Here is a 109,533-nt window from a genome sequence, read left to right on the forward strand (position 1 = left end):
TACCATTGTCTGCCAGTGCGGAAGGCGGAACGAGAACAAAGCGGTTTGCAACGGGGCCACTGAGCCAGGTTGCAAGACGATCGATCGCTACTGGCGTCAACGGACCAACCATCAACAGGATATGTGTGGGTTTTGTACCGTCTGGAAGCAGGGCGGCAAGCTGTGCATCAAGCGTTGCGGCATCGGTGTCACCGTTGATCCATGCCGTCGCAGTCATGCCCCGGATATGACGGTCTTCCTGAGGTGATCCGCTGAGGTAAAGCAAATCATGGCTGGCGATGATGTCTTCAATCGGATGGAAACCAGGCGTGGTGGCATATCCGCCACCGGGCTGGCTGTCTCCGGCTTCGGAAGCATCAGTCAGGCCTGTTGCACCTTCTGCGCGGGACAGGCACCAGTCCAGCTCACGGCGATCATCGGCTTCGGAATTGCCATTGCCCAGTGCGTGCGGGCCTTCATCAACGTTTTCTGGATGAGCGCTCTGCATCGGCAGCGTGACAAAGATTTCTCGATGGGCTGCACGGGCGCGGGACAGGACATCCGGGAGATTGCCAATATAGGGCGATATGCCGACCGCGACCGGCGCTGGAATGCGCGAAAGCACATCGTAGGTCATGGCATCTGAATAGCCGAAGCCCTGAAGCACGATGGCAAGGGCCGTCTTCCCGGATGCTGTGATTGAATTCAGATCGAAAGTGGGTGTTTGTGCAATCGGCGGCGGCATCTGCGGAGATTTGATCGTTGGCGCCGATGGAACCGGAGCTGTGACAGGAACGGGTTTAGGTGCGGACGTATTCTGCGCCTTCTCGACTGGTATCACGGGCGGGCGCACTGAATGATTATCGGCCACTGCATCCGGTTGATGAGTACCGGGGACGGCAGGTTGGTTGTTTGCCGTGCGTACCGGGGTGGAAGGCTGGCTCTGATGCCGGAGCATCAGAGCTGCTGTCGTGCCACCTACAAGAACAAGACCCCAGAACGCGACCAGAAGGCGTCCGATAACGGGAAGACGGCTCCATCGCCCGGGGGCGCGGGGTGAAGCGGGACGGTTCTGCACGATCTGGACTGTCCTTCTGGTTTTATGAATTTAGTGCGACGGAGGGGTAGCCGGTGCGGCCTTCTTGTCAGTTGGAGGCGCCTTGACTTCGGTGGCCTGTTCAACCGCAGGGGCCGGGTTCGAAATGCCTGCCATGGCATTCACGACCTTGATCGCCTGTTGAAGCTGGAAGTCCGTTGCAGGTTTTGTCAGATCGAACTTCGGCCAATCCGCAGGGGGAGCCTTCGGAATGGACTTGGAAACCTCCGGAAGGTCCGTGCGTGGCGTCTCGGCCGTGCGGTTGCCGCCCACATTCGTTAGGATATGGGACAGATCAGCCTCACGATAACCGTAGCCATCGTCATCCTTGGTTTCTGCAACCGTAATATCAGGCGTAATGCCCAGTCCCTGAATGGAACGGCCGGATGGCGTATAGTAACGGGCTGTTGTCAGGCGGACAGCGCCTTGATCGCCGATCGGGATCAGCGTCTGGACGGACCCCTTGCCGAACGTCTTTTCGCCAAGAATGACCGCACGGCGATGATCCTTCAGGGCACCGGCAACGATTTCGCTGGCCGAGGCAGAACCGCCATTTGTCAGGACCACGATCGGCAACCCGTTGGTGATGTCCGTTCCCTTGGCATCCCAGCGCTGGTTGTTTTCCGGGTGACGTCCACGGATGGAGACAATCTCGCCTTCCTTGATGAAATCATCGGAGACGGCGATGGCCTGATCGAGCTTGCCACCAGGGTTCGACCGTAGATCCAGAATAACGCCCGTCAGCTTGTGGGCAGGGCTTTTGGCGGCTTCTGCTTTCAGCTTGTCGAAAGCCGTATGCATTGCACCTTCGAGGTCATCATCAAATTCGGTAAGGCGGATATAGGCCGTGCTGCCGTACAGGGCGGACCGGACGATCTGGACGTGAACGATTTCGCGTTTCATGTCGAAAGTCAGGGTCTTACCTGTCTTTGGGCGCACGACGGTCAGGCTGATGGAGGTTCCCGGATCACCACGCATCTTGCGAACGGCCTGATCGAGCGTCAGACCATCAATGCTTTTGTGGTCGACCATGGTGATGAAATCACCCGTCTGGATACCCGCGCGGGCAGCAGGTGTGCCGTCGATTGGTGATACCACACGGACATGGCCGGATTCTGCCTGAACCTGAAGACCAAGGCCGCCGAATTTGCCGGAAATCTCGGTCTGCATGTCCTTGAACTGGGCGGCCGTCATGTAGGACGAATGCGGGTCCAGTTCTCCGACCATGCCATCAAGCGCGTTGTTGATGAGGTCTTTGTCCGAAACCGGATGAACGTATTCGGCCTTCACGACGTCCATGACCGTCCCCAGGAGGGTCAGGAGACGAACGGTTTCAGCGCTGTTGTCATGAGAGACGTCGCGGGCGAGGGCGGCGGTAGGGAAAGTGCCAGCGGACCCGACGAGACGCAGTGCGCCCGGTCCGACAGCCAGTCCGGCCAGAAAGGCGGTGCCCAGCAACAGGCCAGTACGGAACTTCATGTGATCTCCATCCTCGGGAACGGGCGTGCTTCCGGCGTCTCTTGCTGTGCAGGACTAGCGCGAAACGGGTTGCCGAAATGTTAAGACGTGATCTTACAGTGTCCTGTCCTGTCAGAAAACAGGGTCAGAGAAACGGAGCAGGGCTGACGATCTGTGCGCCATGGCGCAACTGGACGAAGAGCAGGCCGTCAGAGGCAGGCATTTGCCCAAGTGTGGCGGCTTTTCTAACGCTTTGACCACTCGAAACTCCCAGAGAGCCGAGGCCGGAAAGAACAAAGCGATAATTCTGCCCGCAATCCAGGATCAGCATCTGCCCGAAGGACCGGAAAGGACCGGAAAAGACGATTCGTCCGCTGCAGGGGGCCTGTACGGCGGCGGATGACGCTGCTGCGTAAGTGATGCCAGTAGCGGGACCAGCCTCTGTGTCCTGTCCCCAACGGACGGCGACATGTCCCGAAACCGGGGCATGTCCGCTGCCGGAAGAGACGCCATTGCCAGCTGACAGGGCTTTCGCCTGTGCGCGTGCCTTGCGGGCCTGCTCCATCTGGTGCTGCTTTGCTAGCGCACGGGCCTCTGCCTCAAGTTCGGCTTTGGCCTGTGCTTCCTGCCGGGCGATGGTTTCGATTTCAGCTGAAAGATCAGCAGATGCTTTCATGGCTTCGGCGACAGCGGATCTGGCGCGTTTTGCAGCCTGATCCGAAAGCGTTTCCTGACGGGCCGCGACCTTTGTTCTGGCCGCTGCGACATCGCGCTGGCGTGTCTGGGATTTCAGGAGACCATCCAGTTCTTTCTGACGGCTATCAAGCGCGTCTTCGACTGTTTGGAGTTCGTTCTGTTTTGCCTGAAGATGCGCGGCCCGCTGCTGGGTCAAGCGTGAGAAACCGCCAAGAATGGACAGGGCTGTTACGCTGTCTGTTGCGGCGGAGGGGGAGGCGAGAAGCGCGGCATCAGGCGCAATGGACAGGCGGGCTGCAACGGGCAAAAGAGGCTGCAAGGCCTCGTTTTCGTGGGCAATATCCTGCCTGATACTAGCCTGTTTCTGTTTCAGATCATCAATTTCCGCGTTCAGAGTGTCGATACGGGAGCGTGTTGTCTGAACGGCTGTCTGTGCTGTGCGTGTCTGTGCGGCAAACGCGACTTTGCGGGCATTGTCCTGAAGCGCTTTTTGTTGCGCCTGAGTGGCCGCTTGCTGTCGCGCGCGTAAAGTGGCTGCTTCCTGCGCCTGCTGGGCTTCGAGCGCTTTTCGGGCGGCCTGCGCTCGCGCAAGCGCTTGTTGTCCCGCGCTGGCAGCAGATGAATGGTGAGTATGCGCGGCGGCTCGATGATGGGCGTGATCTGCCGGAGAGGCCGCCATCAGCCATGGCGAGATCGCCAGAGCCAATGGCAGCAGTCTGGCTGGATCAGACGTTTTCAAGCAGGGAAACGCCTGTCATGGCTGCGGGCTGAGGCAGGCCGAGGAGCGCAAGAAGGGTCGGAGCCAGATCGGCAAGGCGTCCGTCATGGATGGTCTTGCCTGTAGCGTGAGCCAGAATGACCGGAACGACGTTGAGGGTATGGGCCGTGTGAGCGCCACCGGTTTCGGGGTCGCGCATGGTTTCACAGTTGCCGTGATCTGCAGTGACGATCAGTGTTCCCCCCGCGCGGGTAATAGCGTCGTTGATACGGCCAAGGCCTTGGTCAACCGTTTCGCAGGCCTTGATGGCTGCCGGAAGGGAGCCGGTATGGCCGACCATGTCCGGATTGGCGAAGTTCAGGATGATCATGTCGAACCGGCCTGAGTCGATGGCTTCCACAGCGCGATCTGTCAGTTCAGGAGCCGACATTTCCGGTTGCAGATCATAGGTGGCGACTTTTGGAGACGGGACGAGGATACGCTCTTCACCCGGAAGCTGGACCTCTCGACCACCGTTCAGGAAGTAGGTGACGTGCGGGAATTTTTCTGTCTCGGCCATGCGAAGCTGTGCCTTGCCGGCTTTGGACACAACGTCTCCCAGAAGATCGTCGAGGGGGATCTTCGGAAAGAGGACCGTCATGTATGGGGCAAGATGGTCAGAGTAGCGCGTCATGCCACTGACAGCGGCGAAATTGATGCGACTGCCACTGTCGTAACCGTCAAAATCCGGCACGACCAGAACATCCAGAAGCTGGCGGATACGGTCTGCGCGGAAATTGCAGGACAGAATACCATCTCCGTCTTTCATGCCTGCGTAACTGCCGAGCACTGTCGGAATGACGAACTCGTCTCCCTTGTCTTCAGCATAGCTGGCTTTGAGGACGGAAAGAGGATCGTTCGCATGCGGGCCGTTGCCGTCCCGAATGGCATCGACAGCCAGTTTGACGCGTTCCCAGCGACGATCACGGTCCATGGCGTAATAGCGTCCGCTGATTGTGGCGACCTGCACACTTTCGGGGAGTTCGCCCAGCAGGGCGGGGATGTAGTCCTGACCGGACTGAGGGGCGGTGTCGCGGCCGTCACTGAAAATGTGCAGCGCCACAGGAACACCAGCCGCGCTGACGATTTTGGCGAGTGCAAGGACATGGTCCTGATGGGCATGAACACCGCCGGGGGAGATCAGGCCCATGAGATGGCAGGTGCCGCCGGAGACTTTCAGGGCGTGGATGAATTCTTTCAGAGCCGTATTTTCAGCGAGGGAGCCGTCCCGTGCGCTCCGCGAAATGCGCGGGAGTTCCTGCATGACAACGCGTCCAGCGCCGATATTCAGGTGGCCGACTTCCGAGTTGCCCATCTGACCGTCAGGCAGGCCGACGTCTTCGCCACAGGTTTTGAGAAAGGCATGGGGGGAGTTAGCCCAGAGGGTATCGAAGGTTGGTGTGTTGGCCAGTCTCACCGCGTTATCGGAGTTCTCCTCACGCCAGCCGAACCCGTCCAGAATGACGAGCATGACAGGGCGGCGGGGGGATGAAGCGGTGGAGGACATGGCTGTTTCCTGTCTTGCGGGAGGAGGAAAGAAGAGAGGGCCATTATGTCACCTTTCCCCACAAATGCGAACGCCCGCCGGAGAGGCGGGCGTTGCATGTTTCATGACAGTGACGTGAGCGTCAGATCTTGTCGACACCCTTTTTGACGGCGTCCTTGACGTCGCCTTTGGCTGTCTGGGCCTGACCCTTAAGGTTCTGGACGACGCCTTCACCTTCAAGCTCTTCGTCATTCGTGACACGACCAACTTCTTCCTTGATCTTGCCGACGACCTTGTTGGTAGCACCTTTGATTTTGTCTTCGATGGAGCTCATGATGATCTCCTCCTGAAAAAGAGTTACGGACTTCAAACGGCTCTCGGCAGAAGAAGTTTCGGTCGCAGCTTCAGATATGCGTGACAAAAGGGGATGTGGCTTCCATATATCGGAAACTGAAAACCTCAGATTTTCTGGAGACTGACCATGACCCAAGGCTGCGGTCCCGTTAAGGGCGCCAATGGTGGCGGATGTGGTGTTGGCCTTACCCCGGAACAGCGCCGTATTCTGCTGGAGCATGGTACTGAATATCCCGGTTCCAGCCCGCTGAACGACGAAAAACGTTCTGGGATTTACGCCTGTGCCGGGTGTGGCCGTGATCTGTTTTCGTCCGTGACGAAATACGAAAGCGGAAGCGGGTGGCCATCGTTTTTCCAGCCTCTTGAAGGCGCTGTTGAAACGACGCGGGATGGGAGCCATGGAATGGTTCGCACGGAAGTGCACTGCGCGAACTGCCAGGGGCATCTGGGGCATGTCTTTCCCGATGGGCCACCGCCCACGGGATTACGGTATTGCATGAACGGTCTGGCGCTCGATTTTCGCCCGGCCGCAGGAGAAAAAGCATGAGTCAGGCGCTGCCGCCTATCGTTCTCGACCATCCGCTGGTGCGCCACAAGCTGACCCGTCTGCGTGATAAGAACACATCCACAGCGGGCTTTCGTCGCCTGACCCGTGAACTCAGTCTGCTTCTGGCTTATGAAGCCACGCGTAATCTGTCTCTTGTGCCGCGTCAGATCGAAGCACCAAGCGGGTTCATGGAAGGTGAGGAACTGGACGGCAAGAAGCTCTGCTTCGTCTCCATCCTGCGTGCCGGCAACGGCCTTCTGGATGGAATGCTGGATCTCGTGCCGTCTGCGCGTGTCGGTCATATTGGTCTTCGCCGGGACCATGAGACGCTGGAAGTCAGTGAATACTACTTCAACATGCCGAGTGATGTTCCGGGCCGGACCTGCATTGTTCTGGACCCGATGCTGGCCACCGGGCACTCTGCTGCTGCTGCTGTCACGCGTGTTAAAGAAGCGGGAGCAATCGCACCTGTTTTCGCCTGTCTGCTAGCAGCTCCGGAAGGAATTGCTCACATGACGGAGCTGCATCCGGATGTGCAGGTCGTGACGTGTTGTGTGGATCAGAAGCTTGATGAGCACGGCTATATTGTCCCCGGTCTGGGAGATGCTGGCGACCGTCTGTTCGGGACGCGCTAATAGACGCAAATATTTGGCACACGCGCTTGTGTGCTGAATGTTACGCCGTTTTGTGGCCGGTTATGGATCATCATCCTTTTCTCGGGAGTTTCATCCATGACCGCCTACGCTATTTTCATTCGCGACAAACTGACAGATCCCGCTGAATTTCAAGCGTACTCAGATACGGTTGGGGAGACCTTCAAGGGCCATCCCGCCAAAATTCTGGCTGCTTACGGAAAGCAGGAAAAGCTTGAAGGTATTGAGCCGGACGGTGTGGTCATTATCGAATTTCCGGATATCACTTCTGCCCGTGCCTGGTACGACAGCCCGGAGTATCAGGCTGCCGCAAAGCATCGCTGGAAAGCCGCGTCTTACAATGTTGTTATTGTAGAGGGCGTTTGAGCTGTTGCTCTAAATCGTGAAATCAACGTGTTCGATGTGATTGGGGACGGCAATATTTTTGCCGTTCCTGCGGGCAGGGACATAACGCATACGTTGCACGAACTCTAGCGCCGAGGCGTTAAAGTGGGGGTTGTTCGACTTCGCGATGTGACAGTTTGAGGGAGTGCCTGCTTCGCTGATGTCGCAGGAGACTTCAGTCTTGGCAGTTTCACCATGTTCAAAGGCTTCAATAGGATATTCTGGCGTCCCTGCGCCGGGCTTCTGCTGAAGGTCCGAGTTTTCTGGAAGATTGGGGCTACCTGCGAGCATGAGGCCTGTGGCGGCAGCCAGTATGAAAGAATACATGAGTTTTTAGTCCCTGCGTACGATGTAATGCCGGGACAGATCGGTCTCGATCTGTTTGGCATGCTCCGTATCGCGGGCTTCAATCATCACGACCAGTTCTGCCGTTTGCACGGATGGGGAGGCGAACAGACGGTGATGGGACACTTCGATGATGTTTCCACCGTAATTGCCAATCCGGGCCGAAATATCGGCCAGCATGCCGGGTCGGTCGGGGATCTGGAAAATCAGGCGTAGGATGCGTCCGTCCCGCAGAAGCGAGCGCAGGATTGTGTTTGCCAGAATACGGGCGTTGATGTTGCCACCAGACAGGGGAAGGGCGACTTTTCGATCCTTGAACAGTTCCGGATTGGCGATAACGGCAGCCAGTCCCGTGGCCCCGGCTCCTTCGCAGACCTGTTTGGCTTTCTCGGCGAGCGTGGTGATGGCGCTTTCGACCTGAAGCTCATTGACTACCAGAATTCTGGAAATCCGGTGGCGGAATGCGTTCAGGCAGTGTTCGCCCATCGTGGTAACGGCAATGCCTTCCGCGATCGTGGAGCCGCCGAGCGTCGGGCCTCCCTCTTGAGGGAAGGCAGCCAGGGATGCATAGGCCTCGACCTGTACGCCAATGACTTCCACGTCCGGCCGTAAGGCCGCCATCACGGTTGCAAAGCCACCAATCAGACCACCACCACCAACTGGCACAACGACCGTGTCAATCTGGGGGGCGTCCTGAAGCAGTTCCAGAGCCGCCGTGCCCTGTCCTGCAATGACGGCAGGATCATTGAACGGATGGACGAGGACGCGTCCTTCCGTTTTCTGAAGGTCTTCTGCTGTGATGCAGGCCTGCGCAAAATCGTCGCCAGCCAGAACCACGTTTGCGCCCCAGGCCTGCGTTGCCGCAACCTTTGATGCTGGCGTAAAGCGCGGCATGACGATGGTGGCGTCGATACCAAGAAGACTGGCCTGACGGGCCACTCCCTGCGCGTGATTGCCTGCCGAGACGGTAATCACGCCGCGTGCGCGTTCTTCAGCCGTCAGGAGCGCCATTTTGTTGGCAGCACCCCGCTCCTTGAAGGAGCCAATGGCCTGAAGGTTTTCGAGCTTGAGCGTAATGTCCGCGCCTGTCAGACGGGACAGGGCGGGGCAGGTAATCGTTGGCGTGCGTACCACTGTGGACGCGATGCGCTCATGGGCGCTCTCGATGTCCTGGATGGTAACGACAGGGGCGGTGGACGTCAGGACGTCAGACATTAGCGGTATGTGACTTTCAGGATCTCGTAGGTGCGGTCGCCGCCGGGAGCGGGAACGGAGATGGTATCGCCCACATCCTTGCCGATCAGGGCTTTGGCGAGCGGGGACGAGATGGAGATCAGGCCCTGCTTGATGTCGGCTTCATGGACGCCGACGATCTGGTAGGCGTTTTCCTTGTCTGTCTCTTCATCCACGACTTCGATATGCGCGCCGAAGCGGACCTTGGTGCCTGTGAACGTGGAAGGATCAATCACGTCGGCGGAGGAGACGATGCTTTCAAGCTCAAGCACGCGTCCTTCGATGAAGGACTGGCGGTCACGAGCGGCATGATACTCTGCGTTTTCAGAAAGATCGCCGTGTTCGCGTGCTTCCGCAATGGCGCGAATGACTGCGGGACGATCGACGCTCTTGAGAGTTCGCAGTTCGTCTTCGAGACGCTGTAGTCCCTGCGCGGTCATTGGGATCTTCTGCACTCTGAAATCCTTGAGAAAGCATAGCTGAAATTGAATGAATAGCCAGACAACATAGGATTTCAGGGGGTTTTATGCAAGGTAGGGTGTTTTTATTTATCGATTAGCGATAATAAAACAAAGCGCCAAGGGTAAGGATTCAAGATCCTGATGTCAGGAAAACAACATAGGAAAATATGGTCTGTCTCAAGTAGAGGAACTGTATTTAAGTTAGGTAACCGGCTTCAATCTGAAATAGATGAGGTCATCTGATGCCTGTCCGGATCAGTCTGGATGAGCTTCTGAAAGAGCGGGGCATGTCTTTGACGGAGTTGTCGGAGAAGGTGGGTCTGACGCTTGCCAACCTTTCCATTCTCAAGACTGGCAAGGCAAAGGCGATCAGGTTTTCCACTCTGGAGGCTCTATGTCGCGTGCTCGACTGCCAGCCGGGGGATATTCTTCGGTATTCGGGCGAGTAAGAACAAAAAAGCCCGCCAGATTATTCTGACGGGCTTTTTTGTTATGAGGAGATGTTAGAACTCGCCTTTGAAGTAAGACTGGAGTGGCGCAACGCCCAAATCGCCTTCTTTGAGGACGGCGATTGCGTATGTTGCAGCGCGTGCACCGGCAATCGTTGTGTAATGCGGGATACCCATTGTCAGGGCGCCGCGACGGATGTCGTAGCTGTCACGCGCCGCCTGACCGCCCTGAGACGTGTTGATGACCATCTGCACGTCGCCGGAGCGGATGGCATCCACGCAGTTCGGGCGGCCCTGCATCACCTTGTTGACGCGCTTCACGGGAATGTTGGCCGCTTCAAGGCGTGATGCCGTCCCACTGGTGGCAAGGATGGTGAATCCCATTTCCACAAGCTTGCGGGCCAGCGGCTGGACATGCCCCTTGTCGCTGTCACGGACGGATAGGAAGACTGTTCCGGACAGAGGCAGCTTCACGCCAGCAGCAAGCTGCGACTTGGCAAAAGCGCGTTCGAAGCTGGAATCCAGCCCCATGACTTCACCCGTGGAGCGCATTTCCGGACCAAGGATCGTGTCAGCGTTCGCAAAGCGATGGAACGGGAAGACGGCTTCCTTGACGGCGACATGCGGGGAGACTGCGCCGCCATCCAGACGGAACTCGGACAGGCGCGCGCCAGCCATGACACGGGCACCAATCTTTGCAACCGGAACGCCTGTCGCTTTGGCGACGAACGGTACGGTACGGGATGCGCGTGGGTTCACTTCAAGAACGAAGACTTCCTGATCCTTGATGGCGTACTGCACGTTCATCAGGCCACGGATGCCAAGCTCACGAGCCATGGCTTCCGTCTGGGCGCGGAGTTCTGTCACCAGCGCCGGGGAGAGCGTGTAGGGCGGGAGGGAGCAGGCCGAGTCACCGGAATGGATACCGGCTTCTTCGATGTGCTCCATGACGCCGGCGACATAGACCGTCTCGCCGTCGGCAATGCAGTCCACATCGGCTTCGATGGCGTCGTTCAGGTAATGGTCGAGCAGGATCGGGCCGGTTGAAACTTCCGGTCCGGCAGCACGAAGAACCGTGTTGAGGTAATGCTTCAGACCAGCATTGTCATACACGATTTCCATCGCGCGTCCGCCCAGAACGTAGGATGGGCGGGCAACGACCGGATAACCAACTTCTTCCGCAACCTTTTCAGCGTCTGCGGGCGTGCGGGCGATGCCGTTGCGTGGCTGGCGTAGACCGAGCTTGCGCAGCATGGCCTGGAAACGTTCGCGGTCTTCGGCGCGGTCAATCGCATCGGCAGGGGTGCCGAGGAGTGGGATGCCTGCCTCTTCCAGTGCGCGGGAAAGCTTCAGCGGGGTCTGGCCGCCATACTGCACGATGCAGCCCAGAACCTTACCGCCACGCGCTTCCGTGCGGATGAGGGCAATGACGTCTTCGGCTGTAAGTGGCTCGAAATACAGGCGGTCGGACGTGTCGTAGTCCGTGGAGACCGTTTCCGGGTTGCAGTTGACCATGACTGTTTCAAAGCCAGCTTCTCGCAGGGCGTAAGCGGCATGAACGCAGCAGTAATCGAACTCGATGCCCTGACCGATCCGGTTCGGGCCACCGCCCAGAATGATGATCTTGTCGCGGCCTGTCGGCTGGCTTTCACATTCCGGTGTGCCGAACCCGCCTTCATAGGTGGAGTACAGATACGGCGTGTCGGAGGCGAACTCGGCGGCGCAGGTGTCGATGCGGCGATAGACTGGTACGACGCTCAAAGCTTCGCGCTGTGCCAGAACGTCTGCTTCGTTTTGACCTGACAGGCGGGCAAGCTGACGGTCCGAGAAGCCCTGAGCCTTCAGGCGACGGAAGCCGTAGGCGTCCTTGGGGAGGCCATTCTTCTCAACGTCACGCTCTGACGCGATGATGTCTTCAAGCTGGCGCAGGAACCATGGTTCGAACTTGCAGGCCTGCTGAACTTCCTCAACCGTCAGGCCAGCGCGGAGCGCCTGTGCGGCCATCAGGATACGCTCGGGGCGTGGTTCTGCGAGGGCAGCCAGATAGGCGTCCTTGGAGCCGTCGCCGGGTGCTTCAACCGGGTCCAGACCGGTCAGGCCCGTTTCCATGGAGCGGAAGCCCTTCTGGATGGCTTCGGCAAAGGAGCGGCCTACGGACATGGCTTCGCCGACCGACTTCATGGACGTCGAAAGCAGGGCCGGAGAGCCAGGGAACTTCTCGAACGTGAAGCGGGGAATTTTGGCGACAACGTAGTCGATCGTCGGCTCGAAGGAGGCCGGGGTCGTCTTGGTGATGTCGTTCTTGAGTTCGTCCAGCGTGTAACCAACGGCCAGCTTGGCGGCGATCTTGGCGATCGGGAAGCCGGTTGCCTTGGACGCCAGCGCGGAAGACCGGGAGACGCGCGGGTTCATTTCGATGACGACCATGCGGCCATCAGCCGGATTGACACCGAACTGCACGTTGGAGCCACCGGTCTCGACGCCGATCTTGCGCAGGCACGCCAGTGAGGCGTCGCGCATGCGCTGGTATTCCTTGTCGGTCAGCGTCAGTGCTGGTGCGACGGTAATAGAGTCACCGGTATGCACGCCCATCGGGTCGATGTTTTCGATGGAGCAGATGATGATGCAGTTATCCGCGGTGTCGCGGACCACTTCCATCTCGTACTCTTTCCAGCCGAGAACGGACTCTTCAATCAGAACTTCCGTCGTCGGGGAGGCATCGAGGCCGCCCGCGACGATCTGGTCAAACTCTTCACGGTTATACGCGATGCCGCCGCCAGCGCCGCCCATAGTGAAGGACGGGCGAATAATGGCGGGCAGGCCGACATCGGCTAGCGCTGCGCGGGCTTCTTCCAGTGTATGGGCAATGGTGCTGCGCGGGCTTTCGATCCCGATCTCGTCCATGGCCTCGCGGAACTTCTGGCGGTCTTCCGCGCGATCAATGACCTCTGCGTCCGCGCCGATCAGTTCCACATTGTGCTTCTTGAGAAAGCCGGACTTGTCGAGCGCCATGGCGGCGTTCAGGGCTGTCTGGCCACCCATGGTCGGCAGGACGGCGTCGGGCTTTTCCTTGAGGATGATGCGCTCGACGAATTCCGGCGTGATCGGCTCGATATAGGTCGCGTCCGCCAGGCCCGGATCGGTCATGATCGTGGCCGGGTTGGAGTTGATGAGGATAACGCGATAGCCTTCCTCACGCAGGGCCTTACAGGCCTGTGCGCCAGAGTAATCGAACTCGCAGGCCTGTCCGATAACGATCGGGCCTGCGCCGATGATCAGGATGGACTTGATGTCTGTCCGTTTTGGCATGGCTCAGGCTCCTGCTTTGGCGCGACGGTCCATGACCGCGACGAAACGCTCGAAAAGATAGAAACTGTCAGACGGACCAGGGCTGGCCTCGGGGTGATACTGAACGGAGAAGGCATCCTTCGCGGTGGAAGCAATGCCTTCGTTGGAGCCATCGAACAGGCTCACATGCGTCACTTTCACATCGGCGGGCAGGGACTTCTCATCCACGGCGAAGCCATGGTTCTGGCTGGTGATTTCCACACGGCCACTTTCGATGTCCTTGACGGGCTGGTTGGCGCCGCGATGGCCACGATCCAGCTTGTAGGTCTTTCCGCCGAGGGCTTGTGCGAGAAGCTGATGGCCAAGGCAGATGCCAAAGACTGGGACGTTGGCATCCAGAACGCTCTTGATGGCCGGGACGGCGTAGGTGCCGGTTGCTGCCGGGTCGCCCGGGCCGTTGGACAGGAACACACCTTCGGGCTTCAGTTCCAGAATTTCCTCAGCCGTAGCGGTCGCGGGCAGAACCGTGACGTCACAACCAGCGGTCACGAGGCAGCGCAGGATGTTGTCCTTGGCGCCGTAGTCCATGGCGACCACGCGGCGTCGGTTCTCGGTACGGGCCGGACGTGTGCTTTCCCATACGCCTTCTGTCCAGACGCGCTTTGGCTGCGTGACCTCTTTTGCAAGGTCCATGCCTTCGAGGCCGGGCCACTGGCGGGCGCGGTTCAGCAGGCTGTCGGTGTCGATCCGACCATTCGCCGGGAAGGCAAGAATGGCAGTTTGCGGGCCATTGTCACGCAGGGAGCGGGTTACTGCGCGGGTGTCTACTCCGCTGATACCTGCGCGGCCATGCTGCTTCAGCCAGCCATCGAGGGATTCCATGGAACGCCAGCTTGCCGGAGCGGTGACGTCTTCCTTCACGACGGCGCCAAGAGCGGCCATCTTCGGCGCTTCATTGTCGTCCGTGTTCGTGCCGACATTGCCAATATGCGGGAAGGTGAAGGTCACGATCTGCCCGGCGAAAGACGGGTCCGTCAGGGTTTCCTGATAGCCGGTCATGCCGGTGGAGAAGCAGAGTTCACCGACGGCACCATCGGTATGGGCGCCGAAGCCTCGGCCCCACAGGACCGTGCCATCTGCAAGGACAAGGGCGGCATTGGCGCCGGCAGGGCAGGAATTGGACACGTCCGTCTCTCTTTCTTGCGGGGTTTCAGCGGAAGTCAGGTCCTGGAGTTCGATTCCGGGAACGCGTAGCAGGGCGGGCCAGTGCTTGGTCGGCACGGTTCGCGACTGACGCCACTTGCGGACGGCTTCGAGGCCGACGCCGGCAAGAGCAGCGATCTCGTCTGCACCTCCGGCTTTTTCGATGATTCTGTCGATGTCCATGGTCGCCCGTTCCTGGCTCCGTGTTCACTTTCAGGTCTGATAAGCGATTAGGAAGCGGATGGGAAGTTTTTTCCCATGTGATTCTCGGTGGACCAAAAAAGGGTGGGAAAAAACTTCCCTTAGCAGGGCTTCCATTGTTGGACGTCTGCTTTTGTGCGAGTTTGCGGCCATGAACAGGCACTGAGGCTCTCGGGCCTCTGAACAAATGGGAGAAGGCGCATGTCACTTCGTGCACAGATCATGGACGATCTCAAGGCTGCAATGAAGGCAGGTCAGTCTGAAAAGGTGGCGCAGATCCGTGGCATCACGGCCAAGCTCAAGGACCTTGAAGTTGCGGCGCGTGCCAAGAGTGGGGAGGTAACGGAAGCAGACATGATTTCGGCCCTGCGCTCCATGATCAAATCCCGCACAGAATCTGCAAATATGTACCGTCAGGGTGGTCGTCCGGAGCTTGCCGAGAAGGAAGAGGGCGAGATCGCCACGATCCAGTCTTATCTGCCTCCTGAGCTGGATGAGAATACTCTGAAGGCTGCGATTGATGAGGCTGTGACGGCTGTTGGTGCCGCGAGCATGAAGGATATGGGCAAGGTCATGGCGGTTCTGAAAGAGCGCTTTGGTGCTGATCTTGATCCGGCCAAGGCTAGTGGTCTGGTGAAGGCTCGGCTTGCTGCCTGAAAAGGCAATTATGCCCGTATGCAAAAGGCCGTCCTTATTTAAGGGCGGCTTTTTTTGTGGCGATCTGTAATGAACCCGTGACGGTCCATGGGGTTTGACGCAGACTATTCAGGGGCTCAGTTGGTCCTTGTTCACGGAAATGAGGACTTCATGTCTGCTGGTGGTTCAACGAAAGTCGTTTTCATCGCGTTGGGTGTCAATTTTGGCATTGCCTGCGTGAAAGGCGTGGCAGCACTTCTGACAGGCTCGGCTGCCATGCTGGCTGAAACGGTTCATTCTTTCGTGGACTGTGGAAACCAGATCCTGCTGCTTGTTGGTATGAAGAGAGCTACGGCTCCGGCAACCAAAGAGCACCCGCTTGGATATCATCGTGAGCTGTATTTCTGGACGATGGTTGTAGCGGGTGCGCTGTTTGTGGGCGGTGGCGTTGCGTCTTTGTACGAAGGCTGGGAAAAAGTCATGCACCCGGCGGAGATGCAGCCGGTGCATCTGCTGGGGCATGTTTTTCCGGGCTGGTGGATGAATGTCATCATTCTGGCGATTTCTGGCAGCATGGAAGGATATGGTTTCTTTGCGGCTGTGAAATCCCTGCCTCGGAGCGAGGGTGTTTCTTTGTGGCGAATGATCCGTCGAAGTGCAGATCCGGGATTGTTTGTCGTATTATTTGAAGATGGGGCTGCTCTGGTCAGTCTGGTGATTGCTCTTCTGTTTACGGTGCTTTCCGTTGTAACGGGGCTGCATGTTCTGGACGGGATTGCATCGCTTTTGATCGGTGTCGTGCTGGTCGTCGTGGCAGGTTTACTGACCAATGAGACGCGCTCTCTTCTTGTGGGCGAAAGTAATCCGGAAATTGATGCGTTTGTTCGCGCCGAAGCGCAAAAGCTTCCGGGGATTGTTGGAATCAATGAAGTTGTGACGGAGACCCGGGGGCCTGACAGTATTATCGTGCTGCTGTCTCTGGATTGGGATGATGCGATGTCAGCCGGAGACGTAGAGCGAGGCGTTTCGATGCTGGAGAAAACAACACGCGCGCGATATCCGGCTGTCTTGCGGATGTATATTGAGGCTCAGGACAAAAGAGACGGTATCCCTGCAGCTCTCAATTCACCGGGGCTGCTTTAGTGTGAAGCCAGAAAGGGCGTTACAGCGTTCAGAAATTCCTCGGGGCGCTCAATGCCTGGGGCATGACCTGAGTGTGGAATGATGACCAGATGAGCGTTCGGAATGTGGGCGGCAAAATCGTGGCCGTCCGATAGGGGAATAACCTGATCATTCTGGCCCCAGATCACGAGCGTTGGGATCTGGATGGCTGCCATGCGGTTATCAAGAAAAGTGTCTGGCGCATTGACGTTTCTTGCAAAACTTTCCTGTGTGTATTGTGCGCCTTCGGCCATCCGGGTTTGAAATGTTGCTTTCACCAGGTCATCAGTAATGAGGGCCTTGTTGTAAAACAGGCCTCTGAGTCCTGTACGGATTCCGGAAAATGAGACGGGGCCGAAAAGAGGTAATCCGTGCTCGACGAGTGATCGGTGACCCGCTGCATCGCTTAGGACAAGACGACTTGGCATGGCCATGGAAGAGTCTTGTGCGGCTTCGACGACGTAAAGCCCCGCGATCCAGCCCCCAAGGGATTCCCCGGCAAGTATAAAATGTGTGATGTGTTTGGCTTTCAGAAAGCCATCCAGCATGTCCACCCATGTTTGGATACCGTAGGCGATTAATGGCTTCTCGGATGATCCGAAGCCGAGTTGGTCCATAGCGATGACATGATAATGCTGGGCCAGCCCAGGGATGACTTTGCCCCAGTCCATTGTGGCGCTACTTCCCAAGCCGTGGACCAGAACAAGATCCGGGCCTGTTCCGGCTTCCAGAAAGCGGATTTTCTGCCCGTAAACGGAGATGCTCTTTAAAGGTGGGAGAGTCTGCGCCTGACTGGCGGGACAAATGCCGACCCCTGCGAGAGCAATGGCAAGTATGGAAGCTTTTAGCAGTCGGTACATAGGATAAAAGTCTCCGTTCCCATTATTTGTTTCTTATGTGGAATAAGAATATCTGGCCACTCGGGATGGTTTCAAGAACTCTCTTCAGGAATAAAAATAGGGTGCCCTGACGGCGGAAACGGAAATATTTTCTGCGCTATGGAAGCAGGACAGCCGCGCCTTCAAAGCGGCCATGGCGCAAATCATTTAGAGCCTGATTGGCGTCTTTGAGGGCATAAGGCGTATTCGTGACCTTGATGCCGATCTCCGGAGCCAGCTTCAGAAAATCCAACCCGTCCTGCCGGGTTAGATTGGCAACGGAGACGATTTCACGTTCTTCCCAAAGCGTATCATAGGAAAAAGACGGGATCGGGCTCATGTGGATGCCGCCACACACGACCTTTCCGCCCTTGCGAACGGCTTTTAGCCCGGCTGGAACCAGCGCGCCGACAGGCGCAAACAGGATTACGGCATCAAGTGGTTCGGGGGGAAGTTCGTCTGAACCGCCTGCCCATACGGCGCCAAGGGAGCGGGCAAATGCTTGCTTCTCTGTGTCTCCGGGGGATGTGAAGGCATAAACCTCGCGTCCCTGCCAGCGCAGCACCTGAATGATGATGTGAGCGGCGGCTCCGAAGCCATACAGGCCGATCTTTTTGCCGTCTCCAGCTTTGCTGAGACAGCGCCAGCCGATCATTCCAGCGCAAAGCAGGGGGGCGAGATCCTTGTCTTCCCCCTTGTCACCCATGGGAAAGGCATATCTTGCATCAGCAACCGTCATGGTTGCGTAGCCGCCATTGCGGGTGAAGCCTGTGAAAAGGGGATGGTCGCAGAGATTTTCCATCCCGTGTGTGCAGTAATAGCAATGCCCACAGGTATGGCCGAGCCACGGGATACCGACCCGTTCCCCAACACTCAGGCTCGTAACGTTGCTGCCGAGTTTATCAATTCGCCCGACGATTTCATGGCCGGGAATAATCGGAAGGGTGGGGTTGGCGAGTTCGCCGTCCACGACATGCAGGTCTGTGCGGCAGACGCCGCAGGCCCCCATGCGGATGCGGATTTCGTCCGGTCCGGGTTCGGGGTCTGGCAGCTCCACCCATTCCAGAGGCCGGTGGTGTTGGCGGAGCTGCATGGCAAACATGGGCTGTGCTTTCTAAGGTCTCAGGAACGGAAATCCAGAACCGTGCGGCCCTGGAGGCGTCCATTCTTGAGGTTGTCGAAGATCGTGTTGATGTTCTCGATCTTGTCTGCGGTGACGACGGATTTTACTTTGCCGCGGGCAAAGAAATCCATGGCTTCGATCATGTCGAGCCGTGTGCCGACGATGGATCCGCGAATGGTTGTGCCGTTCATGACCATATCGAAGATCGAGACCGGGAAGTCTCCAGGTGGCAGGCCGTTCAGAACGATCGTGCCCCCACGGCGGGCATAGCCCATGGCCTGCGAGAACGCGGTGCGGCCCACAGCCGTGACAAGAGCACCGTGAGCGCCGCCAACTTCCTGCTGGATAAAGGCTGCCGGGTCCTTGTCCTTGGCATTGACGGTCAGGGCAGCGCCAAGCTTTTTGGCAGTGGCGAGCTTGTCGTCATCAATATCGACGGCCACGACATTCATGCCCATGGCGACTGCGTATTGAACGGCCATCTGACCCAGACCGCCAACACCTGAAATAGCCATCCACTGACCGGGGTGAGCCTCGGTCATCTTGAGGCCCTTGTAGACAGTGAGACCGGCGCAGAGGACTGGTGCTGCCTGAAGCGGGTCAATGGTGCTGGGCAGGTGTGCGACATAGTTCGGGTCTGCGACGACATATTCGGCGAAGCAGCCATTGACCGTATAGCCGGTGTCATCCTGATCCTTACACAGTGTCTCCCAGCCACCCAGACAGTGTTCGCAGTGACCACAGGCGGAATAGAGCCAGGGCACGCCGACCATGTCTCCAACCTTGGAGTGTTTGACCTGGCTGCCAACTGCAACGATGTGGCCGACGCCTTCGTGGCCGGGGATGAACGGAGGATTAGGCTTTGCAGGCCAGTCTCCTTCCGCAGCATGAAGGTCGGTGTGGCACACGCCACAGGTATCAACCTTGACGAGGATCTGGTCGGGCCGGATCTCGGGGATGGGAAGCCTCTCAACGGAGAGAGGCTTTCCGAACTCGCGGACGACGGCAGCTAGCATTGTATCAGCCATTGAAGTGTCTCCTTGAGAACTGGTTTACGATGTGCCGAGCGCCTTGACGGCTTCGACCATCTTGCTGAGGACGGCCTGCGCGTCGCCGAAGACCATGGCGCAGTTGTCCTGGAAGAAGAGCGGGTTTTCGACAGCAGAATAACCCATGCCCATGCCACGCTTGATGACGAACACCTGATGGGCCTTGTCGGCATTCAGGATCGGCATGCCGTAGATCGGGGAGGACTTGTCGGTTCGAGCCGACGGGTTCACTACGTCATTGGCGCCGATAATGAGGGCGACATCCGTGTCAGCAAAGCTGTCGTTGATGTCTTCCATATCGTAGATCATGTCATACGGGACGCCGGCTTCGGCGAGCAGCACGTTCATGTGGCCCGGCATACGACCGGCGACCGGGTGGATGGCGAACTTGACATCCACGCCTGCGGCCTGAAGCTGCTTGACGAAGTCGTACAGCTTGCCCTGAGCCTGAGCGACGGCCAGACCGTAACCCGGAACGATGATGACAGACGAGGCATAGCGCATCGTCGTGGCAGCATCGCCCGGAGCGACGGATTTGGCTTCTTTCTGCGGACCTGTGGCCGTGGAGGCAGAAGCTTCACCGAAATTACTGAACAGCACGTTGGAAATGGAGCGGTTCATGCCTTTGGCCATCATGACCGTCAGCAGTGTACCGGCAGAACCCACGACCATACCGGCGATCATCAGGGCCGGATCGGCCATGACATAGCCTTCGAGGCCGACGGCCAGACCCGTGAAGGCGTTGTAGAGCGAGATCACGACCGGCATGTCTGCGCCGCCGATGGGGATCGTCATGCAGATACCAGCCAGCAGAGCACCGATGAAGAACAGCAGCGTGGCGATACCGCCGCCATCCTGATGGTACAGGAAGGCTGCCATGATGCCGAGCAGGACGGTCAGCATAAAGACGGTAGCATTGACGATACGTTGGCCGCCAAAGCGGATCGGCTTGTTCATCCGGCCATCGAGCTTGGCCCAGGCGATGATGGACCCTGACAGGGACATGCTGCCGATCAGGCCACCGGCGACGGTGACGAGAAGCGGAACGATGCCTGTTTCTTTCGGGCCAGTCAGAGCGATGACGGACACTGCTGCGGCAGCACCGCCACCCATGCCGTTGAAGAGAGCGACCATCTGCGGCATGGCCGTCATGGCAACGCTGCGGCCTTTCCAGCCAGCCCAGCCACCACCGATGACGAGGCCAAGAATGGCCAGAATGACATTGATGACCAGATGCGGCTTTGCAGCTTCAGAAACGCTGAAAATGCCGAGGAAGCTGGCAACTGTGACGAAGAGCATACCCCAGCCAGCCGTCACGATGCCGGAAACGGCCGTGACGGGAGAGGACATGCGCTTGAGACCGTAGACCAGCAGGCCGGAGGCGATCAGGGCGCTGATGGCGACGATATATTCGAGGAGAATCATTTCTGTGCTCCCTTCTGCGGAGCAGCTTTGTCACTGGGTTTGAACATGGCCAGCATGCGGTCTGTCACGACGTAACCGCCGACGACGTTACCGGCACCCATGACGACGCCAAGGAAGCCGACGATCTGTTCAAGGACGGAAGAGGCGTTGAACAGGGCTGTCAGCGCACCTACGACCACGATGCCGTGCACGAAGTTCGAGCCGGACATCAGCGGTGTGTGCAGAATGGAGGGCACGCGGCTTATGACCTCGTAGCCCGTGAAGGCGGCGAGCATGAAGATGTAGAGCGCGATGATGAAGGTCATTGCGGTGATCATCGTGCGGCCTCCTGTCCTGAAGCCTGTGCCGGTGCGGCGGGAGCGGCAGCCGGGGCAGGGGGTTGCGGTGCGGGCGGTGCCGGGGAATTCGGATCGACGGCCGTGCGGATGCCTTCGTTCGTGATGTAGCCATCATGAGTGAGGGCGGTGCCGGAAATGACTTCGTCCGTGAAATCCAGCTGGATCTGACCGTCTTTGGTCAGGATCTGCTGGAGCAGATGCATGATATTCTTGGAGTAGAGTTCACTGGCCTGAAGAGCGAGCATGGACGGAACATTGATCGGGCCCACGATCGTGGTCGGGCCAACTTGAACCGTCTGGCCAGCCTGTGTGCCCTCACAGTTGCCGCCGCCTTCTGCACCAAGGTCGATGATGACGGAGCCGGGTTTCATGGCCTTGATCTGCTCGGCATCAATCAGGCGGGGGGCCTTCTTGCCGGGGACTGCGGCTGTGGTGACGATCAGGTCAGCACGGGCAATGTGATCGCTGATGGCCTTGCGGACCGTCTGCTTTTCTTCGTCCGTCAGTTCGCGGGCGTATCCGCCGGTTCCTGTCGCATTCACGCCGGTATCGACGAATTTTGCACCGAGAGACTGGGCTTCTTCGCGTGTCTCAGGTCGGACGTCATAGCCTTCTGTCACCGCGCCAAGGCGCTTGGCAGTGGCGAGGGCCTGTAGGCCAGCGACGCCAAGGCCCATGACCAGAACCTGTGCGGCCCGCAGGGAGCCAACGGCGGTGGTCATCATGGGAAGGATCTTGGTCATGTGCACGGACCCGAGCAGCACGGCGTAATAGCCTGCGAGGGTTGCCTGACTGGACAGGGCGTCCATGGCCTGTGCGCGGGAAATGCGGGGAACCAGTTCCATGGCGAAGCAGGTTACTTTCTGGTCGCGCAGGGCCTTGACCAGATCTGGATGGTTTCGGCCGTAGATGAAGGACACCAGAATGGCGCCGGGCTTCATGGCCTGAACGGTTTCAATGGTTGGCGGCTGAACGGCGAGGACGATGTCCGCGTCGCTGAGCAGGGCCTTCCGGTCTGTTGAAAGGGTTACGTCTTTATAGGTTTCATCCGGATAGGAAGAGGCGGCACCGGCCCCGTTTTCCATCGCGAAAGAGACGCCGAGGCTGCTGAGGCGCTCGACAACCTGCGGGATCAGGGCGACGCGGCGTTCGCCACCTTCGTCCTGTTCTTTTAATACCGTGATTTTGACGGTCATAGGTTGAAATCCTGCGTCTTTAATCTTTTGTGAAGGCGCGACTCATCCACCCCACTAAAGGGATGCAGGGGCTGCGCCTCGTTCGACTGCCATATTGACGCTATATTTGCCTCTCTTCCCTTGATGGGTGTCAAAAGAAAAAAAGTTTCTTTCATTTGACATAATGTAAGCGGCGACAGGCCGAAAAGCAGTTACGATTATTTCTGAAACGGGTGGTTCTGCCTGTAACCAGCAGGTTTGCTCAGATTGGGGATGATGGATTTTCTTTTCCGCTCGCGGTAAGACGCATCCTTCCTGACAGAATTGATTGAAAGGCTCCTGCTGCCCCATGGCATTTGATGCTGCCTTTCTGGATGAACTCCGCAACCGGACGCCCCTGGCCTCCCTGATCGGGCGGCGGAACAAGCTCGTTCGCTCGGGCCGGAACTGGAAAACGTGTTGTCCTTTCCATGGGGAGAAGACGCCGTCTTTCTACGTCTATGACGACCATTTCCATTGTTTCGGCTGTGGCGCGCATGGCGATGCGATTTCTTTTGTCATGCAGAGCGATGGCCGAAGTTTTCCGGAGGCTGTGGAGCAGCTCGCCGCTGAAGCCGGACTTGAAGTTCCGAAGCAGGACCCACGAAGTGAGGCGCGTGCGCGGGAGGTTAAGTCTCTTGGGGATGTGCTCTCCCTCGTTCAGGCGAGCTACCGGCGTCGGCTTTTTCTTCCGGAAGGCCGGGAAGGGTTGGCTTACCTTCGTGGACGTGGGCTGAGTGACGCGACGATAGAGCGGTTCGGATTGGGATGGTCCGGCGATGGGCGGCATCTGGTCGAAGAACTGCGTGCTCATGATGTGACGCCTGAGATGCTGGTGCAGGCTGGTATTCTGCGTGTGGATGATAGAGGGCAGCCCAAGGGTGAGCTGTTCTTCAATCGCGTGACGTTTCCAATCCGGGACCGGCGCGGGAAAATCATTTCCTTCGGCGCACGGACTTTGGGTGATGGTCAGCCGAAATATCTGAACGGACCGGAAACGGCGCTCTTTTCCAAACGACGAACCCTCTACAATCTCGATTTGGCCCGTGAGGCTGTCCACAAGGGCGCCGAGTTGGTTGTGGTCGAGGGGTATATGGATGTCATTGCTCTGGATCAGGCCGGGTTCGGGGGAGCGGTGGCTCCTTTAGGAACTGCGCTTGGAGAAGAGCAGCTTGATCTTCTCTGGCGCATGACGCCGTCTCCCATTCTGTGTCTGGATGGGGATGCGGCTGGTGCGCGTGCGGCTTTGCGTGTGTGTGAAGTGGCGTTGCCTCTGTTGTCGCCAGAAAAGACGCTCCGCTTCTGCCGTCTTGATCCGAAGGATGACCCTGACAGTCTGATCCGTTCGCGCGGGGCTGGCGCGATGGGGGAGGCATTATCGGGCGCGACCTCTCTGGCAACGGAACTGTTTGGGTTGATGACGGGGAATATGTCGGACCCCGGTCCTGATCAGCGGGCGGCGCTTCGGGAAAAGCTGGTAGCGCTTTCGAAGCTGATTCCGGATCGTGCCTTGTCTTCCGAGTATCGCAGCACGTTTCTGGATATGTTCTTCGCGCGTTTCCGGCGTGGTGGAGGCGGTGGGAAAAAGCCGTTTCAGAAGAAAGGTGCGCCGCTGCCCCTGTCGACGCAGGCTCCGGGAGAGATGCGTCATATCGAGCAGGGCAGTGTGGAGCGGCTGAATATCCTGACAGCACTGCTTCTGCGATATCCGGACATTCTTCCCGAAGTGGAACAGGCTTATAGCAGTCTGGCGCTTCCCGGTGATCTGGATCGGATTCGCGCGGCCCTTCTGGACTGGGCCTGTCAGGACGAGGATCTGACGGAAGAGAACTGTCAGCGCTGGATTGAGAATCATGGCCTGACGGATATCGTGACCGCCGTTACGGAAAGCCCGATGCCTCGTGAAGTGGGTCTTGGAAAGGACCGGGACGATGTCCTCAAGGTCGACGTTGTTGAAAGCTGGTGGCACTTTTACGGGCTTGTAAATTTCCGAAATTTCGAGCGTGAAGTGGCCAATGACATTCAGGCAACCATCATGCAGGTTTACTCTGGAGGAGGAAGCGGAGACGGTTCTTTTCCGGAAAGTCTTCTGGCCCGGATGCGTGTTCTGGAGGCGTTGCGTCGGGGTGAGGATGTGGAAGAAGAGAGCTGAAAAAGGTCGGCGGTAACGTTTTTTCTTGCCTTGAAGTTGCATTCTTTTTCGTCTGAACCTTGACTTACAGCTCAGGATCGACCACCTGCACGCTGCCGAATTGCTTGCTTTCGGTGGAGTTGAGGGAGAGACGCATGGCGACGAAAACAGCCTCTGGTACGGATCGGAACGCGCAGGAACAGGAGGGGGATGCCACTCTTCTTGATACGCAGTCCGCTGCCGTAAAGCGGCTGATCGCCAAAGGGCGTGAGCGTGGCCACATCACGTTTGACGAGCTGAACGCCGTTCTGCCGCAGGACCAGATGTCCTCTGAGCAGATCGAAGACGTGATGGCAGCTCTGTCGGAAATGGGCATTCAGGTTCTCGAGAACGAAGAACAGGATGAGGCTGAGACGACTCAGGACGAGGCCAAGGAAGAAGCTGAAGAATCCGATGAGCCGCAGGGTGGCAACATCGACGCTGAAGCTGCCAGCCGGACAGATGATCCGGTGCGCATGTACCTGCGCGAGATGGGCTCGGTGGAGTTGCTGTCCCGCGAAGGCGAAATTGCCATCGCAAAGCGGATTGAGGCTGGTCGGGACGAGATGATTGGCGGGCTTTGCGAAAGCCCACTGACGATCCGTGCCATCATTTCCTGGCATGAGCGCCTCAAGGACGGCGAGATGCTACTTCGCGATATCGTGGATCTGGAGGCCAGCCAGTCTGGTGGTCCAGGACCTGAAGACGAAGAGGGTGAAGAAGGCGACGAGCCTGCTGACGACGATAGCGATGATGATGCCGAGGATGGTGACGGCGAGCAGCAGGAAGGCAGTGGCCTTTCTCTGTCCGCTCTGGAAGAGAAGCTGAAGCCGGAAATCTTGGCCCGCTTTGAAGCCATTGAGCCGCTGTATCACAAGCTGCGCCAGCTACAGACCAAGCGTCTGGAAGCATTGACCGCTGGTGAAGAATCAACGGACAAGTCCGAGCAGGTTTACGAAGAACTGCGTCGCGAACTGGTGACGCTGGTTGAGCAGGTTCATCTGCACAATAACCGGATCGAAGAACTGGTTGCGCAGATCAAGGTTCATGTTCAGCGCCTAAATACTCTGGAAGGCCGGATGCTGCGTCTTGCGGAAAGCTGCAAGATCACGCGTGACGACTTCCTGCTGAAGTATCGTAACCGCGAGATGGATCCAACCTGGATCGATTTCATCTGCACTCTGCCGGGCAAGGGCTGGAAGACGCTGACCACCCGCCATCTGGAGCAGCTTCATAGTCTCCGTGGAGATCTGTCTGCGCTGGCGCATGAGACGGGTCTTCCGGTTGGCGAGTTCCGTCGTGTGTATGCGACCATTTCCCGTGGTGAGCGTGATTCCACGCGTGCCAAGAAGGAAATGATCGAGGCCAACCTGCGTCTCGTGATCTCGATTGCCAAAAAGTACACGAACCGTGGTCTGCAGTTCCTGGATCTGATTCAGGAAGGCAACATCGGTTTGATGAAGGCGGTGGACAAGTTCGAGTACCGTCGCGGCTACAAGTTCTCGACCTATGCCACCTGGTGGATCCGTCAGGCGATCACGCGTTCCATCGCGGATCAGGCCAAGACGATCCGTATTCCGGTGCACATGATCGAGACGATCAACAAGCTGGTGCGGACGTCCCGTCAGATGCTGCACGAGATCGGGCGTGAACCTGCTCCGGAAGAGCTGGCTGAAAAGCTTGGCATGCCCCTGGAGAAGGTTCGCAAGGTTCTGAAGATCGCCAAGGAGCCGATCTCTCTGGAGACGCCGATTGGTGATGAGGAAGACAGCCATCTCGGTGACTTCATCGAGGATAAGACGGCCGTCATTCCGCTGGACGCTGCGATCCAGACGAACCTGCGTGAAGCCACAACCCGCGTTCTGGCATCCCTGACGCCTCGTGAAGAGCGTGTGCTTCGCATGCGTTTCGGTATCGGTATGAACACGGATCACACGCTTGAAGAAGTTGGGCAGCAGTTCAACGTGACCCGTGAGCGTATCCGTCAGATCGAGGCGAAGGCGCTTCGTAAGCTCAAGCATCCGAGCCGTAGCCGTAAGCTGCGGTCCTTCCTCGACGATAACTGATCGTCGGGGGTATGGTGCCGGACTGGCTCAGTCCAAAGGGGGCATCCACCCGGCTTGAGGTGGATGTCACTTTTCTGGAAACGCGTACGTCCTGCGCGTCTCCATTGCTTCCGGATGGTTTGTCCCTTGAACGGGTTCTACCGCCGGCTCTCACACTTTATCGCCAGCTCTATCGCGATGTCGGAGAAGACTATTGCTGGTGGATGCGGCGCCCGATGCCGGATGCGCAGCTCGCGGAAATCCTGCATGATCCCTCCGTCTATTTTATGGTACTTTGGGATGCTGCCGGAGTTGCTCTTGGGTTTTATGAACTGGATTTGAGAGACCACGGAGATGCCAATCTGGCCTATTTCGGTCTGGTGCCTGCTGCGATCGGTCGGCGGCTTGGGCCTGTTTTGCTGAATTGTGCGGTTTCTCAGGCGTTTGACGCAGGAAGCTGGCGGCTGCGGGTGAATACCTGTACCCTCGATCATCCGCGGGCTCTGACCAATTATCAAAAGGGCGGCTTTGTGATCCGGCATGTCGTGCAGGAAGTCTGGGATGTTCCGGATGAATATCTGCCGCCGAGACTGCGCCGACTCTGAGTTTATTCTTGATTTTCGAAGGTCTGCGTGATTAATGCAGCCTTTCCCTGCCGGGCGATGTGGCGTCGCGCCGGCTATACCCACGCTTTCCTCAAGATTGCACTGTCTCCGGCACGGGCTGGACCAGTTGGGTTGACCTCATCCGAAGGGAGTTTTCATGCCACTGTACGAAAGCGTGCTTATTGCACGTAACGATGTGTCCCAGGCACAGGTCGAAGGCCTGGTCGAGACCATTGAAGCCCTGCTGACCGAACATGGTGGTTCCATCCAGAAGCGCGAATTCTGGGGTCTCCGTTCGCTCGCATATCGCATCAAGAAGAACCGCAAGGGCCATTACGTCCTGCTCGGTATCGACTGCACCCCTGACACGCTGCGTGAACTCGAGCGTCAGCTCGGTCTGAACGAAGACGTGCTGCGCGTTCTGACGCTCCGCGTTGACGAGATCGACGAGACCCCGTCTCCGGTTCTGGCTCGCAAGAACGACGACCGTGGCGAGCGTGGCGGTTTCCGTGGCGGCTCCAAGCCGGCTGGCCGTTTCGAGAGCGGCCGTGGCGGCCCGCGTCGTGGCGGTGAAGACCGTGAAGAGTATCGTGCACGCGGCGAGCATGACGATGCTCGTGAGGCGGCTGGAGCGGAGTAAGAATCATGTCCGAGACAACCACCCCAGAAGTGAACCCGGCTACCCGTCGCACCGCAGTTGGTGCACGTCGCCCGTTCTACCGTCGTCGCAAGTCCTGCCCGTTCTCCGGCCCGAATGCGCCGAAGATCGACTACAAGGACGTGCGTCTGCTGAGCCGCTTCCTTTCCGAGCGCGGCAAGATCGTGCCGAGCCGCATCACGGCCGTTTCGGCCAAGAAGCAGCGTGAGCTGGCGCAGGCTATCAAGCGTGCCCGCTTCCTCGCCCTGCTCCCCTACGTCGTGAGCTGAGGAGAGCACCATGTCCCAGACCGCACTGATCCTGCTCCAGCGGGTCGAGCATCTCGGCCAGATGGGTGATCTTGTCCAGGTGAAGCCGGGTTACGCACGTAACTTCCTGCTTCCGCAGGGCAAGGCCATGCGTGCCACGGCTGCAAACCGCAAGCGTTTCGACACGGAACGTGCGCAGCTTGAAGCCCTGAACATCAAGAAGCGTGAAGAAGCCGAGCGTCTTGCCGAGCGTATGGACAGCCTCTCGGTTGTTATCATCCGCCAGGCCAGCGACAGCGGCAGCCTGTATGGTTCCGTCAGCACGCGCGACATCGCTGTTGCTGCTACGGATGCCGGCCTGACGGTTGCTCGTCAGCAGGTTATTCTGGCTCACCCGATCAAGGTCCTTGGCCTGACGGAAGCCCGCATCGTGCTGCACCCGGAAGTGTCCATTCCGCTGACAGTCAACGTTGCACGTTCTGCTGAAGAAGCTGAGCGCCAGGCCCGCGGCGAAGCCGTTGGCGTGGAAGAAGAGGATGAAAACATCCTCGGCGAACTGCAGGCCGAGAACGCAGCTGAAGAAGCTGCTGCCGAAGCTGCTGCTGCGGAAGAAGTCGAAGGCTGATTTCGCTGGCATAGCCAAAACAGAGAACCCGGCCGGGTATTCCCGCGCCGGGTTTTTTGTTGTCTGCTCTTCTGGTCAGGAAACTGACAGATGTGTCACGCTTTGTCGTGAGGCGCGTGAACAGGAGGGAGGCAGGTGTGAAACCCATTCTCGATTTCGTTCTGAAGAAATTTATTCAGGTTGGAGTGCTGAGAGTCACGTTCAGTGACGGTATTGTTCATACTTACAGAGGCCCCAAACCCGGCCTTGAAGCAGGGCTTCATCTGAAAACGAAGCAGGCCGAACGCTCTCTGGTCATCAATTCAGGCCTGGCGTTTGGCGAAGAATATATGGCGGGAGAACTCGCCCCTGAAGGATGTACGCTTGAGACCTTGATGAGGGTTTTGATGGCCAACATCATGGAGGGTGGCCACGTCTTTGAAGAAATCGAGGACCGACTCCGATATTTTGCGCGTCCCCTCAAGGGATTAAACTCTCTTAAAAAATCACGTCGCAATGTTGCGCATCATTATGATCTGAACGGTCGCCTTTACGACCTGTTTCTCGACAAGGACCGTCAATATTCCTGCGCTTACTTTGCGCATGACGATATAACCCTTGAAGAGGCACAGACTGCGAAGAAGCGGCACATTGCCTCCAAACTCAAACTGGATCGACCGGGGCTTGAGGTTCTGGATATCGGATGCGGATGGGGTGGGCTGGCTCTGACGCTGGCCAAGGATTATGGCGCCACTGTTGTGGGCATTACCCTCTCGAAAGAACAGCTGGAAGAGGCGCGCCTGCGGGTTCGGGAAGAGGGGCTTGAAGGGCAGGTTCGCTTCGAACTCATGGATTATCGAAACGTCCGGCATCAGTTTGATCGTGTTGTCTCGGTGGGGATGTTCGAGCATGTGGGCAAAGCCCAGTTCGAGCGGTATTTCCGGGGGATTAAGGATTGCCTGAGGCCTGATGGTATTGCGTTGGTTCATTCCATCGGTCGAACGGACGGGCCCGGAACGACCAATGCATGGCTTCAGAAATATATTTTCCCAGGCGGATACTCTCCTGCTCTGAGCGAGACACTGGCAGCGGTTGAGCGGTCAGGATTATGGGTGACGGACTGTGAAATCCTTCGTCTGCATTATGCCAAAACGATTGCTGAATGGCGGAAGCGATTTGATGCGAACCGTCAGAAAATCATAGACCTTTATGACGAGCGGTTCGTCCGGATGTTCGAGTTGTATCTAATTGGAAGTGAACTGGCGTTTCGCCTGCAGGGGCACATGAATTTTCAGATACAGTTGACGCGGTCGGTGGACGCTTTACCGCTCACACGGGATTACATGTACGAGACGGAGCATAAGCCTTCAGAGGTCTGAAGAAACCTCTCTTTTCGGTGTATAGCGAAAGCAGGATGGGTCATGGTCGTGCACCAGGCCCACGGCCTGCATCCATGCATAGACGATGACGGGCCCGACGAAACGAAAGCCACGAGACTTCAGTTCTTTTGAAATTTTCAAGGATAGCGGAGACTGGCTCAGGACCGTTCCACTGGGATTATGAAGCGGAGCGTCAGGAACCAGTTGCGAGATGAAATCCGCAAAATCTTCGCCATTGTCTCGCATGGCGAGATAGGCGCCGGCATTCCCGATGGTCGCTACAATTTTGGCACGAGCACGAATAATGCCTTCATCCTGCATCAGCCGATCAACATCGGCATCTGTAAACAGGGCAATTTTTTCCGGGTCAAAACCGGCAAAAGCACGTCGGAACCCTTCTCGACGACGCAGGACAATCAGCCAGGACAGGCCGGCCTGAAAGCTTTCCAGAACCAGAGTTTCCCACAGGAGGCGGCTGTCCCGGACAGGGACGCCCCATTCTTCGTCATGGTACTGACGAAGAAGCGGATCTGTCATAGCCCAGCGGCAACGTGGGTGGTCAGGACCGGGAACGGGCAAGGTGCAGTTCTGCAAGGCGTGCGAATTCTGCGACCGAAAGGGTTTCGGCGCGTCGGGTTGGTTCGATCCCTGCTTCGGCCAGAAGAGCTTCTCCGCCAATGGGCTTGAGGGAGGAGCGGAGCATTTTGCGGCGCTGTCCAAAAGCCGCTGCTGTCACTCGTTCCATGGCACGAAAGAGAGCCGGTTCCGGCTGTTCTGCATGAGGGATCAGGACAGCAACGGCAGAATGGACTTTTGGCGGCGGCGAGAAGGCTCCCGGGGGGATACGGAGGGCGACGGAGCAGGAGGCACACCATTGAGACAGCACGGCCAGCCGGCCATAGGCCGATGTGTCTGGGGCCGAGCAGATACGCTCGGCCACTTCCAGCTGAAACATCAGGGACAGACGTTCCCAGGATGCGGCCTGCTTCAGCCAGCCTACGAGCAGAGGTGTCGCGACGTTATAGGGCAGGTTGGCGATAATCTGACGCGGGGCAGGAGCAAGGCTTGCTGCATCTAGCTTCAGGGCATCCTGACGAACGACATGCAACCGGTCGGGATAATAGCCTGCCAGTTCGTCCAGCAGAGGCCAGGCCCGTTCGTCAATTTCGACGGCATCAACACGCGCTGCGGGACTTTCAAGCAGAGCGCGGGTCAGACCACCGGGTCCCGGGCCAATTTCCACAACGCTGCGGCCCGTCAGATCTCCGCCGAGAGAAACAATCCGGGCGCAGATGCCCGGATCGAGAAGAAAGTGCTGACCGAGAGACTTTTTGGCATCCAGACCATGGGCCTGAATGGTGTCTTTAAGGGAAGGGAGGTTCACGTCAGTTCAGCGCCGGTTTTGCGGCAGGGCGGATGTCGATGATGGAACGGCGCTGCAGATCACGCTGAAGCTGGCGGGACGCCTGTTCCACGCGCTCGTTCATGAGCTGATCGGCAATTTCGCCCGGTGTTTGCTGGGCCAGATTTTTCTGCTGTCGGTCACAGACCATCAGCAGGGCAATTCCATCCATGGAAACCAGCGGGCGGCTGACTTTGTTGACGGGCAGCGGCTCGATAACAGAGCGCATCTGGGGGGCGAGACGCTCCAGAACCTGGGTTCCTGGATTGCTGGGGCGCTTTTCCCCGAGAGACTTGTTCAGGGCTTCCAGAGCGTCACAGCTATGAATGGTCTGGATGGCCTGTGTTGCCTTCTGCAAGGAGGCCTGCTGCTGCGGCGTTGGGTTTTGCGGGTTCAGAGGCGCATCGAATGGGAAGAACGCCTGTCGCAGTGCGACCAGTGTTCCCATCTGCTTTCCTACAACGCGTTTGGCCTGAACCGTGGCAATGACGAAACCGCCTGCAACCTGAATGGGGTTGGAGATGGCGCCGATCGGCATCTGGCGTACGATGTTCACAACCTCTGGGTCGAGATTGTCTTCCTGAACCCATCCCATGGAGCCGCCATCAAGCGCCGACTGTGCCTGGGAGAACTGAGCCGCCACAATGGGAAAGGGCGCGCCATTGCGAAGCTGGGTAATGATGGTGCGGGTAAAGGCGAGTTCGTTCTCGTCGTGGCGGGGGTCCGCCACAGGGACGAAAATTTCGCTCATCATGTACTGTGCGCGACCCTGCTCGGCCTGAAGCGCCTGCTCACGCTGGGCAATCTGCGTTGCCGTAATGCGGCCGCCTTCGCCAAGCTGTTCACGCAGAACCTGCATCCAGCCGATCTGAACACGGATCTGGTCAATCAGGGTGGTCAGAGACACGCCATCAGAAGCAAGACGGTCGCGCAGGGCATTCTTGGGCATGCCGTTGCGCTGTTCGATGTTGCTGATGGCCGCGGCAATCTGCTCTGGCTCGACATTGATGTGTCTCTTGAGCATTTCCTGCGTCTTGAGGCGTTCATCAATTAGCTGATGGATGATCTGTCCGCGCATGCGGTTCATGACGTCCGGGCTGACGGGCAGGCCGGTTGAGAGCACAAACAGTTTCGCGCGGTTGTCCACGTCGCGCTGCGTCAGAACCTGGCCGTTGATGACGGCGAGGATCTGATCCTCCGGCGGGGGCTTTGCCGGAGCTGCTGCTTTCTGGGGCACATTTTTATGTGCTGGAGCGGGATGGGCCAAAGCGGCGGGTGCTGCGACAGAGAGAGCCAGCAGGGCAGCCAGGGCCGTAGATGCGGTGCGTGGGGTCTTGGACATGCTCAGCCGTTGATTCCGAAGGTGCCGATCGTTTTGAACGTGAAGTTGAACATCACTGTGGTGTTCCGCTGCTCGCCGCCGATCCGTGTGTACTGTTTGATATACATGATATCCAGCCCGAAGCAGTCGTTGGAATAGCCAACATCCCCGCCATTTGCGACGAACTGTTTCCGGGAGAGACTGCGGCGGAAGAAACCGGACGCATGATACTGACGCCAGTGCGTCGATACACCGCCCGTGATCTCATTCGTTTTCACAGTATAAGGCGTATTGACGCCACCAGTGCGGTAGTTCGTCGCATAGTAGTAGTATGGCGTCACTGGGGCATAGATATAGCCAGCCGTGAACCGCAGGGCAGGGATGCCCGTGCTCAACAGGCCTTCGCCGTAATCAAGCTTATGCGTCCAGGGGTTGTAGCGGCCTCGTGCCGTGACATCGACATACTGGTTGGGAGAAATTCGCAGTCGACCGACGGGATCGGACAGATGATGGTCCAGGCCGGAATAGGGGATACGATTGTGGGTGATATGCTCCTGAAAGCTTTCACCGACGAGCATATCGATCGTATGTCCGTTCCACACCCAGTTCTGGTGCACACCAACATTGGCGCGCAGGCCGCCATCGAGGCGATCCGTGCCATTATAGCGATTGAGCGAGAAGAGTGTCGTATCCGTGAATTCGTAGGTCAGACTGTCTTCGTTCGGCATGTAGCTGTTGGAAGAATTGCCTGTGTTGGGGGCTGCAATCGCCTGTACGATGGGCTCGAAGATCTGTGAACCACGCCCATGTGCGAAAGAACGCAGGAATGGCCAGTTCATCTTAACAGCAATTGTTGGCAGGACCTGCCCTGTAAACTTCGTGCCCTGGGCTGTGTAGTACAGGGGCTGCTGGTAGGACCGGGTGGCACGATAGATATTCGAATCCAGGCGTGCCGTGACCAGAAACTGTTGACCCCAACTGTTATGGAACGGGCGGTCCCATTGCATCTGAAGCTGACCACGTTGATCTGAGACGCCGTTTACACGGTATACGTCAAAATCTGTGGTATTCAGGCTGAACCGCCCGCCGAGAGCATCGGGTTGCCCCTGGAAAGCATAGGTAAAGCGGGGCAGGACCCAGGGAAGATCCGAGTTCTGAATGACGCCCTGGTTCAGGCCCTGATAAGCCTGCGCATCGACGCGCGCGTAAGACCCGATGCCATATCCTTCAAGGAAGACATTCGAGTTCAGCATTTCGTTGCCGTAGCCTGGCACGCGATAATCACGCATATAGTTGGCGGATGTTGCGAGATTGACATTCGCACCTGCCAGCCAGTTCTTGCTGAGGGAAACTTCCCCTCGGCCGAAAATATACCCTTGAAGGCCGTATTCGCCTGATGAGTTGACGTTGTTGCCAAAAGTATTGGTGTAACGGCTTTCCCGGTTGGTGTCGTAGGCGCCACCGGCGGTAATGTCCAGCGTGCCGAAGTTGAAGCGATTTCGATATTCGGCTGTAATTTCCGGACCGGTTTTTGAGGAGACGAGCCCACGGACTGTCAGATCCTGATGCTCGTCGATTGCCCAGAAATAGGGGAGCGTGAAGTAGGTGCCGAGATATCTGTCATGTGGGCTGATGCCAGCCATCAGGAAACCGCTCTGGCGCTTTACGGACGGGTCGCTCATGGAGAAAAACGGGAAGTAGAAGACGGGTAGCCCCAGCATTTTCAGCCAGGCATGATCAAATTCTATCCGCTTGTGTTGAGTGTCCTGTGTCGCACCATAGGCTTGGAATTGCCAGAAAGGTGGTGCGTCCGGGCGTTTGGCGCAGATTTCACAGGCCGTATAGACGGCGTGTGACAGATCGTTGATGAGGCCGTTCGTGCGACGCATTCCGTTCCCGGCCAGCTTCGCATTGTCCTGCATTCTCATGTAGATGGATGTGCCAATTCCATCATGCATGCCATGGCTGAATTCCATATAGGCGGCATAGGTGGTGCTGCCATCGGGTTCCATGATGGCGACGTGACCGGTTGCTGCCAGAACGCCTGTATTGCGATCATAGGTGATCTTGTCGGCCCGAAGCGCATGGTCGCCTTGCCAGATCCGGACATTGCCTTCCCATGTGACAAGGCCGTTCTTGGCATAGCTTTCGCTATCGGCAAGATAGGTCAGGGGATCGCGTTCAGACGTAGGTTTCCCAATAACGATGATATGCGTGTTGTCGCGCTGCATCGTATTGGCGAACATGTCCTGCGGCGCCACGAGCGCTGTTCCCGTCAGGGCGGCGCTTGCAAGGGAAACGTACCTGCGAGCGCGTTTAGGGAGCCACCGGGGCACCGACATCAACCATCCTCCATGTGCAGCAGAAGCGCGACCGCAAGACAAAGCCCTGCGCCCGTAGGTGCCCATGCTGCAAGAACCGGCGGCAATGCACCGGATTCACCAAACTGTTCAGCCACTTTCGAGATGGTAAAAAGTGCAAAACCTGCAGCAATTCCCGATCCCAGCATCCGGGCTACCCCGCCGCGCCGTGTGGGGCGCATCGAAAACCCTGCGGATACCAATGCCATTGTACCAGCAAGGATGGGAAGAGCCAGAAGCGATTGGAAATGTAACCTGTGACGGATCGACGGGAAACCGGAGTGTTCCAGCAGGTGGATGAATCCCGGCAAAGTAAAGACAGAGAGCGTATCAGGAGAGGCAAAACTCTCTTGAATGCGGCTGACCGTCAGATCCGACGGGAGCGTCAGGGCACCAATTTTCTGAGGAAGATGATCGGGCTTCAGTACGGCCGAATCATTGAGGTGCCACTCCTGATTGGCCAGAATACCCAGCGGTGATTCAACGCGCACAATCAGACGGTCACGGTCATCCAGGCGGAAAATGGTAACGCCTGAAACTTCCAGAGTGCTTTTGTTCAGACGCACATTCTGGGCATGGAGAATGGCAACGCCGTGTGGAACGAGCCCTTCATCAGCCTGCCGAAGCCATAATTCGCCGCCCTGCATCGTGAGGGGACCGCCGCCCGTTCGCAGGTAAGACTGATCCAGGAATTCTGCCTGCCGGTACATGGTGGACGACAGGGCGGAAATTCCCGTGGTTGTGAAAAGTCCGATCATCAGCGCGCAGGCCAGCGGACTGGCGAGGAACTGCCATGCGGAGATGCCGGCGGCACGGGCCACGATCAGTTCCGAAGACCGCGTCAGGCGCGAAAAGCAGACAATTCCGCCCAGCAGGATGCCAAAGGGCAGCACGTAGATGATGTAGTACGGGATGTGCAGCCCTGCGATTTCCAGAATGAGGCTGGTTGGGACGTCGGGGCGCGTTGCTGCACGGCGAAGCAGGTCGATGAAGTCGAACAGGGAGACGAGCCCGGTCAGGGCCAGCACCATGGCAAGCGTGTTCAGTGTAAAATGACGGGCAATATAGATTGCCAGCGTCGTGGAGAAACCAACCTCGGTTTCCTGAGGACGCAACGTATGGAGCAGCGTGGAGAACCAGCCGCGCCGACTGTAGAACATGCGCTTCATGAAGACTGCTTCGCCTGCTGGGATGTGCCAGTCCATTGTTCGGCAAACAGCAGCGCCGCGCAGATGAAGCTGGGAAGAAGGGCAGCCGCCCAGATGAGCGGAACAAGTGCGAGATTTCGGCCTGCAAGGTTCTGAAGCATCAGGGTGAGAGCCTGAAGGCCCACAACCGTCAGAATGGCTGTCAGGGGCCTGGTGATGTTGCCATGACGGGAAAACGCCCCACGCAGAACAGCCACAAGACCGATCATGGCGAAGGACAGGACGGTCAGGGGTGCTGTCAGACGGTGCCACCCCTCCACGGCGAACTTTCCACGATCTCGTTCCGAGACTTCGGCGGGATTGGGGTGGAAAAGTTCGTGGAGAGACATTTCCGCTGCATCCCGTTCCTCGTGATTGTTCTGATGGGATGAGGTGAGGTCAACGGTGTTTCGGCCGAAGGTCAGAACGTTCAGGCGGCCGGTATGGTGGTCAATTTCCTCGCGGGAGCCGTTATAAAGCACGACTCTGGGTTTATCGTTGACTGTGACGATGGTGCCTCGCTCGGCCAGAATGGTGGTATGGGCGTCCGGGTCACGGTCATCTTCCACCAGAACGCCGTGGAGGAGCCCGTTGGCATCCCGTGAGCGCACATAAACGGTCATGTCCCCCGAAACCTTTGTGAATACACCTTCCTGTAACAGGAAGGCGGCCATCTGATTGCGGATCTGGAATTCGTACCGGTGGAAGGCGTGGTACGATACAGGGGCCAGCCAGAGCGTCAGAACATAGCAGAGTGCGACGGATGTGACGCCACAGATCAGGCCCGGGCGCGCCAGTTCAAGTGGCGAAAGACCGGCTGCGCGCATGACAGTCAGTTCGCGGTCTCCGGACATGCGCTGATAAGTGAAGAGCACCACAAGAAAAGTGGTAATCGGTAGGATTACGGCCACGAAAGACGGCAACATTAGCGACGTCAACTGCAGGAAGACGCGCAGGGACAGTCCATGCTGAACAATCATCGAGACGAAATGTAGTGACTGCGTCAGCCAGATAAGCGCCACGGCACCGCCGGTCAGGGCGAGCAGAGCGATCAGAAGCTGTCGAAGGACATAACGATCGAGAAGGGGCAGCAGGTGTCGCACTGAAGTGCCGGGGGAAGAGGCCATGGCCCTTCGTGTATCCTTAGCCTGTGACGGGAGAAAGGCGAAAAAGCGGTATTTAGCGCAAGTAGATCGATCGATCGATCGGGGGAGGGTCTGTCAGGCTGTGATAAAGCTGGGTGGCAGCGACACCCAGCAATAACCCTGCACTCACCCCGAAGGCAATTGCTATGTAACGCCATGGTTGTTGTGCCTTGTTGGTCACCACTTCTGCCTGGAGGCTGTAAGCATCCCTCTGTGTGCGGCTCAGGTCGGCCTGAACAGTGCGGACTTTAATCTGCTGTGTCCTCAGTTCGCCTTCAAGGCGCGCAATGACCTGTCTAAGCTGGGCTTCACGGGCGCTTGCCCCGGTGCGCATTGGGTCTGTCGCCAGACTGATGAAGAGGTTTTTGAGGGCGCCACCTGTCAGAGCGTTGCGTTGCGCGCGTGTTCGCAGGGCATCCAGTGCGTTCTGGGCGGAGCCGGACGACTCTTCCAGCACGAGTGCCAGAATGTCGGACAGCACCTTGATGTCTTTTGGGTCGAACGCCTCGCCCATATGTCAGCCGAGAGAGGTGGAAGACGGTCGGGGCTCGGCGGCACGACGTAGCCGATCCCGGATGGCCAGACCGAGTCCGTGTCGTGGAATGGGCTGGGCCGCGATCCGTGTTAGCCCTCGTTTTGTTCCTTCTGCATCGAGAAAGCGCAGTCCTGCGAAAAGCCGGGCCGCTGCTTCTTCCAGATCCCCTGTTTCACTCAGGTTCCAGGTCAGGCCTGCTCCCGGCAAGGCTGGTCCGAAAGCGAGCAGGGCTTCGTCCGGCTCTACCTCATAGGCATCCAGCCGGACGGGCAGGGATGGAGCATAATGGGAGGCCAGACGTCCGGGAGAGGCGGGGAGGGCTTCCGTAAAATCATCTGGATGATGGATGCTACCGCACAGAGCTCTCAGTTCTTCCAGTGTGACTCCGCCTGGACGGAGCAGAACAGGCGTTTCCCGTGTGAGATCCAGAACGGTGCTTTCGACGCCGACCGAACAGGGGCCGGAATCAAGAATGGCGTCAATCCGGCCATCAAGGGAGCGCAGGACATGCGAGGCCTCTGACGGGCTGACGGTGCCTGAGATGTTGGCCGATGGGGCTGCAATCGGGGCGCCGACTTCGCGCAGCAGCGCCAGAGCCGTCTTGCCGCGAGGAACGCGCAGGGCCAGCGTGTCCAGCCCGGCGGCAGCGAGGTCCGAAACCGTGGAGTTTGGAGACCGGGGAAGCACCATTGTGAGCGGGCCGGGCCAGAATTTTTCTGCCAGCGCATGGGCGATGTCTTTTGTCCGGCCCTGCAATTCGGCTTGGGCAAAGGCGCTTTCCGCATCGGCCAAGTGGCTGATGAGCGGATTGAAACGGGGCCGCCCCTTTGCCGCAAAAATACGGGCGACGGCAGTATCCGATGAGGCAAGAGCGCCGAGGCCATAAACGGTCTCGGTTCCGAAAGCGACCAGCTTGCCTGCTTTCAGGAGTTCAGCGGCGCGGCGGATGCCGTCAGGGTCAGCGGCCAGACGTTCGGTATGAAGGGTCTCGCTCACGAAGCGCCTCCCGTGCAGTAAAAGGATGAGTTCAGACGGCCGGGTTTGCCGTAACGAAGGGGCTGACCGTGTTCATCCAGAAGGCTTCCGCCAGCGGCTTCCAGAATGGCCTGTGGGGCGGCGGTATCCCATTCCATGGTGGGCCCGAAGCGGGGATAGAAATCTGCTGCACCTTCCGCAACGCGCATGAATTTCACGGATGAGGCCAGCTTGTCGATGGAGGCGACTTTCCGGCCTGCAAGCCAGCGTTCCAGAAGTTCTGTGTTGCCATGATGGCTGGACGCCAGAACGCGCAGGCCGTCTTCGGATGGGGCGGCAGTATGGATGGGGGTACTGACTGCCCCGTCAAAACGATGGGCACCAAGACCCTGTCCACCGCTGTAGATCAGTCCATAACCGGGGAGAGCAACGACGCCGAGAACGGGTTTGTCGCCTCGCACGAGACCAATATTCACGGTGAAGTCTCGCCCGCCGGATGAGAAGCCGCGTGTGCCATCAAGAGGGTCGACCAGCCAGTAGGCTTTTCCGGCGTCAACTTCGATCCCAGCGGACATTTCCTCTTCACCGATGGCCGCAAGCGACGGGCAGGCGGCTCGCAGGCCGCGCAGGATGTGCTCCTCCGAAGCGCGGTCAGCTTCCGTGACGACGGAAGCGTCTTTCTTGACTTCCGTGCGAAAGCCGCGGGCGCGGATCTCGTTGATGATGTCGGCGGCTTCCGAAGCGAGGCGGAAGGCTAGTGACAGCAGGGCGCGGTCATCATCAGGGGAGACCGTTTGAAGAGGAGTTGAGGTCATGCCTGCAAGGCTACTTCATGAAAGACGTTTCGTCATGTGTTGATGCGTCGTCTAATGCAGGCAGCCGTCTGCGGACGGTGCAGGGCCAGCGTCTGCTGAGAGGGGCAGGCCGGTGGCGACCTTCAGGGGCGTATCGGAACTGCAGAATGTTCCCGGAACAGGAATTTTTCTAACAAAGTGAAAGTAGGATGGCGTCCAGCCCGGTGTGCCGTCCGAGTGTGTCAGGCTGTAGATGTAGACGACTGTCGGGGCCGGGGATGGGACCGAATGCTCTCCGGGATCGCGGATGGCCTCCCTTCCAGTCTTCCCTTAGCGAATTGAAAGGTTGCCAAGGCATTTTCTCCGGTATGCGGCGCGTCACTCAGGTGGTATCCCCACGCATTTCCATTGTCGCGCCATGTCTGGAACACGGAAAATGGTCCGTCTGGATCGTTGAAACTGTTCATGCTGTCATGCAGCGGCAAGGGTGTCAGTTGCTCCAATTTTGGGGCGGCAGACTGTGCCCTGTCGGCCAGTGCCGGTGTGCGAACCATGACGGCACAGACCAGCAGGATGGAAGCGGCGACGTAACGCATCCCGTTAATCATTGCTCTGGACCCTCTTGTGTGGAGGCACGCTGTTCCCGATAACGAAGAAACTGAAATGGTTCGGCCATGCAAAAGGTGTTTTATGCTCGATATTTCTTTCGGTTCGTTCCCTGCGCTGAATGATGGTGCGCCACAGGCTGTTGCGCTGATCTGTCACGGCAAGGGAATGGCCGATGACGCGACGTTCAAGGCGATTGACGAGGCAACAGCTGGCGCACTGGGGCGCGCTGTTTCGTTCAAGGGCTTCAAGGGGGAAGCGGGGCAGACTCTTGTTCTGACGGCCCCGTCAGCATCGCTGTCTCAGGTTGTTCTTGTTGGATGTGCGGCCAAGGATGGTTCGGCTGTGACGTCCGTTGCTGTTGAAAACGCTGGTGGCACGGCAGCCAAGGCTCTGGATGATGTGGAAAATGCTGTCCTGGCTCTGACGGCGGATGTTGCCGGGTTTGCGGCAGAAGCTGCTTCGGGCGCGCGCCTCGCTCGTTATGATTTCGATCTTTATCGGACGAAGAAGTCTTCTGATCGTGCGTCCCTGAAAGCCTTGACGGTTGCGACGTCCGATGTGGCTGCTGCGGAAAGCCGCTGGGTGGCTCTGGATGCCGTGTCCCGCGGTGTGTTCCTGACGCGCGATCTGATCAGCGAACCGGCCAACATTCTTTATCCCGAGACGTTCACCGCGCGTATTGAGGCGCTGCGTGAGATCGGTCTTGAGGTTGAAGTGCTTGATCAGGCAGCCATGCAGGAGCTCGGGTTCGGTGCGCTGCTCGGCGTGGCGCAGGGCAGCGCCAATGCTCCACGTACAGTCATTGTCCGCCATAACGGTGGCGGGGACGAAGCGCCGCTGGCATTCATCGGCAAGGGCGTGACGTTCGACAGCGGTGGCATTTCCATCAAGCCAGCCGCTGGTATGGACGAAATGAAGACCGATATGGGGGGTGCGGCGACCGTCATTGGTCTGATGAGCGCGCTGGCGCGTCGTAAGGCGCCGGTCAATGTTATTGGCGTTGTTGGACTGGTTGAGAACATGGTGTCCGGCCGGGCGCAGCGTCCTGGTGATATTGTGACGAGCTATAGCGGCCAGACCATTGAAGTTCTGAACACCGACGCCGAGGGGCGGCTGGTTCTGGCGGATGTGCTGGCCTACACGAAGGATCGTTTCAAGCCGAAGCTGATGGTGGATCTGGCCACGCTGACCGGTGCGATCGTGGTAAGCCTTGGTACGGAAAATGCGGGCCTGTTCAGCAATGATGATGCGCTGGCATCTGGTTTGTTCGAGGCCGGAAAGCAGGTTGGCGAAGGTCTGTGGCGGATGCCGATGGGCGAGGCGTACAACCGTCAGATCGACTCTGATATTGCCGACATGAAGAACATCGGTGGCCGTCCGGGTAGTGCCATTCTGGCGGCAGAGTTCCTGAAGCGCTTTGTGGGTGATGCCACATGGGCGCATCTGGATATCGCGGGCACAACCTGGAAGACGACGGCATCCCCGACGGCTCCGAAGGGTGCTACGGGTTTTGGTGTACGTCTTCTGAACCAGTTCGTGCAGTCCCATGAGGCTCGTGCCTGAGAACGGGGGCCTGAGAGTGGATGTCGGATTTTACCATCTGACGCGGACGCCTCTTGAAGAGGCGTTGCCTGCGCTTCTGGGCAAGACGCTTGAGATCGGGGAGCGGGCGCTTGTCCGCTGCCCGGATGTGGCGTCTGTCACGGCGCTAGATACGGCGCTGTGGGTGTCGCGTGATCCGGTCTGGTTGCCGCATGGAACGGCAAAGATGGGGCATGCTGCCCGGCAGCCGATCTGGCTGACGGAGGGGAATGACGTGCCGAATGGTGCGAAATTTCTGTTCCGTGTTGATGGGGCGGGAGAGGATGATTTCGCGCCCTTCACAAGAATTTTTGACCTGTTTGATGGTCGTGATCCGGCCAGTGTCCAGCGGGCGCGTCAGCGTTGGGTTGGGCTGAAGGCTGCGGGGCATACGCTTGTGTACTGGCAGCAGCAGGAGCGGGGCTGGAAGAAATCCGGCTAGCCTTCTGGCGGAACATCTCCCGCGCTCATGTCGTTGTGTGACTGAGTTCTTCCCGGGAGACGCCTTATGAAAACCGTTACGCTCCGCAACGGCACCACCGTTCCAGCCCTTGGAATGGGAACATGGAATGTCGGAGACAGTGCAGATCGTCGTTCGTCGGAAATCGAAAGCCTGCGTAAAGGGCTCGAAGCCGGTCTGCGCGTGATTGATACCGCGGAAATGTATGGCAATGGCCGGTCCGAAAAGCTGGTTGGCGAGGCCATCGCGGACGTGCGGGATGATGTCTATCTCGTCAGCAAGGTTCTGCCCTCCAATGCGTCATATGAAGGGGTTCGCCGGGCCTGCCGCCGATCGCTTGAGCATCTGGAGACGGACTGGCTGGATATGTATCTGCTGCACTGGCGCGGTGGTACGCCCCTGGAAGAGACGATCCGGGCGTTTGAAGACCTTCAGGAAGACGGATTGATCCGGGGCTGGGGTGTCTCGAATTTCGATGTCGATGACATGGAAGAAATCGAAGACCTTTCTGGTTCCTGCCAGATCAACCAGATCCTCTACAGTCTGGAATATCGTGGCACGGAGTTTGATCTGCTGGATCATGATCTGAAGGCAGGCGTGGTCACGATGGCGTATTCGCCATTGGGGCAGGGTGGGGAATTGCTTCAGCATCCCGCACTCAAGGAGATTGCCGGACGACACGAGACCTCTGTCGGGCCCGCTGATCCGGCGCAGATTGCCTTGGCCTGGGTGATGCGGCGGGAGAATGTCATGGCTATTCCGAAGGCTGGATCTGCGAAGCATCTGCTTTCGAATGTTGCCAGTCTGGAGATTGTTCTGACGGAAGATGATCTGAAAGTTCTGGATCATGCTTTTCCTCCGCCGCAACGCAAGGTATCTCTCGCCATGATCTGACGGGCATGATCTGATACGGCCCGTTTCCACTGCCGAAGCGGACCGTACCCTGTTCAATTTTTCGACCCTGTTTCATACCGATCCGGTCTCTCTGTGCCTCGCAGTATTGACTGTTCCTGCCGTTTTGAAAGCGGATCGGGACAGTGTGGCCGGGCGTGGCCGGATTGCGCTTCCGGCGGCGCTTGTTGCGATCCTTGCGACGTCAGGTCCAGCCATTGCCGTGGCTCTTGGCGTCTGGATGACGCAGGAACGCAGAGCCTGTCCGCTCTGGTGGGCGTTGCCAGCGCTGCTGTGTTCCGTTCTGCTTCCTGACAGTACCGTGGCCCTTCTGGCACTTTTCCCGGTGCTTTACTGGCCTGCGCTCAGTTCACGCGATGGGGCGCTGTTTCCAGCTCTCTCTGCCATTCTTGCCGTTTCAGTGCTCTGGCACGCTGGCGCCATCAATTCGATTGTCTGCATGGCAGGCCTCGGCGCGATGACGCTTCTTGTTTTGGGGCGTTGTGCGTTGTGGGGGGAAAAGCCTGGAGACCTTGGGCTGCTCCGTCCAGCCATTCTGGCAACGCTCATGATTGCAGCGCAGGATGAAGGATTGACGACGGGGGCCCGGATTGCCCTTGAAGCTCTGTTGCTGGATCTGGCCCTTTTGGTTCTGTACGTCCCGGTGCTTCGTCTTCTTCCGGTGCTGGCCATTCTCAGGCTGCCTTTCCCGCCGTTGCCGGGATTTATTGTGCTGTGGCTTGGGATACATGCCGCCCTTGGATTGGCTGCCGGTGTGCAGGGTTGGAGCGTGATCGGGGTGTTTGCTGCACTTCTGATCGGCTTGATTTCGCTTGTGGATGTTCTGACCGTTGGGCGCAGACCGGACGCTGGTGTGTTGCCTGTCGAGCCTGCCGGAGCGGTCGGTATCATTGCTTTGGCAACCATGCTGCTGCCTCTGATCGTGTTTGGTGTCTTCAGTCCGGTTCTTCATCATGTGGGGGGCGAATGGGTTTGGCCTTTCTGGTCTTTGGGAGGCGGAGACGGCGCGCATCTCAGATTGCCAGCCATTGTCCTTCTTCTCGGCGCAATCTGGCTGTGGCTGGTCAAATCATGGCGGGTGGAGCGTGGGTTGGAAAAAGCCTTTGCAGGCCTGTTTTCCGGTCGGTTTCAGACTGCGCAGGGCGAAACGGGTTTGTTTGAAGAGCCAGCCGCTTTGCCGTGGGTTGTTCGTCGTCTGATCGTGGGTGGGCGGGGACGTTTCCGCGCCATGATGGTTCTGAAAGTCGGGAAAATGCCGGAGACGCGACGAATGGCTGTTGGGCTGTGGCTTGTGCTGCTGGCTCTGGTGCTTGCCGTTCTGGGGCTGACATCATGATGATGGCTGTCCTCTTTGCTGTCGCCCAGACGCTTTTTCAATGTGTTCTGCTGCTCCTGTTGACGCCGCTGATGGCTTGGATGCTGGAAGAACTGCCGCGCTGGGTTAACGGTGAAGCTGTGTCCGGGCCTGTGCGTCATGTGCGGCGTGCCGGGCTTTTCTGGCGCGCCGCTTTTCGCCAGCCTTTGGCTCCTGGGATGGCTCTTGTTCTGGCTGTTTCCCTGTTGAGCCTTGCTGTTCTGCCTGCTGTCACAACGGGAGGTGCCTTGATCTCGTTGGCGAACCCGCTGCTTGTCGGCATTCTGCTTCTTGTTGGCAGGCTGATGCTGGGATGCCCATCCTTGCGGGATGAAGGACGCCGTGTTCTTCCCGCGGTTTTGGTGCTGTGTCTGACGGAAGCCCTGATTGCTTTGGCCGCTCCGGGGGCGGATGGTCTGGGAGGGCTTTGTGCGATGTTGCACATTGAGCCGGTACCGGGACTGGAGGGCGCTTTAGGGGCCTGTGTTCTGGCTTTGGCCATTTCATGTCCGCCGCTTCGTGAAGACGATATGCTTCTGCGTCTGGACGGTATGAAAGACCGGGCGGCCCGCGATATGGCGCGGCAGGTCGCGCAGGTTCTGAATTTTGCCTGGATCTTCCTGCTGGCTGATCTGGCGCTGCCCATATCTGTCGGATTGCGTGACGCAGGTCTCTCGGGATGGTTCGTGGGGCTGGCGGCCCTTCTGGCGCGTGTCTTGCTTGTGGTGATGGTGCTTGTGACATTGAGGCTGACAGCGCAGGAACGCAGCGAACGGCTGACGGCGCTGTTTGCGGGCGTGGCGCTTCTTCTGGCACTGGCCGGGAGGTTCGCGACGTGATTGTCGGGTTTGGTGTTCTCCTCCTTTTGGCGCTGGCTGGCCTAGGCCGGGATGGACGCGGGTTGCCGCTGTACGGGTTGGTCTGTGCGTTTGCCGGGGCGACGGTTTGTGGCGGCCTGCTTGCGCTGCTGACATCCGTTACGTTGGTCGGGCTGAATATTGGTGCCTGGATCTGGCTGCGACGCTTTGCGCCTCACGCGCCAGACCGTGGGGCTGTATTGCCTGTGGTGGGTGCTCTTTTGCTGTTGCTGGCACTTGGGCTGTCCGGGGCCAGTCTGGGACTTGCGCCTGTTCTCGGGGCCGGTGTTGTTCTGATCGGGCTTTGTGGCGCGGCGTTCGGGCCGTCTCTTGTGCAGTTTACGGGCCTTCTGGTGGCGGCGGACGGTCTGATCGTTATGGCGTGCATCCTGCAATCCTGGCCGTTGTTTGCGGCGGCTGTTGCGCTCTGGGGCGTCCTTGGCGCGCTGGGCGTGACGTTGCTGCCTCGTCTGGCCTGGCGCCGCGTGGAGGAAAACTGATGCATCCGCTTGCTCCGGTCGGGACATTGTTTGCCGTCACGGTCTGGCCGCTTCTGGCGGCCTTTCTGCTCATGCTTACGCCCGCAAACCGTCAGCCCGCCAGCAGTCTGACATTCGCCATTGCCGGGGCGATCATGACGCCGATTGCGGTCTGGCTGATGCCGGGGGCGGATGCACTGGCGGCGGCATGTTCGTGTGCCGTGGCCGTTATGCCGCTGCTGCTACCTCCTGCAAAGGATAAAACTGGCCGTATTCTGCCATTTTTGGTGACAGGGTGCGCCCTGATGGCGCTGAATGTCCATTCGGCATTCGCCGTGACGGTGCTGTGTGGGGCTGGGACTGTTCTGCTGGCGTGGCGGGAAGGACGCGGGGCGCAGAAAGCAGCGATCGTCTGGGACATGGCCCGGTCCCGTCTGGGAGGCGTCATTCTGGGTGTTCTGGGGGCGTCGCTGCTCTCCATGGAGCAGTCTCCGCTTGGGCCTGTTCTGCTGACGGTTGGTCTTTGCATGATGGCAGGGCTGGGGCCATCGCCCGTTCCGGAGCCTGAGGCTGCGTTGCTGGACACGGGTCTGCGCTTTGCGGCGATCCTTCTGATGCTGCGGCTTGATCAGCATGCGCTTGTTCATCTGCTGGTTCTGGTAGCAGGGTTCGGAACGCTCATCATGAAGATGGCCGTGCAATCGAAAGGGCGAGGGCAGTTCCTGCCAGTTCTGGCGGCTCTCGGGGCGATTGCCGCAGCAGTCGGGGAAGGCAGCGCGATTGTGCTTCTGCTCATGACGTCGCTTGGTCTGGCTGTGCTGGAACGGGAGGGAGATGCTGACCATTACCGGTCTGTCGCCGATGGTATGGCGCCTTGGTCGGTCTTCTGCGCACTTCTGGCAATAGGCCGGTCTCTTGAACCGTTCCTTCTTGCTCTGATGATTGTGTGCCTGTTACCGGGATTGAGGCAGGTTCGCTTTTCCACATTGATGCCGTCTGGTCTGGCATTGAAAGCCGGGATTGTGCCGGTGGTTGAGGCTGCCCTTCTCGCGATCGGGCTGTGCGGGCCTCTGCTGCTGACATGGCATCCAACGCCGGGGTGGCAGCCATGAGCGACATGGGAAAGGTTATCCGAAGTGGTGACCGTGTTGCATTGTCTCATTATTCTCTGGACGCAGAGCAGTGGGAAGCCATGTTGGCTGCTCCGGGTGCGACATTGCCGCTTCTGTCCTGCTGGGCTGATGAACACCGTGTCTATGTTCTGCTGCTCAAAGGCGATTGCCCCCTGATGGCGAGCACGGCGGTAGAAGACCGTCGTTACCTTGCGCCGTCTTCCCGTTTCCCGGCGGCGGAATGGGGCGAGCGGGTGGCTTATGATCTCTGGGGTGTTGAGGCGATGGGCGCCTCCGGGGAGGGGCAGCCTGCATTGGATGAAGGAGTGTGGGAAGCTACGTGGCCACTTTCTTCACGTCCCGGCCCGGGTGGTCAGGCGGCGCGTCCTGTTCCGGGGCGTACTGTTCTACCTGCTGAAAAGTCGGGTCTGACGGGTCCGCTGGAACTGTCCTTTGATGTCGTTCGGGGGCGAGTGCAAGGGGTGTCCGTTAATGCGGGGCTGGCGCATCGGGGTGTGCTGCACCGGATGATCGGCCTTACACCTGAGGAGGCTTTGCCTTTGGTGTCGCGGATGACCGCCGGAGGATTTGTGGCGCATCCGGTCGCGTTCTGCCGGGCTGTGGCTCAGGCGCGCGGCTTGCAGCCTGGTCCGGGTGTTCGGGATTGCTGGATGATCCTGCTGGAAATCGAGCGGATGTCTGTTCATCTATTTGATATGGCGCGCACGGCCCGAGCGGTGGATGCCGGGCTTTTGGCGACGCATTGCGAACATGCGCGTGAGGCAATTGCTTTCGCCTGTGCTGAACAGGGTGTGTCTCGCCGCCTGACGGATCTGGTGCGCTGTGATGGTTTTCACGCAGGACTGGAAATCGTTCCGCTGGCACAGGCTGTTGTGAATGCAATGCAACCCCGCATGGCCCAACTCCGGGAACTGCAATCCGTTTTTGCACCACGACTGAAGGGTCTTGCTGTTCTGGCACCGACACAGGCGCGGGAATTTGCAGTTGGTGGACTGGTAGGGAGAGCCTCGGGGCGCAGTCTGGATGTGCGTCGTCGGGAAGCCGGGATGCGGCTGGATGCTTTGCGCTCGACAGGATCAAGTGAGGGTGATGGCGCGGCGAGAGATGCTTTGCGTCTGAACGAGATTCGCGACTCTCTGGCTCTGATCCAGCGTATTCTGGGTAGTATCGGCATGGATGATGACGAGCCCGCACCGGAGGCGACGCAGGAAGGCATCGGTGCTGCGGAAGGTGCCCGCGGCGATATCTGGTACTGGGTGAGGCTCAGGAACGGAAAGATTGAGGCCGTTCAGGCTCGTGATCCAGCGGTCTCGTTACTGTCTGTTCTCCCGGATATTTTGATGGGAGAACTGCCGGAGGGTCTGCCTGCGGCTCTGAGGTCTCTGGCTCTGTCTCCCTCGGGAGTGGCGATGTGAGTGTGTTTCAGAAGACCGGACCGCTGAGTGTCCTTCATGCCTTTATGGATGCGTCCCGCTGGAGAGCCTCTGCGGACAAAGAGGCTTCCGTACACAATGATATGATCAGTCTGTATGTGCTGGAGACCGGTGGCTGCGAAGGCTGTGCCATGGAAGTGGAAAGTCTTTGTGGTTCTGCTTTTGCGTTGGACCGGTATGGGTTCAGGCGTGTGACAGATCCGGCAGATGCGGACTGGCTGCTGGTGACAGGGGTCATGAGTCGGGCTTGCGTACAAATGCTTGAGCGCGTCTGGAACGCCATGCCGCCGGGGAAAAGTCTGGTGGCTGTAGGCGCCTGTGCTGTCGACGGAGGTGTGTTCGGATCGGGATATGCCACGCTCGGAGGGCTCAGGGCTTTGACCCAGGTCCGCCGGTCTATTCCTGGTTGTCCGCCGTCCCCGCAGGATATTCTTTTGGGTTTGCAGCGGCTGGCCGGGCGTTGAAACAGATCGGTTCCTGTCCTCAGGTCTCCGGCTAAAAACAGAAATATTGATTTTTTGTGATGGGACAGCTTGCCCGCAGAGGCTTTCCCGTTCAAGCAGACGGGCGCATACAGTGCGTTAATCCGTTTCTGGTTCCCCGTTTCGGGGGCCGTTAAAACAGTACAGGGCATGAGATGGCTGACTATCGCCTTGGTATCGATCTTGGTGGAACGAAGATCGAGATTGCAGTTCTCAATCGCCAGGGCGATCTTGTCCTGCGTGAGCGAATTCCTAATCCGGGTGTCTATCCGGAAGCTATTCTTGCGATCCGTGACCTCGTAACGAGTGTGGACCATCGTCTGGGGGCCGTACCAAGCCACCGGGTCTCCGCCGGTCAGAGCACGTCCACGCTGGGCATTGGTATTCCGGGATCCATTTCTCCGGAAACGGGCCTGATCAAGAATGCCAATGCGACGTGGCTGAATGATCAGCCTTTCGGCATGGATCTGGAATCCGCTCTGGCCCGTCCGGTCCGCACCGAGAACGATGCGAACTGTTTCGCTCTTTCAGAAGCAGCAGATGGCGCGGCGAAGGGTGCTCAGACAGTATTCGGTATCATCGTCGGGACCGGCATGGGCGCAGGCATTGTGAATAATGGCCGCGTGATTGAAGGTCGCCATCACATTGCCGGTGAGTGGGGGCATCTTCCGCTTCCTTGGCCTCTGCCGGAAGATGGTGAACCACGCCCGTGCTTCTGTGGGAACAAGGGGTGCATGGAGCGCTACCTGTCCGGACCCGCTCTTGCTGCCGACTGGAAGGGCGAAGGAAACCGCAACACTGCTGGCATTGAAGAAGCTGCTGCGAACGGGGATCAGGCTGCGATTGCAGCGTTGAACCGTTACATGGAGCGTTTCGCCCGTGCGTGTTCGCTGGCGATCAACTTCCTTGATCCGGACGTTATTGTTCTGGGTGGTGGGATTTCGAACCTTGCATCGCTTTATGACCGCGTTCCGCCGCTGTTGAGCAAGCACGTTATTACGCCGGTTTGCACGACGCCGATCGTGAAGAACCTGCATGGTGACAGTTCTGGCGTGCGCGGCGCTGCATGGCTGTGGGATGTGACAGAGTAAAAACTTCTGGGAAGCCGGATTTTCCGGTTTGTCAGACATTAAAAAAGCCGCCGGGATGTCCCGGCGGCTTTTTATGTTTCAGGCGGGCTCTTCGTCCACCGTTTCCGACATATCCTCGGCGGCTTTTCTCAGCCGGTGATAGGAACGGCGGGAAAACGGCAGAATGGCGACATAGAACAGACCTGCCGCAGCCAGTGCCCCCCAAGGATCAGCAACGAGAACAGCGGCATAGAGGCCGGTTCCCAGCATCAGGGGCAGTACATATCGGGCTGGAACCTTGAAGTTCTTGAACGACCACACAGGAAGCGTGGACACAAGAAGTAGGGCCGTCAGGATAAGGCAGATGGCGGAAACGATCGGTTCACGCGCAAAAGCCGACAGCCCTTCAGCGTGCATGCGGTCTGCTTCCAGCCCAAGAAAGACCGGGAACAGGACGATGCCTGCCCCGGCAGGAGCGGGAACGCCCGTGAAGAAATTCGCGGAGTAGTCCGGCTTGTCGTCATCATCAAGGCTGGCATTGAAGCGGGCCAGACGCAGCGCCATGCAGACCGTGAACATGATGCACGGCACGAAAGCATAACGCCCGGCATCCTCAAGGCACCACATCAGCAGCACAAAAGAGGGGGCGACGCCAAAGCATACGAAATCCGACAGGCTGTCGAACTCTGCGCCGAACCGTGTGGTTCCGCGTAGGAGGCGCGCGATCCGTCCATCAAGGCCGTCGATACAGGCGGCGATGAGCAGCGCGACAGCCGCGTGCTCGAACTGGTGTTCCAGTGCAAAGCGCATCCCGCTCAGCCCGGCGCAGAGGCCGAGCATGGTCAGGATGTTGGGAATCAGCCGGTTAAAGGACGGACCTCGCACACGTGTGCGGGGGGTACGTCCCATACGGCGGAGCCTGCGTCGGATGCGACGTCGGCGGGCAGGACGGGAGATATCCGCCGTTTCAGGAGTGGTCATGGAGGCGTTCTGGCTCAGAGCTTCGCCAGGACGGTTTCGCCCCCGATCATGGTCTGACCTTCGACGACAATCGGTTCAACACCTGGTGGCAGATACACGTCAGTACGGGAGCCGAACCGGATCAGACCGAAGCGCTCGCCTGCTTCCAGATGGTCGCCTTCTTCAACGAAGCACAGGATACGACGGGCAATCAGACCCGCAATCTGCACGACGCCGATATTGCGACCATCCGGCAGGGTCAGGCGGATTTCGTTGCGCTCGTTGTGTTCAGAGGCCTTGTCGAGGCTGGCGTTCAGAAACTTGCCTGCATGATAGGCGATTTTCGTGACCTGACCGGCGGCTGGCATACGGTTGATGTGAACATCCAGCACGGACAGGAACGTCGAAACGCGCCAGACGGGTGTGCTGCCCATTTCCAGAGCGGGCGGTGGCGAAACCAGCGAAACGCCTGTCACGCGGCCATCGGCTGAGGCCAGAACCAGGTTTGCGCCCGGCGGCGGTGTGCGCTTCGGGTCACGGAAGAAGTACAGGCAGAACGCGGAGAACGCGATGCCTGCCTTGCCGAGAAGGCGCGTGCAGCGCCATGGCGTCGCGCGACCGATGAGCCCGACGAGGGCACCGGCGGCGAGGAAAGGAGTCGCGGCGCGATGCGGCGGCGACAGGACGAGCTTGAAGGACTGGATCAACGACATGGGACGCACTCTTACGGCACAGGGAGTTTGGGTCAAGAATTCGCCACAAAGAAGGCGTTTTTCAGGCAGGTTCCGCAACCTGTCTGGGAATGGCTACGCGGCTTTTTTCCTCCATGAGAGGCAGGCCTGCATAAATGTTTTTGCGGGCCAGCACGATATGGACGCCGGCGCAGGGAAACCGGGCTATTTTTCCAAGTCGTTCGGGAAGTGCTCCTGAAAGACCTGAAAGCAGGGCCGGTGGCGTCATGAGGGCGCCCGTATGCTGCTCGATGCGGAAAAGCCCCTGTTCAAGAAGTCGCGTGATCTGGCCTGTGCTGAAGGGCGTTCCATGCCCGAAAGGGGTTGCATCCGTATGGGCCCAGCATCCTGACCGGTTGGGGACAACGAGGATCAGGACGCCATCATCGGTCATGACTTTCCAGATGGACCGGAGGAAATCCGGTGCTGATCGAGTAAACTCCATGCCATGAATAACCATGATGGCTTCCATCGATAAATCATCGAAAGGCAGCCGTCCGCTATCGACCATGCAATCCTGAGCGATATGCGGGAAAGCATTCTGTGTTTGCGGATGCTGAAGGCGGGCTGAGACAGCGTAGGCTGCATGAGATGGGAGATAAGGGCCGGGATAACCGATGCCGAGAAGGCGGCGCGTTTGCAGATCCGGCACCAGCGCTTGCAACCTCTGGTTCAGAAGTGCCGCAGTGCGCGTGCCTGTCCGGCTTCCGTAGAAGGTCGCGGCATCTTCGGAACGGGTACGTGTCAGGCGCGTCAGCATGGTATGTATCTAATCAGCAAGCGAAGACCAAAGGAACCGTCATGTCACTCGATATTCAGTCTATCCCGGTTCTGTCAGACAATTATGTCTGGCTTCTGACGGCAGGAGACGGCACCCGTGCTGTTGTGGATCCGGGAGAGGCCGGTCCGGTCATGGATGTTCTGGGTGAGGGGCGGCTGGATCTGATTCTTCTGACCCATCATCATGCGGACCATACAGGTGGGGTGGATGCACTACGAGAACGCTATGGTTCTAAGGTCTTCGGTCCATCACAGAAGCCGGAATGGCTGCCTCGACTGGATCGTGGTCTTGAAGATGGAGACACGTTTTTCATTGGCGACGTGGCCGTAGAGGTTCTGCTAACGCCAGGCCACGCTGTGGGGCATCTGTCCTATGTTGTTCCGGAAGTGCCCGCTCTTTTCTGTGGAGATGTTCTGTTCAGCGCTGGCTGTGGGCGTCTGCTGGAAGGGACGGCGGAAGAGCTGTTCCGGAGTCTGCATCGTTATGATGCTCTTCCAGAGGACACGCTGGTCTGCGCGGGGCACGAATACACGCGCTCCAACATTGCTTTCGCGCTGCATGTTGATCCGGAGAACGTGGCGCTCAAGGCGAGGGCAGCCGAGGTGGAAAGGCTTCTGGAAGCAGGACGCCCGACATTGCCGGTGTCTCTTGGTACCGAAAGGGCGACAAATCCGTTTCTGAGAGCGCCAGATGTGGCGCGCTTTGCGGAGCTGAGGCGTCAGAAAGATACCTTCTGACGGTAATAAAAAACCCCGCCTTTGTAAGGCGGGGTTTTTTATTACGGGGTAGGTCAGTGATGACCGCCGAAAATGATTTTCTTGAGGAGCTCGGCTCCCACGCCAACGACGAGAACGCCGCTGGCCCAGAAAAGAACGAACCACCCGACCCGTTTCATCCAGGCAACGGGACCTGTTTTCTGATCGGGTTTTCCGTACTCGATTCTCATGATCCGAACTCCCGGAAAATCAGTGGTAGTGATGCTCTGCCGTCACTTTTCCGCGGAACACATAATAGGAATAGATCGTGTATCCGAGGATGACCGGCAGCAGGAACATGGCGCCGAACAGGACGAAAGCCTGACTGCTCGGGGGGGAGGAAGCCTGCCAGATGGTGATGGTCGGCGGTACGATGTACGGCCAGACATTGATCCCCAGTCCGGAGAAGCACAGGAAGAACAGACCGAGCGTTGAGATGAACGGCAGCAGGTGCGACTTGCGGTTACGCAGGCCCAGGAACAGTGCTCCGGCAACAGCTACTACAGCAACCGGAACCGGCAGAACCAGAGCAAGCTGCGGCCATTCGAGCCAGTGTTGCATGTAGGTCGTGTGAAGCTGCGGCGTCCAGACGGACACAGCTACGATTGTCAGTAACATGAGGCCTGCGAGCGTGTAGGAAACGCGACGCATTGTGTCCTGAAGTTCACCTTCACAACGCCAGATCAGCCATGTGGAGCCCAGAAGCGCATAGCCGATGGTCACGGCAGCACCACAGAACAGGGCAAACGGCGTGACCCAGTCGAGGGACGTGCCAACGAAGACGTTGTTCTGGACCGGGATGCCCTGAACGAGCGTGCCAAGGATGACACCCTGCATGAACGCTGCGACAATGGAGCCACCGCAGAACGATGCGTCCCAGAAAAGCTGGGACCGTGCGGACTTCATCTTGAAGCGGAACTCGAAAGAGACGCCGCGCAGGATGAGAGCCAGCAGCATGAACAGGATCGGCAGGTACAGCGCGGGAAGGATCGTGCCGTAAGCGACCGGGAAGACGCCGTAGAGTGCGGCGCCCCCAAAGATCATCCAGGTTTCGTTGCCGTCCCAGACAGGAGCGACCGTGTTGACCATGACGTTGCGGTGATCGTGATCGCGTTCCTTGAGGAACAGGACGCCGATGCCAAGGTCAAAGCCGTCAAGGATGACGTAGAGGAAAATGGCAGAGGCCGCGAGAACGGCCCAGACCACGGGAAGCCAGAAAGCGGCGGATTCGGTCATGATCGCTTACTCCGCCAGACCAGCATTGTGGGGATGGTGAGACACCTGCGTCGTACCGGCAGACATGTGCGGCTCGTGCTCGGACGGACCCTCTTCACCCGAATGAGGCTCCTGGGCAAAGCTGCGCAGCAGGATCGTGATACCGCCTGTGAAAACGATGAAGTACACGATCACGAAGGCGATCATGGACGTTGCCATACTCGGCAGGGCGATTTCTGACACACTGTCAGACGTCTTGAGTAGACCGTAAACAGTGTAGGGCTGACGACCCACTTCCGTCGTGATCCAGCCGCAGAGCAGAGCGATGAAGCCCGCCGGAGACATCCAGAGCGCCACGCGATGCAGCAGAGCGTTGTCGTACAGGCTGCCCTTCCAGCGCAGGAACAGGGACCACAGGCCAACCAGAACCATGAGCGAACCAAGCGCGATCATGATGCGGAAGGAGAAGAACAGCAGGGGCGAGTACGGGCGCAGATCCTTCGGATAGTCCTTCAGGCCCGGCACCTTGCCATCAAGGCTGTGCGTCAGGATCAGGGAGCCGAGGAGCGGGATCTGGACCTTGTAGTGCGTCGTCTCGTTTTCCATGTCCGGAATACCGAACAGGATTTCCGGCGCGCGACCTTCGGACTCCCAGTCACCTTCCATCGCGGCGATCTTGGCAGGCTGGTATTCCAGTGTGTTCAGACCCTGCGTGTCACCGGCCAGAAACTGGACCGGGGCAACGATAGCCGCCATCCACATGGCCATGGAGAACATCAGGCGGACCTGTTCGGACGCCTGACGGCCTTCACGACGGGCCTTCAGCAGGTGCCAGCCAGCGACGCCAGCCACGATGAACGCGACGGACAGGAAGGCTGCCAGTCCCATATGCACGAGGCGGAACGGGAAGGACGGGTTGAAGATGATCTGCCACCAGTTGCCCGGCAGGAAACGCCCCGTGGCTTCATCAATGATGTAGCCCTGTGGCGTTTGCATCCAGGAGTTGGAGGCGAGAATCCACGTCATGGAAATCAGCGTGCCGATCGACACCATGCAGGTCGCACCGAAGTGCAGCCCTTTGCCCACGCGGTTCAGGCCAAACATCATGACGCCGAGGAACCCGGCTTCAAGGAAGAAGGCCGTCATCACTTCATAGGCCAGCATCGGGCCAAGGATGGGGCCAGCTTTCTGCGAGAACTGGGACCAGTTGGTGCCAAACTCGTAGGACATGACCAGACCGGAAACCACACCCATCGCGAAGACGACGGAGAAGATTTTCAGCCAGTATTTGAAGAGGTCCAGGTAAGCGCTGCGTCCGGTCTTGAGCCAGAGGCCTTCAAGAACGGCAAGATAGGCAGCGAGCCCGATCGAGAATGCCGGGAACACGATGTGAAACCCGACTGTGAACGCGAACTGGAAGCGCGCAAGAAATAAAGCCGACAGGCCGAACATTGCGATGGTGCCTTCTGCTTGGACGGCGGATCGCAGAACCAGCCCGGAAGGAGCCGTCAGCTACGCTCGCGCCTTAGAAGTCAGGAAAAGAGCGAAGATCATGCGCACCGCACTGCACACATGACCCGGACCTGAACCTTGAAAGCCGTAGCACGACAAAAGTTTTTGCCTGCGCCACGATTTTGACAAAGATCAAGACATTCCCCGCGTCTACTCTCGCGAATGTGATACGTCAATTTTTTGTGTGGGGATATTTTGTAGAAGGGTTTCCAGAGGCATCGGAAAATGTCCGTTGACGACCGGTATATCCAGACTCACCGACTGATTATTCCTGACGATGACCGGGGACTGGTTGTGGAGAGTGCGCTCCAGAATGATCTGAAGGTCAGGGGGGAGAGCGGTTCGGATGGGAACTGTCTTCAAAAGCTGCTCTACCGCCTCATGCCAGTTCAGCAGCGTAAGTGTGAGATGACCGGTGGCGGCTGGCAGATCAAGGGCTCCGGAAAACGATAGGCGATTGGCGTCTCCGAATGAAAATGTCGCTGTTTGCAGAAGAAGCCGGTCATATCCTTCAAGAGAGAAGAAAGAAGCTGTGTCTTTCCGTGTTGAGGATGTCAGGGCTGCTATGAAGCGGATGTCTCTTGCGGAAAGCTGAAGGGACGGGAGGGCTGGCGAGTGGAGGGATCGGGCAGAGAGTTCAAACCCCAGACGTGTTGCCCCGTAAGCGGCGTGTGGGACTGCGAGCAGGCGTCCACTCACTTCGGTCAGGGATGCGGACTGATCCAGTCCTTGTGTCGTCAAGGCAAGCTCTGCCGAAGGCGCCTTGAACGTCGTGTTTTGATCTTTTGAGAACCGCAGATGCAGATCCTGCGACAGGACTGTGGCCTGAGCGGTCAGGGAGAGGAAACGTGCTGCATTTCTGCCAGACAGGAAGACAGGCAGGTCTGTACGCATCAGATCCAGCCATGATCCTCCCGCTCGGAGGGTTGTTCCGCTCCATCCTGCGTCAAAGGGGGCTGCAACAGTCTGCTCGTGGCGCAGGCGTGGGGAAGACAGGGTAACCCATGCGCCAAATGGCCATCCACCAGATGAGGTCCGTTCGACCGTGGTGGTCCATCCTGCTGTCTGAAGGGCCATGCGACAGGTGGCAATTTCTCTTTCGATCATACGCGTTGTACGCCACCACAGAAGGGTGTCCGCGCAGAGAAGGACTGTCACGAGACAGGCAATGACAAGTCCCGGTTTGAGGTAACGGGCAGTATTGAGAGAAAGCTTCACTGAGCCTGTCTTTATGAAGACGGATGTAAATCCTGTTTCTGGCAGGTCTATTTTATCCCCAAAAAAGGATTGAGGGAAAAAACAGTCACGCGAAAAGTGGCGGGACGTCAATATGACAGAAAAAAGGCAGAGATTCTGTGGTAAAACTCCAAGAAAATCCCGGAAAAAAGCGATTTTCGGGAAAGCCTTGGAAACTGGAAAGTTTCTTCCTTATTCCTGCCGCGTAAAGGTATGAAATATCATCATCTCTCAAGGGAAGCCGAAGCGTTTCTCATTCCACAGAGTTATCCACAGGATCTCGTGGCAATGCGTGAGTTGCGCACAGTTCGTCCCATGCATTTTCCAGCGCCCCGGTGAAGGCGCCGCGCCCTTGCGTCGTGGGGAGCGGTTTGCCAATGGCGACCTTCAGAATGCCCGGTCTTTTGTGCCAGGGGGAGCGGTCCCAGAAGAGGCCGGAATTGGTGGCGACCGGGACGACAGGGACACTGGCTTGTCGGGCGAGAGCTATGATCCCGGGCTGAATGGACTGCCGTTCTCCGGGGAGGGTTCTGGTCCCTTCGGGGAAGATGATAATCTGGCGGTTCGCTGCATGAGCGTCTGCGCTGTCTTTCATCATGGTCCGAAGGGCTTTGGAGCCGTCGCTGCGCTTGACCGGTATCATGCCTGCAAGAATGAGCATGGGGCCGACGAGAGGAATGCGCGTGAGTTCCTGTTTGATGATGTAGGTCGGCAAAGGCACCAGATTCATCCAGACAAACCCGTCGAAAAAGGACTGGTGTTGCGATGCGATCAGGCAGGGGCCTGAGGGAATGTTTTCCTGGCCCGTGATGTCGATGCGAACAGAGCAGAGGTGTGAGAAGCCAAACAGAACCGCTCGGGACCAGAGCTTGGCGTAGCTCAGGGCCAGATCCTTTCGGCCTAGCGCGCGTATCGGCAGGGCGCCAAGCCCCATGATCAGCGTAAGGAGCAGGAAATACAGATTGAACAGCAGGCCACGGAATATGCTCATGATGCTGTCTGCTCACCAGAAAATGGCCTGTTAGACAAGGGCAATCAGTGTGTGGTCAGACCCGCTTTTCCATCAGGAAGCCCTGTGAGGTTGCCGAGTTCGGCTCCAAGAAGCTTGAGATATTCGCGAACAAGAAGATGCAGGGTCTGGCGCGTTAAAGGGGCTTCCAGTGCGGGGGGCAGAACGGGATATGGCACCAAATCCAGTTCCGGTGCTGTACGATGCAGTTCCACGATGGCGCGCCGGATATGGTACCCGGCCGTGACGACAAGCAGGCTGTGTAGTTTGTGTTCCCGCGCCCATGTGGTGATTTCATACGCATTGCCGATGGTGCTGACGGCGCGGCGACCCAGCGTGATTCGGGCGATCATGTCGTCTGACAGGGACTGTCTTTGCAGTTTTGCCAATTGGTCGAGCGTGACATGTGGCCCGACACCCGAAATAAGAAGGAGCTGGCCGTACCCGCCCTTGAGAAGGGTCATGGACGTGTCGATCCGTGACTGTCCGCCTGTGAGAGTGACGATTCCGTCGCAGACCGTTGCGACCTGGGGAGGCTGTCTGGAGTCATGGATGAACCACGCCAGACCAAGGGTCCATATCAGAACGGTAAGCAGCAGGAAGGAGGCAGCGGCTCTCAAGGCAGTCGTCTCAGCCAGACGAGAACCACACCCTGTGCCGTGAGCCAGCCAAGGCAGGCTGCAATGAAGGGCAGTGCTCCCAGTTCTTTCAAAAGAGACGACGGAAGGATGCGCAGAGTGGTCCACCAACCATCAAGGGTCATTGGAAACGCAGTTAGAAGTGCGGATTGATGCGCGAAAGGTGAAAGTGTCGTTGCAAGCGAGATTGTGAGCGGGGTGAGCAGGACCAGTCCTGCGATGCCACCAAGGAAGCTGAGAAGTGCGGCACGGCCGGCGATATGGCTTGAAATAGTGAGGTCGGCGGCGCCGAGGGCATGCACAATCTCCACCGCACGCTTCTGCGCAGCCACGGAACGTCGAACGGTCATGCCGATCGAGAGCGCAGCGATGGCTGCAATCAGGGTCACAGCCAGCCATGCGCAACCGGTCAGGCTTGTGCCGAGGCGCTCGAGTCTCTGTCCCCATTGAAGGTCTTCCTGAAGCACGGCTTCCGGAAGTGTATCGTGGACTGTCGTGGTCAGGTCGGTTCCAGGAGTGTGAGCGACAATCAGGACTTCAGGAAGAGAAAGGCCCGGCAGGCCTTTGTGAGAACCTACAGGTTGCCCGAGCCACGGAGAAAGAAGCTCCTGTACCTGGTCGGTCGTGAGTTTCTGGATGTTCGTGACACCGTTCAGTGCTTTCAGAGCTTGGATAAGTGCGTTCGTTCGGTCCGACGCATTCGGGATATCCGTCGGGATTTCGATGGTTGCTGCACTATGAGCAGCCCGGGACCACCCTTCGGCCAAGGCCTGAATACCCGTCAATCCGGCAAGGGCCAGTCCTGCCAGAAGGGTCATGAGGGCAACGAGAAGGGGCAGGCTGCCGGAGCGCAGGCCGGGAGAGACGCGGCGGCTCATGGCGTGACAGCCTGTGGATCAAGCGTGCCGTCGCGAAGCATGATGGACGGTGCAGGGGCTTCTCGCACCAGTCCTTCATTATGGGTGGCAACGATGACGGTGGTTCCGAGATCAATCAGTTCCTGAAAGGTGGAGAGAAGACGTCTGGCCTGAGACTCTTCGAGGGCGTTGGTGGGTTCGTCTGCGAGAAGAATATCGGGGCGTCCGATCAGGGCGCGGGCGATGGCAACGCGCTGCTGTTCTCCGCCTGAGAGAATGGTAGGGCGGGAGTGTGCGTGGGCGGCAACATCCAGCCATTCCAGAACGGAGAAAACTTCCTGCGGGATATCGCGCTCTGACCGGCCTCGTAACCGAAGCGGGAGGGCAACATTGTCAAAAACGGTCCATTCCCCGATCAGACGATAATCCTGCGGTACAAATCCGATGCGCCGCCTCAGATTTCTTAAAGCCCCCCGGCTGGCGTTGGTGATGGATGTTCCCAGAATATCCATCTGGCCAGACGCAGGGCGTGCACCAAGGGTCAGAAGCCGTAGCAGGCTGGATTTGCCTGCGCCCGATGGCCCAAGTAGCCAGCGGAATTCACCCTGCGGAATGTTCAGCGTCATGCTGTGCAGAACGGGTTGCCCAACGCCAGCAGGTTTCAGAGACACATCGCGCAGCCGGATCATGAATGGGCAATCAAAGGTGTTGCGGGTACATTAACCATTTATTAACGGTAACCCCTTCATATGGGCAAGCCAGTTCAGATCAGGCTGATGTCGGTAGAGCCTGATTGTTGAAGGATACTGTGATGCGTCTCGAATGTCCCCACTGTCATGCGGTTTTTGAAGTGCCTGAGGCACTTTTGGGCCATGCACGCCGGTTGCGCTGTGCAAATTGCGGGGAAAGCTGGGAGATAATGTCTTCCGAGCCCGAAGTGCAGGAGGCTGAAGGGGGCGATCAGGGTGTGGAGCAAGCAGTGGCTCCAGAAGCAGGGTCGGATGAGCGACAGGATAACGAAGCGGTTTCTCTGAAGCCTCAGTCAGTTGGGGTGTGTAGTCTGGCTGCAAGAGAAATCGAGCGTCGGCAGGCTGCGCTGCATTCCCGCTCATCTGTTGGCGCGCCAACTGGATCAGAACCCATGGCTCGAAAAATGATTGGTAGCACAGGGCGCTGGCTGGCCGCATGGGGTGTCAGCCTTGCCATGGTCGGGGGTGGTGCCGTTGCCGCATGGCACTGGAAAGCGGGGGAATTGGTTCACCTGTGGCCAGGTGTTGGCCATTTTGTTTCCCCCTGAGCTTTCTCACATGTTGCGGGCAGCCAGTGCAGAAAGCGTAGCTCCGATAGCGGCGAGGCCCATGAGCAGGAAGCCGTCGAACATCAGCGAACCCGGCGTCAGTAGGTGGCTTCCGATCTGAAGATGCGTCGGGAGTGTACCGGCGACGTGATTCATGATGTCCTTCGCCTGCGGGTCGGCGCTGGCAGCGCTGGTCGTGATGGCGCTGACGATATGGGGCAGGATATACCAGCCCAGACCCAGGATCAGCAGAAGTGGAGCCAGCAGTTCGGCCACCTGCTGGGCGAAGTAGAAGACGAAATAGCACACGGACCAGATGCCCGTCCGGATCAGGGTCCCGGTTGAAAGAGGACCACTTTCCCCGCTACGGGTGTTGAGTAGGCGATCCGTAATGTTGCGGGAGGGCTGAATGTCCATAGATACGGCTTCCACTGGTCCGGTAACGGGAGTTAGTCTTCGCCCCTTGGAAATCGGACGAACATCAGCTTCGGACTAGCTGCAAGAGGCCGTCAATGCAAACATTCCGTCACCGTCATGCTGTCTTCTGATCTCAAAACTCCGTCTGGAGTGACGGAGACGGCGCGCGTTCTGCTCGTGGAGCCGGATGACACCCATGCCCAGCGGATCTGGCGTGTTCTGCTGAAAGAAGGTTTTGCCGTCACCTGTCTGGGGAGTGGCGAGGCCGCGCTGGGCATGGTCGAAGACCTGATGCCCGATCTTGTGGTCGTCTGCTCAGAATTGCCGGGCATGACGGGCGGCCAGCTTGCGCGGCGTCTGCGGCTGGATGCGTTGACCCGGACCATTCCCATCCTGATGCTAACGGAAGACGCGTCTCCGGGCGTGGAGCGTGAAGGACTGGAGAGCGGGGCCGATGCCTATATTTCCAAATCCGCGCATCCGGATCTCCTGGTGCTACGCATGCGAGCACTTTTGCGGGAGGGGCCGGAGCTTCTTCAGGTAGACGAAGCCTCCCGCCTGCGACGGGCCAGAATCGTGATCGTCAATTCTCCCCGCGATGAGGAAGAAGACGAGGAGATTTCCGACGATGCGCCTGAGACTACGCTGGGCGAACTGCTCTGGCGCGATGGTCATACGGTTACGTCCATTGAGCGGTCTGATGATCTGATTGAAGGTGGTTGGTTGCGGGGCGCGGATGGGCCTGACTGTCTGGTCCTGGAGCTGGGAAGTGGCGAAGAAGATCTTAAGTTCTGTTGGCTGCTAGATGCACGACGGCAGGCCGTTCTTGAGGCGGGTGGTATTCCGTTCCGGACGTTGGGCATTGTCGAGGCGTCGCGATTCAGACGGCAGTCTTCCGGCGAGTTCTTTGAAGCAGGCATTGATGATCTGGTGCCTAGCGATATCGCCATCGAAGCACTGGCGATGCGGATCAGGACGCTGGCCCAGCGGCGTATGGCGCAGGATGAATTCCGCCAGCAGGAAATCGAACGCCAGCAGAATGCCCTGACGCTTGAGGCGGCAAGAGCCAAAGCTGAAATGGCCGAGGCCCTAGCGCAGGCCAACATGGAACTGGCCCGGACGAATGAGCAGCTCATTCAGGCGCAGTCCAAACTCGTTCAGACCGCTAAGATGGCGTCTCTGGGTGAGCTGGTGGCGGGGATCGCGCATGAGATCAACAATCCGCTGGCGTTTACAATCGCTCATGCGGATACAGTTGAGCGGACCCTGAAACGCCTTCAGACGATGGGTGGCCCTGAAGAGGGGGCTCCTCTCATGCAGAAGGGAATTTCGCGTCTGGAGTCCATGAAGCTTGGGCTTCAGCGTATCCAGAACCTTGTCTTGAGCCTAAGGCGCTTTTCGAGGCTGGATGAGAGTTCATTTCAGACAGTCAATGTTCCCGAAGCTCTGGAAACGGCTTTGGCCCTGTTGGGACATAAGCTGGGACCAGATATTATTATTGAGAAGGACCTTCAGGCACCGGCGCATCTGGTCTGTCAGCCTGCGTTTCTGAATCAGGTTGTCATGAATATCATCTCCAATGCTGCCGATGCTCTGGCGGACATGTCTCCGGAAGGCGGCCCTGTGGAGGGGCGGATTGTCATCACGTCACGGTTGGAAAACGGTCGGTATGACATGACGATCAGCGATGACGGGCCGGGTCTGCCGTTTGAATTGAGAAACCGTGTCTTCGATCCGTTTTTTACCACGAAGCCTGTTGGCACCGGAACGGGATTGGGGCTGGCGATTGCCTATAGCGTCATGGAAGCCCACGACGGAACCATCGAAATCACGGATGCCAATCTGCCGAATGGCCGAGGCGTGGGAGCTTGCTTTCGTCTCAGCCTGCCCGTGACAATGACAGAAGAGGGGCCAGTTGCAACTGGTCGTCCCGTATGAGTGTATGGAGTGCCAAGGGGCCAAATCGTCCCCGGATTCTTCTGGTGGATGATGAGGAGGAAATCCTTGTTGCCCTTGAGGATCTGCTGGAAGACCAGTACGAAATCCTCGCCACGACGGACCCGTTCAGGGCGCTTGATCTTCTGCGCACGCATCCGGATGTCACAACGATTATTTCCGATCAGCGGATGCCGGGCCTGACGGGCGATCAGCTTCTGATGAAAGCGCGCGCGTTTTCCGATGCGCGCAGTATTCTTCTCACGGGGTATGCGGATCTGGATGCCGTGGTCTCGGCGCTCAATCTGGGGCAGGTGCAGGCCTATGTGCACAAACCATGGGATTCGGATGCGCTGAGGTCTCTGGTCGGGGAAGTTACGCAGCATTGCGTGGCTCAGCGTGCCTTGCAGACGGAACAGGCGCTGTTGCGCGGGTTGATGGACGCGTTGCCCATCGGACTGGTTTTTTCGGATGCGCAGGGACGATGCATCCGGAGTAACATTCTGGACGAAACGGTTCAGAATGGTGGCGATGAACTCCTTCATTTTCCTGAAACGCTGCGCGAAGACGTCCGGCAGATGCGGGAAGATGTTCGGCAGAGCGGTCAGGAAGAGCGGTTGATCGCGGAAAGCGTTCCTGACGAAGAGAGTGGGACGACGCAACGCTGGCACGAGCTGACGCGCCTTGCTCTGGCGTGGCCGGAGAATGTCCCTGTGTCCGAGCGCTGGCAGGTCAGCATGGACCGGGATGTCACCCGCCGGGTCATGATGGAAAGCCGCTTGCGTCAGGCGGACAAACTCCAGTCCCTTGGAACGCTGGCGGGGGGTATCGCGCATGATTTCAACAATCTTTTGGCAGCGATTTCTGGATCTCTCGAGTTGCTGGAAGATATGGTTGATCTGGATGAGACATCCGGCGCACTTGTCAAAAATGCTATGGAGTCTGCGCAGCGGGGCGCGGTTCTGACGCGGCGGCTTCTTCAGTTCGGGCGCCCGCGAGAGGCAAGGCTGGCTCCGGTATGGTTGCAGGACTTGTTGCCGGGGCTTGAGGCTTTGCTGGTGCAGAGTCTCAAGCGCAGAACAGGTGGGGGAGATGCCGCATGTGTTCTGTCTCTTGGCGAACTGGCTGCGGATTTTCCTGCGGTCTGGTCGGATCAGGATCAGCTTGAAATGGCGCTTCTCAATCTGTGCGTAAATGCGCGTGATGCGATGAGCCGGGGTGGAACTGTAAGGGTTTCGGCCCGTCTGGTCGGGCAGAAATTCGACACTTTGCCACCGGAATGTTGTCTTGAGCAGGCCGTAGCGATTGATGTGATCGATGAAGGCGAGGGCATGTCTCCAGAGGTGATGAAGCGAATTTTCGATCCGTTTTTCACTACGAAGGATGTGGGACGTGGAACTGGCCTTGGTCTGTCCAGTGTCTATGGTTTTCTGAGCCGGAGTTATGGCGAGATTGTTGTAGACAGCACGCCCGGGATCGGGACGTGCATGACACTGATTTTACCCGTGGTTCGAGCAGAAGTCATGGCCGAGCAAAAGGAGCAGGACCAGGCGGCTGTGTCTTTGCGTGTGCTTGTGATTGATGATGAAGCGCCTGTCCGGATGGTGACAGCCGGGTTCCTTCGTCATGATGGGCATAACGTGAGCGCTGTCTCGTGTCTTGCAGAGGCGCTGACGGTTGTGGACGAAAGTGAACCGTTCGATCTCGCGGTGATTGACATGCGGATGCCGGATCATGACGGTCCCGCCTGTGCAGTGGCCCTCACAAAAAGGCTTCCGGATCTAAAGGTCCTGTTCATTAGTGGGCATACGGACACGGTGCCAACGCAGGGCTCGGAAGAGCCTCTTGCCAAACCGTTCACCCATAAAGGGTTGCAGTCCGCGATCCAGCGCTTGATGCAGCTTTCTTCAGCATAACCCGGCGTCATGATCTGAAATCGAGCACCCTCTTGTCAGTGAAAAAGACAGCCCCATCTTTTCAGGTGATGTCTTACCAAACTACTCCCCACGATCCGGTCGGCTGGCATGGCACGACCATTCTCTGTGTCCGACGCGATGGGCAGGTTGCCATGGCGGGGGACGGGCAGGTCTCTCTCGGAGCGACTGTCATTAAAGGCAATGCGCGCAAGGTTCGGCGTATTGGTCCGCATGGCAAAATCCTTGCGGGCTTTGCCGGGGCGACTGCTGATGCCTTCACATTGCTGGAAAGGCTTGAGGCAAAACTTGAGCGCTATCCGGGACAACTTGAGCGGGCCTGCGTCGAACTGGCAAAGGACTGGCGCACGGATCGCTATCTGCGCCGACTGGAAGCCATGATGGCCGTTGCCGATGCGGAGCGCTCCTTCACGCTGACAGGAAATGGCGATGTGCTGGAACCGGAAGATGGCATCGTCGCCATTGGGTCTGGCGGGAACTATGCCCTGTCGGCTGCGCGAGCGTTGATGACGGTTGAAGGTCTGAGCGCGGAAGAGATTGCGCGCCGGGCCATGAAGATTGCTGGCGATATCTGCGTTTACACGAACTATTCCGTGACGCTGGAAACACTTGGCGGGGAGGCTTCCTGATATGGCCGTACCAAATTTTGCACCCCGCGAAATTGTCTCCGAACTTGATCGCTTTATTGTCGGGCAGTCCGATGCCAAGCGCGCTGTCGCAATTGCCATGCGTAACCGCTGGCGCCGGTCCCAGCTTCCGGACGGCCTGCGGGACGAGGTTGTTCCCAAGAACATTCTGATGATCGGCCCGACAGGGTGTGGCAAGACGGAAATTGCCCGTCGTCTGGCGAAGCTGGCACAGTCACCGTTCCTCAAGGTCGAAGCCACGAAGTTCACGGAAGTGGGCTATGTGGGCCGTGATGTGGACAGCATCATCAGGGATCTTGTTGAAGTCTCGCTGACCATGCTGCGCGAAAGCCGCCGCAAGGATGTGCAGGAAAAGGCCCGGGCAGCGGCTGAAAACCGTCTGGTTGATGCGCTTGTCGGGGAAGGGGCTACGGCCGATACAAAGGTCAAGTTTCGCCAGATGCTTCGGGACGGAACGCTGGAAGATAAGGAAATCGAGATCGAGATTGCCCCTGATCCACAGACCGGAGGTGGTAAGGAAGGCGGCGATATGCCCGGTTTACAGTCAGGACAGATCATCAGCTTCAATGATATGATGAAAGGCTTTGTGAATCGGATGCCTTCACGCAAAAAGCTGAAGGTGTCTGTGGCGCGGGAACAGCTTATTCGGGAAGAGGCCGACAAGCTTCTGGATGATGATGCCCTCAAGCGCGAGGCTGTGGAGCATACCCAGAACCATGGAATTGTCTTTCTGGATGAGATCGACAAAGTCTGTGCGACGTCTGAGCATGGAACGCGGAGCGGGGATGTCTCTCGCGAAGGCGTGCAACGCGATCTGTTGCCTTTGATCGAGGGGACGACGGTTAGCACGAAATATGGTTCTGTGAAGACGGATCATATTCTCTTCATCGCTTCCGGGGCCTTCCATGTCTCTAAACCGTCGGATCTGCTGCCTGAGTTGCAGGGGCGTCTCCCCATTCGTGTGGAGTTATCAGGCCTAAGCCGGGACGATCTGAAACGTATTCTGATGGAGCCGGAACACTCGCTCCTCAAGCAGTATGTCAGCCTGTTGGGAACGGAAGGTGTCACGCTTGAGTTCGCGGATGACGCGGTAGACGCGCTGGCGGAACTGGCTGCCGATATCAACGAGCGTGTTGAAAATATTGGCGCGCGACGTCTGGCAACCGTTCTCGAAAAGCTGCTGGAGGACGTGTCTTTTGCGGCTTCCGAGCGCAAAGGTGAGACCGTGAGGGTGACGGCAGAGGATGTTCGTGACAGGGTGGCGCCACTTGCCCGCAAGGGTGATTTGAGCCGCTTCATTCTGTAACGGAGACTGATTTGTGAGTGATGCCTTTCTTGCGCCGCAAGAGGAAACTGCTGCCGCTGCCATTGAGGAAATCGAAGCCGAGCTGGCTATGTTCGACGACTGGATGGAGCGGTATCAATACATCATCGAGATGGGGCGTAAGCTGCCCGTGTTTCCGACGGAATGGCAGGATGACGCCCATCGTGTTCCGGGATGCCAGAGCCAGGTCTGGCTTGAAGCGGAAGACCGCGATGGCCGGCTCTTTTTTGCCGGGGCTTCGGATGCTGCGATTGTGCAGGGTCTCGTAGCGTTGCTGCTGCGGGTCTATTCGGGGCGTCCCCGCGAGGAAATTCTTCAGACGAGCCCGGTTTTTCTGCACGATATGGGGCTGGTCAAGGCACTGTCTACCAATCGTGGAAACGGGGTCGAAGCCATGGCGCAGGCTATTCTCAAACGCGCTGCGGCCTGATTTTCTACTGGATTATGTAAAAGCAAAAGCCCCTGCCAACTTTGCTGGCAGGGGCTTTTTTATGCTCAGTTGGATGGCTGTGCCGCCTGAGGGGCAGGAGCATCACACTTGGTGAACTTGCCCTTGGCGTCGCGACAGGGTTTTGGCTTCTTTGGAGCCTCGCATTTGGTGAATTTGCCTTTGGCATCGCGGCAGGGCTGGGACTTGGCGTGTGCAAGCTGGCCACCAAAAGCGACGACGGCGAGGGCTGCAAGGCCGAGTTTGCGGATCATCATAGCTGGGTATCCATATGTGTGACCCAGCCTGGAGGGATGGGTTTCAGAGACGTAAATTATTGCGTTTCTGATCAGTAATCCAGCGTTTAGCGGAAACCCTGCTGATCATCCGGATGGACGGCATTCCAGTTCACGTGGCCTCGGTAATGACTCGAAACAGGCTTTCCGTCAGTCATGGCTGGAAAATATCTGGCCAAGGCGAAGTAGGCGAGGGTTGTTGTTTTGAGAAGTTCGGGGCTGTCGCCTGATGCTGTGCAATTATGGGCCACCCCAACAGGGTCGATATCGCAGTTGACTGTGACCTCTCCTGACATGCGCAGGTCATCGGCATACGCGGGATAGCGCGGGGGTCTTGAATGAGTTTTGTCCAGGATTGGACGGGTTGATGTCGGATCGGTTGTGAACGTGTAAGTGTGCTCCCAGGACGCTTCCTGGGGTTGGGTGTCCGCATATTGAGGCAGAAACCCGGAGGCCAGCGCAGCCTGCACAGCGGCAAGTCCGAAATCGGGAGCCGTTGCGGAAAGAACGTGACACTCCTTTGCAATCCCTGTTGGTGTAATGGTGCAGTGGATTGTTGCTGTCCCGCTGTGACGGTCTTCCTGCTCGGATGGCGGATAGATCGCTGCCACTGTGTGATGTGGATCTGACATGACCGTAAGAGCTGGTGGCTCATCTTCGGCGCAGACGCTGCCAGTAAGCATCAGACTCCCGAAAAGAAGGGGAAATATCCGGCGGATCATGCAGGCTCCAGAGCTTTGAACGGGATTGCAACGTGACTTTATGTTACAAATGAATCCTGTAAAGCCGTCTCAACAAAAAAGGGCACCCGAAGGTGCCCTTTTCCGTAGTCGGACGTCAGAAGTGGATCAGTTGCCCAGCGAGTAGGCAATCAGATCGTCACCCATGACGGTCGGGAAGGAGTTATGACCACCTGCGTAGGTGACCACGAACTGCTTGCCATTGACGGCATAGGTCATCGGCGTGGCCTGTGCCCCGGCCGGTAGACGATCCTGCCACAGGGTCTTGCCCGTCGTCAGATCGTAAGCGCGGATGTAGTAGTCCATCGTGCCTGTCAGGAAGCCGACGTTACCAGCCGTGGAGAGCGGGCCACCAAGGCTCGGAACACCGATCTTGATCGGAGGCAGCGGGATAGGCAGGGAGCTGCCGTGCATGGAGTCACGGAGCGTACCGTTACGATGCTGCCAGACCACCTTGTTGGTGCGCAGGTCGATACCGGCCACATAGCCCCAGGGCGGCGTGCGGCAAGGCATCTTGATGCCGAGCGGCAGCAGGACCGGATCCATGAACGGATGCAGGTCAACAGCATACGGGATGCCATAGTTCGGCTGAAGGCCGGTTTCGCCACCAGAGCCCTTTGCGTTGGGTTCCGGCCAGAGCGGGTTGCCCGGACCACGGGGAACCAGACGGGAGACGAACGGCAGGGAGATCGGGTTGGCGAAGGCCACCTGACGCTGTGGATCAACCGACAGGCCACCCCATTCGAACATGCCCAGATCGCCCGGGAAGACCAGCGTGCCCTTGAGGGACGGCGGCGTGAACGGACCTTCGTAGCGCAGGGAGTGGAAGTAGATGCTGCAGAACATCTGGTCGAAGATTGTGCCACCCCAGATATCGGCATCGGAGAGCGGGTTCTTCGGACGAAGCGTCAGCTGCGACATCGGCTGCGTCGGGCTGGTGTGGTCGCCCGGAGCTGCACCACCTGGAACTGGTGTTTCAGGAGCAGCGACGACTTCCTTGCCTGTGCGACGGTCGAGAACGAAAATATCGCCTGTCTTGGTCGGGATGTAGATCGTCGGAAGGATGGAACCGTCCTTCTGGGTGACGTCTACGAGGCTCGGCTGAGAGGGAGCATCCATATCCCACAGATCATGGTGAACGGTCTGGTAGTACCAGGCCAGCTTACCCGTGTCTGCGTTCAGCGCGATAACGCCTGGAGCATAACGCTCGGATTCCTTGGTGCGGTAACCGCCCCACTGATCCGGCGTGCCAACACCCATCGGGATGTAAACGAGGTTCAGGGCCTTGTCGTAGGACGACACGATCCAGGAGTTCGGGGAGTTCGGATGGAAGACCGGGTGGTCTGCATCCGGCATCTGGTTCGGGTCCGGGTTGGACGCATCGAAGACCCAGACGCGCTTGCCGGTGTAAACGTCAAATGCCTGCGTTGCGCCCGATGCCTGCTTGATGGAGCCGTTATCGGTGATGGCGCTGTTGGCAATGATCAGCTTGTCGGTAATGACCGGCGGAGACGTCGGCTCATACATGCCTGGCGTGACGTAAGGCTGGTTCGGCTCGCGCAGATCCAGTTCGCCGTCATTGCCAAAGCCGGAACACTTCTGCCCGGTTTCTGCGTCGACTTCGACAAGGCGGCCGTCGTTCACCGGCAGAATGATACGCTTGGCGCAATCTGTCGGAGCGGGGTTGCCATCGCTGTCCGTTGCATCAGCAGGCGTCTGATGGAAGCTCACACCACGGCAGGTCAGATGCTGGAAGCCTGGATTGACCTGAAGATGCGGATCGAACGTCCACTTGACGTGGCCGGTTGCGGCATCGACGGCCCACAGTTTCTGATGCAGCGAGCACAGATAAAGTGTGTTGTCGAATTCGATCGGGGTGACTTCGTTGGTGGCTTCGCCCGGATCACTCGGTCCCATCAGATCCTTGGTGTGGATGTGCCATGCCACCTTGAGGTTCTGAACATTGGTCGAATTGATCTGCTTCAGCGGAGACCAGCGATCGCCAGCCTGCGTACGGCCATAGGCGTGCCATTCGCTGTCCGGCACGTTGTCCGGGTCAGCCGGGGCTGCATTGGTCAACTGCGTTGGCAGATTGCCGCTGATGTCATGCGGGTCCGTGAACAGACCGGCGATGAGCACCAAAATCGCCAGACCAACGGAACCAGCGAGTGGCAGCGTCGTCGCGCGCGTGCCGCCGATCTGGCGGGACACGAACGGGATCAGCAGCCAGATACCGAGAATGATTACGATATCGGAGCGGGGGACGAGGCTCCACAGGTCGAGGCCGACCACAGAGAGCTCCCACACAACCGTTGCGAACACGACGGCAGCAAAGAGCCACAGGGCGGCCGGATTACGGCGCCATGCAAGGACAGCCGTTGCGAGAAGCGCAAGGCCGAGAATGAGGTAATACAGTGGGCCGCCGAGGGATGCGGCCCAGGCGCCGCCCACGGTCAGGATCGCGCCGCAAAGCGCGAAGACCGCGGCCGTAATCAGGGCCCAAAGCCCTGGCCGGGAAGATGTGCTCATGATGTTCCTAGAGCTGTTATTTGGTGCAGCACTTGACCTTCGGACAAACACATAGAAGCGCATTAAGAATCAAGATGTCAGAAGGTTCATCTTGCTCACGTCACTGTGAGCGAGATCACAGTGACGTGACTTGAAGAAAGGCTCGTCTTTTGCTTGCGCGTTAAAGAAAATAAAGTCCTTGGTAGAATCATTCAGATGGGATAAGGCAGCCGCTCCGTGTACGCGTCCGGGCCTCAAGTGGCATGCCCGGCCGTGCAGAGTCCTGCTTTTGTGGGACCAATCGTTTACGGCGAGGGAGACCGAAATGCCCAAGATGAAGACCAAGTCGTCGGTCAAGAAGCGGTTCAAGATCACCGCGACCGGCAAGGTAACATGCGGCCCAGGCAACAAGCGCCACGGCCTTATCAACCGTCCGCAGAAGATGAAGCGCACCAACCGTGGTCCTCAGACCATGACGGATATGGACGCTAAGACCATCAAGCAGTGGGCGCCCTACGGGCTCTAAGGAGATAAGGTAACATGGCACGTGTTAAGCGGGGCGTAACGACGCACGCCCGTCACAAGAAAGTTCTCGACCTCGCCAAGGGTTACCGCGGCCGTTCGTCCACGAACTACCGTATTGCTCTGGAGCGCGTCGAGAAGGCGCTGCGCTATGCGTATCGCGACCGTCGCAACAAGAAGCGTGATTTCCGCGCCCTGTGGATTCAGCGTATCAACGCTGCCGTCCGTGAGCACGGTCTGACGTACAGCAAGTTCATCAATGGCCTGGACAAGGCTGGCATCGAGATCGACCGTAAGGTTCTTGCTGCCATTGCTTTCGACGACGCAGCTGCATTCGCAGAAATCGTCAAGAAGGCACAGGCTGCTCTCGCAGCCTGAGCTTTTCAGACCTGATCCCCACGTGTGGGGGCTGGTGACTGGCGGGCCGTCCTGTTATCAGGGCGGCCCGTTTTGTATTTGTACTGTAAGCGATGGGCGGTATGGCTGACGATCTCGACACGCTGAAGAATGACACTCTTGCTGCGCTGGGCGCTGCTCAGGATCGCGCGCAATGGGATGCCATTCGCGTTGGAACACTGGGGAAGTCTGGTGCCCTGACCGGGCTGCTCAAACAGCTTGGAAAACTTGATCCCGAAGAGCGCAAGCTGCGCGGACAGGCTTTGAACCGCCTGCGGGACGACCTGACCAAAGCGATTGAGGAGCGTGGTCGTGAGATCGAGGAACAGGCTCTTGAAGCGCGCCTGAAGTCCGAACGGGTGGATGTGACGATGCCTGCGCCGTCGGTTGCGACGGGCGCTATTCATCCGATCAGCCGTACCATTGAAGAAATGACGGCCATTTTTGGAGCGATGGGCTTTTCGGTTGCTGAAGGACCGGATGTCGAGAGCCAGTGGCACAATTTCTCTGCGCTTAACACGCCAGACCATCATCCAGCCCGTACCGAGCACGACACGTTCTACCTGCCGCCGAAGTCAGGAACCAATGAGCCGCGTGTTCTGCGAACGCAGACCTCCGGCGTTCAGATCCGGACGATGCTGGGCCAGAAGCCGCCCATCCGCATTATCGCTCCTGGCCGCACCTATCGTGCAGATCATGATGCCACCCATTCGCCAATGTTCCATCAGTGCGAAGGGCTGGTCATCGATCGCAATATCACGCTTGGGCATCTCAAAGGCTGCCTGATCGAGTTCCTGCGCGTCTATTTCGACAAGCCCAATCTGCCGGTGCGGTTCCGCGCGTCTTACTTCCCCTTCACTGAGCCTTCCATGGAAGTGGATATCGGCTGGTCCAAGGCGACCGGTGAAATCGGTGGCGGTTCTGACTGGTTGGAAGTTCTTGGCTCCGGCATGGTCCATCCGCGCGTGCTGGCCAACTGTGGCCTTGATCCAGCCGAGTGGCAGGGTTTTGCGTTTGGTATGGGCGTCGAGCGTCTGGCCATGCTCAAGAATGGTATTCCGGATCTACGTTCTTTTTATGAGAGCGATCTGCGCTGGCTGCGTCACTACGGATTTTCGGCTTTCTCTCCCGCCACGCTGACGGAGGGCGTGTGACATGAAGTTCTCTCTCTCCTGGCTGCGTGAACACCTTGATTTTACGGCTTCTTGTGAAGAGATCTGTGCGCGTCTGAACGGCATTGGTCTTGAAGTCGAAGGTGTGGAAAATCCAGCCGAGAAGCTCGCTGGCTTTCGGACCGCCAAAATTCTGGAAGCACATCGCCATCCGGATGCGGACCGTCTTCAGCTTTGCCGCGTGGCAGCTGGGGCAGGCTATGAAGACCTTCAGGTCGTTTGCGGCGCACCGAATGCACGCGCTGGCCTTCATGTGATTTTTGCACCTCCGGGCACTTATGTCCCGGGGCTCGATATCACCATCAAGAAGGGCAAGATCCGTGGCGAGGAAAGCGGCGGCATGCTGTGCTCCCTGCGCGAGCTTGGCCTCGGCGAGGAAAGCAACGGCATTGCCGAGTTGCCGGAAACGGCACCGATCGGTGAGGCTTATGCGACGTATGCCGAGCTTGATGACCCGGTCATTGAGATTGCGATTACGCCAAACCGTGGCGATGCGCTGAGCATTCGCGGCATCGCGCGTGACCTCGCAGCCGCAGGCATGGGGCATCTGAAACCGTGGTTAACGGAAGCCGTTGAAGGGGATTTCGAGTCTCCGATTACGTGGAAGACGGAAAATCCAGGCTGTCCCTATATCGTGGGGCGTGTCATTCGCGGCGTAAAGAATGGCCCCAGCCCAGAGTGGCTTCAGCGCCGACTGAAGGCCGTTGGTCTCAAGCCGATTTCCAGGCTGGTTGACGTCACGAATTACTTCACATTCGACCTTGGCCGTCCGCTGCATGTCTTTGATGTTGCGAAACTTTCTGGAAATACGCTGACCGTCACGCATGCTGCACGCGAGACATTCACGGCTCTGGATGGTAATGAATACGTCCTAGGCACGGATGATATGGTGATCGTCGATGATGCTGGGGTGCAGTCTCTTGCAGGCATTATGGGTGGTCAGCAGAGCGGCGTGGATGAGAACACGACAGATGTGTTTGTTGAAGCCGCTTTGTTCGATGCCGTTCGTATCGCCCTGACAGGTCGACGTCTGGCCATTCATACCGATGCGCGTCAGCGCTTCGAGCGTGGTATTGATCCAGCGTTGGTGCGGAGTGGCCTTGAAGCCGCCACCATCATGATCCGGGATCTCTGTGGTGGTGAACCAAGCGAAATCACGGAAGCTGGCGTGGTGCCAAACTGGAAGCGTACGGCGACTCTCCGTTTCGAGCGTTTGGCAACCCTGGGTGGCGTACAGATTCCGGCTGATGACGCTGTTCGCTCCCTGGAGCATCTCGGCTTTGAAGTTGTCGAGCGTGACGATGAGCGCGCGACATTCGCAGTTCCGTCCTGGAGGAATGACGTCGCGTCCGGACAGGTGCTGGCTCAGGCCGCAACACTGGACGAAGACGTTGCTGCCAAGGCTGCAGCCAGCGTGTCGCGCATGGAAGCGGAATGCGACCTGGTGGAAGAAGTGCTGCGCCTTTACGGGCTGGATGCTGTCCCTCCTGTCCCGCTTCCACAAACCGCGATGATTTCTGCACCTGCCGTAACGCCTCTGCAGGCGCGAACAGCACTCCTGCGCCGGATCTGTGCAGCGCGCGGCATGATGGAAACAGTTGGCTTCTCATTTGTCGCCAATGAAGATGCGGTCCTTTTCGGGGATGTGCCTGAGACGCAGCGTCTGTTGAACCCGATTGCAACCGATCTGGATCAGTTGCGTCCAACGCCACTCGTCAATCTGGCACGTGCTCTGGGTCGTAATCTGGCTCGCGGGTTGGGACTTTCCGGCGAAGGATCGCTCTTTGAGATTGGGCCCTGTTTTGACTTTGAGGGGCAGCATCTGCGTCTTGCCGGTCTGCGTAGCGGTTTGACGGCGCGTGAACCTGGTCGTGCAGCGCAGGAAGCGACGCTTTGGGATGCCAAGGCCGATCTGACAGCAGTTCTAAACGCATTGGGTGTGCCGGAAGCCTCGTTGTCCGTAACGGCAGACGCCCCCGGTTTCTACCATCCGGGTCGCTCTGGTCAGGTACGTCAGGGGCCGAAGCTCGTTCTCGGAACTTTCGGTGAGCTTCATCCTCGCGTGGCGCGTGCCCTTGGGCTGAGTGGAACGGTTGTAGCGTTTGAACTGTATCTGGATCGTATTCCGCAGCCGAAAGCTAAGAAGAAGTCCGCGCCTGTTCTGTCAGCACTTCAGCCCGTTCGTCGTGACTTCGCGTTCCTTGCCGGACCGGATGTCGAGGCACAGGGTGTTCTGAAGGCTGTTCGCATGGCGGATCGGAACCTCATTCAGGATGTGCGTCTCTTTGACGTCTTCGAAGGTGAAAGCCTGCCGGAAGGATATCGTTCGCTCGGTGTGGAGGTTGTTCTTCAGCCACAGACCGAGAGTCTGACCGAGGCTGGCCTTGAAGCGCTTTCCAAATCGGTGGAAGGTGCAGTTTTCAAGGCAACAGGGGCCACGCTGCGTCGATGAATTCTCTTGCAGACTCCGGATCAGGCGATCAGTCGATGAACAGGTCTTTCAAGTCGGGGGCGCCTGTTCCCCAGCATGGGCGTGTGATCTGGATTCTGGCAGGAGAAGCCAGCGGAGACGTGATTGGTGCACGTCTCATGCTGGCGCTGCATGCACAGGACCCGAGTCTGGTGTTTGCGGGGGTTGGCGGTGGCCGGATGGAAGCTTTGGGGCTGCATAGTCTGTTTCCCATGAGCGATCTGGCCGTCATGGGGCTGGTTGAGGTCCTGCCGAAGGTGAAGCATCTCAGGCAGCGTCTTCTTGAGGCTGTGCAGGATATTGAACTGCGCAAGCCTGACCTTGTTGTGACGATCGACAGTCCGGGCTTCGCACTTCGGCTGCTTCAGAAAATCGAAAACTCGGGGATCAAGCGCGTTCATTACGTTGCCCCTCAAGTCTGGGCCTGGCGTGAAAAGCGCGTAAAGGAGTTTCCGGGCCTTTGGGACAGGCTTCTGTGCCTTCTCCCGTTTGAGCCGGAATGGTTTGCGCAGCGGGGGCTGGAAGCGCGTTTTGTCGGGCATCCGGTCCTTCAGTCGGGTGTAAGACAGGGAAACGCCGCCCGTTTCCGGTGTCGGCATAATATTCCGGACAATGCGCCTGTTCTGATCCTGATGCCGGGAAGCCGGCGCTCTGAGGTTCCGAAACTGCTGCCCGTTTTCCGCAAAATGCTGGATATTCTTCGCAAGACGCATCCGGATATCTGCCCGGTTATTCCAGTCGCACCTGTCATTGCACCAACGGTGCGAAACCTGATCCGGAAATGGCCGGTGCAGCCCCATATCGTGACGGACATTCATGACAAACATGATGCGTTCGCGGCCGCTCAGGGCGCGCTGACGAAATCTGGGACGTCCACCCTTGAGCTGGCTATGGGCAATGTTCCCATGGTGGTCACATACCGCGTCAATCCCGTGACAGCGATGATGGCACGTCGGATGATCAAGGTGCCGTATGTCGCCATGGTCAATCTGCTGGCTGGCCGGGAAGTGGTTCCTGAAATGCTTCAGGAAAACTGCACGCCTGAAAAATTGGCTGCAACGATTGGCAGGCTGCTGGACGATCCTGCGGCGGCTGATAAGCAGCGTATCGCGTTTGCGGAAGTGCTTGAAAAACTTTCGCCGCCCGTTGGAACTCCAGCGGATGCAGCGGCGTCCGAAATCATGGACCTTCTGGATGAGCCGGTTTCCCGGTCATCCAGATAAAACCTGTTTAGCGAATAAAGCCGACCAGACGCTCGGCTTCCTGAACGATTGGTTCGGAGATTTCGCGCGCGCGATCAGCGCCCGCGCGCAGGACGGAGATGATATGGTCTTCGTTCTGCATCAGGCGTGCGGTCTCGGTAGCCACGGGACCAATTTTCTCCACCAGAAGATCTGCCAGAGCACTCTTGAACGGTCCAAAACCCTCGCCACCAAAGCGCGCCAGAACGTCAGACATCGTTTCTCCTGACATTGCGGCGTAGATCGCCACCAGATTGCGTGCTTCTGCACGGTCGCCAAGTCCTTCAACTTCACTCGGCAGAACTTCGGAATCTGTCTTGGCGCGGCGGATCTTGAGAGCAATTTCATCCGGCGTATCGGTCAGGACAATCCGGCTCTGCTCGGATGGGTCCGACTTGGACATTTTCTTCGTACCATCGCGCAGACTCATGACGCGGGCTGCTGCTGGCGGAATGAATGCCTCGATTTGCGGGAAGAAGTCCGTGCCCATGTCATGATTGAACTTTTGGGCTATGTCATTGGCCAGTTCGATATGCTGCTTCTGGTCATCGCCAACCGGCACGCGGGTGGCATGGAACGCCAGAATGTCAGCGGCCATCAGGTTCGGATAGACATACAGACCAGCAGAATGGTTTTCTCGGTTCTTGCCTGCTTTGTCCTTGAACTGGGTCATGCGGTTCAGCCAGCCGAGGCGGGAGACGCAGTTGAAAATCCAGCCGAGACGGGCATGGGCGCTAACGGCAGACTGGTTGTAGAGGCGCGTCGGCTCAATGCCTGTTGCCAGAAGGCACGCGGCGGAACCAAGGGTCTGCTTCCGGAGGTCTTCCGGAGTCCAGGGCATCGTGAGGGAATGCATGTCCACGAGGCAGAAAACGCAGTCATGGTCTGCCTGCATGGCGGCCCAGTTGCGGATGGCGCCCAGGTAGTTACCCAGATGAGGAATACCGGTCGGCTGAATGCCGGAAAATACACGCTGCATGATGAACTCAGTCTTCAGCTTTGGGGAAAATCAATGTCCTCATGGAAGCGGGTGCTTCTGATTGAGGATCTGGCGTTCTTGATAACTTGTTGCGGGGTCGCCCGGTTGGGCGCGGACGCTGGCGACCTCGGCTGCCGTAAGGGCAGGTGTGGGTTTGCTCTGACCCCGGACGATCAGCCAGTTCAGGACGTCGGCGATCTGCTGATCACTGAGGCGATCACGGTAAGCGGGCATGGAATAGTCATAACGATACCCCTGCGTGTCAAAACGGCCGCGAAGTCCGTTTAAAAGAACCGTCGCAAGGTAATGGCGGCCTTCCGGCGTCTGGGCAATGACGTCCAGCCGATTAACCAGGGGCGGCGTTTCGCCCGGCATACCGCTACCACCATGATGGCAAATTCCGCAGTTTGGGCCGTAAACGGCTTGTCCAGCCGGCTTCTTTCCACAAGAGGTCAGAGCAAGGCAGAGAGGAAGAGCGATCCGTTTCATGGCAGAAGCGTCTGCTGTTCCAGTTTCTGGCGTTCGAGCAGAACTTCTTCGGGAGAAAGCGGATGTTTGCGCTCTTCAGCGATTTCTGCGGCTGTAAAGGTCGGGCCACCGGAGGACATTTCCTGACTGGCCACAAATGTCAGGATCCGTGCGATTTCATCGTCAGGAAGTCGGTGAAATGACGGCATAGAGCTGTTGTAGGATGCGCCGCCTGCGGTAATGGGGCCATCAAGACCATTCAACAGCACATGAATGATGTAGCGGTGGCCTTCTGGCGTCAGTGCGATATGGCCGACCCGACCAAAGATCGGAGCGACGGCCCGGACCTGCCCATGTCCACCATGATGGCAGATGCTGCATTCATTCGAATATTCGCGAGGCGCCTGTTCACGATTTTCCCAGGCATGACCGACGACAAATGCAATCGCCAGAAAAATGGCGATAAACAGGGGAAGCCGGATTGCGGGGTCTAATCTGATCACGGACTGTTTGTCGCATTTTCAGACCGCATTCAGCAAGGGCGGGTCTTGGCAAATCCGTCCTGATAGGGCTCATGGGCGCTATCGAAGGGAGAAAGCATGAGCAGCAAGGGACGTCTGGTACTGTATGTGGGGCCAATGTTTGCAGGAAAATCCTCGCATCTGATCAAGGCCGCAGCTGCGCATGAGCGTGTTCTTGCTCTCAAGCCGGGATTCGATACGCGGGATGGCGCCGAACTGGTGAGCCGGGACGGGTCACATTTTGCTGCCCAATCCGTGCGCCAGTGGCCTTCACAGGCGGATGAATACGATCATATCGTGCTGGACGAAGTACAGTTCATGGTCGCTCCGCATTATGAGGGCGATATTGTTGCTGAATTGCAGGCTGCGAAACTGCGTGGGGCAATAGTGACTGTTGGCGGGCTGGATAGCGATTATCGGCAGCAGCCGTTCGAAATCGTGTCAAAGCTGATGCAGTTTGCCGACGATATCATTCATCTTGAGGCCCGGTGCCATACCTGCAACGATCCTGCACGCTGGACGGCCAAGACGCATGAAACAGGGCGTCTTCTAGAGACGGGCGATCAGGAACTTTATGAAGCGCGGTGCAATGCACACTGGTGCCTTCCAGAAAAGCCCTGAGGCTTCTCTGGAAGGGTAGGGCAGTTTTTACTGCTGCCCGTTGTTGACGCCCAGAAGCTGGATCTTGAAGATCAGCGGGCTGTTCGGCGGAATGATGCCCATGGAGCGCTTGCCATAACCTAGCTTGGCGGGAAGGTAGAGCATCCACTCATCTCCGACATGCATCATGGGTAGCGCTTCAAGCCAGCCTTCGACCAGACCATCCAGCGGCATTTCCATGTAAGCGCCGTTACCATGCTGGTCGGAACTGTCAAAAATGCCCCCATCCGGCAGACGGCCTTCATAGATCACCATCATGGTAGAGCCACGATGCGGGCTTTCTCCGTCCTTTGGCCCTGATTTCAGAACCTTGTAAGACAGCCCGTCGGGGAGGGTCTTGACGCCCGGTTCTGCCCGCACTTTTGCCATGAACTGCTCAGGCGTCAGTTCAGGCGCGTCTTCTTTGTGTCCGGCACACCCCGCAAGGAGTGCACCACAAAGGGTCAGGGCTGATGTAAGGCGAAACAGGCTGGTCATGGTCCCCCGCAACTGGTTATGGATCAGAGTGCGCCACCGCGACGGCCAATCTGGCCACCGAGACGCAGGCGCAGTGCGTTGAGCTTGATGAAACCCTGCGCATCCTGCTGATTATACGCGCCTTCGTCGTCCTCGAATGTCACAACGCGGGTATCGTACAGGCTGTTCGGGCTCTCGCGACCGACGCAAACGACGTTGCCCTTGTAGAGTTTCATGCGGACGCGACCGTTGACGGAATGCTGACTGGCATCAATCAGGGCCTGAAGCATGCGGCGCTCCGGCGAGAACCAGAAGCCGTTATAGATCAGCTCGGCATAGCGCGGCATGATGCTGTCCTTGAGATGGGCAGCTTCGCGGTCCAGCGTGATGCTCTCGATAGAGCGGTGAGCAGCCAGAAGGATCGTGCCACCCGGCGTTTCGTAGATGCCGCGGGACTTCATGCCCACAAAGCGGTTCTCCACGATGTCCAGACGGCCAATGCCGTTCTCACGACCCAGCTCGTTCAGGCGTGTCAGCAGTGTTGCCGGGCTCATGGCCACGCCATTGATGGCAACCGGGTCACCGTTGACGAAGTCGATGCTGATTTCCGTCGCCTTGTCCGGCGCAGCTTCCGGAGAAATCGTGCGCTGGAAGACGATTTCGTCAGGTGCCACAGCTGGGTCTTCGAGCAGTTTGCCTTCGGACGAGGAGTGCAGAAGGTTGGCGTCAACAGAGAACGGGGCTTCGCCGCGCTTGTCCTTCGTGACGGGGATCTGGTTTTCTTCTGCAAACTCAAGCAGCTTCGTCCGGGATGTCAGCTCCCACTCACGCCATGGGGAAATGACCTTCACGTCCGGCTTCAGAGCATAATAGCCGAGCTCGAAACGGACCTGATCGTTGCCCTTGCCGGTTGCGCCGTGAGCCACAGCATCAGCGCCAACAGCTTCGGCGATTTCGATCTGGCGCTTGGCGATCAGCGGGCGGGCGATGGACGTGCCGAGCAGGTACTGGCCTTCATAAACCGTGTTCGCACGGAACATCGGGAAGACGTAGTCCTTGACGAAGGTCTCGCGCAGATCTTCGACGAAGATTTCCTTCACGCCGAACATCTCGGCCTTTTTGCGGGCTGGCTCCAGCTCTTCGCCCTGACCCAGGTCAGCCGTAAAGGTCACGACCTCGCAGTTATAGGTCTTCTGGAGCCATCGGAGGATGACCGAAGTGTCCAGCCCGCCGGAATAGGCGAGAACGACTTTCTTGACGTCCTGATGGGCGCTCATAACTGCGTGGTCCTTATGGTTTTCGTTCGGAAGGCGTTTCTAGCATCCCGCGTTCGTGAGGGAAACCGGGCGTCAGGCGGTTTTGCGCTGACGCTCGCTTTCGGTCTTGAGCTGCCCACAGGCCGCAAGAATGTCCTGCCCACGTGGGGTACGGATCGGAGAGGCAAAGCCTGCATCCATCACGATTTTCGCAAACTTTGCGAGTTGCTCTCGTGTAGACGGCTTGAAGTCTGAACCAGGCCATGGGTTGAACGGGATCAGGTTGACCTTGGCTGGCATGTCCTTGATCAGGCGGACCAGTTCGCGGGCATCGGCTTCGCTGTCATTGACGCCGCGCAGCATGATGTATTCGAACGTGATTCGGCGGGAATTCGACGCTGCCGGATAGCGTCTGCAGGCCGCCATGAGTTCTTCGATCGGATATTTCCGGTTCAGCGGGACGATCTGATCGCGTAGATCGTTCGTGACGGCGTGGAGGGAGATGGCAAGATTGATGCCGAGTTCATCGCCGCAGCGGTCCATCATCGGGACGACACCGGATGTGGACAGCGTGATGCGGCGGCGCGACAGAGCAATGCCTTCACCATCCATGATGATGCGCATGGCCTTGGCCACGTTGTCATAATTATAGAGCGGCTCACCCATTCCCATCAAAACGATGGTGGACAGGAAGCGCGGCATGTCTGCGCTCGGGCTTGGCCATTCCTTGTAGCTGTCCCGTGCTGCCATGAACTGGCCGACGATTTCTGCCGGTCCCAGATTGCGGACGAGCTTCTGGGTTCCGGTATGACAGAATGTGCAGGAGAGGGTGCAGCCGACCTGCGAAGAAATGCACACCGCCCCACGGTCTTCCTTGCGATCCGGAATGTAAACCGTCTCGGCTTCCTGTCCGTCCCGGAAACGGAAAAGGAATTTGCGGGTGGCATCGACGGATGTCTGTTCCGTCGTTGTCGTGGGACGGCCGACGATGAAGTGTTCTGCCAGTTTGGCCTGAAGCGGCTTGGCAATGGTGCTCATTTTTGAAAAATCAGTCGCGCCCTGGTGGTAGATCCAGTGCCAGATCTGCTTGGCCCGGAATGGCTTTTCGCCAATTTCGGTCATCAGGGTGGCAAGTTCCTCACGCGACATGCCAACCAGATCGCGGCGGCCATCTTCCAGCCGTGCTTCCGGCGGAGCAAAGAGGGCGGATTTCGCGCGGATACGCTCTCGCTCTGCTTCGTTCAGATCATCTGAAGCGACGGAGTTGATGCGCGGGCGGGTATCTGGGTGTGTCAGGACGGTCATGGCGGCGGACCCATAGCACGGAGAGAGCGCGGATTTCCAAAGGAAAGTGAGTCTTGATGCAATGGGATGGACTCTTTGTACCGATCGGTACAAATTGGGCTTATCCTTTTAATCAGGAAACTTCACTATGAACGTCAGACTACCTTTGCCACCGTTCACGCGTGAAACGGCCATACAGAAAGTTCGTGCTGCAGAAGATGCATGGAATGGTCAGTGCCCGGAGCGGGTAGCTCTGGCCTACTCGCAGGATAGCTGTTGGCGAAATCGGGATGAATTTCTCGCTGGTCGGGTGGAAATTACGGCATTTCTCATCCGGAAGTGGGAACGGGAACTTGAATACTGCTTGATCAAGGAGCTTTGGGCATTTGATGGAAACAGGATCGCGGTACGGTTTGCTTATGAATGGCGCGATCAGAGTGGTCAGTGGTGGCGTTCTTATGGAAACGAAAACTGGCGCTTCAATGATGCCGGGCTGATGGATGAACGGCATGCCAGTATCAATGACGTTCGGATTGGAGACTCAGAGCGTTTATTCCGTTGGGAAGAATCGGTGCGGCCTGATTTTCATCCAGGGCTGAGTGAGATGGGTCTGTGACGACTTCTTCCCGTCGGGACCGTGATCCAGTTCTTCAGGCAATTGCTGAGGTCTTCCGGCACCATGGATATGAGGGGACTTCTCTTAGTCGTTTGACCACCGCAACCGGGCTGGGAAAGGGGAGCCTTTATAACCTTTTTCCGCATGGGAAAGGGCAGATGGCCACCGAAGTGCTGGCTCATATCCAGCGATGGTTTGAGACAGAAATTTTTGTGCCGCTTAAAGTGACTGAAAACCCGTCGGCGGGAATTGAGCGCATGTTTCGGAGTACGGAACAGTATTTCCAGTCAGGTCAGAGAATTTGCCTCATGGGCCTTATGGCATTGGATGGGGACACGCCGTTCGGGAAACAGATTCAGGCTTATTTTTCTGACTGGCAGACTGCTCTGGCTTCAGCGATTTACAAAGCTGGAAAGTCGCGGAAGGACGCTATTGATCTTGCGGAAGAGATTGTCAGTGGGATTCAGGGTGCTCTGGTTCTGGCACACGCGCAATCCGATGCAGGAATTTTCCTGCGTCGGATGCAGTCATTCAGGCGTCGGCTGGAATTTCCGTGCGACGGGCTGCAATAAGAAACTCCCGATTGCCTTCGGGGCCAGTAATCGGGCTGGCTTCGATTCCAAGGACTTCCCAGCCGGGGAGTGAGGCAAACCAGTCCCGGATTTCGGCGCAGACACGGTTATGGACAGCCGGATCTCGCACCACACCTTTGGCGCCCACTTCGCCGCGACCAGCCTCGAACTGAGGCTTGATCAGTGCAATGGCCCATGCGTCAGGCGTTGTAAGAGCCAGAGCGGCAGGAAGGACTGTCTTGAGGCCGATGAAACTTGCGTCACAGACGACAATGCCAGCCGGTTCTGGGATTTGCTCCGCCGTGAGGGCGCGGGCATTCGTCTTTTCCATGACGACGACCCGCTCGTCGGAGCGGATCTTCCATGAAAGCTGACCGTGCCCGACGTCGACGGCATAGACCTTGCTGGCGCCATGGGTCAGCAGAACATCTGTAAAGCCGCCTGTGGAGGCGCCGACATCAATGGCGATACGGCCTTTCGGGTCCAGCCCAAAATGCTCGATGCCATGAATGAGCTTCAAGCCACCGCGGGACACCCAGGGATGATCCTGCCCTTTGAGGGATAAGGGAGCATCCTCGGGAATCTGGTCACCAGCCTTCGCGATGCGCCTGTCCCCATTATAGGCCAGACCCGCCATGATGAGGGCCTGGGCGCGGGTCCGGCTTTCGACCAGCCCCCGATCAACGAGGAGCTGGTCTGCGCGGCGTTTGGCCATGGATCAGGCGGACTGCTGGGCGACTTCAACGCCCAGCGCTGCAGCCGCAGTTCTGACGATATGCGGAGCTGTCAGACCAGCTTCGTCGTACTGAACGTCCGGGTTGTTATGGTCGATGTATTTGTCTGGCAGTGCCATCGGACGGAACTTCACCGTATCCAGCTTGCCGGTTTCAGCAAGGTGCTGAACGACCAGGCTGCTAAAGCCGCCGATAGCGCCTTCTTCCAACGTGATCAGCACGTCATGCTGGGCCACCAGATCGTCTACCAGCTTGGTGTCGATCGGCTTGGCGAAGCGTGCATCTGCGACTGTTACGGCGACGCCCTGTGCGGCAAGCTGGTCTGCTGCGCGAAGGGATTCATGCAGACGGGTACCCAGCGACAGGATGGCGACACCGGAACGTGTGCCCGGAGCCTGACGAGACTCGCGAACGATACGACCCTTACCGATTTCCAGAACTTCGCCCTTTTCAGGAAGGTCCAGACCAATGCCGCTGCCGCGCGGGTAACGGAAGGCGATCGGACCAGCATCGTATTCGCAGGCCGTGGCGGTCGCATGGAGCAGTTCGATTTCGTCAGACGGTGCCATGACGACCATGTTCGGCAGACAGCACAGGTAGTTCAGGTCAAAGGAACCGGCATGCGTTGCGCCGTCAGCGCCAACGAGACCTGCGCGGTCGATCGCAAAGCGAACTGGCAGGTTCTGCAGAGCAACGTCATGGACGACCTGATCGTAGGCGCGCTGAAGGAACGTCGAATAGATTGCGCAGAACGGACGCAGACCTTCGGAGGCGATACCGGCGGCAAACGTGACGGCGTGCTGCTCTGCAATGCCGACGTCGAAGAAACGGTCAGGATAGGCTTTTGCGAAAGCTGTTAGGCCGGTGCCGGACGGCATGGCGGCCGTGACTGTGACAAGCTTGTCGTCGGTCTTGGCGCGGCGCATCAGTTCGCGGCTGAAAACGGACGTATAGCTTGGCGGACCAGCTGGTGCCTTCTTCTGCTCACCCGTCACAACATTGAACTTGCTAACGGCATGGTACTTGTCGCCTGCAGCTTCGGCAGGCTTATAGCCACGACCCTTTTCCGTGATGATGTGGAGCAGGATCGGCCCCTGATCGTCCGCATCACGGAGGTTGCGCAGGATGGGAACAAGCTGGCTCATGTCATGGCCATCAACCGGGCCGACATAATAGAAGCCGAGTTCTTCAAACAGCGTGCCGCCAGTGATCATGCCACGGGCATATTCTTCGGCGCGCTTGGCTGTGCGCTCGATCTTGCCAGGCAGGCGCTTGGCGACCTTGCCAGCCAGATCTCGCAGGCCGAAGAACTGGCGTGAGGACATCAGGCGCGACAGGTAGTTCGACATTGAACCGACCGGGGGCGCGATCGACATTTCGTTGTCGTTCAGCACCACGATCAGGCGGTTTGCGCCTGGCCCTGCAACGGCGGCGTTGTTCATGGCTTCGTAAGCCATGCCAGCAGAAATGGAACCGTCACCGATGACCGCAATCACGTTGCGTTCGTGGTAGCTCGGATCTTTTTCGGCGTGGAGATGATGCGCCACAGCCATGCCGAGACCGGCGGAAATGGATGTGGAGGAATGTGCTGCACCGAACGGGTCGTATTCGCTTTCCGCGCGACGGGTGAAACCGGACAGACCTTCTGGCTGACGCAGCGTACGGATGCGATCACGACGGCCCGTCAGGATTTTGTGCGGGTACGCCTGATGGCCAACATCCCAGATGATCCGGTCATCAGGCGTGTTGAATACGGCGTGCAGCGCGACGGTCAGTTCGACGACGCCAAGCGACGCACCAAGATGGCCGCCGGTCGTGGAAACGGCGTCAACCGTTTCTGAGCGCAGTTCGTCAGCAAGCTGCTTGAGCTGATCGACGGAAAGATTCCGCATGTCTGATGGCAGCGTTACGCGGTCCAGAACCGGATAGCGGCCGTAAGTAGGAATCGTAGAAGACGAGTTGCTCATGAAATCAGTTCCTGCGCTCGACGACGTAGTCTGCAAGGGCCCTAAGGGCTGCGGCCTGTGCGCCGAAAGATGAAAGGGCCTCCCGGGCCTGATCGCTCAGGCGGCGGGCCTCGGCGCGGGCTCCGTCAATGCCGAGCAGGGAGACATAGGTTGATTTTCCGCTGGCTTCATCCTTGCCAGCAGTTTTGCCGAGTTCCTCGGCGCTTGCGGTCGTGTCCAGAACATCGTCAGCGACCTGAAAAGCCGTTCCAAGATCACGACCATAAGCGACGATGGCGTCCCGGCGTTCATCGTTCACACCAGCCAGAATGGCGCCAGACTCGGCTGCGTATCGGATCAGGGCGCCTGTCTTCAGAGCGTGAAGGCGGCGGACGTCGTTCAGCGGCAGGGCGCGGCCTTCACCGCGGATATCCACGACCTGACCACCGACCATGCCAGCCGCGCCGGAAGCACGGGCCAGAGCGAGGGCCAGATTGGCGCGGATTGTGGCATCCGGGCTGGTTTCAGGTTCAACGAGGATTTCGAACGCGCGTGTTTGGAGAGCATCGCCAGCGAGAATAGCGATCGCTTCGTCAAACTGGCGGTGCGTTGAGGGCTGTCCGCGGCGCAGATCATCGTCATCCATGGAAGGGAGATCGTCATGCACCAGCGAGTAGGCGTGCAGCATCTCGACGGACGCCGCAACGCGCAGTGCGGCCTGACGATCCGCCCCAAACAGGGAAGCAACTTCTACGGCCAGAAAGCCGCGCAGACGCTTGCCGCCGCCGAGGGAGGCGTAGCGCATGGCTTCAAGAAGAACGGATTCGTCACCCGGGACCATTGGGAGCAGAGCGTCGATTGTCGCTTCAATATCCGTGCAGGCGTGGGCGAGAGCCTCCTTGAGGGAGGTGGACGTGGTGGTGGCACTCATCGGCCGGTCTCTCCGGTATCGGCAAGAGGCTCCGTGCCTGTGCTGCCGTCATCGTTCTGCACGATGGCACGCACACGCATTTCGGCCTCTCCCAGCTTTGCATCGCAGTGTTTGCGCAGGGCAGCACCGCGCTCATAGGCTGAAATGGCGTCTTCAAGCTTCATCTGTCCGCCCTCAAGACCACGGACGATCCGCTCCAGCTCGGAGAGAGCCTCTTCGAAAGACATGGCATCAATAGGTTCGGGCATGGAAAGCCTCAGGACATGTTTTGGAAACAAGGTAGCGAGGGATTACAGCCAGATGACAGCTTTTGCCAGCCCTGTGCACGGGAACGGGGGAGTTTCCTCAGAAGGGTTGCGTTTCTGCACGCCTGCGGATGACGAAGGACAGGACGCCTGCGCTTTCGGTAAAGGCGACAAGGGCATGTCCTGTTTCACGGCAGTAAGACTGGAAATCTGCCACCGAGGCGCGATCTGTCGCCAGAATGCGAAGGCGGGCGCCGGGCGTCATGTCGCGGAGCGCACGGTTCGCCTTGAGAACAGGCATGGGGCAGGCGAGACCGCGCAGGTCCAGCAGGGTCTCCGTCGGAGGTAATGTCATGGTGTCCGTTATGCCCCGGCATGGATCGCGGGCCAAGAGATCGTTTTTCCGTTGCTGGAATGTGAGGATTTTTCTATATTTGTGGCTTAATGCCATAAAGCGTCCTTCGGGGCGCTTTTTCTGTTTTTGGAGAATGTATGGAAAAGCAGGTGTGCGAGAGCCCATCGGTTTCTGAGGGAAATGAGCGCCGTGCATATACGTTGCGGGTTCTGGAAGACCGGGTTCTGCGGTTGGAAACTGTGGCTGGGGGACTGTCTGATCGGTACGAGCAACTGCGGACAGAAATGCGTCAGGAGATCAGTTCTCTTCGTAACCAGATGAAATCTCTTGAGACCAAGGTGGATGACGGTAACAGAATTGTGAATGGAAAATTGGACCGTCTGATCGGTGGACGTGCGGTTCTGACGGCGCTTGTGACATTGGCGACATCTATTCTTGGTACAGGGATGGTGCATTTTGCCCTATCCCTGAGTACGCATTGAGGGGGCGGCATCATGACTGGACTTGATGTTGGTCAACTCAAGCATTGCGTCGTTGATCCCACGCTGACGGGTCTTGGACTCGGGGGAGCCGCGGCTGTTAACCTCCTGACTGGAACGGCGCTTGCAGAAAGTCGGGGCATGTATCTGAAGCAGGTCGGCGGAGGGCCTGCGCTTGGACTGTGGCAGATGGAACCAGCAACACATGACGACTGCTGGAATAACTTTCTTCGTTTCCCAGTTGGCAAACGCCTTGGTGGTCTTCTGGAGGAGATGCTGGCGCCCGATCTGCCCCGTAGCGCCCAGATGATTACAAACCTGCGATATGCCTGCGCGATGGCCCGTATTCGTTTTTATCGCGTGAAAGAGGCTCTGCCGGGTGCGAACGACCCTTATGCCCTCAGTCGCTATCATAAGGTGCATTATAATACGGTTTTGGGGGCGGCTGACCTTGCCGCTAACGCCGTTTATTTCAAAGCGGCATTGCAGGCATAAATTAATGAGCGATGCCGGGGACTTGTATGCATCACGCTCCCGACACCGCAGACCTGACCTTAAACCGCCTTATTATGACAGAATAGTGGCGTCGCTTATGCGGAAGGGTTTTATTTGATTGGTTTTTATAATTATCTGATGAGTGGCAATATTCGGTTTGCAGGATTTCCACAAAAGGTTGTCGGACCAGTGTGAGAAAGCATCAGTCCACGGTGAATCCAGACTGTTCCGCCAATATCGATCCATCTGCGACAAAAGGCATAATCTTCGGAAAGATAGGTTCGGGTCTCTGGTTCGATCATACAATCGAAGAGAGCGAATGCGTCTGTTTGTTCATGGATAAATGGGCTGTGGTCTCCGCTCTGTTGAGCATCAATCCGTCTATAGCGGCTCTCTGGATAGGCAGCGGTCATGCGTTGAATGGTCGCGCGGGTTAATAAAAGGAAGCCTGTTCCAACATAAGAGACCTGCGCCACATCATCTGAAGGCGTTTTTTCTTCATAAAGAGCCGCACAATCTCCAACATAGCGGAGACTGGCAGTTTCGGGGGGTTCGCCCGATGCGAGAAATCGCTCCGTGTTCTTATCCCAGTAATGGGATTTGAGGGGATATATGCCCCCGATAACAGGTTTGTCAGCGGCCAGGAGGGCCTGAATATCCGAAAATGAAAAACCGATATCGCTGTCGATGAAAAGCAAATGGCTTGCATCTGTCATGGTGATGAACTGATGCAGGAGCGTATTTCTGGCTCTGGTAATCAGTGCATCGCTTCCCAGAGTTGACAGCGTCAGGCGGATATTTTGGGAGGCGGCTTCTGCCATGCAGCCGATGACGGACTGCATGTAGGACTGGGTAACAGATCCGCCGAAGCAGGGTGTTGCAATAAAAATATGGGGGCTGGCACTCATGCTGCGCATGTTGGGCCAGCCCTTCTTAAAAAAGGCTTAAAGTGAGACCGATTAAAGTCCTTAGCTGCCCATATGGCTCTGAAGAACCATGTAGAAAAGAAATGCGGCATCAAGGCCAAGAACGATTGGCGTCAGGCGTTTGAAGTCCCGAAGGGCGAGAGCCAGCCCAGTATAAAGAAGCAGACCACAGGACAGGCTAAGCATGAAATTGCCTGTCACGCCTGCGATGAGCAGCATTGTCAAAGGCGGAATGGCATCGGAGGGATTGTCTGCAACGCGATGCAGGCTTCCGAGCATATTCAGCCCCACCAGAACCAGAACAGGCGCTGTTGCGATTGCTGGAATGGCAGTAATCAGTGGCCAGAAAACGGACGATACAGCGAACAGAAGCGCCACAACCAGTGCGCTCAGCCCTGTACGGCCACCAGCTTCCACGCCAGCCAGACTTTCCACATATGCCGAAACCGTACAGGTCCCGAGGCTGGCACCAATGATGCTGGCAGCACCATCCGAGGCAAAAGCGCGATGATCGAGTGCTGGCTTCTCCGGCGTTCCATCCAGACCCGCACGGTGAGCCACGCTCATCATCGTGGCCGTTGCATCAAAAAAATCGCTGATGAGGAAGTAAAGCGTGATGGGAATGAGCAGGCCGAGATGGGAAAAGAAACCAGCAAAATCAAAGGGCAGGAAGAGATTGGTGGGATAATGCGGCCAGTCCACAGCATGGGCAGGCAGGGTTGTGATCGTACCCTTGTCCGTATGGATGAAAAGGCCCGCAACCGTCAGAGTTGAAATTGCGAGAAGCAGCCCGGCTGGAACACGCATGACGACCAGAACCGCACAGAGAAGCACGCCCGCCATACTGAGCAGGACTGATGGATCGCTCAGGGAACCGAAGGTCAGGCCCTGCGCGGTAGGTACCGCGATACCGCCGGTCGTCAGGCCAATACGGGCAATGAAGGCGCCAAGGGCGACCTGGATGCCCAGAACGATTGAGGGCGGAAAACCACGGATGATGCGCTGTCTGATCTGGCTGAGAGAAAGCGCTGTGAAGCAGAGTCCGCTGAACAGAACAACAGTAAAGGCTGTGCGTGGGCTGACATGCGCCTGCTGAACCACAACCTGTGCAAACAGCACGTTGCTGCTCATGGCGGGTGCCAGTGCAATGGGGAGCCGTGCCCAGAGCGCCATCAGCAACGTGCCAGCAACCGCTCCGGCGATGGTCGTCATGACCATATCATGCCGATCCAGCCCCGCGGCGGACAGGATGGAAGGATTGACGGCGACGATATAGGCCATGGCGCCAAAGACCGTCAGACCAGCAACGATCTCACGGGGTACGGTGGAGCCGCGGGCAGAAATATGAAACCAGCGGTCGAGTGTGGACAGCAACGATCAGGCACTCCGGCGGGAACGAACATTGTGCTCAGCTATAGTGAAAAATGCTCATTCCGCCATGGGGCCTTGATGTTTTTTCATTTCGGCTTCGATTTTTGTGCCCATGCTTTGCGTACCTGGGACGGTGTCAGGTGTTTTGTAGGCTTGCCTGTTTCGCTTTGTTTTTCAGGATGCGGCACGCTGCTGGCTCCTGCGCCTGTCGTTCCACCTGGTGCAATTCCAGCAGCCGGATTTGTGTTGGCTTCCTGAACTGCGCGCTCACACGCAGAGCCTTCTCCGACCCCAAGCTGGATCGTCGGGATCAAAGCTGCGGGTGGGAACAGAACGCCAAGTCCCACAGAGGCAGCAACCCGGCCAATCAGTTCTGCTCCAGGCAAAATATTGGGGCTGCTAAGAGGGCCAAAAATGTGAACCGCGCCAGGTAGAGAGAGGATCTGTGGATGGATGGCGCGCGTGGTAACAGCGTAATCCAGCGTGTCATTGTGGAAGTTGACTGTGCCTGTCCCGGTCGTACGGGTCGTTTCTGTTTGTAGCAGGAGGGACTTTGTTTTCAGGATACCGTTGTCCAGAGGCATGTCCGCCACGAGGCATTCCAGCTTGGATCGGTCCGGGATTCCAAGTGCGGAAAGAACGGCAGAGCCGAGTTTGAGGCCCAGAAGGTCGGGCAGAAGAGCCGTCACATCGCCACCGCGATCCAGTACCAGCGTGGTTCCGCCATCGCCATTGGCAACCAGCGACGCGACGGAATTGCCGGTTGATGTGAGTGTGATATGGCCGCCAATTGTCCCTTCACCCTTGAAGGTGTCCGTAGCCTTCATGATTCGGGATAGGGGCAGACGGGACACATCCAGACGGAATTTCGTTCGGAACTGTTCGTTTTTAATCGGTTGCAGCGTTGCTGTTGCACTGATTTTTCCCGAACCCGTCGCAAAGGACAGGTGCTTCAGACCAATAGCACCATCTTTGACTGCAAATTCCGTATCGATGTTGTCCAGAGGCCAATCTTTGTTGCGGATATGATCACCGTGATAGGTGACATGTGCATTGACGGCATTCAGCTTGGGAACATTGATTTTCTGGTCAGGTAGAACGCTGCGGCTGGGTGGAGCAGTCTTTTTTGCTTCGCCTGTTTTGGCACCAACGAACCCTCCCAGATCGGCCAGATCAACCGAATGGGAATGGAGTGCTGCTTCGACGAATGGGGGCTTGAGATGCGGGTTGACGTTGATGTCGCCGCCGATATCGGACGAGCCCATCCTGCCTTCGAATTTCTGGAAACGAATGGCGCTCTCGGAATAACCAAGATTACCCGTGATGCTGTAGGCAGGTGTATGCGGGATAGGTATGCCTGTCAGACCGTAGAGCAAAGACATGTCCGGTCCTGCAAAGTGAAGTGCTAGCTTCGTGCCCTTGAAGTGCAGAGGATCATCAACCGTGCCTTTGAGAGTGACATAGGTCGGACCATTCTCAATGCGACCATCAATGGGATAAGGCTCTGCGGGTTGTGTCAGGGAGAGCAGGGCGCCTCCAACGATATGGCCATTAATCGGCGCCTGGGCGTAACGGCCCTTGAGATCCACAACAACATTACCCTTGGTGCCGTTCTGTGGTGGCGTTGTATTAATCAAGACGTGCATGTCGGTCTTGAGCTGTGCGAGCGCCAGCCGGATATCGGCATTCTGAATATCAATTTCGCCAATGTCCGGTAAGGTCATGGGCTTTGATGGCGTTTGTGTTTCTGCCTTCTCAGTCGTGTCGCTGAAGCTATAGTTGTTCTGGCCGTTTATCCGGGAAACGATATCGCCCGTTGGCGTATCCATTCGAATGACTGGAATAAAAAGACCCCGTCCCGTCAGATAGCGCCAGACATCTACTTTGACTGTCAGGGATTTCGCAGATGCGAAATCTGCCTTTTCCTTTTCGAACCCTTCGGGTTGGGAAATCTTCAGATCATCGACCGTAACGCTGGTTCTAAGCCCCGGCGACACATGGAGATGAGCAATGCTGACCGGTCGATGAAGCGCATCAGAGGCTTTGCGATTGATAAGAGGGACAAACCAGTCCCACTGCCAGATCATGACCAGAATGAGGATGCCAAGGGCGAGGACCCCGAAGACACCACCGGTCGTCTTGAGGGCTAAGTGCCGACTACGACTGGTTGATCCGGGGGACGAAGATGTTTCATTCACCATTGTAATTCCCCATCACAAAAAATCTGGCAGGATTGGAAAGATGACTGCATTGGTATGAATACGATTTGCAGTCGGGCCAGTTTCGCTCGCAGGGAAAAGAGTACGGAAAATGCGTGAAGACGACCTTCTGACCAAGCTGCGTGAAGTCAGCCGCACCATTCACGAGCAGGTTGACAGAGCCTATTCGGGATTCAGTCTGTCAGATGCTGCTTCCTACACTGCGTTTCTACAGGCGCACGGACGTGTTTTGCCGCAGGTTGAAGCCTGGTTGAAAACGGTTGTGAATCTTCCATCCTGGCGAGAACGGACGGAGTATCTCCGAAGCGACCTTGCCGAATTAGGGCATGATCTTCCGGAGTATCTGGACTGGCAGCCCCCTTCCGGGATCGGTGCTCCACTCGGGGTTTTGTATGTTCTGGAAGGATCCCGGCTTGGCGGTAAAATGCTGGCTGCCCAGGTTGGTGAAGGTTTGCCGCACACCTATCTTTCGGCAGGGCACGAAAAAGGCGGGTGGCCAGCTTTCCTCCAAACTTTGAGAGAACGTCTTCAGAATGCTGACGACGGTTATCGTCAGTCAGTTATGGATGGCGTGACGTCAGCGTTCGACCTTTTCCGGAGGGCAGCAACAGTCAGGGGATAGGGGGCGCGCATTTGGCGGGACGAATGTTGCGCGGAACAAGACCTGGAAATGCTTCAGACAGCCGGTCTGCTTCGTCGGATGGAAGCATTGCAATGGCGCATCCCAAAGCGGTTGCGTCTGGAGTGGGTAATCTTTCGAGCCCGCGCAAAAGCGCGGCAAGAGTGTGCCCACCCTGACAGAGGACCGTGAGTGCGGTGATGCGACTGGAAAGCTCTGCAGAGGGCATCTGTTTGACGAGTGCTTGGTCGGATATTGGGAGTGCCACGTCCTGACCCGTCAGAGGAGACATAATGAGACGTTTCTCGGGGTCGAGTTTGAGCGGAACGATCGGGAGAAGGCATGGGGATTGCTCCACATCCAGACAGGATACGGAACAGAGGCGCTCTGTAATGAGATATGCCGGGTGAGGAGCGGGAGCACTTGTTTCGATCATCAGCAGCAAACGGACATAGCGTGCAGCGTCAAGAGCCGTGGTCTCAAGTGTAACGAGATCTTCCGTGTCCAGATCCAGTGCGAGTTGAGTTGTCTGCCCAAACGCATAAAACTTGAAGTCAGGGAAAGAGACGTCTTCGTGTTCAAAAAGAACTGAGGAATTCAATCCCAGTTTGGCAAATGTATCCTCATCATTGCGGACGACCATCTGCCGGAGCTGCCAGTAAAGATCCGTCAGACCAGCCTGAACAATGGAGGCTGCAAATTGACGTGTTTGCCGGAGCCACCGTTGAGCAGATGTATCCAACACGTCATTTCGATTGAAATGGTTCCATGCATCTTCCGGCGTGGCGCTTGAGTGACGGCTTAGAAAGCTACGCCGGTCGCCTGCTGCATAATGCAGAATGCGGGCGTGAGACCAGTTTGGTGCAAAGTTCAGGCGGGAGAGTGGATCTGGAACTGGTCCTTCATAGTCCTCTGATCGCACAAGTGTCCGAATCACACGATGATCTGCTGTTTCCAGCGGTGCGTGTCGAGTGAAAGCCTGCGTTGGCGCAAACGGAGAGGGGTCTTCGTGCCCATTGGAGCCGAAAAGGCACCAATGAACAGGTTGAGTGCTGTCTGTCGCGGATGAAAGAAAATCTTCGAGAGAGGTGCTTGCCTCAAAGTGCAGATATTCGTCTGTAGCGAGAATCATCATCCAGTCAAAGGCGCTTCTACCGTCACGGAGTGCTTTCTCCTGAAACGCGTTCTGGCGCTCCAGGCGATCAGGAATATGGGCGTCTGAGCGATGAAGGCGAATATCGTGGAAAGAAGCTGCACTGGAAAGAACCGTCCATGTGCCATCTGTAGAATGGTCATCACAGATGATCAGTGTCGAAAAACCAATCGCTCTGTGATGACTGATCCACCAGCCAATGTTGTCGACCTCGTTATGGACGAACAGAACAGCGGCTGTTTTTAACATAAAGCAGAATCAATCCATTTTAAGTGCGGCAAGGAAGGCGCTTTGTGGAATTTCGACCTTACCAAACTGTCGCATCCGTTTCTTGCCTTCTTTCTGCTTGTCCAGCAGTTTGCGCTTACGGGAGATGTCTCCGCCATAGCACTTTGCGGTCACGTCTTTAGACAAGGCGCCAATAGTCTCACGCGCAATAACCTTGGAGCCAATGGCGGCCTGAATGGCAATCTTGAAGAGCTGCTTCGGGATCAGATCCTTGAGCTTGCCACAGATGGCGCGACCACGGGTTTCAGCAACCGTGCGATGCGCTACGAACGCCAGCGCATCGACCGGCTCATGGTTCACGAGAATGGAGATGCGAACCAGATCGCTCTCCTCATAACCATCGACCTGATAATCGAACGATGCATAACCACGGGTGAGAGACTTCAGACGATCATAGAAGTCGAACACCACTTCGTTCAGCGGCAGGCGATAAACAGCCATGGCGCGATTGCCGACATAGGTGAGATCGACCTGAATACCGCGACGCTCGGAGCAGAGCGTGAGTACGGAACCCAGATACTCGTCCTGCACCATGATTGTGGCCTTGATCCAAGGCTCTTCAATGCTTTCGATCAGGGCCGGGTCAGGCATGTCAGCCGGGTTGTGAAGCTCTTCTTTCGTGCCATTCGTCAGCGTCATGCGATAGACGACGGACGGCGCAGTGGCGATCAGATCCAGATTGAACTCGCGGGACAGACGCTCCTGAATGATTTCCAGATGCAGCAGTCCTAGGAATCCACAACGGAAACCGAAGCCAAGAGCCGCAGAGCTTTCGGCTTCGAAGTGGAACGATGCGTCATTCAGGCGCAGCTTGCCCAAACTATCACGCAGCTTCTCGAAATCGTCCGCGTCAATCGGGAACAGGCCACACCACACGACCGGGATGGAAGGCTTGAAGCCAGGAAGGGTCTTTTCTGCCGGCTTGCGATCAAGGGTAATGGTGTCACCAACGGCAACGTCCGCCACCGTTTTGATGGCAGCATTGATGAAGCCCATCTCGCCCGGACCAAGCTCATCCACATTCGTCATGCGTGGCAGGAACACACCGACCTGATCAACGTGATAGGTCGAGCCAGCCTGCATCATGCGAATACGATCACCACGCTTGACGGTACCGTTCATGACACGGATCAGGATGATGACGCCGAGATACGGGTCGTACCAGCTATCAACCAGCAGGGCCTGCAGAGGCGCATCGCGGTCACCCTTTGGTGCCGGAAGGCGCTCGACGAGAGCTTCCAGTACGCCTTCGATGTTAATGCCGGTCTTGGCGCTGATTTCCACGGCGTCATCAGCAGGGATGCCGATGACTTCTTCAATCTGTGCCCGGACGCGTTCCGGCTCTGCGGCTGGAAGGTCGATCTTGTTCAGGACGGGAACGATTTCGTGGTTGGCGTCGATAGCCTGATAGACGTTGGCCAGCGTCTGCGCTTCCACGCCCTGTGAGGCATCCACGACCAGCAGCGAGCCTTCACAGGCCGCCAGTGAGCGGCTGACTTCATAAGCGAAGTCGACATGGCCCGGGGTGTCCATGAGGTTCAGCGTGTAAACCTTGCCGTTTTTGGCCGGGTAGGTGAGACGGACGGTCTGCGCCTTGATGGTGATACCGCGCTCCTGCTCCAGCTCCATCGAATCGAGGACCTGGGCTTTCATCTCACGCTCGGTAAGCGCGCCACAGGCCTGAATCAGCCTGTCGGCAAGTGTGGACTTGCCATGGTCGATATGCGCGATGATCGAGAAATTGCGGATGAGGGAGAGCGGGGTGTCGGTCATGGCAGGGTACATACGGGATTCTGGCAGGAATGTCAGCAGACCTGCGGGGAAACCTGCCTTTTTCCAAAGGCAGGTCAAAAGGGATCAGCGATCCGTCAGACGGAACTCGATCCTGCGGTTGCGGGCGTATGCCGCTGGAGTGTTGGCCGCGTCAAGCGGCTGGTAGTCAGCAAAGCCGGTAGCAGCCAGATGGCGGGGGTCAATGCCTTCGGAGATCAGAAGCTTCACGACTGTAATGGCACGCTCGGACGACAGTTCCCAGTTGCTCGGAAAAGCACTGTGGATCGGCTGTTTGTCAGCATGGCCATCAATGCGCAGAATCCATGGAATATCAGTCGGAATCGTGGAAGAAACCTGCTTGAATGTCTTGGCCAGCGTCGTGATTTCTTTTTTGCCTTCTGCCGTCAGATCAGCGCTTCCCTGAGGGAACAGAATTTCGGACTGGAAGACAAAACGGTCTCCAACAACATTCACGCCCTTCTGGTTCTTCAGAATATCTCGCAGGCGGCCAAAGAATTCCGAACGATAGCGTTTGAGCTGGTTTACCTTATCCGCCAGAGCGATGTTCAGCTTGTTGCCAAGATCCTGAATCTGGACGTCTTTCGCGGTTTCGTTTTTCTTCTCAATATCGAGGGCATTACTGATGGCCTGAAGCTGGCGCGTCAGTTCCTCGATCTGCGTCTGAAGGTCTGAAATCTTGCTGTTCTGCTGCTGGCTGGCGCTGTCAGCAGAGGCAAGGGCCTGATCCTTCGACTGAAGCTGACCGTTCAGAAGAGCCATTTGTCCGGCCAGGGCCTTCAGTTGGTCTTCATTCTTCTGCTTGTCATTTGCCAGACTGGCGACGGTCGCATTCAGGGATTTGTTCTTGTCCTCCGTCATGGAGAGCATGTGCGACAGCTCGGCCAACTGCTTTTGCAAATCATCCAGCGTATGTTCACGTCGCATCAGGGAGACGGACAGAAACTGCTGGCCTACAACAAAAACCAGCAGAACGAATGTCACGACCATCAGCAGCGTGGACAGGGCGTCCACATAGCCGGGCCACGCATCGAGGGCGTTATTGGGTCCGCGTCTGCGCCGGGCCATGGGTCAGTCCTGCCTGCTGGAAGTGCCAGTCGTGCTACCAGACGCTGCTGCGATGGTCCGCGCCAGAACCCGAAGATCGTTGCGGATTTCGCCAACGGTCTGAGCACGGCCCTGATGCAGTTCTTCCACGAGGCGGGAAAGATGGCTCTCAATGCGCAGCAAGGGCGTGCCCTGTGAGCCCGGCTGGCCTTCCTCGCCCATCTGGCGCAGGAGCGGAACGAGCGCGGCGTTGGTTTCTGCCGTCCGCGCCATGATCTGCTGGTTGGCTTTCAGTAGTTCGGTCATGCCGCGAAGGCGTTCCTGCAAGCTGTCCAGAAGCTGTACTTCACGAACACGACCTTCCTCACTGCGGGAAACCGCGTTCTGAAGCGTTTCCAGATTTTCCGCTGTCTGTTCAAGAAGCGCCTGAACATAAGCCGGAATGGGTGCGCCATCGCTCTCTATGCTCGCACCGCCACTCACGCGGGTCAGACCGGCGAGCCACTCTTCAAGCTCATTGAAGAACCGTGTCTGTGCCTGACCAGCAGTCAGATCCAGAAAGCCGAGAACCAGCGCGCCGGCAAGACCAAACATCGAACCAGAGAACGCAGTGGACATACCCGCAAGAGGGCCAGCCAGACCCGTCTTGAGCTGGTTGAACATCGCGTCCAGATCGCCATTGCCCGCAGACATACCGCCGATGACGGAGGCGATGGAACTGACGGTCAGCAGCAGGCCATAGAATGTTCCCAGAAGGCCAAGAAAAATCAGCAGCTGCGTCATGTAGCGCGAGATTTCGCGGCTCTCATCCAGGCGGGACGACAGACTGTCGAGCATGGCCTGTGTTGTCTGGGTGGAGAGCGTCAGGCGGTCCGTGCGACTGCGAGCGGCCAGCATGCTTGCCATGGGGGCAAGCAGTTTTGGCGGATTGGGGGTGCCCAGACCCGCCCGGGGCTGGCGAAGAAGCTCTACCCACTGGACTTCAGGCATAAGCCGCTGAACGACTCTCAGATTCCAGATGATGCCCAGAATTAGAACGCCAAGAATGACAGCATCCAGTTTCGGGTTGGCGTTGAAGGCATTCAGGAGGGTCTTCGCCATCGACGCTGCAAGAAGTGCAACGACGACAATGAAGATACCCATACGCAGAAGGAAGGTGGTGGGACGGGTCACGGCGGGTCTTTCCTGGCTTATGGCGTGCCGCTTGCCGGGGTTGCGGATTCGGAAGGCTGGGGATTGCTTTCGGTCACAATGTCCAGACGGTCAGCCGGACTTGTGTCGCCCTTGTCGGGGCGTCCCATGGCGCGCGGATAGAGGCGGGTGGTTGCGACGCCTGCCTTGATGAAAATGGAGCGTATTGCCAGCGCGCGTGCAAGGGAAATGCGACGTGGCATCGAAATGTCATCACCCGGTAACGTCGCATAGGCCGTCAGGATGATGCGTTTTTCGGGCTGGTCCTTGAGGGTGTTTGCGTAGGCCTCAACGGCTTTCAGGCTGTCCTCGTTCAGATCAGAACTTTCCGGCGAGAACAGAACGCGCATTCCGCCGCCTTCAAGTGTTTCCGTACGGGTCTTCGCATCGGCAACCGGCTTGATGTCTGCGGGGGGAACGGGGGCGTGCGTTTGAATGGGAACGAACGGAGGGGGCAGCACAACAGGCGGCGGTGGTGCAGGCGGCACGCCCGGTACGCTTGCTTTTGCGGGTGCGGATGCCTTCACTGAAGAGGCAGAAGCAGTCGCGGCAGATGGTTTGGATGTCTGGGGAGCCACCGTTGCGTGATGCGCGGGGCGGGGCGGGGTAGCCGGTTTTGCAACGGCGACCGGTTTGCCCTGAGGCAGATCATCCAGATTGCTGGAAACCTGAGCATGTGCCCCGGAGGGCTGAAGGCAGGCCAAAGCGGCCGCCACTGAGAGGGAGGTTAGGATCGGCCTGTACATATGGCGTGATCCTAACCGAGCGGTCTATCCTCCCGCAATGGGGCGGGAGCGACTTCTGCTTACTCCCGGTTCAGGGCTTCATGGACGATGGTGCGCAATGTGCCATGAAGCTGGGCGTTACCAGCGACAACATTGACGTCATCATCAAGGTCATGAAGTTCCTTGCCGTCCGGGTCGGTGGCATGGCCACCGGCTTCACGCACGATCAGCAGGCCAGCGGCACAATCCCAAGGCTTGATTCCGAATTCCCAGTAGCCCTCGTAACGGCCAGCGGCGACCCATGCGAGATCGAGGGCGGCGGCGCCGAAGCGACGGATGCCCGCAACCTGCGGCATGAGTGCGCCCAGAACGCGGGCAAACGGGAGACGCTGGCTGCCCGGAACCTTCGCGAACGGGATGCCGGTCGCGAACACGGCTTCCTGCATGTTCCGGCGTGCGGAGACACGAAGGCGACGCTCGTTCACGAACGCACCGATGCCCTTCTCGGCCCAGAACATCTCGTTGGCGGCTGGGTTGTAAACCAGTCCACAGACCATTTCGACGCTTCCGTCAGGAAGGCGACGCTGGAGACCGATGGAAATGGCCCAGTGCGGAATGCCGTGCAGGAAGTTCGTCGTGCCATCCAGAGGGTCGACGATCCAGCGCCACGTCCAGTTATCCCCGCCCGAAGCGCCTGTTTCTTCCATGAGGAAGGCATAGCCTGGCCGTGCGCGGGCGAGTTCTTCGCGGATGATGGTTTCTGCACGCAGGTCGGCCTGGGACACGAAGTCTCCCGGACCCTTGATGCTGACCTGAAGCTGCTCGACCTCTGCAAAATCGCGGAGCAGACGGCGGGCTGCCTTCTGCGCTGCATTCTGCATGACGGCCATGTGCGGGGAAAGACGCATGATCAGTCCTTGGCGCGCTCGACGTAAGACGCATCATCCGTACGGACAACGATGCGCTCGCCAGCTTCAATGAAAGGAGGAACCATCGTCTTGACGCCGTTGGACAGGACAGCAGGCTTATAGGACGAGGATGCCGTCTGCCCCTTTACGACCGGATCGGCTTCCGTGATTTCGAGCGTGACATGTGGCGGCAGTTCAACGCCAACCGGGTCGCCCTCAACCAGCTTCACGTTCAGGGGCATGTTGTCCTGAAGGAACGCGAACTGGTCACCGAAAATGTCCTGGGGCAGAATCAGCTGCTCAAAGGTTTCCGGGTCCATCAGGACGACGTTGTCACCGTCCATGTAGGAATAGGTGTAGTCCTTGTCTTCCGTCATCAGACGCTCGACGCTGTCAGCCGTTCTCCAGCGCTCGTTCGTCTTGTTGCCCGTGTTCAGGTCGCGCATTTCGACCTGAATGAAGGCGCCACCCTTACCCGGGGTGATGATCTGCTGCTTGAGAACCGTCCAGCGGCGACCATCATGCTCGATGACCTGGCCAGCGCGGATAAGGTTGGCTTGTTGCTTCATGGTGTGTCCTGACCCTGCAATGGTGGGGTTTTTATCACGTCTTGTGGGCTTCTAGCGCCGCAGGGGGGAGGTCGGCAAGGCGCAAGGCGGCTTCATTGAACGGAATGGCTCAGGAAAGTGTGAAGTGTTGCCCTCTTGGGGCACGTCCTGGACACGTTCATGGTACTGGCCGGACCCTGTCGTGCAGGCGGGGCATGCAACTGGAGGCTCCCTCTATGTACGACATGAAGAATCTTTCCCGTATTCCCCACCTGGAAGCCAATGCCAGCGAAGGCATGGACGCGTTCTGGAAGTTTGACCGTGCGGCTTTTGAAGACGGGGCTGTCAGCGCCTTGACCAAACAGCTTGCTGCCGTGGCCGTCGCTCTGACGACACAATGCCCTTACTGTATTGAACTGCATGGCAAGGCAGCACGGGATGCTGGGGCGACGGATGCCCAGCTTGCAGAAATTGCTCTCGTGGCTGCAGCAATTCGTGCGGGTGGAGCTGTCACACACGCCACGCATCTGTTCCCGAAGACCGAAGGCTGACAGTTTCTTCTACCCGGACGGCGTTTTACTCCGTCCGGTCCCAACACACAGCTTATGTAAAAGACGCGATCTCTCCCTTTGGAGAGCGGACTTTTCCGTTTTCCCCTTCCATCAGATAGTCCGGACCGAGCGGGACTTTTCCCTTGCCGCCCGGAATATCGAGAACATACGTGGGCCAAGCCAGGCCGGTGACCCGCCCACGCAGACGGGCGAGCAGCGCGCGTCCTTCCTCAACAGGAACATGGAAATGGCTGGTACCGGGAGCTGCATCCAGATGATGCAGGTAATAGGGTTTGACCCGTGCCGTCACTAACGCCCGAAGCAGCGCTTCAAGAGTTTCCTCCGTATCATTCACGCCGCGCAGCAGAACGGACTGGGAGAGGACGGGTATAGCACGCCCCAGAATGGACCGAATGGCGGTGCAGGCTTCGGCGGTCATTTCCCGTGCATGATTGATGTGTGCGACGACCCACATGGCGCGATCCGTTTCCATGGCGTTGAGCAGTTCCGGCGTGATGCGGGCAGGGTCGGCTACTGGGACGCGCGAGTGAATACGGATCGTCTCAATATGGGGAATGGCCGATAGCGACTGAACGATATGGTTTAGCCGTCTGGGCGCCAGCATGAGCGGATCGCCACCCGTCAGAATGATTTCACGGATGGCTGGGTGGGTTCTGACCCAATCCAGAGCCTGTTCAAGCTCGGTGTCGTTCAGCAATCCACCATCCGGGCCAACATGCTCCCGCCGGAAACAGAAACGGCAATAGAGCGGGCAGATCAGCAGAGGCTTGAGGAGCGCACGATCTTCATAACGGTGCACGATTCCCTTGATAGGAGAGAGTGCATCGTCTCCGATCGGATCAAGGGTTTCGTAAGGCTGCGTGGAGAGCTCTCGTGCATCCGGAATGACCTGCCGACCAATCGGATCGTCCGGTGCTTCGATCAGGGCCTGAAACGCAGGTGGGATCGCCGTTGCGAACTGACTGGCGACAGCATCCAGCGTGTTGCGTGCGGCTTCGGGGGCGAGGCCGGCCTGAATCAGATCGGACGGCGTACGCAGGACGCGCCGCTTCGGAGAGGTCTTGACCGTATCATGCATGTGGTGGCTCTAACGCTGGCTGGCCGTGTGTTGCAACAGGAACTCGCTTCGATGACCCATTCTTCCTCCGATCCGGACAGGATTGCCGAACGTCTCCCGCTTTTGCGCCGCCGGGCCCAGATGGTGCAGGTAACGCGGAAATTCTTCGATGAGCGGGGGTATCTGGACGTCGATACACCTTATGCGGTGCCAGTGCCTGGAGAAGAGGTTCATCTCCGGTGTTTTCGGACTGAACTGGAACACTCGGATGGCTCGCGTGAGGCGCGCTTCCTGCATACCAGTCCCGAATTTGCCATGAAGCGGATCATTGCAGCGACTGGCCTGCCCATTTTTCAGCTCGCGCGGGTCTGGAGGAATGGAGAAGCCAGCGCGACGCATGTTCCAGAGTTTACCATGCTGGAATGGTATGCGCCGGGCGCTGATCTTGACGCGCTGATGGACGAAACCGAGGCCTTCGTACGCGCGCTTCTGCCGGATCAGGTTTACCGTGATGGTGTTCTGATTCCAGTGACGGAGCCCTTTGAGCGTCTGACGATGCAGGATGCTTTTGCGCGTTATGTGGGAGCGGATTTGTTGGGAACGGCAGGGGACGCTGAGGCGCTTGCCGATCAGGCCGACGCCGTTCTGCGAGATGGGGAAAACTGGGAAGACCTGTTTTTCCGTCTTCTTCTTGAGCGTGTCGAGCCAGTGATCGGGCGTGAACGGCCGACTTTCCTGACGCACTGGCCTGCGGAACAGGCGGCTCTTGCGCGCAAAGACCCTTCGGATGCACGGGCGGCTTTACGGTTCGAGCTTTATATTGGTGGCATCGAACTGGCGAATGCGTTTGAGGAACTGACGGACCCTGTGGAGCAGCGTCAGCGCTTTGAAGCAGATCGTCAGAAACGTCTGGAATTTTCGCCGGATCAGGACTGGCCGCTTGATGAAGCTTTTTTGACGGCCTTGCCAGATATGCCATCATGTTCCGGTATTGCACTGGGATTTGATCGGCTGGTTCTGCTTGCAACAGGAGCACCGAAAATCCGTGACATTTTGTGGTTAAGCTAACCGTTTTGAAACTTGCAGGAGTTTTAATCCGTTTCTGATACCAAACGGGTTAGAAGATCGTGCTGAAGACTATATCTGCGCTGCTCATCCAGCCGGGGACAAAGAAAATGAAAAAGGCAAAACTGCTTTCCGTCGTCGCACTTCTTGCGCTGTCTGCCTGTGAGGTACCCACCCTCCAGCAGCGTCAGGTTCTCGACGGCATGGTTGGGAAAACGGAAGTGGATGTTGTGCGTCAGTTCGGCGTGCCGACCAGAAGCTACCAGACAGAGGGCCATTCCTTCCTCGCCTATATAGAGAACCAGACCCAGTATTCCGGCGGCGGTGGCGGCTGGGGCTGGGGTGGATGGGGCGGCGGTTGGGGTGGACCCGGCTGGGGCGGTGGCTGGGGAGGCTGGGGCGGACCCGGTTGGGGTGGCGGCTGGGGCGGCGGTTTCCCATCCACCTATTACAACACCAGCTGTCAGACGACTTTCGAACTCGTCAGTGGTCATGTCGTCGGATGGACCATGCGCGGGGATGGGTGCTGAAATCGTTTTCCTGGTCTATGGTCACATCCTCTTCAGTAAGATGGTGTGACCAAGACATGCAGGTGCGATTCGGGTTTCCTTTTCTCTTCAGTGGCAAGTCCAGAACTTCAGGTCTGAAGCTGGGAGGAGGCCTTGCCCTGGGTCTTGCCCTTACTGGCTGTCATGGAACGGACTGGTCGCACAATTATCAGGACAGCTTCGAGACGCCTGCCAGCACGTCCATGTCCTATATGCCCGATACCGTTGCAAAGGCGTTTGTCGAGCCCAAGAACAACGAACCCAGCACACAAGTCGCCTATTACCGTCCCGCAACACCCTCATATGATGACCGCCCTCTGGACGAGAACATTGGCGCTTCCGTCGAGCTGGCAAATTATATGGCTGGTCTCAGGGCTACCGGATTGGTCCCATGGATTACGGGACCCGGCCCTATCACGGTCTTCGCTATTCCCAACGAAGCCATGGAAAAACTTTCCAGCCGTTGGCCGGGAGGACTTATGGCTCCTATCATGCGCGGACAACTCACTCATATTCTGGGATATACGATTGTTTCGGGTCGTTGGGATGAGAAGACTATCCGCAAAACCATTGCTCGCCGTCATGGGCAGGGGATTGGTCTGAAAACGCTTTATGGAGATATTCTGAGCGTTCACCTCGAACCACAGACGGGCGCTATTCTGCTGAATAACCCTGCAGGTCAGACAACGCGTCTGTGGGGGCAGTCTTTCCCGCAATCAAACGGCGTTCTGTATTTCACACAGGATGCCCTGATCCCTGTTTCCCGCTGAGAAAACAGGGAGGCTCGATCAGCCTTGAAGGCTGGCGAGAAGGCTGGAGAACAGCGTCTCGTCAGTTCCATCAAGTTTGAGCGGTATTGCAAGAAAATCTGCTGAAGCTGTTGTTGCAGTGGCGGCTTCGTCAACTGTCTGAATATTTTCTGCCACGGCAGGGAGTTCCATGACAGACGTCCACCACCGGATCATGTCTGCGTGGTCCACAGCGAAGGCAATGTAATCGGCTCCACTTTCTCCAGCCAGCATGGCTTCATCGCGGCTCTGGCATAAGCATCCGATCTGGATATCGTCGCCAGCAAGTTTGCGAAGGGTTGGCAGGCTGTCTGCTGAAGGCGCATGCAACCCGTCCGCAACTTTCATAAGATCGGCGGAAAGAGCGGAAAACCCGTCCGGTACATCAAGCATCAAGGCAACATCATTGTCATGCAGAAGTGCCAACACTCTTGAAAACTGCGCTTTGTCCAGCGTGTGCTTTATCGGAAAGCGCAGGGCGGTGACTTCTGGATGCGCCAGAAGCGCAGGCAGAATGTCAAAGAGGGCGTCTGCCTCAAAGCTGGCCGGCAGAACAGGGTACAGGTCGCAGGGTATCATAGGGTGAGTGTCGCAGATTCAGGAGGTTCAGGCTAGCGGGGCCAAGGTGTGGCTTGTGGTCTGGCCGTAAGAATACGTCCTCTATGGGGTTCGTCCGAATAGAGGGCTGTCAATTGCCGGGGCGAGGCCTTGCAGACGACCCATCCGATTCCAGCAAGAAGTGCAATGCGAGCGAGCGCGGCCGATGCCCCGCAATCCAGAATGGATACTGAACGCGCGTCCCCAACAACCTGTAACCACCAGGGGACTCCGAAACTATTGCCGGCTCCCATCGGGGACATGGCGAGGAGCGGGAAAGGATGGCGTATCTTCAGGTCTGCCATGTCACCATGGCAGGAAATGACAAAGACCGGCTTCATCAAAGGCTGAGAGGTGCTTGACCTGATGAGGGGTTCAGGTCTTTCCTGAAAGGGTAGACCAGTGGAACAGGTGTCGGTCATTTCATCGGCATGTCATGGCAGGAACGGGAAGAGCGCGTTTTGAACGAGCAGGCAGGATATCTGCAGGACGATAAGACTATTGATCGTCTTGAGGAAGCAATGGCGCGGATTTCCAGTGCAATGGAACAGCAGGCCCGAGCCCGTGAAGAGCGTGAGCGGGAAGCCCGTTCTGCTCCTGATCTTCCTGAAATTGCTGCAAACATCGACGCACTCTGTGTTCGTATCCGTGGCATTCTAGAGCGGAAAGGGGAATAACACATGGCGCAGGTCTCCATCCGTCTGAACGGATATGTCTACAGTGTCGGCTGTCAGGATGGTGAAGAACATCATCTTTATGCGATGGCACGACAGGTCGAAAGCTGGTTGCAACGCGCCCGGACGCTGGGGGGCGCTGCCAGTGAATCCAAGACGCTCATGATGGCGGCGTTGCTCATGGCGGATGAGATCTTCGAGCTCAAGCGCCGTCCTCTTCCAGATGACATGCTGGCAACGGTTGAGGAAGCGAAGGCAGCGCTGCGTATTGCTGAAGCCCGTCAGGAACGTCTGGCTCAACTGGCACAGCGGGCTGAGGAACTTGCGGGCGTACTCGAAACTTCCGAGTGATTTTTGCGATTGCCGTTGAATATCTTCCGGCACTGTCTAATATGTAATGCGGAGCTGCCTGGTGCGTCAGGCAAATCAACCCCCGGGCCGATAAGCATTCCTACGGGAACTGGCTCTGTCGTGGCTCTGGTCACGTTAACCGGTGCCCACCTGCACTTGCAGGTCTAGGAGGGCTGAAAAGACCAACGGCTTTGGCGGCTCCACAGATTTCCGAAATCGATCTTCAGAAGAAAGAACTCCGTCGGCAGATGGCCGAACGGAGGAATGCTGCGTCCAGAGATATGAAAGCAGCGCTTCTGCATCGCTTGCATAACGTCATAGAAGCGCAGAGTGCTTCCGTTATCGCGGCTGTCTGGCCTTTGCCGGGAGAAATCGACCTGAGGCCCCTTTGCTTTCAACTTCTGAAAGCAGGCCGCCGGATAGGGCTCCCGGAAACGCCCCCAAAAGGACATCCACTCATCTTTCGCGAATGGAAAGAGGGCGTTTCTATGTGTGAGGGCCGCTTTGGTACGTCTTATCCGGACGGCCCGGAGGTCATTCCTGACCTGGTTCTGGTTCCATTTCTGGCGTTTGACCGCGCTGGTTACCGGCTTGGCTATGGGGGCGGTTACTACGACCGTACTCTTGCTGAGTTGAAGGTGCCCGCAATTGGCTATGGGTTTTCCATTCAGGAAATAGCAGCCCTTCCCGCGGGACCATACGATATTCCACTGTCTGTCATCGTCACCGAGAAAGAGACGATCGAGACAGGTTTCCATAACTCGAAAGGCTGACTGTTGAGATTTCTGTTTTTGGGCGACGTTGTAGGTCGTACCGGACGTGAAGCGATTACCCGCAATTTGCCGGAGTGGCGCAAAAAGCTGGCTCTGGATCTTGTGGTCGTGAATGGCGAGAACGCTTCACACGGTTATGGTCTGTCCCCGGATATCGCGAGAAATCTCATGTCTGCTGGTGTGGATGTCATCACACTGGGGAACCATGCCTGGGATCGCCGGGATATGATCGGGCACATCAATCAGATGCCCAACATTGTTCGGCCTATTAACTATCCCGCTGGTACGCCGGGGCAGGGGAGTTACATTATCGATCTTGAACGGGGACGCCGTGCGCTCGTCATCAATGTGATGGGGCGCATCTTCATGGACCCGCTGGATGACCCGTTTCGCGTTGTGAGTGAACTCCTCTCGCGACATCGGCTCGGTATGACCGTGAATGCGATCATCATCGATATCCATGCAGAAGCCACCAGCGAGAAAATGGGCTTCGGTCAGTATTTTGACGGCCGGGTGTCTCTTGTTGTTGGGACGCACACACATGTTCCAACGGCGGATCACCGTATTCTGCCAAAAGGTACTGCCTATCAGACCGATGCCGGAATGTGCGGTGACTACGACAGCGTGATCGGGATGGGAAAAGAAGCGGCTCTTCATAAGTTGGTCCGGAAAATCCCTGGAGAGCGCCCGCAGCCAGCGGAAGGGGAGGCGACAGTCTGTGGTCTTCTGGTGGAAACAAATGATGCCACTGGTCTGGCTACAAAGGTGGCCCCCCTGAGAATGGGAGGTCATCTGGCGCCTAACTGGCCGGATTTTTGAGCGGGGAGAAAGATTTTTAAGAAAAAATGCAGGAAAAGGAAGTTTTTTCAGGGCTCTAAAAAGGTGAAAAATGTGGATTTCTCGTTTTTTCTCCTGTTTCCCGCCGTATATCCTGTGGATAAGTTGTATATGACTATTGTTTGACAGTGTGAGTTGGTCCCCGTATAAGCCCGTTCACCGACGCGGCGGGGCTCACCTGAGGGGCTCTGAAGCGGGGTGGAACTGGTCTTTGAAAATTGAATATGGAATTGGAAGGGATATGTTGGCGGCGTTT

At 57.8% G+C, this 109,533-nt stretch carries 114 protein-coding genes, 1 other RNA gene and 1 pseudogene (1 of these 116 cut by a window edge); 51 read left to right on the top strand and 65 right to left on the bottom strand.

Annotated features, from left to right (window positions below):
• The 5 genes from HKD32_RS10135 to HKD32_RS10155 all read right to left on the bottom strand — a co-directional run.
• Nucleotides 1-1,057 carry the 5' portion of a divergent polysaccharide deacetylase family protein gene (locus tag HKD32_RS10135; RefSeq protein ID WP_061932419.1) on the bottom strand. The gene continues 56 nt to the left of window position 1, outside the view, so the window shows 1,057 of its 1,113 coding nt (coding positions 1-1,057); it begins with the start codon at nt 1,055-1,057; the stop codon falls past the left edge of the window.
• A 30-nt stretch (nt 1,058-1,087) separates the two neighbouring features.
• Nucleotides 1,088-2,554 (bottom strand): S41 family peptidase, encoded by a 1,467-nt coding sequence (locus HKD32_RS10140; protein WP_061932421.1) that lies wholly within the window; start codon nt 2,552-2,554, stop codon nt 1,088-1,090.
• A gap of 124 nt (nt 2,555-2,678) precedes the next feature.
• Nucleotides 2,679-3,968, bottom strand: a complete 1,290-nt coding sequence (locus tag HKD32_RS10145) for a murein hydrolase activator EnvC family protein (RefSeq protein WP_061932423.1) — start codon at nt 3,966-3,968, stop codon at nt 2,679-2,681.
• The gene (gpmI, locus tag HKD32_RS10150; protein ID WP_061932425.1) at nt 3,955-5,493 is read right to left on the bottom strand and encodes a 2,3-bisphosphoglycerate-independent phosphoglycerate mutase; all 1,539 of its coding nucleotides are present in this window, start codon (nt 5,491-5,493) and stop codon (nt 3,955-3,957) included. Before gpmI ends, HKD32_RS10145 begins: the two co-directional genes overlap by 14 nt.
• 121 nt (nt 5,494-5,614) lie before the next feature.
• The gene (locus HKD32_RS10155; RefSeq protein WP_026017457.1) at nt 5,615-5,806 is read right to left on the bottom strand and encodes a CsbD family protein; all 192 of its coding nucleotides are present in this window, start codon (nt 5,804-5,806) and stop codon (nt 5,615-5,617) included.
• Nucleotides 5,807-5,953: 147 nt separating this feature from the next.
• On the opposite strand from HKD32_RS10155, the gene msrB reads away from it, so the two are divergent.
• The 3 genes from msrB to HKD32_RS10170 all read left to right on the top strand — a co-directional run bounded on the left by msrB (nt 5,954) and on the right by HKD32_RS10170 (nt 7,392).
• A complete protein-coding gene (msrB, locus tag HKD32_RS10160) occupies nt 5,954-6,373 on the top strand; it encodes a peptide-methionine (R)-S-oxide reductase MsrB (RefSeq protein ID WP_061932427.1) in 420 nt (139 codons plus the stop codon).
• Nucleotides 6,370-7,008: a uracil phosphoribosyltransferase gene (gene upp, locus HKD32_RS10165; protein ID WP_010502049.1), complete on the top strand. Its 639-nt coding sequence runs from the start codon at nt 6,370-6,372 to the stop codon at nt 7,006-7,008. The genes msrB and upp overlap by 4 nt, the downstream gene beginning before the upstream one ends.
• Before the next feature lie 96 nt (nt 7,009-7,104).
• Nucleotides 7,105-7,392 carry a DUF1330 domain-containing protein gene (locus tag HKD32_RS10170; RefSeq protein WP_061932429.1) on the top strand — a complete coding sequence of 96 codons (288 nt, stop codon included), beginning with the start codon at nt 7,105-7,107 and terminating at the stop codon, nt 7,390-7,392.
• A 9-nt stretch (nt 7,393-7,401) separates the two neighbouring features.
• Here the strand turns inward: HKD32_RS10170 and HKD32_RS10175 are convergent, their stop codons facing one another.
• Genes HKD32_RS10175 through greA form a run of 3 tightly spaced genes read right to left on the bottom strand, consistent with a single transcriptional unit; the run spans nt 7,402 to nt 9,443 of the window.
• Nucleotides 7,402-7,737, bottom strand: coding sequence for an energy transducer TonB (locus tag HKD32_RS10175; protein ID WP_061932431.1), 336 nt, complete (start codon nt 7,735-7,737; stop codon nt 7,402-7,404).
• A 6-nt stretch (nt 7,738-7,743) separates the two neighbouring features.
• On the bottom strand, nt 7,744-8,970 hold the full coding sequence (locus tag HKD32_RS10180) for a threonine ammonia-lyase (protein ID WP_061932433.1): 1,227 nt from the start codon (nt 8,968-8,970) through the stop codon (nt 7,744-7,746).
• Nucleotides 8,970-9,443, bottom strand: coding sequence for a transcription elongation factor GreA (gene greA / locus HKD32_RS10185; protein ID WP_007282780.1), 474 nt, complete (start codon nt 9,441-9,443; stop codon nt 8,970-8,972). The genes HKD32_RS10180 and greA overlap by 1 nt, the downstream gene beginning before the upstream one ends.
• Before the next feature lie 248 nt (nt 9,444-9,691).
• Between greA and HKD32_RS10190 the strand changes: the two genes are divergently transcribed.
• A complete protein-coding gene (locus HKD32_RS10190) occupies nt 9,692-9,898 on the top strand; it encodes a helix-turn-helix domain-containing protein (protein WP_062504611.1) in 207 nt (68 codons plus the stop codon).
• 54 nt (nt 9,899-9,952) lie between these two features.
• Here HKD32_RS10190 and carB read toward each other — a convergent pair whose 3' ends face one another.
• Nucleotides 9,953-13,207 (bottom strand): carbamoyl-phosphate synthase large subunit, encoded by a 3,255-nt coding sequence (carB, locus tag HKD32_RS10195; RefSeq protein ID WP_194257929.1) that lies wholly within the window; start codon nt 13,205-13,207, stop codon nt 9,953-9,955.
• A 3-nt stretch (nt 13,208-13,210) separates the two neighbouring features.
• On the bottom strand, nt 13,211-14,572 hold the full coding sequence (gene carA / locus HKD32_RS10200; protein WP_194257930.1) for a glutamine-hydrolyzing carbamoyl-phosphate synthase small subunit: 1,362 nt from the start codon (nt 14,570-14,572) through the stop codon (nt 13,211-13,213).
• Between the two features lie 219 nt (nt 14,573-14,791).
• Here carA and HKD32_RS10205 point away from each other — a divergent pair, with 219 nt between their 5' ends.
• Both HKD32_RS10205 and HKD32_RS10210 read left to right on the top strand, forming a co-directional pair.
• Nucleotides 14,792-15,247 carry a GatB/YqeY domain-containing protein gene (locus tag HKD32_RS10205; RefSeq protein ID WP_194257931.1) on the top strand — a complete coding sequence of 152 codons (456 nt, stop codon included), beginning with the start codon at nt 14,792-14,794 and terminating at the stop codon, nt 15,245-15,247.
• A gap of 150 nt (nt 15,248-15,397) precedes the next feature.
• Nucleotides 15,398-16,369, top strand: a complete 972-nt coding sequence (locus HKD32_RS10210; RefSeq protein WP_194257932.1) for a cation diffusion facilitator family transporter — start codon at nt 15,398-15,400, stop codon at nt 16,367-16,369.
• Here HKD32_RS10210 and HKD32_RS10215 read toward each other — a convergent pair.
• The 6 genes from HKD32_RS10215 to HKD32_RS10240 all read right to left on the bottom strand — a co-directional run bounded on the left by HKD32_RS10215 (nt 16,366) and on the right by HKD32_RS10240 (nt 22,396).
• Nucleotides 16,366-17,247 (bottom strand): alpha/beta fold hydrolase, encoded by an 882-nt coding sequence (locus HKD32_RS10215; protein ID WP_194257933.1) that lies wholly within the window; start codon nt 17,245-17,247, stop codon nt 16,366-16,368. The genes HKD32_RS10210 and HKD32_RS10215 overlap by 4 nt on opposite strands.
• A gap of 136 nt (nt 17,248-17,383) precedes the next feature.
• Nucleotides 17,384-18,367: a zinc-dependent alcohol dehydrogenase family protein gene (locus HKD32_RS10220; RefSeq protein ID WP_194257934.1), complete on the bottom strand. Its 984-nt coding sequence runs from the start codon at nt 18,365-18,367 to the stop codon at nt 17,384-17,386.
• Between the two features lie 20 nt (nt 18,368-18,387).
• Nucleotides 18,388-19,416, bottom strand: a complete 1,029-nt coding sequence (gene adhP / locus HKD32_RS10225) for an alcohol dehydrogenase AdhP (RefSeq protein WP_010502028.1) — start codon at nt 19,414-19,416, stop codon at nt 18,388-18,390.
• 24 nt (nt 19,417-19,440) lie between these two features.
• Entirely contained in the window at nt 19,441-20,862 is a 1,422-nt protein-coding gene (locus HKD32_RS10230) for an NAD(P)(+) transhydrogenase (Re/Si-specific) subunit beta (protein ID WP_194257935.1), read from the bottom strand.
• Nucleotides 20,859-21,179 carry an NAD(P) transhydrogenase subunit alpha gene (locus HKD32_RS10235; protein WP_010502024.1) on the bottom strand — a complete coding sequence of 107 codons (321 nt, stop codon included), beginning with the start codon at nt 21,177-21,179 and terminating at the stop codon, nt 20,859-20,861. The genes HKD32_RS10230 and HKD32_RS10235 overlap by 4 nt, the downstream gene beginning before the upstream one ends.
• Entirely contained in the window at nt 21,176-22,396 is a 1,221-nt protein-coding gene (locus HKD32_RS10240) for an NAD(P) transhydrogenase subunit alpha (RefSeq protein ID WP_194257936.1), read from the bottom strand. The genes HKD32_RS10235 and HKD32_RS10240 overlap by 4 nt, the downstream gene beginning before the upstream one ends.
• Nucleotides 22,397-22,724: 328 nt before the next feature.
• Between HKD32_RS10240 and dnaG the strand changes: the two genes are divergently transcribed.
• From dnaG to HKD32_RS10275, 7 genes are all read left to right on the top strand, one after another.
• Nucleotides 22,725-24,566: a DNA primase gene (gene dnaG / locus HKD32_RS10245; RefSeq protein WP_194257937.1), complete on the top strand. Its 1,842-nt coding sequence runs from the start codon at nt 22,725-22,727 to the stop codon at nt 24,564-24,566.
• A gap of 134 nt (nt 24,567-24,700) precedes the next feature.
• Nucleotides 24,701-26,650: an RNA polymerase sigma factor RpoD gene (gene rpoD / locus HKD32_RS10250; RefSeq protein WP_194257938.1), complete on the top strand. Its 1,950-nt coding sequence runs from the start codon at nt 24,701-24,703 to the stop codon at nt 26,648-26,650.
• Between the two features lie 11 nt (nt 26,651-26,661).
• On the top strand, nt 26,662-27,234 hold the full coding sequence (locus HKD32_RS10255) for a GNAT family N-acetyltransferase (RefSeq protein ID WP_228118939.1): 573 nt from the start codon (nt 26,662-26,664) through the stop codon (nt 27,232-27,234).
• A 157-nt stretch (nt 27,235-27,391) separates the two neighbouring features.
• Entirely contained in the window at nt 27,392-27,874 is a 483-nt protein-coding gene (gene rpsF, locus HKD32_RS10260) for a 30S ribosomal protein S6 (RefSeq protein ID WP_010502015.1), read from the top strand.
• Between the two features lie 5 nt (nt 27,875-27,879).
• The gene (gene rpsR / locus HKD32_RS10265; RefSeq protein ID WP_007282799.1) at nt 27,880-28,161 is read left to right on the top strand and encodes a 30S ribosomal protein S18; all 282 of its coding nucleotides are present in this window, start codon (nt 27,880-27,882) and stop codon (nt 28,159-28,161) included.
• A gap of 10 nt (nt 28,162-28,171) precedes the next feature.
• The gene (rplI, locus tag HKD32_RS10270; RefSeq protein WP_010502011.1) at nt 28,172-28,765 is read left to right on the top strand and encodes a 50S ribosomal protein L9; all 594 of its coding nucleotides are present in this window, start codon (nt 28,172-28,174) and stop codon (nt 28,763-28,765) included.
• Between the two features lie 137 nt (nt 28,766-28,902).
• On the top strand, nt 28,903-30,123 hold the full coding sequence (locus HKD32_RS10275) for a class I SAM-dependent methyltransferase (protein ID WP_194257939.1): 1,221 nt from the start codon (nt 28,903-28,905) through the stop codon (nt 30,121-30,123).
• Here HKD32_RS10275 and HKD32_RS10280 read toward each other — a convergent pair.
• The 10 genes from HKD32_RS10280 to HKD32_RS10325 form a co-directional block, all read right to left on the bottom strand.
• A complete protein-coding gene (locus tag HKD32_RS10280) occupies nt 30,112-30,660 on the bottom strand; it encodes a DNA-3-methyladenine glycosylase I (RefSeq protein WP_156471993.1) in 549 nt (182 codons plus the stop codon). The two genes, HKD32_RS10275 and HKD32_RS10280, sit on opposite strands and share 12 nt — an antisense overlap.
• A 22-nt stretch (nt 30,661-30,682) precedes the next feature.
• Entirely contained in the window at nt 30,683-31,507 is an 825-nt protein-coding gene (gene rsmA, locus HKD32_RS10285) for a 16S rRNA (adenine(1518)-N(6)/adenine(1519)-N(6))-dimethyltransferase RsmA (RefSeq protein WP_194257940.1), read from the bottom strand.
• Nucleotide 31,508: 1 nt separating this feature from the next.
• Nucleotides 31,509-32,867, bottom strand: a complete 1,359-nt coding sequence (locus HKD32_RS10290) for a peptidylprolyl isomerase (protein WP_010502004.1) — start codon at nt 32,865-32,867, stop codon at nt 31,509-31,511.
• A 2-nt stretch (nt 32,868-32,869) separates the two neighbouring features.
• Nucleotides 32,870-35,188, bottom strand: coding sequence for an LPS-assembly protein LptD (locus tag HKD32_RS10295; RefSeq protein ID WP_061932459.1), 2,319 nt, complete (start codon nt 35,186-35,188; stop codon nt 32,870-32,872).
• Nucleotides 35,188-36,411: an LPS export ABC transporter permease LptG gene (gene lptG / locus HKD32_RS10300; RefSeq protein WP_082204485.1), complete on the bottom strand. Its 1,224-nt coding sequence runs from the start codon at nt 36,409-36,411 to the stop codon at nt 35,188-35,190. The genes HKD32_RS10295 and lptG overlap by 1 nt, the downstream gene beginning before the upstream one ends.
• Nucleotides 36,372-37,520 (bottom strand): LPS export ABC transporter permease LptF, encoded by a 1,149-nt coding sequence (lptF, locus tag HKD32_RS10305; RefSeq protein ID WP_010501999.1) that lies wholly within the window; start codon nt 37,518-37,520, stop codon nt 36,372-36,374. Before lptF ends, lptG begins: the two co-directional genes overlap by 40 nt.
• A gap of 52 nt (nt 37,521-37,572) precedes the next feature.
• Nucleotides 37,573-38,052 carry a hypothetical protein gene (locus HKD32_RS10310; protein ID WP_010501998.1) on the bottom strand — a complete coding sequence of 160 codons (480 nt, stop codon included), beginning with the start codon at nt 38,050-38,052 and terminating at the stop codon, nt 37,573-37,575.
• Nucleotides 38,053-38,055: 3 nt separating this feature from the next.
• Nucleotides 38,056-39,069: an L-threonylcarbamoyladenylate synthase gene (locus HKD32_RS10315; protein ID WP_061932461.1), complete on the bottom strand. Its 1,014-nt coding sequence runs from the start codon at nt 39,067-39,069 to the stop codon at nt 38,056-38,058.
• Nucleotides 39,066-39,863, bottom strand: a complete 798-nt coding sequence (locus tag HKD32_RS10320) for a 3'(2'),5'-bisphosphate nucleotidase CysQ family protein (protein WP_194257941.1) — start codon at nt 39,861-39,863, stop codon at nt 39,066-39,068. The genes HKD32_RS10315 and HKD32_RS10320 overlap by 4 nt, the downstream gene beginning before the upstream one ends.
• A 221-nt stretch (nt 39,864-40,084) precedes the next feature.
• Nucleotides 40,085-40,450 (bottom strand): hypothetical protein, encoded by a 366-nt coding sequence (locus HKD32_RS10325; RefSeq protein ID WP_228118940.1) that lies wholly within the window; start codon nt 40,448-40,450, stop codon nt 40,085-40,087.
• A gap of 82 nt (nt 40,451-40,532) precedes the next feature.
• Here HKD32_RS10325 and HKD32_RS10330 point away from each other — a divergent pair, with 82 nt between their 5' ends.
• The 10 genes from HKD32_RS10330 to HKD32_RS10375 all read left to right on the top strand — a co-directional run bounded on the left by HKD32_RS10330 (nt 40,533) and on the right by HKD32_RS10375 (nt 50,233).
• A complete protein-coding gene (locus tag HKD32_RS10330) occupies nt 40,533-42,014 on the top strand; it encodes a leucyl aminopeptidase (RefSeq protein ID WP_194257942.1) in 1,482 nt (493 codons plus the stop codon).
• Nucleotides 41,998-42,474 carry a DNA polymerase III subunit chi gene (locus HKD32_RS10335; protein WP_194257943.1) on the top strand — a complete coding sequence of 159 codons (477 nt, stop codon included), beginning with the start codon at nt 41,998-42,000 and terminating at the stop codon, nt 42,472-42,474. The genes HKD32_RS10330 and HKD32_RS10335 overlap by 17 nt, the downstream gene beginning before the upstream one ends.
• Before the next feature lie 66 nt (nt 42,475-42,540).
• A complete protein-coding gene (locus HKD32_RS10340) occupies nt 42,541-43,386 on the top strand; it encodes an aldo/keto reductase (RefSeq protein ID WP_194257944.1) in 846 nt (281 codons plus the stop codon).
• Nucleotides 43,387-43,492: 106 nt separating this feature from the next.
• Nucleotides 43,493-44,740 carry a hypothetical protein gene (locus tag HKD32_RS10345; protein WP_194257945.1) on the top strand — a complete coding sequence of 416 codons (1,248 nt, stop codon included), beginning with the start codon at nt 43,493-43,495 and terminating at the stop codon, nt 44,738-44,740.
• Nucleotides 44,737-45,597 (top strand): hypothetical protein, encoded by an 861-nt coding sequence (locus HKD32_RS10350; RefSeq protein ID WP_194257946.1) that lies wholly within the window; start codon nt 44,737-44,739, stop codon nt 45,595-45,597. Before HKD32_RS10345 ends, HKD32_RS10350 begins: the two co-directional genes overlap by 4 nt.
• Entirely contained in the window at nt 45,594-46,115 is a 522-nt protein-coding gene (locus HKD32_RS10355; RefSeq protein WP_010501987.1) for a hypothetical protein, read from the top strand. The genes HKD32_RS10350 and HKD32_RS10355 overlap by 4 nt, the downstream gene beginning before the upstream one ends.
• Entirely contained in the window at nt 46,115-47,206 is a 1,092-nt protein-coding gene (locus tag HKD32_RS10360) for a hypothetical protein (protein ID WP_194257947.1), read from the top strand. Before HKD32_RS10355 ends, HKD32_RS10360 begins: the two co-directional genes overlap by 1 nt.
• Nucleotides 47,203-48,642, top strand: coding sequence for an NADH-quinone oxidoreductase subunit D-related protein (locus tag HKD32_RS10365; protein ID WP_194257967.1), 1,440 nt, complete (start codon nt 47,203-47,205; stop codon nt 48,640-48,642). The genes HKD32_RS10360 and HKD32_RS10365 overlap by 4 nt, the downstream gene beginning before the upstream one ends.
• Nucleotides 48,639-49,124: an NADH-quinone oxidoreductase subunit B family protein gene (locus HKD32_RS10370; protein ID WP_194257948.1), complete on the top strand. Its 486-nt coding sequence runs from the start codon at nt 48,639-48,641 to the stop codon at nt 49,122-49,124. Before HKD32_RS10365 ends, HKD32_RS10370 begins: the two co-directional genes overlap by 4 nt.
• Nucleotides 49,125-49,297: 173 nt before the next feature.
• Entirely contained in the window at nt 49,298-50,233 is a 936-nt protein-coding gene (locus HKD32_RS10375; protein ID WP_010501980.1) for an ROK family protein, read from the top strand.
• Between the two features lie 78 nt (nt 50,234-50,311).
• Here the strand turns inward: HKD32_RS10375 and HKD32_RS10380 are convergent, their stop codons facing one another.
• From HKD32_RS10380 to HKD32_RS10390, 3 genes are all read right to left on the bottom strand, one after another.
• Nucleotides 50,312-51,193, bottom strand: a complete 882-nt coding sequence (locus HKD32_RS10380) for a CDP-alcohol phosphatidyltransferase family protein (protein ID WP_034880465.1) — start codon at nt 51,191-51,193, stop codon at nt 50,312-50,314.
• A gap of 14 nt (nt 51,194-51,207) precedes the next feature.
• Nucleotides 51,208-51,885, bottom strand: coding sequence for a phosphatidylserine decarboxylase (locus HKD32_RS10385; protein ID WP_010501976.1), 678 nt, complete (start codon nt 51,883-51,885; stop codon nt 51,208-51,210).
• A gap of 61 nt (nt 51,886-51,946) precedes the next feature.
• Nucleotides 51,947-52,663, bottom strand: a complete 717-nt coding sequence (locus HKD32_RS10390; RefSeq protein WP_228118942.1) for a methyltransferase — start codon at nt 52,661-52,663, stop codon at nt 51,947-51,949.
• Between the two features lie 41 nt (nt 52,664-52,704).
• Between HKD32_RS10390 and gloB the strand changes: the two genes are divergently transcribed.
• Nucleotides 52,705-53,421, top strand: a complete 717-nt coding sequence (gene gloB / locus HKD32_RS10395; protein WP_061932481.1) for a hydroxyacylglutathione hydrolase — start codon at nt 52,705-52,707, stop codon at nt 53,419-53,421.
• A 53-nt stretch (nt 53,422-53,474) separates the two neighbouring features.
• On the opposite strand, the gene HKD32_RS10400 is transcribed toward gloB, so the two are convergent.
• The 8 genes from HKD32_RS10400 to HKD32_RS10435 form a co-directional block, all read right to left on the bottom strand.
• Entirely contained in the window at nt 53,475-53,630 is a 156-nt protein-coding gene (locus tag HKD32_RS10400) for a hypothetical protein (protein WP_007282826.1), read from the bottom strand.
• A 19-nt stretch (nt 53,631-53,649) separates the two neighbouring features.
• A complete protein-coding gene (cydB, locus tag HKD32_RS10405) occupies nt 53,650-54,675 on the bottom strand; it encodes a cytochrome d ubiquinol oxidase subunit II (protein WP_061932483.1) in 1,026 nt (341 codons plus the stop codon).
• Between the two features lie 6 nt (nt 54,676-54,681).
• Nucleotides 54,682-56,106, bottom strand: coding sequence for a cytochrome ubiquinol oxidase subunit I (locus HKD32_RS10410; protein WP_010501967.1), 1,425 nt, complete (start codon nt 56,104-56,106; stop codon nt 54,682-54,684).
• A 210-nt stretch (nt 56,107-56,316) separates the two neighbouring features.
• Nucleotides 56,317-57,384: a DUF2125 domain-containing protein gene (locus HKD32_RS10415; RefSeq protein ID WP_194257949.1), complete on the bottom strand. Its 1,068-nt coding sequence runs from the start codon at nt 57,382-57,384 to the stop codon at nt 56,317-56,319.
• 271 nt (nt 57,385-57,655) lie between these two features.
• Nucleotides 57,656-58,393, bottom strand: coding sequence for a lysophospholipid acyltransferase family protein (locus tag HKD32_RS10420; RefSeq protein WP_194257950.1), 738 nt, complete (start codon nt 58,391-58,393; stop codon nt 57,656-57,658).
• A gap of 44 nt (nt 58,394-58,437) precedes the next feature.
• Entirely contained in the window at nt 58,438-59,031 is a 594-nt protein-coding gene (locus HKD32_RS10425) for a YdcF family protein (RefSeq protein WP_194257951.1), read from the bottom strand.
• A complete protein-coding gene (locus HKD32_RS10430; RefSeq protein WP_194257952.1) occupies nt 59,028-59,927 on the bottom strand; it encodes a cell division protein FtsX in 900 nt (299 codons plus the stop codon). Before HKD32_RS10430 ends, HKD32_RS10425 begins: the two co-directional genes overlap by 4 nt.
• A complete protein-coding gene (locus HKD32_RS10435; protein WP_194257953.1) occupies nt 59,924-60,595 on the bottom strand; it encodes a cell division ATP-binding protein FtsE in 672 nt (223 codons plus the stop codon). The genes HKD32_RS10430 and HKD32_RS10435 overlap by 4 nt, the downstream gene beginning before the upstream one ends.
• 122 nt (nt 60,596-60,717) lie before the next feature.
• Here HKD32_RS10435 and HKD32_RS15440 point away from each other — a divergent pair.
• Nucleotides 60,718-60,810 (top strand): annotated as a pseudogene (locus tag HKD32_RS15440) (zinc-ribbon domain-containing protein); the annotation flags it as partial.
• Nucleotides 60,811-60,825: 15 nt separating this feature from the next.
• A complete protein-coding gene (locus HKD32_RS10440; protein ID WP_228118971.1) occupies nt 60,826-61,203 on the top strand; it encodes a hypothetical protein in 378 nt (125 codons plus the stop codon).
• 6 nt (nt 61,204-61,209) lie between these two features.
• On the opposite strand, the gene HKD32_RS10445 is transcribed toward HKD32_RS10440, so the two are convergent.
• Nucleotides 61,210-61,620 (bottom strand): hypothetical protein, encoded by a 411-nt coding sequence (locus tag HKD32_RS10445; protein ID WP_061932494.1) that lies wholly within the window; start codon nt 61,618-61,620, stop codon nt 61,210-61,212.
• Between the two features lie 117 nt (nt 61,621-61,737).
• Between HKD32_RS10445 and HKD32_RS10450 the strand changes: the two genes are divergently transcribed.
• The 5 genes from HKD32_RS10450 to HKD32_RS10470 all read left to right on the top strand — a co-directional run bounded on the left by HKD32_RS10450 (nt 61,738) and on the right by HKD32_RS10470 (nt 67,890).
• On the top strand, nt 61,738-63,558 hold the full coding sequence (locus HKD32_RS10450; RefSeq protein WP_194257954.1) for an ATP-binding protein: 1,821 nt from the start codon (nt 61,738-61,740) through the stop codon (nt 63,556-63,558).
• Nucleotides 63,555-65,471 (top strand): ATP-binding response regulator, encoded by a 1,917-nt coding sequence (locus HKD32_RS10455; RefSeq protein ID WP_061928900.1) that lies wholly within the window; start codon nt 63,555-63,557, stop codon nt 65,469-65,471. The genes HKD32_RS10450 and HKD32_RS10455 overlap by 4 nt, the downstream gene beginning before the upstream one ends.
• A 68-nt stretch (nt 65,472-65,539) precedes the next feature.
• The gene (gene hslV, locus HKD32_RS10460; RefSeq protein ID WP_016738073.1) at nt 65,540-66,118 is read left to right on the top strand and encodes an ATP-dependent protease subunit HslV; all 579 of its coding nucleotides are present in this window, start codon (nt 65,540-65,542) and stop codon (nt 66,116-66,118) included.
• A gap of 1 nt (nt 66,119) precedes the next feature.
• Nucleotides 66,120-67,442 carry an ATP-dependent protease ATPase subunit HslU gene (hslU, locus tag HKD32_RS10465; protein ID WP_061928898.1) on the top strand — a complete coding sequence of 441 codons (1,323 nt, stop codon included), beginning with the start codon at nt 66,120-66,122 and terminating at the stop codon, nt 67,440-67,442.
• Nucleotides 67,443-67,455: 13 nt separating this feature from the next.
• Nucleotides 67,456-67,890 carry a SufE family protein gene (locus HKD32_RS10470; RefSeq protein WP_061928896.1) on the top strand — a complete coding sequence of 145 codons (435 nt, stop codon included), beginning with the start codon at nt 67,456-67,458 and terminating at the stop codon, nt 67,888-67,890.
• 65 nt (nt 67,891-67,955) lie between these two features.
• Here the strand turns inward: HKD32_RS10470 and HKD32_RS10475 are convergent, their stop codons facing one another.
• The 3 genes from HKD32_RS10475 to HKD32_RS10485 form a co-directional block, all read right to left on the bottom strand.
• Nucleotides 67,956-68,165 (bottom strand): hypothetical protein, encoded by a 210-nt coding sequence (locus HKD32_RS10475; RefSeq protein WP_010501943.1) that lies wholly within the window; start codon nt 68,163-68,165, stop codon nt 67,956-67,958.
• An 86-nt stretch (nt 68,166-68,251) separates the two neighbouring features.
• Nucleotides 68,252-68,905 (bottom strand): energy transducer TonB, encoded by a 654-nt coding sequence (locus HKD32_RS10480; RefSeq protein WP_061928894.1) that lies wholly within the window; start codon nt 68,903-68,905, stop codon nt 68,252-68,254.
• Nucleotides 68,906-69,031: 126 nt separating this feature from the next.
• Entirely contained in the window at nt 69,032-71,452 is a 2,421-nt protein-coding gene (locus HKD32_RS10485; protein ID WP_061928892.1) for a glucose/quinate/shikimate family membrane-bound PQQ-dependent dehydrogenase, read from the bottom strand.
• Nucleotides 71,453-71,756: 304 nt separating this feature from the next.
• On the opposite strand from HKD32_RS10485, the gene rpmI reads away from it, so the two are divergent.
• From rpmI to lpxB, 5 genes are all read left to right on the top strand, one after another.
• Nucleotides 71,757-71,957 (top strand): 50S ribosomal protein L35, encoded by a 201-nt coding sequence (gene rpmI, locus HKD32_RS10490; RefSeq protein ID WP_010501937.1) that lies wholly within the window; start codon nt 71,757-71,759, stop codon nt 71,955-71,957.
• Between the two features lie 14 nt (nt 71,958-71,971).
• Nucleotides 71,972-72,331 carry a 50S ribosomal protein L20 gene (gene rplT / locus HKD32_RS10495; protein WP_007282845.1) on the top strand — a complete coding sequence of 120 codons (360 nt, stop codon included), beginning with the start codon at nt 71,972-71,974 and terminating at the stop codon, nt 72,329-72,331.
• A 101-nt stretch (nt 72,332-72,432) separates the two neighbouring features.
• Nucleotides 72,433-73,503 carry a phenylalanine--tRNA ligase subunit alpha gene (pheS, locus tag HKD32_RS10500; protein ID WP_010501933.1) on the top strand — a complete coding sequence of 357 codons (1,071 nt, stop codon included), beginning with the start codon at nt 72,433-72,435 and terminating at the stop codon, nt 73,501-73,503.
• Nucleotide 73,504: 1 nt separating this feature from the next.
• The gene (gene pheT, locus HKD32_RS10505) at nt 73,505-75,973 is read left to right on the top strand and encodes a phenylalanine--tRNA ligase subunit beta (protein WP_194257955.1); all 2,469 of its coding nucleotides are present in this window, start codon (nt 73,505-73,507) and stop codon (nt 75,971-75,973) included.
• Nucleotides 75,970-77,214: a lipid-A-disaccharide synthase gene (gene lpxB / locus HKD32_RS10510; RefSeq protein WP_194257956.1), complete on the top strand. Its 1,245-nt coding sequence runs from the start codon at nt 75,970-75,972 to the stop codon at nt 77,212-77,214. The genes pheT and lpxB overlap by 4 nt, the downstream gene beginning before the upstream one ends.
• 7 nt (nt 77,215-77,221) lie before the next feature.
• On the opposite strand, the gene trpS is transcribed toward lpxB, so the two are convergent.
• From trpS to HKD32_RS10525, 3 genes are read right to left on the bottom strand one after another with little or no spacing between them, the layout of a single operon-like run.
• Nucleotides 77,222-78,211, bottom strand: coding sequence for a tryptophan--tRNA ligase (gene trpS, locus HKD32_RS10515; RefSeq protein ID WP_062504693.1), 990 nt, complete (start codon nt 78,209-78,211; stop codon nt 77,222-77,224).
• A 39-nt stretch (nt 78,212-78,250) separates the two neighbouring features.
• Nucleotides 78,251-78,700 carry a c-type cytochrome gene (locus HKD32_RS10520; protein WP_194257957.1) on the bottom strand — a complete coding sequence of 150 codons (450 nt, stop codon included), beginning with the start codon at nt 78,698-78,700 and terminating at the stop codon, nt 78,251-78,253.
• The gene (locus tag HKD32_RS10525; RefSeq protein WP_337905523.1) at nt 78,697-79,182 is read right to left on the bottom strand and encodes a c-type cytochrome; all 486 of its coding nucleotides are present in this window, start codon (nt 79,180-79,182) and stop codon (nt 78,697-78,699) included. Before HKD32_RS10525 ends, HKD32_RS10520 begins: the two co-directional genes overlap by 4 nt.
• A 96-nt stretch (nt 79,183-79,278) precedes the next feature.
• Between HKD32_RS10525 and HKD32_RS10530 the strand changes: the two genes are divergently transcribed.
• Complete coding sequence (locus HKD32_RS10530; protein WP_010501924.1) at nt 79,279-79,821, top strand: thymidine kinase; 543 nt, start codon at nt 79,279-79,281, stop codon at nt 79,819-79,821.
• 27 nt (nt 79,822-79,848) lie between these two features.
• On the opposite strand, the gene HKD32_RS10535 is transcribed toward HKD32_RS10530, so the two are convergent.
• The 3 genes from HKD32_RS10535 to rlmN form a co-directional block, all read right to left on the bottom strand.
• Nucleotides 79,849-80,337: an FKBP-type peptidyl-prolyl cis-trans isomerase gene (locus HKD32_RS10535; protein ID WP_034880451.1), complete on the bottom strand. Its 489-nt coding sequence runs from the start codon at nt 80,335-80,337 to the stop codon at nt 79,849-79,851.
• 23 nt (nt 80,338-80,360) lie between these two features.
• Complete coding sequence (locus HKD32_RS10540) at nt 80,361-81,593, bottom strand: argininosuccinate synthase (protein WP_007282854.1); 1,233 nt, start codon at nt 81,591-81,593, stop codon at nt 80,361-80,363.
• Between the two features lie 72 nt (nt 81,594-81,665).
• The gene (rlmN, locus tag HKD32_RS10545; RefSeq protein ID WP_061928879.1) at nt 81,666-82,877 is read right to left on the bottom strand and encodes a 23S rRNA (adenine(2503)-C(2))-methyltransferase RlmN; all 1,212 of its coding nucleotides are present in this window, start codon (nt 82,875-82,877) and stop codon (nt 81,666-81,668) included.
• 127 nt (nt 82,878-83,004) lie between these two features.
• On the opposite strand from rlmN, the gene HKD32_RS10550 reads away from it, so the two are divergent.
• Together HKD32_RS10550 and HKD32_RS10555 are read left to right on the top strand one after the other, a co-directional pair.
• On the top strand, nt 83,005-83,472 hold the full coding sequence (locus HKD32_RS10550; RefSeq protein ID WP_194257958.1) for a nuclear transport factor 2 family protein: 468 nt from the start codon (nt 83,005-83,007) through the stop codon (nt 83,470-83,472).
• A complete protein-coding gene (locus tag HKD32_RS10555) occupies nt 83,469-84,044 on the top strand; it encodes a TetR/AcrR family transcriptional regulator (protein WP_061928874.1) in 576 nt (191 codons plus the stop codon). The genes HKD32_RS10550 and HKD32_RS10555 overlap by 4 nt, the downstream gene beginning before the upstream one ends.
• On the opposite strand, the gene HKD32_RS10560 is transcribed toward HKD32_RS10555, so the two are convergent.
• The 5 genes from HKD32_RS10560 to HKD32_RS10580 form a co-directional block, all read right to left on the bottom strand.
• On the bottom strand, nt 84,004-84,759 hold the full coding sequence (locus HKD32_RS10560; RefSeq protein ID WP_061928872.1) for a TlyA family RNA methyltransferase: 756 nt from the start codon (nt 84,757-84,759) through the stop codon (nt 84,004-84,006). The genes HKD32_RS10555 and HKD32_RS10560 overlap by 41 nt on opposite strands.
• 3 nt (nt 84,760-84,762) lie before the next feature.
• Nucleotides 84,763-86,745, bottom strand: a complete 1,983-nt coding sequence (gene dxs / locus HKD32_RS10565) for a 1-deoxy-D-xylulose-5-phosphate synthase (RefSeq protein ID WP_010501913.1) — start codon at nt 86,743-86,745, stop codon at nt 84,763-84,765.
• A 4-nt stretch (nt 86,746-86,749) separates the two neighbouring features.
• Nucleotides 86,750-87,655 carry a polyprenyl synthetase family protein gene (locus HKD32_RS10570; RefSeq protein WP_010501911.1) on the bottom strand — a complete coding sequence of 302 codons (906 nt, stop codon included), beginning with the start codon at nt 87,653-87,655 and terminating at the stop codon, nt 86,750-86,752.
• Nucleotides 87,652-87,903, bottom strand: coding sequence for an exodeoxyribonuclease VII small subunit (locus HKD32_RS10575; protein ID WP_010501909.1), 252 nt, complete (start codon nt 87,901-87,903; stop codon nt 87,652-87,654). Before HKD32_RS10575 ends, HKD32_RS10570 begins: the two co-directional genes overlap by 4 nt.
• 97 nt (nt 87,904-88,000) lie before the next feature.
• Nucleotides 88,001-88,255, bottom strand: coding sequence for a sulfurtransferase TusA family protein (locus HKD32_RS10580; protein ID WP_026017447.1), 255 nt, complete (start codon nt 88,253-88,255; stop codon nt 88,001-88,003).
• 137 nt (nt 88,256-88,392) lie between these two features.
• Here HKD32_RS10580 and HKD32_RS10585 point away from each other — a divergent pair, with 137 nt between their 5' ends.
• Together HKD32_RS10585 and HKD32_RS10590 are read left to right on the top strand one after the other, a co-directional pair.
• Entirely contained in the window at nt 88,393-88,737 is a 345-nt protein-coding gene (locus HKD32_RS10585; RefSeq protein WP_010501904.1) for a hypothetical protein, read from the top strand.
• A 12-nt stretch (nt 88,738-88,749) separates the two neighbouring features.
• On the top strand, nt 88,750-89,229 hold the full coding sequence (locus HKD32_RS10590; protein WP_010501902.1) for a hypothetical protein: 480 nt from the start codon (nt 88,750-88,752) through the stop codon (nt 89,227-89,229).
• A gap of 131 nt (nt 89,230-89,360) precedes the next feature.
• On the opposite strand, the gene HKD32_RS10595 is transcribed toward HKD32_RS10590, so the two are convergent.
• The 3 genes from HKD32_RS10595 to HKD32_RS10605 form a co-directional block, all read right to left on the bottom strand.
• Nucleotides 89,361-90,146 carry a hypothetical protein gene (locus HKD32_RS10595; RefSeq protein ID WP_010501898.1) on the bottom strand — a complete coding sequence of 262 codons (786 nt, stop codon included), beginning with the start codon at nt 90,144-90,146 and terminating at the stop codon, nt 89,361-89,363.
• Nucleotides 90,147-90,197: 51 nt separating this feature from the next.
• Nucleotides 90,198-91,529, bottom strand: coding sequence for an NCS2 family permease (locus HKD32_RS10600; RefSeq protein WP_010501896.1), 1,332 nt, complete (start codon nt 91,527-91,529; stop codon nt 90,198-90,200).
• Nucleotides 91,530-91,612: 83 nt separating this feature from the next.
• Nucleotides 91,613-93,727: an AsmA family protein gene (locus HKD32_RS10605; RefSeq protein ID WP_061928870.1), complete on the bottom strand. Its 2,115-nt coding sequence runs from the start codon at nt 93,725-93,727 to the stop codon at nt 91,613-91,615.
• A 109-nt stretch (nt 93,728-93,836) separates the two neighbouring features.
• Here HKD32_RS10605 and HKD32_RS10610 point away from each other — a divergent pair, with 109 nt between their 5' ends.
• Nucleotides 93,837-94,367 (top strand): biliverdin-producing heme oxygenase, encoded by a 531-nt coding sequence (locus HKD32_RS10610; RefSeq protein WP_061928868.1) that lies wholly within the window; start codon nt 93,837-93,839, stop codon nt 94,365-94,367.
• Here the strand turns inward: HKD32_RS10610 and HKD32_RS10615 are convergent.
• The 7 genes from HKD32_RS10615 to efp all read right to left on the bottom strand — a co-directional run bounded on the left by HKD32_RS10615 (nt 94,357) and on the right by efp (nt 102,036).
• Nucleotides 94,357-95,766 carry a glycosyltransferase family 2 protein gene (locus HKD32_RS10615; protein WP_194257959.1) on the bottom strand — a complete coding sequence of 470 codons (1,410 nt, stop codon included), beginning with the start codon at nt 95,764-95,766 and terminating at the stop codon, nt 94,357-94,359. The genes HKD32_RS10610 and HKD32_RS10615 overlap by 11 nt on opposite strands.
• A gap of 9 nt (nt 95,767-95,775) precedes the next feature.
• Nucleotides 95,776-97,578: a translation elongation factor 4 gene (lepA, locus tag HKD32_RS10620; RefSeq protein ID WP_061928904.1), complete on the bottom strand. Its 1,803-nt coding sequence runs from the start codon at nt 97,576-97,578 to the stop codon at nt 95,776-95,778.
• Nucleotides 97,579-97,662: 84 nt separating this feature from the next.
• Nucleotides 97,663-98,664: a peptidoglycan -binding protein gene (locus HKD32_RS10625; RefSeq protein WP_194257960.1), complete on the bottom strand. Its 1,002-nt coding sequence runs from the start codon at nt 98,662-98,664 to the stop codon at nt 97,663-97,665.
• Between the two features lie 3 nt (nt 98,665-98,667).
• A complete protein-coding gene (locus HKD32_RS10630) occupies nt 98,668-99,816 on the bottom strand; it encodes a hypothetical protein (RefSeq protein ID WP_061928863.1) in 1,149 nt (382 codons plus the stop codon).
• A gap of 17 nt (nt 99,817-99,833) precedes the next feature.
• The gene (locus tag HKD32_RS10635; RefSeq protein ID WP_194257961.1) at nt 99,834-100,580 is read right to left on the bottom strand and encodes an OmpA family protein; all 747 of its coding nucleotides are present in this window, start codon (nt 100,578-100,580) and stop codon (nt 99,834-99,836) included.
• A gap of 59 nt (nt 100,581-100,639) precedes the next feature.
• A complete protein-coding gene (locus tag HKD32_RS10640; RefSeq protein WP_010501880.1) occupies nt 100,640-101,467 on the bottom strand; it encodes an inositol monophosphatase family protein in 828 nt (275 codons plus the stop codon).
• A gap of 2 nt (nt 101,468-101,469) precedes the next feature.
• A complete protein-coding gene (gene efp, locus HKD32_RS10645) occupies nt 101,470-102,036 on the bottom strand; it encodes an elongation factor P (protein WP_023942929.1) in 567 nt (188 codons plus the stop codon).
• 215 nt (nt 102,037-102,251) lie between these two features.
• Between efp and HKD32_RS10650 the strand changes: the two genes are divergently transcribed.
• A complete protein-coding gene (locus HKD32_RS10650; protein WP_007282876.1) occupies nt 102,252-102,566 on the top strand; it encodes a carboxymuconolactone decarboxylase family protein in 315 nt (104 codons plus the stop codon).
• A gap of 52 nt (nt 102,567-102,618) precedes the next feature.
• Here the strand turns inward: HKD32_RS10650 and HKD32_RS10655 are convergent, their stop codons facing one another.
• Entirely contained in the window at nt 102,619-103,665 is a 1,047-nt protein-coding gene (locus tag HKD32_RS10655) for a lysine-2,3-aminomutase-like protein (RefSeq protein WP_061928861.1), read from the bottom strand.
• A gap of 51 nt (nt 103,666-103,716) precedes the next feature.
• Here HKD32_RS10655 and epmA point away from each other — a divergent pair, with 51 nt between their 5' ends.
• The 3 genes from epmA to HKD32_RS10670 all read left to right on the top strand — a co-directional run bounded on the left by epmA (nt 103,717) and on the right by HKD32_RS10670 (nt 106,027).
• On the top strand, nt 103,717-104,712 hold the full coding sequence (gene epmA, locus HKD32_RS10660; protein ID WP_228118943.1) for an EF-P lysine aminoacylase EpmA: 996 nt from the start codon (nt 103,717-103,719) through the stop codon (nt 104,710-104,712).
• Nucleotides 104,713-104,819: 107 nt separating this feature from the next.
• Nucleotides 104,820-105,239 carry a hypothetical protein gene (locus HKD32_RS10665; RefSeq protein ID WP_026017445.1) on the top strand — a complete coding sequence of 140 codons (420 nt, stop codon included), beginning with the start codon at nt 104,820-104,822 and terminating at the stop codon, nt 105,237-105,239.
• A 56-nt stretch (nt 105,240-105,295) separates the two neighbouring features.
• Nucleotides 105,296-106,027, top strand: coding sequence for a fasciclin domain-containing protein (locus tag HKD32_RS10670; RefSeq protein WP_061928329.1), 732 nt, complete (start codon nt 105,296-105,298; stop codon nt 106,025-106,027).
• 18 nt (nt 106,028-106,045) lie between these two features.
• Here the strand turns inward: HKD32_RS10670 and HKD32_RS10675 are convergent, their stop codons facing one another.
• The gene (locus HKD32_RS10675) at nt 106,046-106,624 is read right to left on the bottom strand and encodes a thiamine phosphate synthase (RefSeq protein ID WP_061928327.1); all 579 of its coding nucleotides are present in this window, start codon (nt 106,622-106,624) and stop codon (nt 106,046-106,048) included.
• Nucleotides 106,625-106,656: 32 nt separating this feature from the next.
• Entirely contained in the window at nt 106,657-106,983 is a 327-nt protein-coding gene (locus tag HKD32_RS10680) for a hypothetical protein (protein ID WP_228118944.1), read from the bottom strand.
• Nucleotides 106,984-107,073: 90 nt separating this feature from the next.
• Between HKD32_RS10680 and HKD32_RS10685 the strand changes: the two genes are divergently transcribed.
• The 5 genes from HKD32_RS10685 (at nt 107,074) to HKD32_RS10705 (ending at nt 109,259) form a co-directional block, all read left to right on the top strand.
• Nucleotides 107,074-107,319, top strand: coding sequence for a hypothetical protein (locus HKD32_RS10685; protein WP_194257962.1), 246 nt, complete (start codon nt 107,074-107,076; stop codon nt 107,317-107,319).
• Between the two features lie 3 nt (nt 107,320-107,322).
• A complete protein-coding gene (locus tag HKD32_RS10690) occupies nt 107,323-107,667 on the top strand; it encodes a cell division protein ZapA (protein WP_010501864.1) in 345 nt (114 codons plus the stop codon).
• Nucleotides 107,668-107,715: 48 nt separating this feature from the next.
• A non-coding RNA gene (gene ssrS / locus HKD32_RS10695) (6S RNA) lies at nt 107,716-107,872 on the top strand.
• Entirely contained in the window at nt 107,859-108,440 is a 582-nt protein-coding gene (locus tag HKD32_RS10700; protein WP_194257963.1) for a 5-formyltetrahydrofolate cyclo-ligase, read from the top strand. Before ssrS ends, HKD32_RS10700 begins: the two co-directional genes overlap by 14 nt.
• A 3-nt stretch (nt 108,441-108,443) precedes the next feature.
• The gene (locus HKD32_RS10705; protein WP_194257964.1) at nt 108,444-109,259 is read left to right on the top strand and encodes a TIGR00282 family metallophosphoesterase; all 816 of its coding nucleotides are present in this window, start codon (nt 108,444-108,446) and stop codon (nt 109,257-109,259) included.
• The last annotated feature ends 274 nt before the right edge of the window (nt 109,260-109,533 follow it).

The sequence above is a fragment of the Gluconobacter japonicus genome (genome assembly GCF_015244665.1).
GTDB classification, from domain to species: domain Bacteria; phylum Pseudomonadota; class Alphaproteobacteria; order Acetobacterales; family Acetobacteraceae; genus Gluconobacter; species Gluconobacter japonicus.

What these genes read in the sequence shown, in the direction of transcription:
- HKD32_RS10685 (WP_194257962.1), top strand. Translation starts at nt 107,074, where the DNA reads ATGTCATGGCAGGAACGGGAAGAGCGCGTTTTGAACGAGCAGGCAGGA.
- dxs (WP_010501913.1), bottom strand. Translation starts at nt 86,745, where the DNA reads ATGAGCAACTCGTCTTCTACGATTCCTACTTACGGCCGCTATCCGGTT.
- HKD32_RS10445 (WP_061932494.1), bottom strand. Translation starts at nt 61,620, where the DNA reads ATGGACATTCAGCCCTCCCGCAACATTACGGATCGCCTACTCAACACC.
- HKD32_RS10240 (WP_194257936.1), bottom strand. Translation starts at nt 22,396, where the DNA reads ATGACCGTCAAAATCACGGTATTAAAAGAACAGGACGAAGGTGGCGAA.
- HKD32_RS10680 (WP_228118944.1), bottom strand. Translation starts at nt 106,983, where the DNA reads ATGAAGCCGGTCTTTGTCATTTCCTGCCATGGTGACATGGCAGACCTG.
- HKD32_RS10390 (WP_228118942.1), bottom strand. Translation starts at nt 52,663, where the DNA reads ATGCTGACGCGCCTGACACGTACCCGTTCCGAAGATGCCGCGACCTTC.
- HKD32_RS10550 (WP_194257958.1), top strand. Translation starts at nt 83,005, where the DNA reads ATGAACGTCAGACTACCTTTGCCACCGTTCACGCGTGAAACGGCCATA.
- HKD32_RS10595 (WP_010501898.1), bottom strand. Translation starts at nt 90,146, where the DNA reads ATGCGCAGCATGAGTGCCAGCCCCCATATTTTTATTGCAACACCCTGC.
- HKD32_RS10530 (WP_010501924.1), top strand. Translation starts at nt 79,279, where the DNA reads ATGAGCAGCAAGGGACGTCTGGTACTGTATGTGGGGCCAATGTTTGCA.
- HKD32_RS10180 (WP_061932433.1), bottom strand. Translation starts at nt 8,970, where the DNA reads ATGTCTGACGTCCTGACGTCCACCGCCCCTGTCGTTACCATCCAGGAC.
- HKD32_RS10230 (WP_194257935.1), bottom strand. Translation starts at nt 20,862, where the DNA reads ATGATTCTCCTCGAATATATCGTCGCCATCAGCGCCCTGATCGCCTCC.
- epmA (WP_228118943.1), top strand. Translation starts at nt 103,717, where the DNA reads ATGACCCATTCTTCCTCCGATCCGGACAGGATTGCCGAACGTCTCCCG.
- HKD32_RS10485 (WP_061928892.1), bottom strand. Translation starts at nt 71,452, where the DNA reads ATGAGCACATCTTCCCGGCCAGGGCTTTGGGCCCTGATTACGGCCGCG.
- cydB (WP_061932483.1), bottom strand. Translation starts at nt 54,675, where the DNA reads ATGACCGAATCCGCCGCTTTCTGGCTTCCCGTGGTCTGGGCCGTTCTC.
- rplI (WP_010502011.1), top strand. Translation starts at nt 28,172, where the DNA reads ATGTCCCAGACCGCACTGATCCTGCTCCAGCGGGTCGAGCATCTCGGC.
- HKD32_RS10575 (WP_010501909.1), bottom strand. Translation starts at nt 87,903, where the DNA reads ATGCCCGAACCTATTGATGCCATGTCTTTCGAAGAGGCTCTCTCCGAG.
- HKD32_RS10325 (WP_228118940.1), bottom strand. Translation starts at nt 40,450, where the DNA reads ATGATTAACGGGATGCGTTACGTCGCCGCTTCCATCCTGCTGGTCTGT.
- upp (WP_010502049.1), top strand. Translation starts at nt 6,370, where the DNA reads ATGAGTCAGGCGCTGCCGCCTATCGTTCTCGACCATCCGCTGGTGCGC.
- HKD32_RS10670 (WP_061928329.1), top strand. Translation starts at nt 105,296, where the DNA reads ATGCAGGTGCGATTCGGGTTTCCTTTTCTCTTCAGTGGCAAGTCCAGA.
- HKD32_RS10640 (WP_010501880.1), bottom strand. Translation starts at nt 101,467, where the DNA reads ATGCGTCTTTCCCCGCACATGGCCGTCATGCAGAATGCAGCGCAGAAG.
- HKD32_RS10610 (WP_061928868.1), top strand. Translation starts at nt 93,837, where the DNA reads ATGCGTGAAGACGACCTTCTGACCAAGCTGCGTGAAGTCAGCCGCACC.
- HKD32_RS10675 (WP_061928327.1), bottom strand. Translation starts at nt 106,624, where the DNA reads ATGATACCCTGCGACCTGTACCCTGTTCTGCCGGCCAGCTTTGAGGCA.
- rpsF (WP_010502015.1), top strand. Translation starts at nt 27,392, where the DNA reads ATGCCACTGTACGAAAGCGTGCTTATTGCACGTAACGATGTGTCCCAG.
- HKD32_RS10235 (WP_010502024.1), bottom strand. Translation starts at nt 21,179, where the DNA reads ATGATCACCGCAATGACCTTCATCATCGCGCTCTACATCTTCATGCTC.
- HKD32_RS10365 (WP_194257967.1), top strand. Translation starts at nt 47,203, where the DNA reads ATGAGCGACATGGGAAAGGTTATCCGAAGTGGTGACCGTGTTGCATTG.
- HKD32_RS10480 (WP_061928894.1), bottom strand. Translation starts at nt 68,905, where the DNA reads ATGATCCGCCGGATATTTCCCCTTCTTTTCGGGAGTCTGATGCTTACT.
- HKD32_RS10330 (WP_194257942.1), top strand. Translation starts at nt 40,533, where the DNA reads ATGCTCGATATTTCTTTCGGTTCGTTCCCTGCGCTGAATGATGGTGCG.
- lptG (WP_082204485.1), bottom strand. Translation starts at nt 36,411, where the DNA reads ATGGACTGGCACATCCCAGCAGGCGAAGCAGTCTTCATGAAGCGCATG.
- HKD32_RS10455 (WP_061928900.1), top strand. Translation starts at nt 63,555, where the DNA reads ATGAGTGTATGGAGTGCCAAGGGGCCAAATCGTCCCCGGATTCTTCTG.
- HKD32_RS10210 (WP_194257932.1), top strand. Translation starts at nt 15,398, where the DNA reads ATGTCTGCTGGTGGTTCAACGAAAGTCGTTTTCATCGCGTTGGGTGTC.
- gpmI (WP_061932425.1), bottom strand. Translation starts at nt 5,493, where the DNA reads ATGTCCTCCACCGCTTCATCCCCCCGCCGCCCTGTCATGCTCGTCATT.
- lptF (WP_010501999.1), bottom strand. Translation starts at nt 37,520, where the DNA reads ATGGCCTCTTCCCCCGGCACTTCAGTGCGACACCTGCTGCCCCTTCTC.
- pheS (WP_010501933.1), top strand. Translation starts at nt 72,433, where the DNA reads ATGGCTGACGATCTCGACACGCTGAAGAATGACACTCTTGCTGCGCTG.
- HKD32_RS10430 (WP_194257952.1), bottom strand. Translation starts at nt 59,927, where the DNA reads ATGAGCCGCCGCGTCTCTCCCGGCCTGCGCTCCGGCAGCCTGCCCCTT.
- HKD32_RS10310 (WP_010501998.1), bottom strand. Translation starts at nt 38,052, where the DNA reads ATGGGCGAGGCGTTCGACCCAAAAGACATCAAGGTGCTGTCCGACATT.
- HKD32_RS10435 (WP_194257953.1), bottom strand. Translation starts at nt 60,595, where the DNA reads ATGATCCGGCTGCGCGATGTGTCTCTGAAACCTGCTGGCGTTGGGCAA.
- HKD32_RS10320 (WP_194257941.1), bottom strand. Translation starts at nt 39,863, where the DNA reads ATGACCTCAACTCCTCTTCAAACGGTCTCCCCTGATGATGACCGCGCC.
- msrB (WP_061932427.1), top strand. Translation starts at nt 5,954, where the DNA reads ATGACCCAAGGCTGCGGTCCCGTTAAGGGCGCCAATGGTGGCGGATGT.
- HKD32_RS10520 (WP_194257957.1), bottom strand. Translation starts at nt 78,700, where the DNA reads ATGAAACGGATCGCTCTTCCTCTCTGCCTTGCTCTGACCTCTTGTGGA.
- carB (WP_194257929.1), bottom strand. Translation starts at nt 13,207, where the DNA reads ATGCCAAAACGGACAGACATCAAGTCCATCCTGATCATCGGCGCAGGC.
- pheT (WP_194257955.1), top strand. Translation starts at nt 73,505, where the DNA reads ATGAAGTTCTCTCTCTCCTGGCTGCGTGAACACCTTGATTTTACGGCT.
- hslU (WP_061928898.1), top strand. Translation starts at nt 66,120, where the DNA reads ATGGCCGTACCAAATTTTGCACCCCGCGAAATTGTCTCCGAACTTGAT.
- HKD32_RS10385 (WP_010501976.1), bottom strand. Translation starts at nt 51,885, where the DNA reads ATGTCGTTGATCCAGTCCTTCAAGCTCGTCCTGTCGCCGCCGCATCGC.
- HKD32_RS10155 (WP_026017457.1), bottom strand. Translation starts at nt 5,806, where the DNA reads ATGAGCTCCATCGAAGACAAAATCAAAGGTGCTACCAACAAGGTCGTC.
- HKD32_RS10410 (WP_010501967.1), bottom strand. Translation starts at nt 56,106, where the DNA reads ATGTTCGGCCTGTCGGCTTTATTTCTTGCGCGCTTCCAGTTCGCGTTC.
- rpoD (WP_194257938.1), top strand. Translation starts at nt 24,701, where the DNA reads ATGGCGACGAAAACAGCCTCTGGTACGGATCGGAACGCGCAGGAACAG.
- HKD32_RS10535 (WP_034880451.1), bottom strand. Translation starts at nt 80,337, where the DNA reads ATGACCAGCCTGTTTCGCCTTACATCAGCCCTGACCCTTTGTGGTGCA.
- HKD32_RS10655 (WP_061928861.1), bottom strand. Translation starts at nt 103,665, where the DNA reads ATGCATGATACGGTCAAGACCTCTCCGAAGCGGCGCGTCCTGCGTACG.
- HKD32_RS10440 (WP_228118971.1), top strand. Translation starts at nt 60,826, where the DNA reads ATGTCTTCCGAGCCCGAAGTGCAGGAGGCTGAAGGGGGCGATCAGGGT.
- HKD32_RS10350 (WP_194257946.1), top strand. Translation starts at nt 44,737, where the DNA reads ATGATGATGGCTGTCCTCTTTGCTGTCGCCCAGACGCTTTTTCAATGT.
- HKD32_RS10690 (WP_010501864.1), top strand. Translation starts at nt 107,323, where the DNA reads ATGGCGCAGGTCTCCATCCGTCTGAACGGATATGTCTACAGTGTCGGC.
- HKD32_RS10475 (WP_010501943.1), bottom strand. Translation starts at nt 68,165, where the DNA reads ATGATGATCCGCAAACTCGGCCTTGCAGCCCTCGCCGTCGTCGCTTTT.
- HKD32_RS10280 (WP_156471993.1), bottom strand. Translation starts at nt 30,660, where the DNA reads ATGACAGATCCGCTTCTTCGTCAGTACCATGACGAAGAATGGGGCGTC.
- HKD32_RS10590 (WP_010501902.1), top strand. Translation starts at nt 88,750, where the DNA reads ATGACTGGACTTGATGTTGGTCAACTCAAGCATTGCGTCGTTGATCCC.
- carA (WP_194257930.1), bottom strand. Translation starts at nt 14,572, where the DNA reads ATGGACATCGACAGAATCATCGAAAAAGCCGGAGGTGCAGACGAGATC.
- HKD32_RS10190 (WP_062504611.1), top strand. Translation starts at nt 9,692, where the DNA reads ATGCCTGTCCGGATCAGTCTGGATGAGCTTCTGAAAGAGCGGGGCATG.
- hslV (WP_016738073.1), top strand. Translation starts at nt 65,540, where the DNA reads ATGTCTTACCAAACTACTCCCCACGATCCGGTCGGCTGGCATGGCACG.
- HKD32_RS10570 (WP_010501911.1), bottom strand. Translation starts at nt 87,655, where the DNA reads ATGAGTGCCACCACCACGTCCACCTCCCTCAAGGAGGCTCTCGCCCAC.
- HKD32_RS10540 (WP_007282854.1), bottom strand. Translation starts at nt 81,593, where the DNA reads ATGAGCGCCCATCAGGACGTCAAGAAAGTCGTTCTCGCCTATTCCGGC.
- rlmN (WP_061928879.1), bottom strand. Translation starts at nt 82,877, where the DNA reads ATGACCGTCCTGACACACCCAGATACCCGCCCGCGCATCAACTCCGTC.
- trpS (WP_062504693.1), bottom strand. Translation starts at nt 78,211, where the DNA reads ATGCAGCGTGTATTTTCCGGCATTCAGCCGACCGGTATTCCTCATCTG.
- dnaG (WP_194257937.1), top strand. Translation starts at nt 22,725, where the DNA reads ATGGCATTTGATGCTGCCTTTCTGGATGAACTCCGCAACCGGACGCCC.
- rpmI (WP_010501937.1), top strand. Translation starts at nt 71,757, where the DNA reads ATGCCCAAGATGAAGACCAAGTCGTCGGTCAAGAAGCGGTTCAAGATC.
- adhP (WP_010502028.1), bottom strand. Translation starts at nt 19,416, where the DNA reads ATGGCTGATACAATGCTAGCTGCCGTCGTCCGCGAGTTCGGAAAGCCT.
- efp (WP_023942929.1), bottom strand. Translation starts at nt 102,036, where the DNA reads ATGAAGCAACAAGCCAACCTTATCCGCGCTGGCCAGGTCATCGAGCAT.
- HKD32_RS10420 (WP_194257950.1), bottom strand. Translation starts at nt 58,393, where the DNA reads ATGAGCATATTCCGTGGCCTGCTGTTCAATCTGTATTTCCTGCTCCTT.
- HKD32_RS10140 (WP_061932421.1), bottom strand. Translation starts at nt 2,554, where the DNA reads ATGAAGTTCCGTACTGGCCTGTTGCTGGGCACCGCCTTTCTGGCCGGA.
- HKD32_RS10615 (WP_194257959.1), bottom strand. Translation starts at nt 95,766, where the DNA reads ATGTTAAAAACAGCCGCTGTTCTGTTCGTCCATAACGAGGTCGACAAC.
- HKD32_RS10605 (WP_061928870.1), bottom strand. Translation starts at nt 93,727, where the DNA reads ATGGTGAATGAAACATCTTCGTCCCCCGGATCAACCAGTCGTAGTCGG.
- HKD32_RS10400 (WP_007282826.1), bottom strand. Translation starts at nt 53,630, where the DNA reads ATGAGAATCGAGTACGGAAAACCCGATCAGAAAACAGGTCCCGTTGCC.
- HKD32_RS10360 (WP_194257947.1), top strand. Translation starts at nt 46,115, where the DNA reads ATGCATCCGCTTGCTCCGGTCGGGACATTGTTTGCCGTCACGGTCTGG.
- HKD32_RS10380 (WP_034880465.1), bottom strand. Translation starts at nt 51,193, where the DNA reads ATGACCACTCCTGAAACGGCGGATATCTCCCGTCCTGCCCGCCGACGT.
- lpxB (WP_194257956.1), top strand. Translation starts at nt 75,970, where the DNA reads ATGAATTCTCTTGCAGACTCCGGATCAGGCGATCAGTCGATGAACAGG.
- HKD32_RS10580 (WP_026017447.1), bottom strand. Translation starts at nt 88,255, where the DNA reads ATGACATTACCTCCGACGGAGACCCTGCTGGACCTGCGCGGTCTCGCC.
- HKD32_RS10170 (WP_061932429.1), top strand. Translation starts at nt 7,105, where the DNA reads ATGACCGCCTACGCTATTTTCATTCGCGACAAACTGACAGATCCCGCT.
- HKD32_RS10375 (WP_010501980.1), top strand. Translation starts at nt 49,298, where the DNA reads ATGGCTGACTATCGCCTTGGTATCGATCTTGGTGGAACGAAGATCGAG.
- HKD32_RS10290 (WP_010502004.1), bottom strand. Translation starts at nt 32,867, where the DNA reads ATGTCCAAGACCCCACGCACCGCATCTACGGCCCTGGCTGCCCTGCTG.
- HKD32_RS10335 (WP_194257943.1), top strand. Translation starts at nt 41,998, where the DNA reads ATGAGGCTCGTGCCTGAGAACGGGGGCCTGAGAGTGGATGTCGGATTT.
- HKD32_RS10220 (WP_194257934.1), bottom strand. Translation starts at nt 18,367, where the DNA reads ATGTTTGCCATGCAGCTCCGCCAACACCACCGGCCTCTGGAATGGGTG.
- HKD32_RS10255 (WP_228118939.1), top strand. Translation starts at nt 26,662, where the DNA reads ATGGTGCCGGACTGGCTCAGTCCAAAGGGGGCATCCACCCGGCTTGAG.
- HKD32_RS10295 (WP_061932459.1), bottom strand. Translation starts at nt 35,188, where the DNA reads ATGTCGGTGCCCCGGTGGCTCCCTAAACGCGCTCGCAGGTACGTTTCC.
- HKD32_RS10665 (WP_026017445.1), top strand. Translation starts at nt 104,820, where the DNA reads ATGAAAAAGGCAAAACTGCTTTCCGTCGTCGCACTTCTTGCGCTGTCT.
- HKD32_RS10635 (WP_194257961.1), bottom strand. Translation starts at nt 100,580, where the DNA reads ATGTACAGGCCGATCCTAACCTCCCTCTCAGTGGCGGCCGCTTTGGCC.
- HKD32_RS10625 (WP_194257960.1), bottom strand. Translation starts at nt 98,664, where the DNA reads ATGGCCCGGCGCAGACGCGGACCCAATAACGCCCTCGATGCGTGGCCC.
- HKD32_RS10175 (WP_061932431.1), bottom strand. Translation starts at nt 7,737, where the DNA reads ATGTATTCTTTCATACTGGCTGCCGCCACAGGCCTCATGCTCGCAGGT.
- HKD32_RS10215 (WP_194257933.1), bottom strand. Translation starts at nt 17,247, where the DNA reads ATGTACCGACTGCTAAAAGCTTCCATACTTGCCATTGCTCTCGCAGGG.
- HKD32_RS10585 (WP_010501904.1), top strand. Translation starts at nt 88,393, where the DNA reads ATGGAAAAGCAGGTGTGCGAGAGCCCATCGGTTTCTGAGGGAAATGAG.
- gloB (WP_061932481.1), top strand. Translation starts at nt 52,705, where the DNA reads ATGTCACTCGATATTCAGTCTATCCCGGTTCTGTCAGACAATTATGTC.
- lepA (WP_061928904.1), bottom strand. Translation starts at nt 97,578, where the DNA reads ATGACCGACACCCCGCTCTCCCTCATCCGCAATTTCTCGATCATCGCG.
- HKD32_RS10205 (WP_194257931.1), top strand. Translation starts at nt 14,792, where the DNA reads ATGTCACTTCGTGCACAGATCATGGACGATCTCAAGGCTGCAATGAAG.
- HKD32_RS10340 (WP_194257944.1), top strand. Translation starts at nt 42,541, where the DNA reads ATGAAAACCGTTACGCTCCGCAACGGCACCACCGTTCCAGCCCTTGGA.
- HKD32_RS10650 (WP_007282876.1), top strand. Translation starts at nt 102,252, where the DNA reads ATGTACGACATGAAGAATCTTTCCCGTATTCCCCACCTGGAAGCCAAT.
- HKD32_RS10560 (WP_061928872.1), bottom strand. Translation starts at nt 84,759, where the DNA reads ATGGCCAAACGCCGCGCAGACCAGCTCCTCGTTGATCGGGGGCTGGTC.
- rplT (WP_007282845.1), top strand. Translation starts at nt 71,972, where the DNA reads ATGGCACGTGTTAAGCGGGGCGTAACGACGCACGCCCGTCACAAGAAA.
- rpsR (WP_007282799.1), top strand. Translation starts at nt 27,880, where the DNA reads ATGTCCGAGACAACCACCCCAGAAGTGAACCCGGCTACCCGTCGCACC.
- HKD32_RS10450 (WP_194257954.1), top strand. Translation starts at nt 61,738, where the DNA reads ATGCTGTCTTCTGATCTCAAAACTCCGTCTGGAGTGACGGAGACGGCG.